This window comes from Rhizobium sp. BT-226, from assembly GCF_025847085.2.
In the GTDB taxonomy this organism is placed as follows: Bacteria; Pseudomonadota; Alphaproteobacteria; order Rhizobiales; family Rhizobiaceae; genus Rhizobium; species Rhizobium sophorae.
The window spans coordinates 336,858-449,003 of sequence record NZ_JAOYTI010000002.1 but is presented as its reverse complement, the minus strand read 5'-3'; the positions used below and the strand labels follow the sequence as shown (position 1 = coordinate 449,003).

The following is a 112,146-nucleotide window of genomic DNA, read 5'->3' as shown; positions in this document are numbered from 1 at the left end:
CCTCCGCCGCCTGCTGGATGCCCATGTCGATCGTCGTGCGCACGATCAGCGAATGCTGGTGGAAGCGTGACGAAAGCCGCTGCACCTCGTCGAAAGCCCAGTCGAGGAAGAAATCAGGCGATTCCACCTCGTTGCGGTCGACGACGGTGGCCGGATTGCGCCGGGCAGCGATCACCTGGCCCTCGGTCATCAACCCGCTCTGCACCAGATTGGTCAGCACTTCGTTGGCGCGGGCACGCGCCGCCGGCAGGTTGACGTGTGGCGCATATTTCGCCGGCGCCTTGAACAGGCCGGCAAGCATGGCGGATTCGGCGAGATTCACATCGGTGATGTTCTTGCCGAAATAGAATTGCGCCGCTGCGGCTGCGCCAAAAGTGCCGCCGCCCATATAGGCGCGGTCGAGATAGGTGGAGAGGATTTCCTTCTTGGAAAGGTTCGCCTCGAGCCAAAGCGCCAGGAACGCCTCGGTGACCTTGCGGTCGATCGAGCGTTCGTTGGACAGGAACAGGTTCTTGGCGAGCTGCTGGGTCAGCGTCGAGCCGCCTTGGACGACTTCGCCGGCGCGCGCATTCTCGCTCATGGCGCGGAAGAGGCCGATGAAATCGATGCCGAAATGGTCGAAGAAGCGCCGGTCCTCGGTGGCGATCACCGATTTGATCAGCGAATCCGGCAGCTCGTCGATCGGCACGGAATTCTGGTGGATGACGCCGCGATGGCCGATGACGTTGCCGTAGCGGTCGGTAAAGGTGACGGCGAAATCGCCGCGGTTGCGCCAGTCTTCCTTGGTTGCCTCGAAGGCGGGCTGGGCAAGCAGCAGCATCAGCACCGAGCCGGCCGCTCCGAGCGTCAGTCCTTCGCCGGCAAGTTCGAAGACCATGCGCTTCCAGCCGCGCACGCGGAAGCGGCGGAAGAAAATGGTAATGTCTTCCCAGATCTCGGCGGCGCGGAAGCCGGCGTTCCAGACGGTCGAATCGATCCAGGAATCGATGCGCAACAGAATGTGACGGCTCTTCGCCGGCCGCTTTTTCGCTGCCTCGTTCGCCGCTTTTCCGGGCCTTTTTTCTGGCCCGTTTTCTGGCCCATTTCCTGGGTTGTCCGGATCCTGCACGTCCTGTATTCCCGCCTGATCGCGCTTCTGTCATATCCGACGAAAGCGCGAGGCCCGCATATGGCCGCAAAGCTCTCCGATACCAGGAGAGAATTCTCCGAGTATCAGGAGTATGCTGAAGGATTGATTGATTTTGCGGCTGATAACAAGAGAGATGCATCAGGGTCACGCGAATTTGCGGGTCGCTGTTGCAAGAAACGAACGATGAACGATCTGCCCTTCTGGAAGAGCAAGACGCTTGCCGAAATGACCGTTGCCGAGTGGGAAAGCCTTTGCGACGGCTGCGGCCTCTGTTGTCTCAACAAGATCGAGGAATGGGATAGCGGCGATATCTATTTCACCTCGGTCAGCTGCAAGCTGCTCGATGGCGAAAGCTGTCGCTGCTCCAGCTATGAGAACCGCTGGGATTTCGTGCCGGACTGCGTGCAGCTGACCAAGGAGAACGTGCCCGACATCGCCTGGCTGCCGCCCACCTGCGGCTACCGGCTGGTCAATGAAGGCCGCGACCTCTACTGGTGGCACCCGCTTGTCTCCGGCGATCCCGAGACGGTCCATGCCGCCGGCATTTCCGCCCGCGGCCGCACCATCAATGAAAATGAGATCGATATCGACGATCTCGAGGATTATGTCGTCGACTGGCCGCTGACCGTTGGCGCGAAAAAGGATGAAGAGGAAGCCTAACATTACAGTTGCCCACCTTGCACGACGGCGAATTGAACCTTCATCCGTCATCGCATGGTCGCTTTGGCGACGGGCGCATCAAGCCCTTCAGTGTGCGGCGCCTGGTCCCTCGTGTGCCCTCACGATGGCGTCCGCTTCCTTGCCGTAGAGCTCCTCGAAGTGATCGAAGGTCTTGGAAAAGTAACCAATGCCCTGCGTCGCCGAGCGCAGCGCCCGCGCCAGATCGTCAAGTGCGCCGCCCGGAATGAGTGCCCGGAAGATGTCCCATCCCTTAGCGGTTTCATCCCGGTCGAAGCCGAGAACCTGACCCTTGAGAGCGGAGACGATCTGGACGAGGCTGCCCGAATAGATCGACGGAATGTGAATTTCGCTGCGGAAGACCGGTTGCATTAAAACGGCCGACCCTTCGGAAAGCGCCTGTCGCACTCCCATTTTCGACGCAGTCCGGAAGGCGTGTTCCGAACTGTCGACGGCATGGTGCTGACCATCGTACAGCGTTACGCCGACATCGATGACCTGGAAGCCTAGCGGCCCTTTCTCCATCGCTTCGCGCGCGCCTGCTTCGACAGCAGGGATGTAGTTGCGCGGAACGACGCCACCCTTGACGGTTTCGCTAAAGGTGAAGCCCCGGCCGCGCTCATTGGGGCGAATGCTCAGCTTCACATCCGCGAACTGTCCGGCACCGCCGGTCTGTTTGCGGTGACGGTAATGAACCTCAGATGGTTTCGCAATTGTCTCGCGGTAGATCGGGCTGGGCGTTCGATCGGTTACGGCGATGTGAAACACGTCGGACAGGGTTCGGCAGAGATCGCGCAGATGCACCGGCCCCTGGGCGCAGACGAGCTGGGCGCCGGTGCTTTCCTCCTGCAGGACCGTTAGGCCGCGATCCGTCGCGGAAAGTTTTGCCAGCGTTTCGGAGAGCTTGTTTTCATCGCGCTCGCTGCCCGGGACTAGGATCCTTTCAAGCATCGGCGTGGGTGGCTCCGTCCATCCAGGCGGGGCGACCACCGCGTCTGATGTCAACAGCGAAGGGACGGGCAAGTGGTCGGACTTGACCGTCGCAAACACATCCCCCGACGCAGGCACAACCGCCGAATTGGACCGCCCGTTTGCGAGATGCTGTACGGCGCCGAGGCTGGAGCCGCCCAATGATGCGCCCTGCCGCAGTCCCTCGCCAAGCGCGCGCACCAGCACTGTCTTACCGACATTCTGGCGATGATAGGCATGGAAGCTCACGGCGGTCAGCTTGTTTTCATCGACATTGCCCGCACGAGCCAGGCGCTGTCGAAGAACCGTGACCGGCGGCGCCTCGTGGCGCAGCGCCTTCATCAGCCTCATCATGCCGTTGCCGTGACTTGCGGCACCGATCAGGACTGGAATAATCCTGTTTTCCCTGAGAACCCGCGATGAAATGGCATAGAGCGCGTCGCTGGGCGGCTCGCGATCTTCGATCAGTTCCTCGAGAAGCCAGTCATCGAATTCGGACAGGTGTTCCAGGAGCTCGCTGCGCGCTTCGTGCTCGCGCTCGGCGGCGCTTTCGGGGATTGCGATCAGCGCCGAAGTCTGGCCTTCCCGGTAGCGCCACGCCCGTTCGGAAATCAGATCGCAACTACCTATGATCCTGTCCCCCTCGCGGATCGGGATCTGGCGAAGCAAAAGCGTGTGGTTGGCGTAGTCTTGAAGCGCGGCGATCACGTCCCTCAGCCGCCCTCTGGGTTCGTCCATCCGGTTGACGAAGAGGATGCACGGCGTCTCCGAGGCCTCGATTACGCGCAGATAGGGCGCGGCGAGCACAGCCTCCTCGGGTGCCGATGAAACGCACAGGATGCAGGCGTCGCTGGCAAGAAGCGCGTGCTGTGCATGTGCCAACGCTTCATTGGGTCCTGGCGCATCCAGCGCACACCACGCCTCGTTTCCAAAGGTGAATTCTGTGAGGTTCAATCCATAAGGGGAGCTGGATTTTCTCGCCGCCCCTTCCAGGGAGCCGAGCTTTTCCACGACTGTTGATTTTCCGGTCTGCGAAGGTCCAAGCACGGTAAAGCAGCGCATCGGCATTCCTCCAACTGCCATAAACACAACTTTCAGCCATCATAGGATGCCCTGAACCGCTGCAAGGCGCCAGAGGTGTTCAGTTTCACAATGCTTTGACCTGGACTTGCATTTGAGGCTGAGCGGGGATCAGGGCTTCACTGCTGTCAGGAAGCGCTTCAATTCCGTCTCCACATAGGCAGCCACCGGGCCGTCTGCGCCAAATCCCCACCAGGTGAGCGAACCCTGCCATTGCGCCAGCATCAGCCGGGCGATCGTCTCAGGATCGCTCGCCGAGCTGAAGCAGCGTGCGATCGCTTTCGTCAGCGCCGTTCCCCAGGCTGCACCCCGGGCCCGCAGCACCGGATCGCGGAAATCCTCGCGCAGCACCAGCAGTCCCTCGCCATAGGCGGCGGCATTGTCGCCGTAATCCTGCGACAGGCCGACGAGCAGCGCCACGGCGCCTTCCGGGGTTTTCGCCACGCTCCCGGTAAGCCGCGCCGTTTCCGCATCCAGCCGGTCCCAGGCGTGAAGCAGCGCAGCGCGCAGCATCGCCGCTTTCGTCGCGAAACGCTGCACCAGCGTCGAACCAGAAAGACCGCTGGCTTTCGCCACCGCCGCAAAGGTCGCCGCATCCGGCCCCTCGGCGTGGATCAGCGCCAGCACCATGGCGAGAAGCTGTTCATCGGACAGTGTGCGGCGACGCGGCATGAAATTCCTCTTGCATTCGTTTCGAATGTAAACGATCATTCGTTTATATACAAGGCGCGCCGGATGAACTAGGCGCACTCCGTTCTAGCGTGGAGGATCGAGAAGTGACAGCAAACTTGCGGGAGAAAGTAGCTTTGGTGGCAGGTGCAACGCGCGGCGCCGGCCGGGGCATTGCGGTGGAACTCGGCGCCGCCGGCGCCACCGTCTATGTCACCGGGCGCACGACGCGCGCCCAGCAATCCGAATATATCAGGCCGGAGACGATCGAGGAGACAGCCGAGCTGGTGACGTCAGCCGGTGGCAAGGGTATCGCCGTGCAGGTGGACCATCTGGTCCAGCAACAGGTCGAGGCACTGATCGCCCGCATCCGCGGCGAAGCCGGCCGGCTCGATATTCTCGTCAACGACATCTGGGGCGGCGAGAAGCTGTTCGAATGGGACAAATCAGTCTGGGAGCATTCGCTGGACAAGGGCCTGCGCATGCTGCGGCTCGGTATCGAGACGCATTTGATCACCGCCCATTACGCCCTGCCGCTAATGATCGAGCGGCAGGGCGGGCTGCTGGTCGAGGTGACCGACGGCACGGCCGACTATAACGCCACCCATTACCGGCTGTCGCCCTTCTACGACCTCGTCAAGACAAGCGTCACCCGCATGGCCTGGGCGCATGCGCAGGATCTGGCAAAACACGGCGCCACCGCCATTGCCATCACGCCCGGCTGGCTGCGCTCGGAAATGATGCTGGATGCCTATGGTGTCAGTGAGGGGAACTGGCGCGAGGCGACGAAGGTACAGCCGCATTTCGCCATTTCCGAAACCCCACGCTTCGTCGGCCGCGCCGTTGCGGCCATCGCCGCCGATCCCGACCGCGCCCGCTGGAACGGCCGGTCGCTGTCGAGCGGTGGAGTGGCCAAGACCTATGGCTTCGACGATATCGACGGTTCGCGGCCGGATTGCTGGCGCTACATGCTGGAAGTGCAGGAGCCCGGCAAACCGGCGGATGTGACAGGCTATCGCTAGAACGGGATGATTTTAGTGGAGCAATTCCAGGAGCAAAAGGGTAGAGCGGCTCCGCGCTTCCGTGAAAGTTAAACCGCTCTAACGCCCGTTATCGTGCCGTGGCAAGCCGTGCCGCCTCGCGAAACGAAACCAGCCGCTTCGTCTGTTCGTCCCACAGCACCAGCTTGACGCAACGCAGGCTTTCCATGAGCGTGATGCGACCCAGGTCGGCAAGCTCAGGATGATCTCGCAGCACCTCCGGCAGCCGGTAGTAAGGCACCCGGCTCGACAGATGATGCACGTGGTGGATGCCGATATTGCCGGTTATCCACCGCAGCACTGGCGGCAGGTCGTAATGCGAGGCGCCGTGCAGGGCCGCATGCTGGAACTGCCAGTCCGGCTCCTTCGACCAATGTGTTTCCTCGAATTGATGCTGCACGTAGAACAACCAGACGCCGGCAGCACCTGCCAGAAGCACGGTCGGCAGATGCACCAGTAAAAAGGGGACGATCCCGACCGCCCAGATCAGCACCGCGGTGACCACCGCGATGGCAAGATTGGTCGCCATGGTTGAGATCCAGGGCAGGGCGCCGGAGCGCATCATGCCGAAAGGCAGGCGCTGCTTGAAGAGGAACAGCCATGCCGGTCCGATCCCGAACATTACGATCGGATGTCGATAGAGCCGGTAGCCGAGCCGGCCCCAGCGCGACAGCGCGTTATATTCGGCGATCGTCAGCGTTTCGATATCGCCAACGCCGCGTTCGTCCAGGTTCCCGGCCGAGGCGTGGTGTTCCGCATGCGCCCGGCGCCAGTAGTCGTATGGCGTCAGCGTCAGGATGCCGATCGTGCGTCCAACCCAGTCGTCGACGCGGCGACGGGCAAAAAACGAGCCGTGGCCGCAATCATGCTGGATCATGAACAGCCGGAGCAGGAAAGCAGCGGCGGGAAGGATGAGGATCAGGCCGGGCCAGAAACTGTAATGAACCGCTGCCCAGGCGGCAGCCCAGAACAGCGCGAAAGGGACGACGGTGACGGCAAGCTCGAAGGCGCTGCGTCCGGCCCGCGGCTGGCGATATCCGGCAAGGATCTTCAACCAGCGCTTTTCAGCGAAAAGCTCGGCATTCTCCCGGGATCGCTCCGGGTTTTCGTCAGCCTCGCCCAAAGGGGCCACTTGGATTTCCTCGCACTCGCTGCGGCGCGCAGATTCGATCACAGAGTGACGCCGTGAAAGGCGGCGATCGCCGAAAAGCCGAGTGCAATCACTACGGCCGAGCGAATGAGGAAGAGCGGATAGTCGAAGTTGTACATTGTATGAAGACTGGTCATGGTTGCAGCGATTCCTGTTTTTCTAAAGACATGTCAATGGGCGTAATGTCACGCCGGCGCGTCCGTGAGGACGCACTATCACTTGCGCTGTTACGCGCAGCGAGGGCGAGAGCGGCGGCTCGTTAAGAGGTTCTATTTCTTTGGAGCACTGCCCTGCGGGGCGGTTTTGGTCGCCGTCTTCATCTGGTTGGCGAATGTGCTTTCTACCTTCGCTTCCTGCTTGTCCTTTTTCGGCTTCCGGACCTCGCGATTGCTTCTTACTTGTCCTTTTGCCATCGATAAAATCTCCCTTTAGATCGAAATTGAAAGCCGCAGCCTGCGTGGTATTCGCCCCGCTTGTCGGTCGCGATCGGAGATCGCGGGATCGTCATGAGGGGCAACCCGACAACACCGGGCCGCAGGGATGGAATGAAAATGATGCCTGCTGAAACCGCATCGCAGTCTGGAGGCGGATGACCGGAGAGGTCACCGAAAGCCAAACCCGACGTTGAGACGGGACGTCACCATGCTTTCGCGATCGGGAAAATGGCGGGGCCGGAAACCCGGTCACCGCAAATGCCGCATCGGCCAAATCAGCGAGCCCTGCTTATAGAGTAAAATTGAGGTGCCATTAAGGCCGCCGCCGCAGGAAAGCCATATTTCCACAGGGGATACGTGCCGCGCAACGAGGGATGAATTTTGCGACGCGCTTAGTCATTCACGGGAAACAGGCGGATCAGCTTCGATCTTTCCATCTCCGCCAGGCCTGATGCCGACATGATGCCGCGGGCCAGACAGAGTTCTATGTCCCGTCCGATATCGCGCGGCACAAGCATACCGCCGGCCTTGAGCAGGCGGTCTGTCATCGACAGAAGCAGGTCCACCTTCGCCTGGCAGCCATCGATTTCCAGGAGCGCCACCCGGCGCTCCCTGTCGATGTCTGCAAGATTTCTAGCCTGCTCGCGTTGTTGGTAAGCCCCGAATTGCACCCATCCGAAATAACCGGCCGCTGCGGCGCAGATACAAAGCAAAAGGGTTTTTCGCACAATACTCCTTAGGAGCCGGCGGCTCACTTGCCGCTAGAACATCAGTGAGAGCATGATGTCGTCCGAAAACCGCTCACACTTTTCGGCATTTGCTCTAGCCGGCGGCGCGTCTTTCGCGGGGCAATCCCTGTATCGCATATCGGTTAAAGACGGGGGTTACCGGTTTCGGCGGCGTCTTCGGCTTGCCGAAATGGTGTTCGAGCGCTTGTGAGAGCATGGCCGGCGAGGTGACGCCCTCTTCGAACAGCCTGATCAACAGTATGGCCGCGACGTTGAAGACACGTTCGTTGCCGATTAGGATTTTGGCGTCGTAGCCGGCGTCGTTGAGCACGCCCTGCAGCATGTCGAGATCGGCCGAAGTCAGATGCGGCTTTTCGAAAGTGGAAGACATCGGTCCTCCTTTCATCGGGGCAAGGGTATAAAAACCCTCAGTCGGCAGCGCCCTTACACTGGCTGCCGAAGTTGCGACCATGCGCCTTTCACCCAGGCAAAGCAACGGGATTCTTGCAGCAGATATCGCTCCGGTTCATGAGCAGCCCGCACCGGTCAGGGTGCGGGCCGATGACGGTTATTCCGCCGCCTGATAGGTGGGGCTCCGGGCGGCCGATGTTCGCGGCCCGGCGGCTGCAAGCAGGGTGATCGCCACCGCAAGCAGCGCCACGAACGCGATCCCGGCGACATAGGGGTTCCAGCCGAAATGCGGTGCGGCGCCGAAGACTGCCGAGGCGGCCGCAAGCACAATGCCGCCGCCGATCTGGAAGGAGGCAAAGAGCAGTCCGGAAGCAAGCCCCGACTTGTCGTCCTCCACGTCGGAAAGGGCTGCGACCTGGACCGAGGGGTAGGTCATGGCGTAACCGAGGCCGAGCGGGATCTGCGAAAACAGCACGAGCAGGATCGGGTCGACATGGCCGAGTGCTGTCACCCAGAAGATATAGCTGAACGCTTGCAGGCCGACACCCGCCGCCATCAGCCCGGTGGCGCCGCGATTTTGCGCGAGCGTCGCAAAACGTGGCGCCAGGAACATCACGAAGACGCCGCCAAGCGCAAAGCAGAAGCCGGTTGTGAAGGCCGACCAGCCGATGACGTTCTGATAATAGAGCGTCGCCAGGAACTGGAAGCCGACATAGGCGCCCTGGAAGAGCGCGGCGATCGCATTGGCATGCCGGAGCTTGGCCCGGCGGAACATGCCGAGCGGTACCATCGGATCGGCATGCCGCGCTTCGACCAAGAGGAAGAGCAGGATCAGCACCAGCGACGCGACAAGCGAACCCCAGGTCGCAAAAGCCTGCCAGCCGGCGGCCGCAGCATTGGTGATGCCGAAGACGAAGAGCAGCAGCCCGGGTGTGATCGTCAGCGCGCCGGCCCAGTCGAAGCTCGGCCGCGGTCCCGTCCTTTTGGGATCGGCCGGCAGCGCCAGCGGCGCAAGAAGGAGCGTCAGGATGGCGACGGGCGCGCCCATGACAAGCGTCGCCCGCCAGCTGAAGATCGTCGCGGCACCGCCGAGCACCATGCCGAGCACGAAGCCGGTGGCGCCGGTCGAGGCGAAGACGCCGAGCGCCTTTGCCCGGGCGGTTCCCTCGCCGAAGACGGAGAGCAGCAGCGCAAGGGCCGCAGGCGCGGTAAAGGCGGCGGCGATGCCCTTGACCAATCGGGCGGCGATCAGTGTCGGCCCGCTGTCGACGAAGCCGCCGGCGATGCTGGCGGCAGCAAAGATCGCCAGCGACCAGAGGAAGACGCGGCGGTGGCCGAAGACATCGGCGACCCGCCCGCCGAGCAGCAGGAAGCCGCCATAGCCGAGTACATAGGCGCTGACGGCCCATTGCAGCGATGTCGCCTCCATGCCGAGTTCGGCCTGGATGGCAGGCAAGGCAACGCCGATGGTGGAGACGTCCATGGCGTCGAGAAAGTTGGCGGTGCAGAGCAGCAGCAATGCCAGTCCCGCCCCACCTCGCGATTTGGAAAGTGTCATCGAAATCGTTCCTTCGTTGCTGCCGCCTCATCGGGGGAGGTTGCCGGGCGGCAGGGAACGAGAAAATGTACAGCTTCCATTCCTATTGCAAATTGATAGTAGCCATGCCAGGTATTACTCACGATGATGAATGATGCCACTCTTCGCAAGATCGACCTCAATCTGCTGCTGGCCTTTTCGGTGCTGATGCAGGAGCGCAATGTCAGCCGCGCCGCCGAGCGGCTGCTGCTTGGCCAGCCGGGCCTGTCGGCTGCTTTGCGGCGCCTGCGCGAGGCGCTGGACGACGAATTATTCGTGCGTGTCGGCCGCGGCCTGCAGCCGACGCCGCGCGCCCTTTCCATCGCTCCGGCAATCGAGGATGCGCTGTCGGGCATCGAGCGCGCCATCCGCCCGCAGGCCGAATTCGATCCGGCCAGCTGGCAGGGCGAGTTCCGCATCGGCATGTGCGACAATCTCGAATCGGCTTTCTTCGGCCCGCTCGCCGCCCGTCTTCTCCAGCTTTCACCCGGTGCCCGGCTGATCGGCATCGCTTCCGAAAAGCGCGATGCCGCGCGCCGGCTGGATGAGGGCGTCTTCGACTTCAGCGTCTCCGTGCATGACGAGCCGGCCTCCTGGCACATCCGAGCGCCACTGTTCGATCAGGCCTCGATCTGCATTTACGACGACGCCCAGCTCCGGTTGAAGGCGCCGTTGAGCCTCAGGGATTTCGCCAATGTCGCCCATGTCACCGTCTCGTTCGAAGGCAATGCCGCGACCAGCATCGACATCGCGCTGAGCCGCACCGGTCACGTCAGGCAGGTGGTAGCGACCGTGCCGCGCTTTTCTGCCTTGCCGACGGCGCTTCGGGCCATGCCCGCCATCGCCACCGTGCCGGAATCGATCGGCCGCTGCATGGCGCAATTGCATGGGTTGACGATCTGCCAGCCGCCGCTTCCTCTGCCCGCCGATCCCGTGACGATGCTCTATCGCCGCGTCGACCAGGCCGACGGCCGGGCGCGCTGGTTCCGCCGCCTGTTTCTGGACGTCGCCAGCCAGGCGCTCGAAGCCTCCGGCTGCCGCGTATCGATATCGAGAGTTGCCGCCTGATCTTTTAGATCTCGCCTTTGTGAAAATACGCTTCGAGGCGATAGCCGTCCGGGTCGATGATGAAGGCGGCATAATAGAAGCGCCCGTAATCCGGCCGGATACCCGGTTCGCCGTTGTCCGTGCCGCCGGATGCAATGGCCGCCGCGTGAAAGGCATCGACCGCGGCCTCGTTCGGCGCGACGAAGCAGAAATGCAGCCCCGATCGTATGTCGGCAACAACAGGCTGTTCAACCTGCATCACCCAGAGCCCGACCGTTTCCGGGCCGTAGCCGATCATGGTGTCGGAATTGGACAGACGCTCATATCCGAGCGGTGCCAGTGCCGCATCGTAGAAATGGCGGGCTCTTTCCAGGTCTTTTACGCCGATGGAAATATGATCGAACATGGACTGCGAACTCCCTATCTTCCGCTAATTCCCAAAGGACTGCTCGCACCCAAGATGGCACGATGCCAACATCTTTCAACCGCCGCCCTAAGCGAACGGGCGCATCGTCAGCGGCCTGCGCGCTCATTCATGACCGGCGATCCTGTCCAGCGCCTTGGCAAAAAAGTGTGGTGAGCCGAAATTGCCGCTCTTCAGCGCAAGCCCGAGCGGCCCGGAGCGGTCGGCTACTAGGACCGGCACGCCGGGATCGATTTCCGGCCCGATCATCATGTTTTTGAGACCGAGCGCCTCCACTACCGCGCCGGAGGTTTCTCCGCCTCCGACGACGATCTGCCGCGTGCCGGCATCGGCGAGCCGCCGCGCCAGTCCGCCAAAGAAGGCCTCGATTTTTCCAGCCACGTCCTCGCGCCCGAAACGCTGCTGCACGAAGCTCACCACTTCAGGAGCCGCTGTCGAATAGACGATCGGATTTTCGGCCGCATTCGCCTCCACCCAGCGTGCCGCGCGCTCCACCGACATCGAGCGCGCATCAGCACCGCCGGATCGATCGCAAGCCCCGGATGGTTCTGCAGGTGACAGGCGACCTGGTTCTGCGAGGTCGTGGAGCAGGAGCCGCAGATCACGACACCGGGACCCTCGACCAGAGGCACTTCGGCCGCCGCATCTGAGAGCTTGCCCTGGTCGCGGAAATTCTGCGGCAGGCCCTGTGCGATGCCCGAGCCGCCGGTCACCAGCTTGTGGTCGGCGACCGCGGCCGCGATCGTCGTAAGGTCGCCGTCCTCGATGGCGTCGACGACGACCAGGCGGTGGCCGGCGGTGAGTTCGGCGCGCAGGCCGTTGCGCAAGGCCGCAGCACCCGAGCGCACCACGTCGAGCGCAATGCTGCCGATCTCGCCCTTCGTCTGCTGCTGCAGCCAGCGGCGGATGTCGGGATCGGTCATCGGCGTCAACGGATGGTTCTGCATGCCGGATTCGCTGAGCAGCCGGTCGCCGACGAAGAGATGTCCCATGAAAAGCCGCCGGCCGGTCGCCGGAAAGGCCGGGCAGACGACGGCGACGCCGGTGCCGGTGAGGCGCAGCAGCGCTTCGGCCACCGGGCCGATATTGCCGGTCGGTGTTGAATCGAAGGTCGAGCAATATTTGAAGACGATCTGCTCGCAGCCCTGCTCGAGCAGCCAGCGCGCCGCCTCCAGCGACTGACGCACCGCATCGTCGACCGGCGCCGAGCGCGTCTTCAGTGCGACGACGCCGGCCTCGCAATCCGTCTTGCCGCGGCCGGGGCCGACGAACTGCACGGTCGACATGCCGCCTCTCGCAAGCGTGTTGGCAAGATCGCTGGCGCCGGTGAAATCATCGGCAATCGCCCCAAGCAGCATGTCAGGAAAGCTCCGGCAGGCGGCCTTCGAGCTCGTCCTCGATATGCACGCGAATGATCTCGTCGAAGGATGTTGCGGCTGTAAAGCCGAGCGCCAGCGCCCGGCTCGCATCGAAATTGCCCGGCGCAGCCACCAGCTTGCGGCCGACCATTCCGGCCGCGCCAATGACAAGGATTTTCATCTGAAGCGGCCCTCCACTCGAAGACATCGACGCCGGCTTCCGGCGCGAGTCGCCCCGAACCGGCAATGCCCTAGTTAAGACAAGGCGAGCGACGCTGTCACGTGATTTTGGGGAGGGCGCAGTTCGCTCGGCGCTGCTATGGACCGGGAACGGACGGGCACTCCTGCGACAGCTGCGGCCTGCAGCAGCCTGAGGCTGGACAGGTCTCGCTCTAAACAGCGCCTTCGGCGAGGCCCTGCATGTGCTGCAGGTCCGCCACTTCATAAGTCCAGACTCGAAACGCCTTCAGCACATGCGGTCCAAAGGAATTGATGAGCGGTATGTCGGCGGCGTCGCGCCCGCGTGCGACGATGATACGACCGATCCGCGGCGTGTTGTTGCGCGGATCGAACGTATGCCATGCACCGTCGAGGAAGACCTCGATCCAGGCGCTGAAGTCCATCGGATCAACGACGGGAATACCGATGTCGCCGAGATGGCCATTGATGTATCGGGCAGGAATGTTAAGGCAACGGCACAACGCCACCGCGAGATGCGCAAAGTCGCGACAGACGCCGACACGTTCGTGGAATGCCTCGAAGGCTGTCCGCGTCGATCGTGCCTGCATGTAGTCGAATTGAATGTGGCCGTGAACGAAGTCGCAGATCGCCTGAACGCGGCCCCAGCCGGGTGAGACGGTGCCGAACATATCCCATGCAATTTGACTGAGACGATCCGTCTCGCAATAGCGGCTGCCCATCAGGTAGACGAGGCAATCATCCGGCAATTCCGAAACCGGGACTTCCCTGGCGCCTGGCAGCGACCTGTCCGCCTGGCCGTCGTCTTCGATCGTCGCATCGCCCCATATGGTCAGGTCGCCCGCCGGGGCAACCAGCCGAAGACAGCGGTTGCCGAAGAGGTCGCGATAAGTCGAAGTGGGAACATCAGGGGTGGTGAAGACCGTTTCCGGAATTCTGATGTCGGCCGCACGATCCTCATGCACCGACAACAGACATACCAATGCGGTCGGCTGTGGGCAGGTCAGCGTGATTTCATAGCCGTAACGGATCAACATGGAGCGTTCTCGCGCGTCCGGATCCGTCTAGCGGAAGTCCGCCGCAGTTAGAGTATAGAAGGCGCGGCGGCGGTAGGAATAGGCTTTGTGTGCCACGTCCTGAATGGAGTTGCGCAGGGCGTCGAACGACGAAAGCCACCTCGTTTCCGAAGGCTCGGTTCTTTGCAATGCGGTGTCGGATTTCGCCAGAGCGCCAACCTCGATGAAGAACAACACCTGAAACATGCCGTCATGGCCGACGAAGCGCACAGCATTTCTCGCTGCATCGAAGCTGCGGCTTTGGTTCAGGAAGGCTAGCGCCATGGTTGAACCGGCGGGGTCTGACGAGCACTCCGGGCGGCGTCCGACAGCCTGAGCCATTCCTTCCGGTATCCTATGTTGAGAAGATTGAAGGACATCATGTCTTTCCCGGCCTGCGAACGGCTCTTGCCGATCACGGCATGATCGGCGCGCACTGGAAGGTTTGCTGATACACGATAGACGGTCGACGAACGGGCGGATTCGATCCGGCGGTCGTGTTCGATCTCCATGGAGTAGCGGCCGGAAGCGCCACATTTGTTTTCCCACGTGCCGACGGCAAAGGCATTCCGTCTTCGTTCGGCTTCGTCTTCATGGCTGTTCACGATGTCAACCTTTCGTCATTCGGGCCGTGGCCATGGCCAAACGTCCTCTCGATCAGTGTTGCGCCGCCGCCGGCGGGCGATAGGTTTACCAGTTCCAGACTGTCTTCCGTCGCGACCCGCTCATGACGTTCATCGTCACTGCGGATGCGGTATTGCAGCATATTTCCTCTCAGAGGCAGCGTGGCGGTAATGCGGTATGTGTCGGGGAGCTTGGAGGGAACGACCAAGAACCCGTCCTTCACCCGGACAGTCTGCCCCACCTTGAAGATATGTGTTGCTGCCTCGCGCCGGATTGAGCGTCCATTGCGTTGCGGGATGCGCGTAGCGGTCATGACGGTTTGTGGTCCTTTTCGAGCGCGGTTTCGAGATCTGACAGGTGGATGGGCATCATCTGCTGCGTCGAACTCCGGGCGGCGATCGCCGGCAGGTGGATGAAGGCGCCGACCCGTCGCCAGGCAAGCCTGGAAACGCTATCGATCAATTCCTCGTCATAATCGACGCGGTATTCTCCGGCTGGCTGCGCCCCGTCGAAACCGGGCAGGCGGAATGGGGATGTAAAGCGGACGACGGTTTGTGTGGTGCGACTTGTCACGGCTGAGGCCTCCGCAGGAATACGCCGATGCGTTTCCTGTATCGTTGGGATCCAAACCGGACGAACTCGAGGCTGCCGGTACATCCGCGGTCAGCGCCAAGCTCATTCCGGATCGGAACAGGCGAACTCAACGCCGGAACGACGTCATGGATCGCTGTCGAGAATTCAGTGGTGATGGCGGGTCGTAGGTCTCTGACACCGCGAAGCCAAATCGGCCAAATCGACGAGATCTATCATTGCGCCACGATTGAGTTTAAATCAAGATAAATTATGATTTATCTATGAAAAACGCCAAATTAACTCTTCGTTTACGCAAATAAAACGGAACGCGACGGCGCAAAAAATTCTGGCCATTTCCTGATTATTACAAAATATCCGGTCGGATTGATTTCCTGAATATCTCAAAAAATTTCCACCGCGAAGAATATTTCTTGGCACTCCTATCAATCGAGTGCCACGAGTGCTATTTATGAATTGCAGCCGCCATACGCGCCGGCAGCAGAAAGACCTCTATGAAATTCCGTTCACTTCACGACCGCGTCGTCATTCGACGTGCGGAAGGCGATGTCAAATCCAAGGGCGGGATCATCATTCCAGACACCGCCAAGGAGAAGCCGCAGCAAGGCGAAGTGGTCGCAGTCGGCCCGGGCCTGCGCGACAAAAGCGGCAATCTCAACCCGCTTGATGTCGAGGTCGGCGATCTCATTCTGTTTGGAAAATGGTCGGGCACAGAGGTCACGATCGATGGCGAAACCCTTCTGATCATGAAGGAGACCGACATCATGGGCATCGTCGGAAAGACCGAAGCGGCTGCCGACAAAGCCGCCTGAGCGTCGAATTTGTGACCAGCATCTCAAGACCGAACTGGAAAGAAATATCATGTCTGCCAAGGAAATCAGATTCTCCACCGACGCGCGCGACCGTCTGCTGCGCGGCGTCGAATTGCTCAACAACGCCGTCAAGGTGACGCTTGGCCCGAAGGGTCGCAACGTTGTCATTGACAAGGCCTATGGCGCACCGCGCATTACCAAGGACGGCGTCAGCGTCGCCAAGGAGATCGAGCTCGAAGACAAGTTCGAGAACATGGGCGCGCAAATGGTGCGCGAGGTGGCTTCGAAGACCAATGATCTTGCCGGCGACGGCACGACGACGGCAACGGTGCTCGCCGCTTCCATCTTCCGCGAAGGCGCAAAGCTCGTCGCTGCCGGCATGAACCCGATGGATCTCAGGCGCGGCATCGATCTCGGCGTTATCGCCGTCGTCAAGGAAATCAAGGCGCGGGCGATGAAGGTCAAATCGTCAGGCGAGATCGCCCAGGTCGGCACCATTGCCGCCAATGGCGACGCCACTATCGGCGAGATGATCGCCAAGGCGATGGACAAGGTCGGCAATGAGGGCGTCATAACGGTCGAAGAGGCGCGAACCGCCGAGACCGAACTTGATGTCGTCGAGGGCATGCAGTTCGACCGCGGCTATCTCTCACCCTATTTCGTCACCAATGCCGAGAAGATGCGCGTGGAACTGGAGGATCCCTATATCCTCGTTCACGAGAAGAAACTCGGCAGCCTGCAGGCGATGCTGCCGATCCTGGAAGCTGTCGTACAGACCGGCAAGCCGCTGCTCCTCATCTCGGAGGACGTCGAAGGCGAGGCGCTGGCGACACTGGTTGTCAACAAGCTGCGCGGCGGCCTGAAGGTCGCAGCCGTCAAGGCGCCGGGTTTCGGCGATCGCCGCAAGGCCATGCTGGAAGACATTGCTGTGCTGACCGCCGGCCAGATGATTTCCGAAGATCTCGGCATCAAGCTCGACAACGTCACGCTCGATATGCTCGGCCACGCCAAACGTGTGCTGATCGACAAGGACAGCACCACGATCATCGACGGCTCCGGCGAGAAAGCAGCCATACAGGCACGTATCCAGCAGATCAAGGCGCAGATCGAAGACACCACTTCCGATTACGATAAGGAAAAGCTGCAGGAACGCCTGGCGAAACTCGCCGGCGGCGTCGCGGTCATCCGCGTCGGCGGCGCGACCGAGACGGAAGTCAAGGAAAAGAAGGACCGCATCGATGACGCGCTGAACGCCACCCGTGCGGCGGTCGAAGAGGGCATCGTGCCCGGCGGCGGCGTGGCACTGTTGCGCGCCAAGTCGGCGCTGACGGGACTGACGGGGGAGAACGCCGACGTGACGGCGGGCATCTCGATCGTGCTCAGGGCGCTCGAAGCCCCGATCCGGCAGATCGCCGACAATGCTGGGTTCGAGGGCTCGATCGTCGTCGGAAAACTCGCCGGCAGCAATGATCACAATCAGGGCTTCGACGCACAGACGGAGACTTATGTCGATATGATCGAGGCCGGCATCGTCGATCCTGCAAAGGTCGTGCGCACCGCTCTGCAGGACGCCGGCTCGATCGCGGCGCTGCTGATCACCGCCGAGGTGATGATCGCCGATATTCCCGCAAGAGACTCTGCGCCTGCGGCCGGAAATGGCGGCATGGGCGCTATGGGATACTGAGGCCAGCTTGACCCGGTCCGGCGTCGCCGGACGGCACAACCCGAATAACAGACAGGGAGAATTCCAATGTCCGTACAGAGCAGCAACAAGACATCGATCACCCAGCGTTTCGACAGCTACCAGCCATCCAAGACGCTTCTCGTCTGGGCCTGCGTCGTCACGGCGATCGCCACGATGATTATCGGATTCAGCTGGGGAGGTTGGGTAACAGGCGGCACGTCAAGCAAAGCGGCAGCCGCCGCCGGCGACACCGCACGCGGAGAACTGGCGTCGGCCATTTGCGTCGAGCGGTTCAATGCGGCGCCGGATGCGAGCGCTAAACTGATCGAGTTCAAGGCGATTACCGAAGGCTACAAGCAGCGTCAGTTCGTCGAGGCCGGCGGTTGGGCGACCATGCCTGGGCAGACCTCACCCGACAGCCGAAGTGTTCAAGCTTGCGCCACGGCGCTTGCCGTCTGACACCGTTTTTCCAGAGCGCTCCGATATATGTGCGGAGCGCTCCCACTGTTGAAGCAGGAAATGACCCATGATCCGTTTTGTGAAAAAAAGCGACCCGCAGCCACCCGCAGACGGCGCTGGCGACAACCGCTTCCAGAATATCCGCGAGGCAGCTGCCGACGAGCATAAAAAGGCCGCCAACGACAGCACGCGTCGCCGCCCGCCGCAGGCAACGGAAGATGACGATCCGCTTATCTGAGAGGGCACGGAAAGGCCGTCCTTGAACATATCTCCAGCGCAGCTGTGTAAAGCCGGCATATGGCGCCAGACAGGGACGCACCAGGGCTCCTTGAAGACCTAGCGATAATCCAGCCAGACCCCGCCGGCGTCGGCGGACCGCACGCAGTTTTCCACCCAGCGCACTCCTTCCAGTCCGGCATCGACATCGGGAAAGACCAACTCTTCGACCCCCGCAGGGGCAAGGCCGCGCTCTCTGTTGATAGCGAAGCCGAAGCGGCGATAGAGGTTCGCCCAGGCTTCGAAGAGACCTTCCGGGTGACCGCCGCCGATACGATCGTCGATCCTGGCCTCAGGATAGAGATAGTCCATGCCGCGCTCGAGAATGCGGGCCGGTTCGCCCTGGATCTCGTAGGCGAGCTGGTTCGGCCGTTCGTCCCACCATTCGATACTGGCCTTCGAGCCGACGATGCGGATCTTCTGGCCGTGCATGGAGCCGGCATTGACAGCGCTCGACCAGATGGTGGCGATCGCGCCATTATCATATTCCATCAGGGTCACCGCATTGTCTTCGAGCGGCGCTCGGCTTTTGACGAAGCTCTGGCGCGTGCAGAGCAGACGCCGGATCTTGAGGTGCGGCAGGATGACCTTGGCGATATAAAGCGGGTGGGTCCCGACGTCGCCGAGGACATAGCTGGGGCCTGCGAATTTCGGATCGACGCGCCAGCGCGTCGAGGGGTTCTGCTCCTCCACCGCAGCACTATGGAAGCCATGGGCGAATTGCAGATTGACGATGCGGATCTCGCCGAGATCGCCATTCCTGACCATGGCGCGCGCCTGCTCGATCATCTGATGGCCGGCATAACCATAGGTCACGCCGACGATACGGCTGCGCGCCTCAGAAAGCGCCTTCAGCTCCTCGGCCTCGGCGGTCGTGAAGCAGAGCGGTTTTTCGCAGATCACATGCAGATCATGTTCGAGTGCTGCCTTGCAGATCGCGAAATGGGTATTGTTGGGTGTTGCGATCGACACCGCCTCGATGCCGTCAGCCCGCCCGGCTTCTGCCGCAAACATCGCCGCATAGTCCCGGTAGCTCCTGGCTTCGTCGAGCCCGAGATCGAGGCCGAAGGCGCGGCCGCGTTCCGGATCGATATCGAAGGCACCCGCCGCAAGGGCAAAAACCTCGTCGCGATGCGCTGCCGAGCGATGAATATAGCCGATCTGGCTGCCTTTGCCGCCGCCGACCATGCCCCAGCGGATCGGCTTTCGCCTGTCATTCGTCATCATCTTTTCCCTAAAAACCAACCGACCTGAGGTAATCGCGGCTTTGCTTCACATCTTCGAGGCTGCCGGCGACATTCCTCGGATCGCGCTCCTGCTCGACGGTGATGAAGCCGTGATAGCCGATCTCCTCGAGCGTCCGCCTGACGGCAGGATAATCGATGACGCCGCGGCCGATCGGGCACATCACACCCTGTCCGCAGGCCTCGAGGAAGCGGATCTTCTCGCCAAGCACACGGTCGAAGACGGTCTGGTCGATGTCCTTGAAGTGGACGTAGTCGAGCCTGTCGGCATAGCGGCGAAGCATCTCCACGGGATCCATGCCGGCATAATAGCTATGGCCGGTGTCGAGGCAGAAGCCGGCGACCTCCTGCGGAATGTCACCTGCCACCCGCTCGATCTCATCGGCGAATTCGATATAGCCGCCCGCATGCGGGTGGATGACGGCGCGCACGCCGTATTTGCGCTCGGCGACTTCGGCGATCGCCGTGATATTGGCGATCATCCCGGCCCAAGCCTTGTCGTCGAGACGCGGCGCACGATCGGAATGGCCGGCGGCATAGTCCCGTTCGTCGTGCCCCCAGTCCATGACCGTGAGATAGGGGGTCCTGAACCGCTGGCCCGCCACCTGTTCCGGCTGCGGCAGCTTGGTGATGGCGGCGCAGATTTCGTCTGTCTGCCGCAGCAATGTCTCCCGATTTTCGGGAGAGACGAGGTCGTCAAAGATCGTGCCGGCGACGATGAAGAGATTGCGCTCGGTGAGCGCCTTTGCGACGAGCCCATCATCGAGCGGCACGTAGCCATAGGGCCCGAGTTCGAGACCGCCATAGCCGGCCGCTGCCGCCTCGTCGAAGACGCGTTGCCAAGCGGGAAGGTTTGGATTGTTGACGTCGTCCACGCCCCAGCAGCAGGGGGCTGTCGTAATTGTGATGGTCACGGTTTCATTCCTGATAATGCTGTGCCGGGGCGGATGTTGACGATCAGCCAAGTTTGCCGGGCCAGTATTTTTCGACATATTTCTGGATTTCAGCGCGCATGAAGCGGCCGGAATCGTCGGCACGCTCCTCCCAGCCGAAGACGCAGGCGGTGATGATGCCGTCGAACCCGACCGCGGCGAGTGAGGAGAAGAAGACATCCCAATTGATCTCGCCCTGGTACATATCCATGTGCTGATGGATGGTGACCTTCGCGCCCGGCGGATTGATGATGTAGCGCAGCCCTGACGACGCCTTGTGATTATAGGTATCGGCCACATGCACATGGGCGATCAGCGGGCCGGCATCGCGGATCATCCGCGCCATATCGTCACCGAAATAGAAGGTATGCGGCGCGCAATAGAGGAATTTGACGTTCTTCGAGCCGATGGTCTTCAGCATGTCGATCGCCGGATGCAGCGTTTCGCACCAGTCTTCCGGATGCGGTTCCATGTTGAGCGTGACGCCCTCGCGCTCGAACACCGGAACGAGCTCTTCTATCGAGCGCCACCAGGCAGCCTCACTATGCTCATGGGTATGCATGCCGCCGCAGCAACTGGCGCGGTGGCTGCGATCCGGCGACGGCCCGCGGCCGAATTCCGAGTTCATCGTATCGCAGCCCATTTCGGCCGCGATCGCGATTGCTTCCTTCCAGTAGCGCACTGCGGCCTGCCGTTCGTCCTCATGCGGGCTCGCCCAGCGATACATCGGCAGGATCGAGGCGAGCTGGACGCCGTGATCCTTCAGGGCCGCCTTGAATTCTGCGATGCGTTCCTTGTGTGCCCGCGGGCGCACCCACCAAGGCAGAAAATCGTCACGCGGTGAAAGCTCGATATGCTCATAGCCGAGCTCCGCCGCCTTGCGGCAGAGGTCGCGCAGATTGAGGTGGCGGTGCATATGCGGGTCGAGTGCGATCTTCATCTGGCTCCTCCGTCATCCCCCGGCCGCCGGCGAATGATCCTTGATCTCGGTTGTTTCGACGTCCGGTGCTCCTCCCGGATTGCTGGCACGATACGGCTGCGGCGCCCCGATGCTCCAATGCTTCCTTGATCAAATTTGATCATTGACCTCAGAGCAGGCCGATGCTCTGCTGTGTCAGGTTTTGGGAGTGGGTGAGCCTGATGAAGGTGACTTTGAAGGATGTCGCAAGCCAAGCCGGCGTTGGCACCGCGACCGTCGAGCGTGTCCTTAACGGCCGCGGCGGCGTGCGACCGGAGACGGCGGAGAAAGTCTTCCTGGCGGCAAGACGGCTTGAATACCGGCAAAGCCTGCCGGTCGTCCATCGCGGCCTGATCCGCATAGAGGTGATCCTGGTTCGCCCGGAGACCAGCTTCTATTCGCGTCTGAACCGGGCGTTCGAGCGCATCGCCGCCTCGCTCGACGAGAGCATTGTCGTTCACCGCACCTTCGTCCGCGAGAACGAGCCGGCGCAATTCGCCCGCTATATCGCCAATCCGACAGCGCGCCGGTCGGCGCTGATCGTGGTTGCGCCCGACCATGCCGATGTCGTCACCAGTGTGCGCAAGGCCGCCGGCCTCGGCATTCCCGTCGTTCAGATCATGACCCGTCCGGCCCCCGAACTGCCCTATGTCGGCATCGACAACTATGCTGCCGGACGCACCGCGGCTCACTACATGTCGGGCATGCTGGCGCAGCGCCCCGGTTCGTTCGTCGCTCTCTGCCACAGCGGCGCCTATGAGAACCATAAGGAGCGGATCCGCGGCTTCTCCAGCTATCTCTCGGAGAATGGTTCAAACGAACATCGTTTCATCGAGGTCATGTTCGATCTCGATGACGAGCACAATGCAATGGAACTGCTGCAAGCGGCCCTCCGGCGGGAGCCCGGCATCATCGGCGTCTATAGTGCCGGCGGCGACAACAAGGGTGTTGCCAGGGTGCTCGAGGCCAATAAGGCTCAGCGGCCCTTCTGGGTTGGCCACGAATTGACCGAGCAGACGCAGGACTATCTCCGCCGCGGCATCATGTCGATCGTGCTCGACCAGGCGCCGGAGGTCCAGGCGAGACGTTCGATAGACCTTGCCCTGAACAGGCTGGGTCTCATCGAGGTGGAGGTCAGCGCCGAGCCGGTGCGCTTCCTGACGATCACGCGGGAAAATCTTTGAGTGGGATGCAATAGGCGTTTTGAGGCGCCGGCGGCCCTACTGCAGCTGCGGCTTTCTGAGAAAGCTGTTGCGGTCGGCGGATTTGATGCGCAGCCAGGCTTCCCGGCCGTTCCTGAGGATCCGCATGGGGATTTCGGCGCCGGCGGGACCGCTGCTCCAGACCTTACGGTAGAAATCGGCCAGGCCGTCGACCTCTTCGTCGCGGATCTCCGAAATGATATCGCCCTGACGCAGGCCAGCCTGGGCGGCCGGACCGCCTTCGGCCACGCTCATGACCACCACGCCGCCATTGCTCTCGGCGGAGAAGGCGCCGAGCCAGGGCCGCGGTGGCTTGTTGACCTGGCCGCGGTTCAAGAGATCGTCGAGGATGGGCGGCAAAAGGTCGATCGGCACGACCATGTTGATATCGGCAACCTCGTCGCCATGGCTCATCTGCAGGCGAAGCGAACCGATACCGAGAAGCTTGCCGTCCGAACCGATCAGCGCCGCACCACCCCATGAGGGGTGGGCCGGTGCCGTGAAAATAGCCTCGTCCAGCAGATATTCCCAATAGCCGGCAAATTCCTGTCGGGCGACGATATTTGCCTCGACAAATTCGCCGATGCCATCGGCAAGCACGACGGGATCGCCGGGCTTGGCCGTGGCCGCATCGCCGAGATCCACCGCCGGGGCATTCAAGGCCCCGAGCGCCTGGACCAGGCCGAAGCCGCTTTCCTGATCATAGGCAAGCGCATGCGCGGGAACCACACGCCCGTCATGGGTCGTCAGCCAGACCTCTTCGGCCTCGGTGATGAGATAACCGATGGTCAGCACCAGCCCATTGTCGCGAATGACCACGCCGCTGCCTTCCCGGACAGTGCCCAGCGTCTCCGCCGTGAAGGCATCTTCCGGAATGGAGGAACGGACGGCCACGACTGACCGCAAGATCGGATCGATATTCATGCTTTCATCCCGATGGGCGCCGACGCGAAAGGCCGAAAGCCGGCGCATTCTTCCTTGAATAGGTAAGAGAATGGACGGCGGGTGCAAGACCGTATCGGAGGGAATTTCGGCAGGCCAACGCGCGACCTCCCTCCGATGCCTGCACCAATCAAGGTTTCACTGAGCGCCGAGCCTATCTCGCATGGCACCGGGCGGCTGAGCGCGACCATATTGCCGCGGCGAGCATCCCATCACTCTCTTGAAAGCGGTGCTGAATGCGCTTTCGGATTCATAACCAAGCGACAGAGCGACACCGGCAATTGCTTCGGCCGAGTTTGTCAATCGGTCACCTGCGAGGAGCATGCGCCAGCGCGTCAGATAATCCATCGGCGCAAGCCCGACCTTTTCCTTGAAGTGGAGAGCAAAACTGGACCGGGACATCGAGGCCCGTTCAGCCAGCGACTGCAGCGTCCACTTGCGGGCTGGATCGGCATGCAGGGCACCGATAGCCGCACCGATCCGCCGGTCGGTAAGCGCGAAAAGCCAGCCGACGCCGCGCGCATTCGGCGATGCGATATGGAGGCGCAACACCTGCATGAGCATGACATGAGCAAAATGCTCCGCCATCAGAAAGCCACCCGGCTGCTGGTCGCGCAGTTCGCGCGTCATCCGATCGAGACACCAGCGCAGCACGGCGGCGTGATCGGAATCCCTCTCCACATGGACGATCGGCGGCAGGATTCCGAGAAGGATGTCGGAATTTCCTCCCGAAAAGGAAAAACGGCTGCCGATCAGGAAGAAATCGCCGCCGCCGTTGCAAGTCGCAATGCCGTCGCGGGCGATCGAATAGATCGCGTCGGACGGGATCGCTTCGAGCGCCGGATCGCTGGCGAGACGAAAGGCTCGGCGGCGCGTCAGCAGAAAGCAGTCGTTTTCCTCCAGGCGGACAGCTTCGGGGACGCCATCGACGCTCAGCCAGCACGCGCCTGAAATCACGGCGTTGAACTTGATGCCATCCGGGGGCGGAAAATCGATCGCCCAAGCGCCGCCAGCGTCAAGCCCCGCCGAAACATAGCTGCGCGGTTTGAGCAATGCGAGAACATCGGATAACGGGTCCATGTAAAAATCCGGACGATGGCGAAGATATGTCGGACTTTAGCGCATGGATCGTCTGGAGGCTACGCCTTATTCTCGCGACCGTCATCCCGAGCGACGGCAACGCCGCAGAACAAAGGTAATTATCATGAGTGACAAACAAGTCCCCATCGGCTCCGGATTTGGAGCCCACACGACGGCCGGCGAGGTTCTGGCCGGTCTCGATCTTTCCGGCAAGCGCGCCATCGTCACCGGCGGCCATTCCGGTCTCGGGCTCGAGACCACGCGCGCTCTGGCGGGCGCCGGCGCCAAGGTGACCATCGGCGCAAGGAGCATCGAGGCGGCGCGCAGCGCGGTCGCCGATATCGATGGCGTAGAGATTGATCGGCTCGACCTTTCCGACCTCGAAAGCGTTCGCGTCTTTGCCGAGCGGTTCGTCGTGTCTGGCCGCAGCATCGACATCCTGATAAACAGCGCCGGCATCATGGCCTGCCCGGAAACGCGTGTCGGCGACGGATGGGAGGCACACTTCGCGACCAATCATCTCGGCCATTTCGCCTTGGTCAACCGCCTTTGGCCGGCGATCTCGCGCGGCGCTCGCATCGTTTCGGTTTCCTCCGGTGGCCATCACAACTCGGCCATAAGATGGGAGGATGTGCAATTCGAGACCGGTTACGACAAATGGCGGGCCTACGGTCAGTCGAAGACCGCCAACGCACTTTTCGCCGTGCATCTGGACAGGCTCGGGCGCGACACCGGCATCCGCGCCTTCTCGCTGCACCCGGGCAAGATCTTTACCCCCTTGCAGCGCCATCTCGCAAAGGAGGAAATGGTCGGGGCCGGCTGGATCGATGCGGACGGCAACCCGATTGATCCGACATTCAAGACGGCATCCCAGGGGGCCGCCACGCAGGTTTGGGCGGCGACCTCGCCGCAACTCGACGGTATGGGAGGCCTCTATTGCGAGGACTGCGATATCGCCATCCGCGCAACGGTTGGAGAACCCGGCGGCGTCAGCGACCATGCAGCCGATCCCGAGGAGGCGGCACGCCTGTGGATCTTGTCGGCAAGGCTGACCGGCATTGACGCTTTCGCGGCCTACGCCTGAAGCCGTAGCTCGCGGCATACCCTCGTCAATACGCGCTGAAGACGCTGCTGATTGTCTTGCCGTCCTCGCGCCTCACCCGGGCCTTCTCGGGTGAAAGCCGATCGGCAAGCCGAGCGGATCGTCAGCACGTCATTGGCGCACACGCTGCCGAAATCCGCCTGCGACAGCGCGGTCGCAGTGCCAGATTGTATTTGCGCAGACAGCAGTCAAATCCGGCGACAATCCGTCATTAAAACGTATCAAGGCGTGCGCAAAAGCTGCGCCATTCCGTCCTGCGTCGTTCTCCGGACTTGGCGCGCGACATTTTTCGTGACAGCGGCATTGTGCAACAATATACGGTCAATCTCATCAGGAATCAGACCGATACGGATTTCGACATGAAAGACTGGCATCCCGATCTCAGCCGCAGCAGCAGCCCGCGTTATATGGCGATCGCCGATGTGATCGAAATGGATCTGCGCAGCGGGCATCTTGTGGTTGGGGACCGGCTGCCGCCGCAACGCGAACTCGCCAAGCGGCTGAATGTCGATTTCACGACGGTGGCGAGAGGTTATGTCGAGGCGCAGAAGCGCGGGCTTGTGGATTCGCATGTCGGCCGAGGCACTTTCGTTACCGGTGGCGCGGACAAGGAGCGCCAGGGATTCGCGCCCGACGCCGCGCCCGATCCCCGCCGCGCCTCCATCGTCGATTTCTCGATGAATATGCCGCCGGAACCGGATGATCCCGAGCTGATCGCTCGCATGCGCGAGGGCATGTCAGCGGTGACGGCAAACCTCATTCCGCTGCTGCGTTATCAGGGTTTCGGCGGCTCCAGCATGGACAAGGAGGCTGCCGCCTCCTGGCTCAGCCGTCGCGGGCTGGTGCCGTCGCAGGAGCGCATCTTCGTCACACCCGGCGCCCATCCGGCCCTGCTGGCGATTTTCGGCCTGCTGGCAAAGCCGGGCGAAACCGTGCTTTCGGAAATCATCACCTATCCCGGCATGCGCTCGATCGCCGCCCAGCTGCGGCTCAATCTGACCGGCCTGCCGATGGACGAGGACGGTATCCTGCCGGACGCCTTTGCCGAGGCCTGCGAGAGATTGAAGCCGAAGGCGCTCTATCTCAATCCGACGCTGCAGAACCCGATGACGCTGACCATCCCAGCCAGGCGCCGCGAGGAGATCTGCGCCGTCGCCCGCAAATATCACGTGCCGATCGTCGAGGACGATGCCTACGGCTTCATTCCGCAGCACGGCCCGGCGCCGCTCGCGGCAACAGCGCCCGATCTGACCTGGCATATCGGCGGGCTGGCGAAATGCATCGGCGCGGGTCTGCGCCTTGCCTATGTCGTGGCGCCGGACAGCAAGGCCGTGTGGCCCTTCGTCAGCGCCATGCGCGCCAACAATGTCATGGCCTCGCCGCTGACCGTGGCGCTCGCCACCCGCTGGATCGAGGACGGCACTGCCGATACGATCCTGCGTTTCATCCGTGCCGAGGCCGCCGCCCGCCAGCAGATGGTCGCCGCCATCCTGCCGGCCGGCAGCTACCGCGCCGATCCGATCAGCTTCAACATCTGGCTGCCGCTCTCCAACGGGTGGACCCGCTCTACCTTCGGCAGCCATACCCGTTCTTCCGGCGTCGGCGTCGTCGCAAGCGATGCCTTCACGGTCGAGGGCACGGCACCCGAGGCCGTGCGTGTCTGCCTTGGCGGACCGATCACTCGGGAGAAACTGCAGGGCGCACTGGAATTCATGGCCCATGCGCTGGAAGGCCCGCCGGAAATGGCGGCGTCGTTCTTCTGACGTAGAATCCAGCTCCGGGCTGCTCAGGCGCGAGCGATCGACATCAGATCGGTCGCGCCCAGATCTATTCGGGCATGGGCGAAGCGTAACCGTCACGTTCACCACCACCACGTTCACGTCTGATTCGCCCAGGCTGCCAGGCCTGGCTGCGGCCTCACATGCTGCTTGATAAATCTGCAGTCAGCTTGCTGCCGGCATGCGCCAGGGGCTCTGCGGCATTCTGACAAATTGACTGGCAATTTCCCCATAATGTAACTATATTGCATGCATTCATTGCAAACATTGATGGTAATAATGTTTGCGGAGCAAGAAAGCGAGATCGTCATGGACACGGAATATCCCCCACTTCCTCCGATGCAGACCGGCATCAAGGGGCGCTGCCCGCGCTGCGGCCAGGGTCATATGTTCAAGGGCTTCCTGACATTGCAGCCCGAATGCGAGGTCTGCGGTCTCAATTATTCCTTCGCCGATCCGGCCGACGGTCCGGCCTTCTTCGTCATCTGCTTCGCCTGCATCCCGAGCGTGCTGCTCGGCGTCTGGCTGGAGGTGGCCTTTTCGGCGCCGATCTGGGTGCAGCTTCTGGTCACCGGCCCCTTCATGCTTGCCACATGCATTCCGCCGCTCCGGCCGCTGAAGGGCTGGCTGGTGGCCAGCCAGTATTTCTACAAGGCGGAAGAGGGCAAGCTCGCCTAAAGCATGTCGCGCAAAAGTGTGCAGCGGTTTTGCGATAACGACATGCGTAAAAACAAAGACCTAAAGCGCGATGCGCTTTAAGGTTTATTCAAAGTCGCGCGCAGGCGCGGCGTTGCGAAATCGAGCAGCGCCCGCAGCTTCAGCGGCACCAGCCCCTGCGCGGGATAGACGAGATGCACCGGCGCCGGCGGCGGTTCGAAATCGGCGAGCAGCGGCACCAGCAGGCCTGCCATCTCGGCGCGTGCGGCCTGGTACGAAAGCACGCGGGTGATACCGAGGCCGGCGACGGCCGCATCGATCGCGGCCTCGGCGGTGTTGACGGCAAGCCGCGAGCGGATCGGCACCGCGAGATCATGCTTCCCCTCGGTGAATATCCAGCTCAGCATCGAGGCCATGCCCTCAAAGGTGACGCAGTCATGTCCAGCGAGATCGCCTGGATGCCGGGGCAGGGCGTGCCGCGTGAGATAATCGGGGCTGGCATAAACCGTGCGGCGGATCGCGCCGAGCCTTGTGGCGATCAGGTTGCTGTCCGGCAGGTTGCCGATCCGGAGCGCCACGTCGATATGATCCTCGACGACATTCGACAGCCGGTCGCCAAGCATCAGCCGCAGATTGATATCGGGATAGGCTTTCAGGAAGTCCACCACGATAGGCAAGACATGCAGGCGCCCGAAGACGATGGGTGCGGTCATCGTCAACTCGCCCTTCGGGGCGCTGTATTCGCCGGCAGCGGTCCGTTCCGCCTCTTCCACCCGATCGAGAATTTCCCGCGCCGCCTCGACATAGGCGCGGCCAGCCTCCGTCAGCGTGATCTTCCGGTTGCTCCGCTGCAGCAAGTTGGGCATTGAGATGTGTTTCCAGTTCCGAAACCTTGCGGCTGACGGTTGCGAGCGGGGATCGCAGATGCCGTGAGGCGGCCGACAGGCTGCCCTGTTCGACAACAGCAAGAAGTACGCTCATGGCGTCGAGGCGGTCCATTCTATCCTTCCATGATTTGATAACATGCCTTCCAGATTAGCATTCTACTGCAGGCAGGTGGAAGGCAGTAAATTACACGGCAGATGGTTCGAAGCGGCCATCGCCAACCGCGTCCCGTCGAATAGAAGACCAAAGGAACCATCAATGAAACTCTACCATCACCCGCTTTCCGGCCATGCCCACCGGGCTCACCTGTTCCTGTCGCTGCTTGGCGCCCCCTATGAACTGGTCGAAGTCGACATGGCGGCAGGCGCTCACAAGGCGCCGGACTTTCTGAAGCTCAATCCCTTTGGCCAGGTGCCGGTGCTCGACGACAATGGCACGGTCATTGCCGATTCCGCTGCCATCCTCGTCTATCTCGCGCGCAAATACGGCCGCACCGACTGGTTGCCGGAAGAGGCGGTGGCCGCGGCGCGGATACAGAAATGGCTCTCGGTTGCGGCCGGCGAGATCGCCTATGGGCCATGTGCCGCGCGCCTGGTCACCGTCTTCGGTGCCGATTTCCGCACCGACGAAGTGATCGCCCGGGCGCACCGCATTCTGGCGCTGATCGAGGCTGAACTGGACGACCGCAGCTTCCTGCTCGGCGACAATCCTGCGATCGCCGACATCGCGCTCTACAGCTACATCGCTAATGCGCCGGAGGGCAATGTCGATATCTCGGCCTATCCAAGCGTTCGCGCCTGGCTTGCGCGCATCGAGGCGCTGCCGGGTTTCGTCGGCTTCCGCAAGACCAAGATCGGCCTTGCCGCGTGAGAAACCGCCCGGGCAGGGACGCTGTCCCGGTTCCCCCAAATGCCGCCCTGAAGGAGGCCGTGATGCTGGATCTGACAAGACAGGACGCCACATCGCCCTGGCATGCGGGCGAACTCGCCATGCAGCGCAGTGTCGGTGTCGCCGAACGCATGGACGGGCCGGGCCGGAATTTCGTCCGCAAGGCCATGCCGGAGCAGCACCGTGCCTTCTTTCCGATGCTGCCTTTCGTCGTGCTCGGCGCCGTCGATGCGAAGGGCGATGCCTGGGCAACGGTCAGGGCCGAGCGCCCTGGTTTCATGGCCTCGCCGGAGCCGGAGATTCTCGATGTGCAGCTGCCGCGCGACGCAGCCGATCCTGCCGATGCCGGCATGGAGGATGGCGACGCGATTGCGATGCTCGGGATCCAGCTCGAGACCCGGCGGCGCAACCGGCTGAACGGCGTGATCCGCAGGACGGACGCTGGAGCTTTCCAGGTACGCGTCGGCCAGAGCTTCGGCAATTGCCCGCAATATATCCAGCTTCGCTCTTCCGCCTTCGTCCGCGACCCTGATGTGCCCACAGCGATGCCGCCGCTTCATTCCGGCCAACTCGAAGATCGGGCGAAGCGGATGATCGAGGGCGCCGATACCTTCTTTGTCGCCTCCTATGTCGACCGGCAGAATGGCGAGCGGCAGGTGGACGTGTCGCACCGCGGCGGCAATGCCGGCTTCGTGCGTGTCGGCGTCGACGGCGTGCTGACCGTTCCCGATTTTCCCGGCAATCGGTTCTTCAACACGCTGGGCAATTTCCTCGTCAACCCGAAGGCAGGGCTGGTCTTCATCGATTTCGAGACCGGCGACATGCTGCAGATGACGGGAAGGGTCGAGGTGCTGCTGGATTCACCCGAGGTCGCCAGCTTTCAACGGGCGGAAAGGTTGTGGCGTTTCACGCCGGAAGAGATCGTGCTTCGCCCGGATGCCCTGCCGCTGCGGTGGAGCCTGCCTCCCGGCCTTTGAGAAATGTCGTCTCGAAGCGGCTTGCCAATCATTTTACCGATCGGTACAATGATAACCGTTCAGTACAGGAACGTCCCGGAGAACTCATGTCGAGCCTCATCCCGCCTTTCACCCTTGAGACTGCCACCCAGAAAGTCCGTCTTGCCGAGGACGGCTGGAACAGCCGTGATCCCGAGCGCGTCTCGCTCGTCTATACGCCGGATAGCCGCTGGCGGAACCGCGCCGAATTCATCAGCGGCCGTGCCGAGATTGTCGCCTTCCTCACCCGCAAATGGGCAAAGGAGCTGGATTACCGGTTGATCAAGGAGATCTGGGCCTTTACCGATCATCGCATCGCCGTGCGCTTCGCCTATGAATGGCACGATGACAGCGGCAACTGGTTCCGCTCCTATGGCAACGAGAACTGGGAATTCGACGCCGCCGGTTTGATGCAGCGCCGCTTCGCCTGCATCAACGACCTGCCGATCCGGGAATCGGAACGCAAATACCATTGGCCGCTCGGCCGGCGGCCGGACGACCATCCCGGTCTGACAGAACTCGGCCTCTGATCAAGCCAAGGAAAGTTCGCGGGTGAAAACTGTCTACGAACGCGCCGACATCATACCGCTGCTAGCGGAAATCTTCCGCGAGCTCGGCTACGAGGGCACGTCGCTCAGCCGGATCACCGAACGCACCGGCATCGGCAAGGGCAGCCTTTACCACTTCTTCCCCGGCGGCAAGGAGGAGATGGCGAGTGCCGTGCTCGCCGAGGTCGATGCCTGGTTCGAACATGCGATCTATCAGCCGTTGAGAGAGGGCGACGCCCGTGAGACGATCGCAGCGATGTGGACGAATGTGAACGATTATTTCCGCTCCGGCGGCCGCATCTGCCTCGTCGGTGCCTTCGCGCTTGACGAGACCCGGGAACGGTTTTCGGCAGCGATCGGCGACTATTTCGTCCGCTGGATCGACGCCTTGCGTTCGGCGCTGATGCGGGCAGGCTGCCCTGAGGGGGAGGCTCAAGCGCTCGCCGAGGAGGGCGTCGCCGGTATTCAGGGCGCGCTGGTGTTGTCGCGTGCGCTGGACGACAGGATGGTTTTCAGCCGATCGTTGGACACGCTGGCGAAACGGCTGGATGCTGTGATGCGATGAGGGGCGGTCAAACCGCTGGGATGTTTATTGTGCCTATGAAAAAATTCACCCGGCCACGAGTGACTGGCCGGGGCATTGATCGGGCGCGCTGGGGCGGCGCTCGAGCTTACATCGGTACCGCTTTGCGTCTATTTCAGCGTTGTTGTTGAGGCTGCTGGGCCGGGCGCGTATTTTCCCGTTCAGGGCGAACCTGGCGCCATTCGTTTTCCATCTGGTCGACGACATGCTGGGGAATGGTGGTTGGGGCATTGGCGGATGTCTGCATCGGAAGTCTCCTCTTTTCGTGGTAAGGCTTCAGGGCAAGAAGATGCATTGCACAAGACAAAAGGCGTGTAAATCAGTGGCTTAAACACTTTAAACGATTAAATCGAATTTAATCGATTAAGATAGTTTTAACCTTGATATTTGAGGGAAGCGCGGAATGGTTGTCCACATGGACCGGGCATTCTTTTTCGATGTTGTGCGGCACGGACTCTTCAAGGGAGAGCTGACGCAGCCTCAGGTAGTGGGCATCACGGCGATCCTCGACGCCTGGGAAGAACGGTTTGCCCATGCCGACCGGCGGTGGCTCGCCTATATCCTCGCAACCGCTTACCACGAGACCGCTTATACGATGCAGCCGGTGCGAGAGACGCTGGCGGAAAGCGATGTGCGCGCAGTCGAGATCCTCGAGACGGCCTTTGCCGCAGGCCGGCTCTCCTGGGTAAAGACGCCCTACTGGCGGCCGGATGAGGATGGTCGGAGCTGGCTCGGACGCGGCCTGGTGCAGCTCACCCACAAGCGGAACTATGAGGCGATGAGTGTGCTGACGGGGATCGACCTCGTTGCCGATCCCGACCGGGCGATGGAGATGGATGCGGCGGTGACGATCCTGATCGAAGGCATGCTGCAGGGCAGCTTTACCGGCCACAGGCTCGCCGATCACCTGAACGTGACGACCGCGGACTGGGTGAATGCGCGCCGCATTGTCAATGGCACCGACCGGGCGGAAAAACTCGCCGCCTATGCCATGGTCTTCGATGCGGCGATACGTCCCGAAGCGGCCCGTGGCATGCTCGCGCGGTTGAAGGCCTGGGGCGCGCATGTTATCGCCCGGCTGAGATCTGGAGTGCGGCGCGTTCGATAGGATGCGCCAAGGTCGCTCCATCGTTTGGATAAATCTGACAGGAGCTTCCGCGTGATCCGTCATATCGTCTTTTTCACCGTGCAGGAGGAACATCTGCAGGAGGTGAGGGCCGGGCTTTCTATACTGACCGGCATTCCGCATGCGCGGCTGCTGGAAATCGGCACCAATGTGAAGACCGATCAGCTGGGCACCGAGATCGATCTCGTAGTCTATGGCGAATTCGACGACGAGGCGGCCCTTGCCGCCTACAAGGCGCATCCCGATTATCAGCTCTCGATCGATCGTGTGCGGCCGCTCCGGGAAAAGCGCATCGCCGCCGACTACGATAACCACACGGCGGTGACGCGGCCGCTCTGACTTGCGAAAGCGTTCGGCCACGCTGTATTCCATTGAAATTTCAAATGGATGAATGATTGTCCGGATTCGGATCGCTGCGAAGCTGACTCAACTTCCGAACCACCGGACTCAACTTTCGAAAAAGCGGCGGCAAGCGATTCAAAAGATTCGCCAAAACCGGCTGCTGGTTCGTGATCAGGTTGCGGTGGATGGAAAGCCGCTCTCATCCTGCGTGGATGATAATCAAGAGACATTAAGAATGGCTGATTCCGATGCGCGGGCGCCGCGCACCAGCGCCATCAGCATCAGCACGAAGATGAGAGACAGTGCCGCGAGAACTGCGCAGGCGGCGAGCGCCGGGCCGGTGCCGGCGCGGTCGAGGATGGCGGTGAAGATGACGGGGGCGATGGCGTTGGCGAGGTTCTGCGGCAGCGACAGCCGGGCCGATTGCAGTCCGAATTCGCTCGGTGAGAACAGCGCCAGCGGCAGCAGCGCGCGGGCGACGGTCATGACGCCGGTGCCGAACCCGTAAAGCAGGACGAAGGTGACGAGCAACGGCGTCGACGGGCTGGCAACCAGCATGATAAGAAAGCTCATCATCATCAGGCTGATGCCCATGGCCGCGCTGAGCATGGGATTGCCGCGCCGGCCGAGCAGCATGTCGAGGAAACGTGCCGAGATGCCGAGGATGCCGCGTGCCGAGCCGAGCTGCAGCGCAAAGGCCGGCGAAGCGCCGGACTGGCGGAAGATTTCGAGCAGCGATGGGGAGATGCCGAAGGTGACGAAGGTCGAGATCGTCGTCGCCGCGGCGATCAGCAAGAAGGCTTTTCGCTGCTTGGCCTTTGATAGCTGCACCGGGGCGATTTCGGCTGTGCCGCCTTCGACATGCGTTGCGACCGGCTTCGGCAGGGCGAAAAGATGCAGCGGCAGGCAGACGAAGAATTGCAGCGCCGCACAGACCAGGAAGGTGAGGCGCCAGCCGACCGCCTCATTGAGCAGGCTGAGGATCGGCCAGAAGATGGCGCTCGAAAGCCCGGTGAACAGCATCAGGATGGCGATGACGCGTTTGCCGTTTGCCCCTTCGCGCTCGACGACGGCGGTATAGGCCGGCGCTGAGAGGCCACATGCGCCGCCGATGCCGATGATGATCCAGGCGCTGGCATAGAGCACAATGCCGTTTGCGGCGGCAAGCACAAGCAGGCCAAGCGCAAAGGTCAGCGAGGCGGCCGAAAGCACCCGGGCAGCACCATAGCGGCCAAGCCAGCGGCCGGTCGCCGGACCGACCATGGCGCTGACCACCATCATGATCGTCAGGCCGGCAAATACCACTTCGTTCGCCAGGCCGAGATCGGGCGCCACGACGCGGCCCATGACCCCGAGCATGTCGAAGGTCGTGCCCCAGCCGATCAGCTGGGTAACGGCAAGGACGGTGACCGTCTGCGCCGAGCGGAAGCGGGAGGATTTTGGCATCGGTGCTGAAACGGTCTGAAATGTGGGGCAGCAAGGGCATAACAGTTTCAACCGGCCGGTGAAAGCTGCGGGCGGCAGGAAAGAGAAGAGCGCGGCCGATTCGCAGACAGAGACTGTGGTGTCGGTCCCGCCGGCTTCCCGCCTTACCGGAGGTGATGAAGAATGCGTGGATCCCAAGGCTGAGGTATTGTTTTTGGCCGCAACGGCCGCCGCCGGAGCCTGCTGCGGCGGCAATTTAGAGGCGCTGAAACCGGCTGTCCCGAACAGTCGAGAACAGTTCTAAACACCCTGCATTACAGCGCATTCATTTGCCATTCAGGTCGCGTGAGTACATATTCGGGGCAAGTTGGCATTACCTTGAAAGCATAACACATGGCCTTTCCTCTGAGCGTCGCAGCATTGGCCGCCGGACTGGTGGTATCGGCGCCCTCACCGGACGCCGCGGGCACTTTTGTCGTGCGTATCGGAGGCGATTGCAGCGCCGCCGCAGCCCAGGTCGTCGAGCAGACGGGCGGCCAGCTCCTGTCCGTGCAACCGGTGGGCGATACCTGCATCATCACCGTTCTTGTGCAGGGTAACGGCCAGCGCCCACGCAAAGTCACGGTAAAGGTTCCGATGTAGGCGGAATCGGCTTATTCAGGACAATTGATCGATTTGAAGCGGACGAAGGCGGACCGATGCGCATCCTGGTAGTCGAAGACGACGTTAATCTGAACCGGCAGTTGGCCGACACGCTGAAGGAGGCGGGCTATGTCGTCGACCAGGCGTTCGACGGCGAGGAAGGCCATTTCCTCGGCGACACCGAACCCTATGACGCCATCATCCTCGATATCGGCCTGCCGGAGATGGACGGGGTCACCGTTCTTGAAAAATGGCGCGGCGCCGGCCGCGGCGTGCCGGTGCTGATTCTGACGGCGCGCGACCGCTGGAGCGACAAGGTCGCCGGCATCGACGCCGGTGCCGACGACTACGTCACCAAGCCCTTCCATGTCGAGGAAGTGCTGGCCCGCATTCGGGCGCTGATCCGGCGTGCGGCCGGGCATTCCTCATCCGAGATCATCTGCGGACCGGTGCGGCTCGATACCAAATCCTCGAAGGCGACGGTCAACGGCACGACGCTGAAGCTGACCTCGCACGAATATCGCCTGCTTTCCTATCTCATGCATCACATGGGCGAGGTCGTCTCGCGCACGGAACTGGTCGAGCACATGTACGACCAGGATTTCGATCGTGATTCCAACACGATCGAGGTCTTCGTCGGCCGCCTGCGCAAGAAAATGGGGGTCGACTTGATCGAAACGGTGCGCGGTCTCGGTTACCGTATCCAAGCGCCGAAACATGCGAATTAAGTCGCTCACCGCACGTGTTTTGTTGCTGACCACGGTCTGGTCGACGGTGGCGCTGGTGGTGATCGGTCTGCTGATCTCCACCCTCTACCGCAAGAGCGCCGAACGCGGTTTCCAGGATCTGTTGCGGGCGCAGCTCTATAATGTCATCAATTCGGTGACGATCGGCGATCAGGGTGCGCTCAGCGGCAGCCCGCAACTCGGCGACCTGCGTTTTGCCCAGCCGAAGACCGGCTGGTACTGGGTGGTGGAGCCGCTCGGCACCTATACGACCGCACCGTTGGTGTCGCCTTCGTTGGGCTCGGCGCTCATTCCGGTTCCCTCCGTCGTCGAAGCGCCCTTCGACAAGAATTACGAGCGCTATTACCAGGTGACGGATGCTTCCGGGAACCGCGTGCAGGTGGCCGAAACCGAAGTGGTGCTCGATACCGACGGGCGTGCAGCGCGCGTCCGCGTCACCGGCAATGTCGATGTCGTCGAAGACGATGTCCGCACCTTTTCCCACAGCCTCTATCTGGCGCTTGCCGGTTTCGGCGTCGGCAGCCTGATCGTCAACGCGCTGGCGATTCTCTACGGGCTGAAGCCGCTCGACAAGGCGCGTGCCGCGCTGGAGCGCATCCGCGCCGGCGAGAGCGAACAGCTGAAAGGCGACTTCCCGCGCGAAATCCTGCCGCTCGCCAACGAGGTGAACGCGCTGATCGACAGCAATCGCCGCATCGTCGAGCGGGCCCGCATGCAGGTCGGCAATCTCGCGCATTCGCTGAAGACGCCGATCGCCGTGCTTCTCAACGAAGCGCGCGTGCTCGAAAAATCCCACGGCGAGCTGGTCCGCAGCCAGGCGGAATCGATGCAGGGGCAGGTGCAGTCCTATCTCAATCGAGCCCGCATCGCCGCGCAGCGCGAATCCGTGCTCGCCCGCACCGATGCCGAGCCGGCGCTGGAGCGGCTGGTGCGTGTCATGCGCCGGCTGAACGTCGATACCGAATTCGATCTCGTCGTCTCGCCACCACATCTGGCCGTTGCCATGGAGCAGCAGGATCTCGAGGAGACTGTCGGCAATCTCCTGGAAAATGCGGCGCGTTTTGCCAAAAGCAGGGTGCGGCTTTCGGCCGTCGAGGCCGGCGAGGATGTGAAGGGGGTGGAGGCGAGCGCGCGCCGCCACTGGGTGGAACTCGCCGTCGAGGATGACGGGCCGGGCCTGGAGCCGGACCAGATCCGCGAGGCGTTGAAGCGCGGCCGCCGGCTCGACGAAAGCAAGCCCGGAACCGGGCTCGGCCTTTCGATCGTCACCGAGATTTCCAACGAATACCAGGGACGGCTCGAGCTTTCCCGCGGTGAATGGGGCGGGCTGAAGGCGAAGCTTATCCTGCCCGGCGTCACAAAGGATGTTGCATGAGCAACTGCTTGATGTCACAAAGATACTGGCAAATGTATAGCATGCTTTGCCTTAATGCTGACACGGGGACGCTGCACTTCGATCGGCTGAAATTGACCCCTGATCGTGGTTCGACGCAATGATTTTACGCTCGCAAGGCATGATCGCTTCCGCTCTTCTCGTCGCCGTCGCGCTGTCCGGCTGCACGACGACGAAGAGTGCCGCTTCGCGCGGCATTTTTTCGAGCAAGCCCTCGGCATCGGCCGCCTTCATCACCGCGCTGCAGGGCGGCATCGTCGGCCGCAGCGGCGTGAGCTTGACCGACAGCGACAAGCAGCGGGCGCTCGAGGCGGAATATCGCGCGCTGGAAGGGGCTGCTGTCGGCCAGCCGGTGCTCTGGACCGGCAAGGACGTGACCGGCAAGGTGGTGGCGGCAGCACCCTATCAGGTCGGTTCGCAGAACTGCCGGCAATATACCCACACGCTGACCGTCGACGGCAAGGACACGGTGGCGCGCGGCGCTGCCTGCCGCAACGGCGACGGCAGCTGGTCGCCGCTCTGAATTGCGGCTTATGGAGCGCCGCGCGTCCGATAGGACGCGCTAAGGGGGCTCTATCACTTTAAATGGCGCATAATCCTTTCCGAAAATCGATTCCGATTGTCGGGGTTATGCGCTAGCCTCAAATCTTCGTCATTCCGGCTTTGGCAGTTGGAATGAAGACGCGCTTCACGTATTTGGGCGACATGCTGTTCTGGATTCTCGTTGCCGCTCTGACGGCAGCCATCGCCGTTATCCTGCTCTACCCCCTTCTGCGCGGAGCGAAGGCGGCGGAAAATATCCGCGCCGGCGAGGCGGCGGTCTATCGCGACCAGTTGCGCGAACTCGACCGCGATCTCGATGGCGGGCTGATCACCCCGGAGGAGGCCGATTACGCCAGGGCGGAAATCGGCCGGCGGCTGATCGCCGTCTCGGCCGACGAGCCGGCCGAAACGCCGAAACCCGCACGGCATCACCGTTTCACCGAGGCCTTCGTCCTCCTGCTCCTGCCGGTTCTCGGGCTCTGTCTTTATTTGACGACGGGTAGGCCGGACCTGCCCTCGCAGCCGCTGGAAGCGCGGCTGGAAAATCCCGGCAACGACGTGGCGGTGCTGATCGTCAAGGCGGAGCGGCACCTGGCTGAGAAACCCGATGACGGCAAGGGCTGGGACGTGCTGGCGCCGATCTATTTCCGCACGATGCGCGTCAACGATGCGCAAGTGGCTTATCGCAATGCCATCCGGCTTCTCGGCCCGAGCCCCGTCCGGCTCGACGGACTTGCCGAGACGCTGATGGCGGTCTCGGACGGCGTGGTGACGGAGGAGGCGCGGCAAGTGCTGGAACAATCGCTGACGCTCGAATCTGATAATCCGCGTGCCCGCTTCTACATCGCGCTCAGCATGGAGCAGGCGGGACGGCCAAATGAGGCGCGCCAGGCTTTCGAGGCGCTGGCAAAACAATCGCCCGCCGATGCGCCCTGGCTGCCATTGGTCAACCAGCATATTGCCTTGAACGGCGGCGCGCCGGCAGGTGCCAATCCGGCCCCCGGCGCCAATCCGGCTGCCCCGGGCGCCGGTTCGGCTGCCTCGGGCGCCAATTCGGCTGCCCCCGGCAATCCGACGCAGCAAGATGTGGCGGCGGCCGAGACTATGAGCGCCGGCGACCGGCAGCAAATGATCCGAGGCATGGTCGAAAGCCTCGATGCCAAGCTCAGCGAGGATCCGAACAATTTCGAGGGATGGATGCGGCTCGTCCGCTCTTACGCCGTATTGAACGACAAGGATCGCGCCGCCGGCGCCCTGAAACGCGGGCTTGCGGCTTTTCCGCCGCCCGGCGAAGAGGGCAGGCAATTGCTGGCGCTTGCCAGGGAACTCGGCATAGCCACGGAGGGAGCGACGCAATGACGCGCAAACACAAGCGCCTGGCGGTGATCGGCGGCGGCATGGGCTTCATCATCGCCGCCGTGCTGCTGGTGATGTTCGCCTTCAGCCAGTCGGTCGCCTATTTCTACATGCCGGCCGATCTCGCGAAGACGCCGGTGGCGCCGGAAACCCGCATCCGGCTCGGCGGCCTGGTTGGCGAGGGCAGTGTAGTGCGCGGCACCGGCTCGACGGTGGAATTTGCCGTGACCGACGGCAGCACCAATGCTGTGAAGGTCAAATATACCGGCATTCTCCCCGACCTCTTCCGCGAGGGCCAGGGCGTCGTCACCGAAGGCATGTTCGCCACTGGCACGAACGTCTTCGTCGCCGACACCGTGCTCGCCAAGCATGACGAGACCTATATGCCGAAGGACGTGGCCGACAGGCTCAAATCCCAGGGGCTGTGGAAGGAAGGTCAAGGCCAAGAAGCTCAGGGCCAGGAAGTGAAAGGACAGCAAGTGAAGGCGACGCAATGATCATCGAGATCGGCCATTACGCGCTGGTGCTGGCGCTGGCAACCGCGCTCATCCTTTCCATCGTGCCGGTGATCGGAGCCCGTCGTCATGACCGGGCGATGATGGATGTGGCGGCGATCGGCTCGCTGGCGATGTTTGCGCTTGTCACCTTCTCCTTCGCCGTGCTGACCTATGCCCATGTCGTCTCGGATTTCTCGGTCGAGAACGTCTGGGAGAATTCGCATTCGCTGGTGCCGCTGCTCTATAAATATTCCGGCGTCTGGGGCAATCACGAAGGGTCGATGATGCTCTGGCTGTTGATCCTGACGCTGTTCAGCGCGTTGGTCGCCGTCTTCGGCCGCAATCTGCCGGAGACGCTGAAGGCCAATGTATTGGCCGTGCAGGCCTGGATTTCGGTCGCCTTCACGCTGTTCATTCTTTTGACCTCCAATCCCTTCCTCCGTCTCGATCCGGCGCCGGCCGAGGGCCGCGATCTCAACCCGGTGCTTCAGGATGTCGGCCTCGCGATCCACCCGCCGCTGCTCTATCTCGGTTATGTCGGCTTCTCCGTCTGCTTCTCCTTTGCCGTCGCAGCCCTTCTGGAAGGGCGCATCGACGCCGCCTGGGCGCGCTGGGTGCGGCCCTGGACGCTGGCCGCCTGGACCTTTCTGACGCTTGGCATCGCCATGGGCTCCTACTGGGCCTATTACGAACTCGGCTGGGGCGGCTGGTGGTTCTGGGACCCGGTGGAAAACGCCTCCTTCATGCCCTGGCTCGCCGGCACCGCCCTGCTGCATTCGGCGCTCGTCATGGAAAAGCGCGAGGCGCTGAAAATCTGGACGGTGCTGCTCGCCATCCTCACCTTCTCGCTGTCGCTGATGGGCACCTTCCTGGTCCGCTCCGGCGTGCTGACCTCGGTGCATGCCTTTGCCAGCGACCCCTCCCGCGGCGTCTTCATTCTCTGTATCCTGCTGATCTTCATCGGCGGGGCGCTGTCGCTCTTTGCCTTCCGCGCGCCGAAGCTCGCGGCCGGCGGGCTGTTTGCGCCGATTTCGCGCGAGGGCGCACTCGTCGTCAACAATCTGATCCTGACGGTCGCCTGCGGCACGGTGCTGACCGGGACGCTCTATCCGCTGCTGTTGGAAACGCTGACCGGCGATAAGATTTCCGTCGGGCCGCCCTTCTTCAACCTGACCTTCGGCCTGCTGATGGCGCCGCTGATCGTCATCGTGCCCTTCGGGCCGCTGCTGGCCTGGAAGCGCGGCGATCTGCTCGGCGCCCTGCAGCGGCTCTACGTCGTGGCAGGTCTGGCCTTCCTTGCCGCTGTTGCCTTCTTCTACATCGAACATGGCGGGCCGGTGCTTGCAGTGCTCGGGCTGGCGGCCGGGCTGTTCCTCATCCTCGGCGCCATCGCCGATCTCTGGTATCGCGCCGGCATCGGCAAGGTGGCGGGCTCTGTCGCCTGGCGCCGGCTGACCGGCCTGCCGCGTTCGGCCTTCGGCACCGCCCTTGCCCATGCCGGCCTCGGCGTGACCGTGCTCGGCATTGTCGCCGTTACGACCTTCCAGACCGAGCATGTCATCGAGATGAAGCCCAGCGAAACGGCGGATGCCGGCGGCTACAGCCTGCATTTCGACGGCATGCAGCCGGCGACCGGTCCGAACTATACCGAGGAGCGCGGCCACTTCACCATCCGCCGCGCCGGCGTCACGGTCGCCGACACCTGGTCGGCCAAACGCCTCTACACCGCCCGCCAGATGCCGACGACGGAGGCAGGCATCGTGACCTTCGGCCTCAGCCAGCTCTACGTCTCGCTCGGCGACGCCACCAAGGACGGCGGCATCGTCGTGCGCATCTGGTGGAAGCCGTTCATCCTCTGCATCTGGGGCGGAACGGTGCTCATGGCCTTCGGCGGCCTCGTCTCGCTCAGCGACCGGCGCCTGCGTGTCGGCGCCCCGCGCAGGAAGGCGAAGGTAAAACCGGCCGCGACTACCATGGAGCCGGCTGAATGATGCGCCGTTCCCCACCTCCCTCATTCCTGTGCTTGTCACAGGAATCCAGTGCGCCCAAGTCCTTGGGCGCAGGAGACTCTTCTTCGCGAAAAGATTCATTCACGGCGCGGACGCGCCTCGGCTGGATTCCTGTGACGAGCACAGGAATGAGGGGAAGAGAGGTTGGGTGCGTCTCGCAAGTCTCGCAGCTGTCGCGGCTTCTCTCCCGATTGCTCATCGTCCTGTTCCTCCTCTTCACACCCATGTCCGCCTTTGCCGTCAATCCGGACGAGGTGCTGGCCGATCCGGCGCTCGAGGCGCGCGCCCGCGCCCTTTCGGCGGAACTGCGCTGCATGGTCTGCCAGAACCAGTCGATCGACGATTCCAACGCCGATCTGGCCAAGGATTTGCGCCTGCTCGTGCGCGAGCGCATCGCCGATGGCGACAGCGACGAGGCAGTGCTGACCTATATCGTCTCGCGCTACGGCGAGTTCGTGCTGTTGAAGCCGCGTGTCAGCATGAAGACGGTGCTGCTCTGGGGTGCGCCGGTGCTGCTGGTGCTGGCCGGCGGGCTGTCACTGCTGGTCTTTGCGCGCAAGAGGGCCGGCAAGCCGACCGGCAGCAAGTTGACGGCAGACGAGCAGGCGAAGCTGAGCGAGCTTTTGAAGAAATAATCGATCATGCTGATCCGGCAGGCGGGCATTTCGGGCCGCCAGAGAAGCCGGCGGCATGTTCGGCCGAAAGCAAACATTGCAAACATTACGAACTTTTCATTGGCCGGACAGTTCGCAGTAAGGTGCGGCGTCCTATATCTTTAGTCATCGACTGATCCGGCGTCGCCGGTCTGAAGATTTAAGAACAAGAGAAGGTGCTCCAATGCTCAAGAATTTCAACGGACGTCCGTCCCTCGCCACTGTGCTCAAGGCTTCTACCGTCGCCGGTATCGCAGCCGCTGTGCTCGCAACCGGCGTTCCGCTCGAAATCACCCGGTCTTATGCCGAAGCTGTCAAGGTTCAGGCGCCTGCTGTTCCGAGCTTCGCCAATGTCGTCGACGCCGTCTCGCCGGCCGTCGTTTCCGTCCGGGTCGAAAACCGCGTCAATCCCGTCTCCGACAACAATGACGGCTTCTCCTTCGACTTTAACGGCCGCGGCTTCGACGACCTTCCCGATGATCATCCGCTGAAGCGGTTCTTCAAGCAGTTCGGCCAGGATCCGAATGATCAGCAGGGCCATTCCAGGCGCTTCGGCCAGAACGGCCCGAATGGCGGTCCGAATGGTCCGGGCGGCAAGGGTCGCCTCCGCCCGGTCGCTCAAGGGTCCGGCTTCTTCATCTCCGAGGATGGCTATATCGTCACCAACAATCACGTCGTTTCCGATGGCCAGGCCTTCGTCGCGGTCACGAATGACGGCACCGAGCTCGATGCCAAGCTGATCGGCAAGGATCCGCGCACCGACCTCGCCGTGCTGAAGGTCGACGGCAAGGGCAAGAAGTTCACCTACGTCAACTGGGCCGACGACAATAATGTCCGTGTCGGCGACTGGGTCGTTGCCGTCGGCAACCCCTTCGGCCTCGGCGGCACGGTCACAGCCGGCATCGTCTCGGCTCGCGGCCGCGATATCGGCTCCGGTCCCTATGACGATTACCTGCAGGTGGATGCCGCCGTGAACCGCGGCAACTCCGGCGGTCCGACCTTCAACCTCAGCGGCGAAGTTGTCGGCATCAACACCGCGATCTTCTCGCCGTCGGGCGGCAGCGTCGGCATCGCCTTCGCCATTCCCGCCTCGACCGCCAGGGACGTCGTCGCCGATCTGATGAAGGACGGCCAGGTCTCGCGCGGCTGGCTGGGTGTGCAGATCCAGCCGGTGACCAAGGATATCGCCGAATCCATCGGTCTCTCCGAGCCGAGCGGCGCCCTCGTCGTTGCCCCGCAGGCCGGTTCGCCGGGCGACAAGGCCGGCATGAAGGCCGGCGACGTCGTCACCGCGCTGAATGGTGAAACGATCAAGGATGCCCGCGATCTCAGCCGCCGCATCGGTGCGATGCAGCCGGGCAGCAAGGTCGAGCTTTCGGTCTGGCGTGCCGGCAAGGCCCAGCCGCTCACCGTCGAACTCGGCACGCTGCCGATCGACCAGAAGGACGCGTCCGCCGATGACAACAACCAGCCGCAGCAGCCCGAGGCACCGGCTTCCGAAAAGGCGCTTGCCGATCTCGGCCTGACGGTCGGCCCGTCTGACGACGGCAAGGGCCTGGCGATCACCGGCATCGACCCGGACTCCGACGCCGCCGACAAGGGCATCAAGGAAGGCGAAAAGATCACTTCGGTCAACAACCAGGAGGTCTCCAGCCCTGACGATGTAGTCAAGGTGCTGAACCAGGCGAAGAAGGACGGCCGCACCCGCGCGCTCTTCCAGATACAGTCCAATGAAGGAAGCCGTTTCGTAGCGCTTCCGATCAACGGCCAGGGCTGATCCTCAAGACAACTGGAGCCGCGCGGACGAAACTCCGCGCGGCTCTATTCTTCTGACCTTTGAAGGATGATCGCCATGAGCGCCGCCCCGCAGGAAGATGCTTTGAGCCTTGCCGAAACGCAGCCGGCGGGTAATGTCGGCCGCATGAAGATTCTCATCATCGAAGATGATCTCGAAGCCGCGGTCTATCTCACGAAAGCCTTTCGCGAGGCGGGCATCGTCGCCGATCACGCCAGCGACGGCGAGAGCGGCCTGTTCATGGGGTCGGAAAATACTTATGACGTCATCGTCATCGACCGCATGCTACCGCGCCGGGACGGGCTTTCCGTCATCAGCGAGTTGCGCCGCAAGGCGATCCATACGCCGGTCCTCATCCTCTCCGCGCTCGGCCAGGTCGATGACCGCGTGACCGGTCTTCGTGCCGGCGGCGACGACTACCTGCCGAAGCCTTATGCCTTCAGCGAGTTGCTGGCGCGCGTCGAGGTGCTCGGCCGCCGCAAGGGCACGCCGGATAAGGACGTCGTCTATCGCGTCGGCGATCTCGAACTCGACCGGCTTTCCCATGAGGTGCGCCGCGGCGGCAAGGAGATCCCGCTGCAGCCGCGCGAATTCCGCCTGCTGGAATATCTGATGAAGAATGCCGGCCAGGTGGTGACCCGCACCATGCTGCTCGAAAATGTCTGGGACTATCACTTCGACCCGCAGACCAACGTCATCGACGTCCATGTCTCGCGGCTGCGCTCGAAGATCGAAAAGGACTACAGCCAGCCGCTCCTGAAGACCATTCGCGGCGCGGGGTACATGATCAAGGATGAGGGATGAGCCGTTTCAAGGTTCTCTTCAAGTCCACCGCAGTCCGCCTTTCGGCACTCTACATCCTGCTTTTCGCCATCTGCGCCGCGACGCTCGTCTTCTACGTGACGGCGATGTCGGAACGGCTGCTGACGGGCCAGATCCGCGACGCCGTCAGGCAGGAGGTGGAGCAGGTGCAGCGCGCCTATGACACTGGCGGCATGAACCTTCTCCTGCGCATGATGGAGCGGCGTGCCCGCCAGCCGGGCGCCAACCTCTACATCATCGCCGGTCCCTCGGGCGATATTCTCGCCGGCAACGTCGCCTCGGTGCAGCCGGGCGTCTTCGAGGAGATCGGCTGGACCTCCGCGCCCTTCGGCTACCAGCGTTATACCGACAGCGGCATCGAGCGCCGCCACAAGGCAATCGCCAATATCTTCGTGCTCGACAATGGCTTGCGGATCCTGATCGGCCGCGACCTTGGTGACCCCGAGCGTTTCCGTCTGCTGGTGCGCCAGGCGCTGATGGTGGCCCTGGCAATCATGGGGCTTGGCGCCATCATCATCTGGTTCGGCATCGGCCGCAACGCGCTGAAACGCATCGACCGCATGTCGGATGCCAGCAAGAAGATCATGGCCGGCGACCTGTCGCAGCGCCTGCCGGTGGGCGGATCCGGCGATGAATTCGACCGCCTGTCGATGTCGTTGAATACCATGCTGGAGCGCATCGAGAAGCTCAACGAGGGCCTGCGGCAGGTCTCCGACAACATCGCCCACGATCTGAAGACGCCGTTGACGCGGCTGCGCAACAAGGCGGCCGATGCGCTCGATATCGCCGACGGCGAGGCGCGGCGCAGCGCGCTCGAAGGCATTATCTCCGAATCGGACCAGCTGATCCGCACCTTCAACGCGCTGCTGATGATCTCCCGCGTCGAGGCCGGCTCGGTCGCCGCAGAGATGTCGCCGGTGGAACTTTCGGCCATCGTCTCCGACAGCGCCGAGCTTTACGAACCGGCGGCGGAGGAGGCCGGGCTTGGCCTCAGCTCCAGCATCGAGCCGGATGTCGAGGTGCAGGGCAATCGAGAGCTGATCGGTCAGGCGATCTTCAACCTGCTCGACAATGCCATCAAATATTCCTCCGATACCGAAGGGGCGGGCAAGGTAACGCTGAAGCTCGCCCGCCACCCGGATGGCATCTGCCTTTCGGTTGCCGACCATGGGCCGGGCGTTCCGGCCGACAGGCGCGACGACGTGGTGAAGCGCTTCGTCCGCCTCGATGAAAGCCGGTCGAAGCCCGGGACAGGGCTCGGGCTTTCGCTGGTCGAAGCGGTGATGGAGCTGCACAATGGCCGGTTGGAACTCTCCGATACCGATCCTGACAAGCCCGAACAGCGCGGATTGACCGTCAGCATGATCTTCCCGGCCAAGGCTGCCTGATGGCCCGCTGCCGATGATCGGCTGAATCGCGTATTGGCGGTTTTCCGCCAAGACCCTAGTTTAATGCCGGTCAGGGAGGCGTTCCCGCGATTCTGCGTGGTCGTTTCCCTAGGCGCTAAAGCAGGGAGAGTGCATGCTGACGAAATCGACGCATGGCCTGAAGGATGTCGCCGAAGGGCTGCTGCGTCCGCTGAACCAGACGGAGTTGAAGCTGGCGCTGGCCGACCTTCAGGAGGCCGGCAGACACGAGCCGTCGGTGGCTGCGATGCTGAAGACGGAAAGCCCGCTTCGCGATTTCATTGCGGCCGTGCTGACGCTGTCGCCTTATCTGCGCGAGGTCGTCAATCTCGATCCCGCCATCCTCGCTGGTGCCATCACCGAACCGCTGGAGCCGCAGATCGAGGCACTGGTCGCCGAGGCGCGGCGCTGCTGGCGGCGGGACGGCGAGGGGGCGGCGCCTTCGGAATCCGTGGTGATGAGCAGGCTGCGCATCATCAAGCGCAAGGTGGCCTTCCTCGTCGCACTCGCCGATCTCGCGCGCATCTTCGACGGCCGGGCGACGACGGCCTGGCTGAGCGAGCTTGCCGAAGCTTCGGTTGCCGCCGCGATCGACCATCTGCTGCTTTCGGCGCATGAGGGTGGAAAGCTGCGGCTGCGGGATTTGGCGGCACCGAGCGACGGCTCCGGGCTGATCGTGCTCGGCATGGGCAAACTCGGCGCATCCGAACTCAACTATTCCTCCGATATCGACCTCGTCGTCTTCTTCGACGAACAGGCCGGCATCGTGCCTGACCCGGATGACGCGATCGAGGTCTTCCCGAGAATGATGCGGCGGCTGGTGCGCATCCTGCAGGAGCGGACAGCGGATGGCTACGTCTTCCGCACCGATCTGAGATTGCGCCCCGATCCCGGCTCGACGCCGCTGGCGATCCCGGTCGATGCGGCGATGATCTATTACGAGGGCAGGGGCCAGAACTGGGAGCGGGCGGCTTTCATCAAGGCACGCGCCGTTGCCGGCGACCTCAAGGCTGGCGGCGATTTCCTGCGTGGCCTCGCCCCTTTCGTCTTCCGCAAATATCTCGATTACGCGGCGATTGCCGATATCCATTCGATCAAGCGGCAGATCCATGCGCATAAGGGCCACGGCGCCATTGCGGTCAAGGGTCATAACGTCAAGCTCGGCCGCGGCGGCATTCGCGAGATCGAATTCTTCGTCCAGACGCAGCAATTGATCGCCGGCGGCCGCATGCCGGCATTGCGCGGCCGGTCGACGGAGGAGACGCTCGGAGAACTCACCAAGGCGAAATGGATCGACGCTGAAACCCGTGACGAATTGACCGAGGCCTACTGGTTCCTGCGCGATGTCGAGCATCGCATCCAGATGGTGCGCGACGAGCAGACCCACCTGCTGCCGGAGACGGATGCCGACCTGAAGCGCATCGCCTTCATGATGGGCTTTTCCGACACGCCGAGCTTCTCCGAACGGCTGGTCGACGTGCTGAAGACGGTCGAGCGGCGTTATGCCCGCCTCTTCGAGCAGGAGAGCAAGCTTTCCACCGAAACCGGAAACCTGGTCTTCACCGGCCAGGGCGACGATCCGGATACGCTGGAGACGCTGAAAAAACTTGGCTTCACCAGGCCATCCGACATTTCCCGCATTATCCGCACCTGGCACTACGGCCGCTACCGCGCGACGCAATCGGTGGAGGCGCGCGAAAGGCTGACGGAGCTGGCGCCCGAACTTCTGCGCGTCTTCGGCGAAAGCAAGCGTGCCGATGAGGCGCTGCTGCGCTTCGACAGCTTTATCTCGGGCCTTCCCGCCGGTATACAGCTCTTCTCGCTGCTCGGCAGCAACCCGGCGCTCCTGTCGCTGATCGTCAACATCATGTCCTCAGCCCCCCGGCTTGCCGAGGTGATCGCCGCCAAGCCGCATGTCTTCGACGGCATGCTCGATCCCGGCCTGATGGCCGAGCTGCCGACGCGTGATTATCTCGGCGAGCGGCTGAAGAGCTCGCTTGCCCAGGCCCGCCACTATGAAGAGGTGCTCGACCGGCTGCGCATCTTCGCCGCCGAGCAGCGCTTCCTGATCGGCATCCGCCTGCTCACAGGCGCGATCAACGGCGTGATGGCCGCACGCGCCTTCACCCATCTCGCCGACCTCATCATTGCGGCGGCACTCGAGGCCGTGGTAGGCGAGATGCGGGTAGCACACGGCGACTATCCCGGCGGGCGCATTGCGGTCGCCGGCATGGGCAAGCTCGGCAGTTTCGAGCTGACGGCCGGTTCCGACATCGATCTGATCCTGCTCTATGATTATGACGATGCGGCCTTGGAATCCGATGGGCCGAAGCCGCTCGATGCGACGCGTTACTTCACCCGCATCACCCAGAGACTGATCGCCGCCTTCTCGGCGCCGACGGCAGAAGGTGTGCTTTATGAGGTCGACATGCGGCTGCGCCCATCCGGCAACAAGGGGCCGGTCGCCACTCGTATCAATGCTTTCGGCAAATATCAGCGCGAAGAGGCATGGACCTGGGAGCACATGGCGCTCAGCCGCGTCCGGCTGATTTGCGGCAATGAGAGCCTGATCGCCGAGGCGGAGCTTGTCGTTCGCGAGGTGCTTTCGGCCGATCGCGATATTGCCAAGGTGGCGCATGATGTCGCCGAGATGCGCGAACTGATCGACAAGGAAAAGCCGCCCTCCGGCCCGTGGGACCTGAAGCTCATTCCCGGCGGCGTCATCGATCTCGAATTCGTCGCCCAGTATCTCGCACTGATCGCACCGACCAGGGGCGTCGGCATTGCCGTCAACGGGATGAGCACCGGCGAGGCCCTGAAGGTGCTTGGCGAGCCGCTGATGGCCACCGCCGATCTCGACATATGCCTCGAAGCCTTCACGCTTTATACCGGCCTTTCGCAACTGATCCGCCTCTCCATCGACGGCCTGTTCGATCCGAAGGACGCGCCGGCAGGCCTCGTCGAACTCGTCTGCCGCGCCGGTGACTGCCCTGACATCAAGACGCTGGAAGCGGAGGTGAAGCGGCTGTCGAAAGCAGTTCGGAAAATATTCCTCAATGTCGTGAAAGCCTGATCTCACACCAGATGGAACGACCGCGAGGATTATCTCGAGCATGATCTGTCGGATTCTCGTTTAGCCGACCGTCTTCAGGACAAAGCTATGGAGAACACCCATGACGATTACCATTACCGCCTTTGAACGGTCGCCCGATCGCGGCAGAGGGCTGGCCCGCGACATGCGCGTTCGCTGGGCGCTCGAAGAAGTGGGTCAGCCTTACGACGTGCGTCTTGTATCGTTCAAAGAGATGAAGGAACCTGCGCATCTCGCGCTGCAGCCTTTCGGGCAGATCCCGACCTATGAAGAAGGCGATCTCGCTTTATTCGAGTCCGGCGCCATCGTCTTCCATATCGGCGAGCGCCATGCGGGCCTGCTGCCGGACGATGCGAATGCCCGGGCGCGCGCGCTCACATGGATGTTTGCCGCGCTCAACACGGTGGAACCACCGATCTTCGACCGCGCCCTCGCCAGAATCCTCGAGCGCGACGAGCCTTGGTACGAGCAGCGCCTGCATGCCCTCGAGGTCAGTATCCGGAAGCGGCTGGACGATCTTTCCCGTCGCCTTGGCGATGCCGACTGGCTCGACGGCGCGTTCAGCGCCGGCGACCTGCTGATGGTGACGGTGCTGCTCAGACTGAAAGGATCGGATATATTGGACCACTATCCGAACCTTTCCGCCTATGTCGCCCGCGGCGAAGCGCGGCCGGCATACAAGCGTGCTTTCGCCGCTCAGCTGGCGGTTTTCACCGCAGCATCGACCAGCTGAGATCACAGGTTGTTCTTTCTTCAGGGAAACCGGGGGCGCCAGCGACTTTCCGGCTTAGCTCATTGGCCCGGACGGCGTCGCTTCGAGCTTGAAGGCTACGCGGATGACCTTGTCGAGCCATTCACCCTTTCCGTCATTCTGCAGACCAAGTCCAAGGGCCAGACGATCCAGCTCCGCCGTGCCGGCAACGATAGCCCGTCCCGCCCCGTCGCGCTGCATCGTAAACGGGACCGACACAGGCACCGTCACACCGCGGACAAGGACATTGCCCTTGCCGTAATAGGCCTCGCCCGCCGTTTCGAAATGGTCGAGCACAACCTCCACCAGCGGATGGGTCGCCGTCTGCAGGCCGTCGTCGCCGCCGATATTGGGCCTGACGAATGAATTATCGAAATCGATGGAGGCGGCGTCGATGACAATCCGCGCCTTGGCGGCGCCAAGATTGTCCGGATCGAATTCGATGAATGCGTCCCATTTTCCGATCGTGCCGGCAGTCGGCGTTCCGGAGAAATTGATCGTGTAGGTCAGTGCAGACATCGTTTTATCGATCACCCAGCCGGATGGCGATGCTTCAGTCGATCCAAGGTCCGCGGCATTGACGGATGTAGTGCCGCCCGTTCTGGGGATCAACAGTCCGCCGCCGATAAAGCACAGTGCCAGCACGACGGAGACCAGCACGCCGATTGCGGAGGAGGGCATCCGGCGCAGCCAGCCGAAAGGGATCATTCGCGAAAAGGACGGCATCCGGTCGATCACCGAATGCTTGAGCGCCCCGGCCACATGCAGAACCAGAAGCAACCCGAAACCATAGGCCAGAATGACATGCGCATTCTCGGACGCGGCCTCAACTGTTGCGCGCATCGAGGTCGGAATGGGCAGATGTGGCCAGACCAGGGTATCGGAAAGAAACAGAAGGGTGGGAATCCCTGTAGAGGACGCCGACACCAGCAGCCAGCCGGTCAAAGGCACGACCAGCATCAGCGCATAGAACAGTGCATGGACGATGCTGGCCGCGGCCCGTTCCGCCCGTGTCATCGGCGCATGCGCGGGCGGCGTGTGGAACAGGCGCCAGGCGATGCGGGCGATCGTCAAGGTTAGGACCGCGATGCCGAACGTCTTGTGCCACTGAAACATCGCAAAACGCAGCGTATCTGGAAGGCTCTCCACGCGGCTCATCAGAAAACCCATGGCAAGCTGGGTCAGGATGAGCGCAGCGATGAGCCAGTGCAGGATCATTGCACCCATACTGTAGGCCCGGACCGAATGTGTAGCTGACATGGGTGACTTCCAGTTGTCGCAATGGGAGCGCAAAACAGCCGGCGCAACCCGACGATGTCGGGCTGCACCGGCAACGAACACTTACTGAGCGACGAACTCGGTTTCGATCGTCAGCTTGACGTCGTCGCTGACAGGACCCACCAAAGCGGCGACACCGAAATCGGAGCGCTTGATCACTCCGGTTGCTGAAAAGCCGACGGTCGGCTTCTTGGACATCGGGTGCGGGTTGAGCGCCGCGTTCAGGGTAACGTCGAGCGTGACGGGCTTGGTGACGCCGTGGAACGTCAGGTCACCGGTGACGGTTCCGGTCTTGCCGTCCTTGACGTTGATGGCCGTTGAAACGAAGGTGATCTCGCTGAACTTGGCCGCATCGAAGAACATCTCACCGGCAATCTCTGCATTAAAGCTCTTGTCGCTTGCCGGATAGTTTGTGCTGACCGAAGCCGGATCGATGGTTGCCGTCAGTTTCGACTTCGTAACGTCCGCAGGGTCGAGCTCGAGCGTCGCGGAAATCTTGTCGAAGCGGCCGATATAGTTGGAAAGGCCGAAATGGACGACGCTCCACAGAACATTGGTATGGGTCACATCCGCCTGATAGGTGCCGGCAGGAACATCGATCGTCTGCGCATATGCAGTGGAGGACGCAAGTGCCAGGACACCGGCAACGAGGGCGGACTTAATGGAAAACATTGATGATCCTTGAATTGTTTCGACAGCACATTGCGTGCAGCATTTCCCTAGCGGGCGCTCAGCCCTAGCGAAACAGCGACAAACTGTTCGACATTTGTTGACAATCGGGGGAAGTGCGGTAAGCCACTGTTTAAAAGAGACAAATTTGCGGGATCAAGAAGGAGCAATGAAAAGTGAGGACGGCGTGATCGTCGTTTTGCGCTTCTTTTCTGAGAGAACGGTGATGCCTCAGCCTTGTGAGCCGCCTGCTCGACATTTTGATGCCTGTCGCACGCCTGTAATAGTGTAACCTTAGGTTAGAATGGCTCCAGACTTGGGGTAAATCTTAACTTGGAGGCGAGCCAATGAACGAGCATATTTCCCAGAAGATCTTCCCGACGACGCAGCTTGAAGACGCCGATGGCGACGGCCACAACATGAGCGCCAATCCGACGATGGGCGAAATCATCGGCAAGCGCTTCTCGCGCCGCAATTTTCTGCAGGGCTCGCTTGCCGTTTCGGCGATTGCCGCAACTGTCAGCCCGATCGCGCTCATGAGCGCCGACGAGGCGCGCGCCGCTGACAACAAGGGCTCCGCCTTCAACTTCTCCGAAGTGGAAGCCGGCGTCGACGACAAGCATCACATTGCGGAAGGCTATAATGCCGATATCCTGCTGCGCTGGGGCGATGCCGTGCTACCGGGCGCTCCCGAGTTCGACCCGACGAAGCAGACGGCCGATGCGCAGAGCAAGCAGTTCGGCTACAACAACGACTATGTCGGCTTCATTCCGCTCGAAGGTTCGTCCGAGCACGGCCTGCTCGTCGTCAACCACGAATATACGAACCCGCATCTGATGTTCCCCGGCCTCGTCCAGGTCGTCGACGGCAAGATCAAGCAAGGCCCGCTGAGCAAGGAGCAGGTGGATGTCGAGATGGCCGCTCATGGCGGCACCATCGTCGAGATCCGCAAGGCGGACGGCAAGTGGCAGGTCGTCGCCGACGGCAAATATAACCGCCGCATCACCGCCAATACGCCGATGGACATTTCCGGTCCGGCCGCCGGCAACGATCGCCTGAAGACCAGTGCGGACGCGACCGGCACCCGCGCCATCGGCACGATCAACAACTGCGCCGGCGGCGTCACGCCTTGGGGCACCTACATCATGGCGGAAGAGAATTTCCACGGCTATTTCTCCGGCAATCTGCCGGAAGGCCACAAGGAAGCCGCCAATTACAAGCGTTACGGCGTTCCGGAAGGCGGCTACGATTGGGCCAATTTCTACGATCGCTTCGATCTCGCCAAGGAGCCGAACGAGCCGAACCGTTTCGGCTGGATCGTCGAGGTCGACGTCATGGACCCGACGTCGACGCCGAAGAAGCGCACGGCGCTCGGCCGCACCAAGCATGAGGGTGCCGAGTCGATCGTCGCCAAGAACGGCAAGGTGGTCTTCTATCTCGGCGACGACGAGCGTTTCGACTATGTCTACAAGTTCGTGACCGACGCTACGTTCAACCCGAACGACCGCGCCGCCAACATGAACCTGCTCGACAGCGGCACGCTCCATGTCGCCAAGTTCAATGAGGACGGCACTATGCAGTGGCTGCCGCTGACCTTCGGCCAAGGCCCGCTGACGGCCGAGAACGGCTTCACCAGCCAGGCCGACGTGCTGATCGAATGTCGCCGCGCCGGCGACGCGCTCGGGGCTACCAAGATGGACCGCCCGGAAGACGTCCAGCCAAACAGCGTCAACGGCAAGGTCTACGTCATGCTGACCAACAACACCCGCCGCAAGGCCGACCAGGTGGACGCCGCCAACCCGCGCGCGGAAAACGCCTTCGGCCATATCATCGAGATCTCCGAAAACGACGGCGACTTCACGGCCACCTCAGGCAAGTGGGAAGTGCTTCTGAAGTGCGGCGATCCGTCCGTTGCGGCCGTCGGCGCGACCTTCTCGACTGAAACGACCAAGAACGGCTGGTTCGGCATGCCCGACAACTGCGCCGTCGATTCCGCTGGTCGCCTTTGGGTGTCGACGGACGGCAACAACAACAAGGCCACCGGCCGCACCGACGGTCTGTGGGCCGTCGATACGGAAGGAGCGGCGCGTGCCACGTCGAAACTGTTCTTCCGCGTGCCGGTCGGCGCCGAAATGTGCGGCCCCCTCTTTACGCCGGATGACCAGACCGCCTTCGTCGCCGTGCAGCATCCCGGCGATGGCGGCGAGGACTGGCCGGGTCACGGCCGCCCGTCCTATTACGAGGACCTTTCCACCCGCTGGCCGGACTTCAAACCCGATATGCCGGTGCGGCCCGCGGTCGTCGCCATCACCAAGGCCGGCGGCGGCAAGATTGCCGTCTGACGGCATAAAACTCGGTCGAGCCCCAACTATAGGGCAGTGAGACTGCCAGGCAGCTGTGAAGACCAGTTAGGGGCCGGGATGAGCGCATCATCCGGCCCCCTTTTCAAGCGACGCGCGGGCGACTCGGGCGTGGTCGCAAGGTTTTCGAGTTAGATAACAGCGGTACTGGGTTATGTCCGACACCTAGATATCGTCGGGAATGCGCAGCGAGATCACGGTGCCGACCGCTTCGCGTGAGCGGATCTTCATGCGGCCGCCATGCAGCGAGGTCAGCGAGCGGGAGATGGCGAGCCCGAGGCCGGAGCCGCCCTTGCTCTTGGCATACTGGCTCTGCACCTGTTCGAAGGGCTGGCCGATCTTCGACAGCGCCGAGCGTGGAATACCGATGCCGGTGTCGGCGATGGTGACGACGACGGCGCCATCGACGCGGCGGGTGCGCACGGCGATGCGGCCGCCATTGTCGGTGAACTTCACCGCATTGGAGAGCAGGTTGAGCAGCACTTGTTTCATCGCCCGGCGGTCGGCCATCAGCGTCAGGCCGGAGCAGATGCGCTGTTCGATGACGATGTTCTTTTCAGCCGCGGGCATGGCGGTGAAGCGCAGGCTTTCCTCGATCAGCGGCACAAGGTCGATGCGCTCGCAATGCAGCCTGACATGGCCGGCTTCGATCTTCGACATGTCGAGAATGTCGTTGATGACATTGAGCAGATGTTTGCCGCTGTCATGGATATCGCGGGCATATTCGTCGTATTTCAGCGAGCCGAGCGGCCCGAACATCTGGTTCTGCAGGATTTCCGAGAAGCCGAGGATGGCGTTGAGCGGCGTGCGCAGCTCATGCGACATGTTGGCGAGGAATTCCGATTTCGCCTTGTTGGCGGCCTCGGCGCGTTCCTTCTCCGCCTGGTAGTTGGCGTTGGCCGTCGAGAGCTCGGCTTTCTGGCTCTCCAGCGTCTGGCGCGAGGCGGAAAGATCGCCGATCGTTGCCATCAGCCGGCGCTCGGATTCGCGCAGCCGCTCCTGATGGCGCTTCATCAGCGTGATGTCGGTTCCGACGGAGACCCTGCCACCGTCGCGGGTGCGCCGCTCGTTGATCTGTAGCCAGCGCTCGTCGGCGAGCTGCACCTCCGTCGTACGCGAATAGCCAGAGCCGTCGGCATCGGAAATCCGCCGCTCGATGACAGGCCGGGCGGCGGCGGCATTGACGGTCGAGCGCTCGGTGCCGGGCACGAGCACGCTGTCCGGCAGGCCATAGGCCTGCTGGAAATGCGTGTTGCACATGACCAGCCGATCGTTCTTGTCCCAGAGCACGAAGGCTTCCGAGGTGCATTCGATGGCGTCGGCGAGGCGTTGGTCGGCTTCTGCGTAGCGCTGAGCGAGCCGATGCTGTTCGGTCACGTCCATGGCGATGCCGATCAGGTGCATACGGCCGGAATTGCTGCGGATCACCTGGGCACGCGCCCGCATCCAGACATAGTGGCCGCCGGCATGGCGCATGCGGAAGATCTGATCGACCTGGCCGGAAGCGCCCTTGCCGATGGCGCGCGCGATCTCGTAGAGCCCGCCGTCATCGGGATGCATCAGTCGGGCGGCTTCGCCGAAACCCATCGTCTTGTCGGAGCCCGGCAGGCCGAGCATGTCGTACATCGAGCGCGACCAGAAGAATTCGCGGTTCTCGAAATCGAAGTCCCAGAGGCCGCAGCGGCCGCGCGACAGCGCCGTCTCGACGCGCAGGTTCGATTCCAGGAAGATGTCGTCGGCGTCGCGGGCGCGCTTTACCTGCGTGTAATAGGCATAGAGGATGACGAGCAGGATGGAGGAGATGCCGGCAAACAGCGTGACGTTGAGCGCCAGTTCCTCGCGCCAGAGCTGGTCGATCTCGTCGAGCGAGGTGGCGGCGACGATATAACCGCCGGCATTGCCCATCAGCGTGATCTCGGCATAGTGCGGCACGCCGCCGATCGTCGTTTCGATGACGCCGGCGCGATCGCCGAAGCGGCGGATCGCCGAGACCTCGGGGAAGAAATCGCCGACGTTGCTGCCAACATGCGAAAGCCCGGCGGTGGTCGCCGCAAAAACCTTGCCGCTTGCCTGCACGAGCAGCACAAAAGCGCCGCTGTCCAGCCGATCCTGCGGCAGGTATTTGGCGAGGCGGGCCTGCGCCCCGGTGATATCGCCGCTGTCGAAGATGTCGGCCGCATCGGCAAACACCGCAGAGGCGGTCGCCGCCGAAAGTGCGGTGGCGTGGCGCGCCGAGGCCTCCAGCCGCCCGTATTCGCTCATCATGCCGAAGAAATGCGAGGCGGCAACGACGGAGAGGAAGGCGACGATCAGCGCCGGGATGGCCCGCTTCAAGACCAGCTCGGCCTTCGGCAGATAACGGAGAAGTGGTTCCGATGTCGCATGGCCGGAAAGGCTGTCGCGCCAGGCTTTGAGCCCGTCAAAATCGACACGCAGCCGTCCTTCGGCCACGGTTGCCCGCCGCACGTCCATCATCTCTTCGCCTTGTCCCTCATGTGATTCGCGCGCCGCTCGCTCGAACCTGACCTAGAGAATCATGGGTGATTCGCCTTGTCCAGAGGCAAAGGTAAAAATCCGTTAACTATTTATAATTTCGGGTTTTTCCAGGTGATTCGAGGTGCTGGGCGACCGGCCGCCGAATTTCTCCTGATGGCCGGTCGAATCAAATTACCCTTTAAGCGTGCGCTCAACGATATCGCGCACGTCGGTCGAAAGATCGGCGGCCCGCTCGATCTCGATCAGCGCCGAGCGGGCATGATCGGCACGCACGGATTCGAGCGAGCGCCAGGAGCGCATCGAGGTGAGGATGCGGGCGGCAAGCTGCGGGTTGCGCCTGTCGATATCGAGAATCTGATCCGCGAGGAAGCGGTAGCCTTCGCCGTCGGCGCGGCCGAATCCGGTCGGGTTGGCAAAGGCGAAGGTGCCGACCAGCGACCGCATCCGGTTCGGATTGGTTCGCTTGAAGAGCGGATCGTCCATCAGGGCGCGGACCCGTCCCAGGGTTTCGGCACCCGGAATGCCGGCCTGGATCGCGAACCATTTGTCGATGACGAGCGCATTTTCCGCGAAGCGGTCACGGAAGGTGGCGAGCGCCTCGCTCGTCTCCGCGCTGTCGGGAAAACGATGGGCGAGGATCGTCAGCGCATGGCTGAGATCGGTCATATTGTTGGCCGCATGGAAGGCAGCCTTGGCGCGGGCCGGCGTCTCTTCGGCATGCGAGAGGTAGGTGAGGGCGCTATTGCGCAGCGCCCGCAGGCCGGCGCTTTTCGCATCCGGGTTGAAATCGCCTGATGTCGTCATCGCTGCGTAGAGGCCGGCAAAGACATCCTTTCCGGCATCGGCGATCTGTTTCAGGACCGCCTGCCGGCCGGCATGGATGGCATCGGGATCGTTGTTGCCGCCGAGTTCTCGGGCGATATCGGATTCGCTCGGCAGAGCCAGCGCCTGGGCGCGGAAGGCGGGCTCGAGGCTCTCATCGGCGGCCGCCGCAATCAGCGTCTCGACGAAGGTCGCCTCGCAGATGACAGGCTTTCCCTCGCGGGCGTCGCGGGCCGCTTTCAGCAGGTTCGGCAGCGCCAGATCGGTCAATGCCTGCCAGCGGGCGAAATGATCGGTCTCATGGCGGGCGAGACGGGCAAGATCGGCCGGGCTCTGATCGAAATGCAGGTTGATCGGCGCCGAGAAGCTGCGGTTGATCGAAACGACCGGCCGCGACCCAACACCATGGAACACGGCCGTCTGCGTGCGGCCCGTGAGATGCAGCACCTCGCCGGCATATTCCGCGCCGTCGACCGAGGTCGGCTCGATCTTGCCGCCGTTTTCGCCAAACAGCGCGAGGCTGAGCGGAATATGCATCGGCTCCTTGCTCGGCTGGCCGGGTGTTGCCGGGATCATCTGTTCGAGCGACAGGGTGAAGCTGCCGGCCGCCGCATCATAGCTGCCCGATGCGGTGACGAGCGGCGTGCCGGCCTGATGGTACCAGAGCGAAAATTGTGTGAGGTCGCGTCCGCTTGCATCCTCGAAGCATTTGACGAAATCTTCGATCGTCACGGCCTCACCGTCATGGCGGTCGAAATAGAGGTCCATGCCTTTCTTGAAGCCGTCCTTGCCGAGCAGCGTCGCGATCATGCGCGTGACTTCGCTGCCCTTTTCGTAGACGGTCGTCGTGTAGAAATTATTGATCTCACGATATGTCGTCGGCCGCACCGGATGGGCGAGCGGGCCGCCGTCCTCCGGGAACTGCTCCGATTTCAGGTGGCGCACTTCGGCGATGCGCTTGACGGCGCGCGAACGCTGGTCGGAAGAGAATTCGTGGTCGCGATAGACCGTCAGCCCTTCCTTGAGGCACAGCTGGAACCAGTCGCGGCAGGTGATGCGGTTGCCGGTCCAGTTGTGGAAATACTCATGCGCGATGATCGTCTCGATATTGGCATAGTCGGCATCGGTGGCGATCTCCGGATCGGCAAGCACGTATTTGTCGTTGAAGACGTTGAGGCCCTTGTTCTCCATCGCGCCCATGTTGAAATCGGAGACGGCGACGATCATGAAGATATCGAGATCGTATTCGCGGCCGAACCTTTCTTCGTCCCACTTCATCGAGCGTTTCAGCGCGTCCATGGCGTAGGCTGCGCGCGGCTCCTTGCCGTGCTCGACATAGATCTTCAGCACCACCTCACGGCCGGACATGGTCGTGAACGTGTCTTCGACGGCGCCGAGATCGCCGGCGACGAGCGCAAAGAGATAGCTCGGCTTCGGATGCGGGTCGAACCAGGCTGCGAAATGTTTGCCGGGGCCGTAGCCGGCGCCGCCGAGGAAGTTGCCGTTCGACAAAAGCAGCGGGTTGGCGTCCTTGTCGGCGATGATGTTGACCGTGAATGGCGCAAGCACGTCCGGCCGGTCGGGGAAATAGGTGATGCGGCGGAAACCCTCCGCCTCGCACTGTGTGCAGTAGATGCCGCCGGTGCGGTAAAGGCCCATCAGCTTGGTGTTGGCCTCAGGGTTGATGACGGTGGTGATCGTCAGTTCGAAGGGCGCGCTCTCCGGCAGGTCGCGCACCGTCAGGCTTTCCGGTGTTGCGTCGTAATGCGAATGGTCCAGTTCCACCTGGTCGAACAGCAGCCCCGTCAGCGTCAGTTCGTCGCCGTCGAGAACGATCGGCGCTGCCGGATCGGCGCCCGGGCGACGATGAAAGATCAGACGCGCCTCGACCTTTGTCTCCGTCGGGTCGAGTTCGAAGGTCAGGTCCACACGTTCCAGCACGAAGTCGGTGGGACGGTAATCTGCCAGATGAATGACCTGGCCGGTATCTGTTCGCATGGTGTTTCCTGAAGACCGTTATTTGACAATCGCGAATACAGAGGCGGGCGCACTCTGCCATAAATTTTGCCGGGGATGATTACATTAAAGTCTGAACTAAACTTAAAGCAAATTGCCCGCGAACACCAAGTTCGCGGGCAAAATATCTTATTGGCAACGGATGAACACGGCCGCGGGGAGAAGGGTGCTACTTCAGATTGAGGGCTGCCTTGATCGTCGCGTCGTTTTCCGTCTGCTGCACGACGACGCCGTACCAGCCGAGCCCGTCGTAATCCTCGTAGCCGAGGGTGCGCGCGAAGGCGACGATCGAGCCATTATTGTCGTAGTAGCTGCCTTTCGCCTGACCGGACGGATTGGCGAGGGCGAAATGGGAAAAGAGTAAGGCGGGATTGGTGGTAGCGATGACCCGGCTCTTGCCGTCGAGCAGCATGACCGTCGTTCTTTCCGCCAGCTGCGGTGGCAGGTTGGCCTCTTTCTCGACGATCGCCTGGCCCTGGTTCTGCCAGTCGAAATAGACGCCGAGCGTGCCGATCAGCCGCCCGTCGAGCTTGCCCTCTTCGCGGATGCCTGTGGCGTAAACGAGCGCATGCCTGGCGTCGTGCAGTGGGCTCGCTTTGACGTCGTCGACGATATAGGCGTCACCGGAGGAGCAGGCCGACGCCGCGCGGAACCACGGATCGCCGGCAAGGCTCGTGCTGACGATCTTGCGCTGGAACTTGGGATTGGCGGATGCGATCACCTTGCCCGAGAGATCGGTCATGACGAGATCGAGATAGACGGTGTAGAAGCGGTTGATGGCGCCGAGACGCTCCGCCGCAAAGGCGACGGTTTCCCGGCTCGGGTTCTGCAGCGCCTGCCAGAGCGCCGGGTCCGTCGCCCACCAGCGCACATCGGCCGTGCGTTCGAAGAGATTGCGGACGATGAGCTGCACCAGCGTCTGCGCCAGATCGGTCAGGCGAACGCCCTCCATCTCCTCGACCAGCGAATCGGCCATGGCGCGGCTGAGGCCGATGCGGCCAAGCACGTTGCTTTCGAACCTGCCGGTGATATCGGTCGCGATCTGCGCCAACCGCTGCACCTCGTTGGCAACGACGGCAAAGCCCTTTCCGGTCTCGCCGGCTCTGGCCGCCTCGATCAGCGCATTGATCGCCAGCAGCTTGATCTGCTTGACGATATGGGTGTTGTCGGCGCTGAAGCGCTCGAGGTCGGTGCTGATACCGTCGGTGACGACGCGCATGGACCGCGGTGTCGCATTCTGCGACTGGGCAATGGTTTCGGCGCTAAGCGGCTTCATCAAATGGGATCCTGGAAGGAACGGACAATTGTTTGTGTGGTGAAGAAAATTTCGAGATCAGCGATAAAAACGATGCTTGCCTATGGTTTTCAATTGGTTAACGGCTAGCCCCGAGAGATGAACATTTTCGGGGTGAATGGCTCAAAACGGGAAATTTCAGAGCGGTGGCGCATAAGCAGCACGGTTGAGCCTGCCACTGACGGCGTTTTTGTGATTCTCTCAAGTTGCTTGCGGTTTTTTCGCCAATCGGGTTTTTCTTTCGCTACGATGGAAGGCGCCACCTGCTGCGTTCCCGAGTCGAACGCGTCTCCCCGTTCCGGTTAAGTCAGTATCAAGAGCCAGGATCATGCACTCGGTTCTCAGAAACCCGATGAGAGGCATTGCGCTGAAAGTCTCGTCGGTCGTGGTCTTCCTGGCCATGCAGACCTTCATCAAGCTGGCGGGCTCGGACATTCCGCCGGGTCAGGTCACCTTCTGCAGGTCGTTCTTCGCGCTTTTCCCGATCATGGCCTATCTGGCCTATAACAGGCAGTTGCGGGCTGCCTTCTACACGGCCAATCCAATCGGTCACCTGAAGCGCGGCACGATCGGCATCTTGTCGATGGCTTTCGGTTTCTACGGCCTGCTGCATCTGCCGCTGCCGGAGGCGATCGCGCTCGGCTACGCGTTGCCGCTCGTCGCCGTCATCTTCGCCGCCGTTTTTCTCGGCGAGGCCGTGCGCATCTATCGCTGGAGCGCCGTCCTGGTCGGCATCGTCGGCGTCGCCATCGTTTCCTGGCCGAAACTTACGCTGTTTCGCGATGGCGGCATGGAAGCAGAACAGGCCGTCGGCGCGCTCTGCGTGCTGTTCTCGGCCGTTCTCGGCGGCGTGGCGATGATCCAGGTGCGCCGCCTCGTCGAGGAAGAGAAGACGGCGACGATCGTGCTGTATTTCTCGATCACCGCCTCGGTGTTCTCGCTGGCTTCTCTTCCCTTCGGCTGGCTCATCCTGGCATGGCCGGCGGCGCTTTATCTGATCGCCGCCGGTTTCTGCGGCGGCGTCGCGCAGATCCTGCTGACGGAAAGTTACCGCCATGCCGACGTCTCCACGATCGCGCCGTTCGAATATACCTCGATCCTGCTCGGCGGCATCGTCGCCTACTTCGTCTTCGGCGACGTGCCGAGCGTGTCCATGCTGATCGGCACCGTCATCGTCATCGCCGCCGGCATCTTCATCATCTATCGCGAGCATCAGCTGGGCATCGAGCAGAGAGAGGCGCGCAAGGCCACGACGCCGCAAGCCTGACGCCTCTAAGCGCATGTTATCAAGGTTTTAACGCGGGGATTGCGGTGGTTTGAAACTTGCGCTCAAAGAGTGAAAAGAATGGTGAATTCTTGGGATACCGCCGGTCTGCGGAATATGATTGTTGAACATGAGAGAGTATCATTTATTCCAAGCTGTGCATGTCTGAATGGCCGCTGATGCCGGAGGAGCTCTCGGGTGTCGTTGCTCCGAACGCTGGCCGGCGAGTGGAGGTGGAGAAGAGCATAATGGCATTCACAGCGGAGCAATTGGTGGGGAACTCTTCCTTTCTGATGAGCATTCGCTTTTTGGCCGGGCAGATGCGCGGCATGTTCGATGCCGGCCCGCGACTGGCGCGACTGCTCGCCTCCCATCAACGCTGGCTTCTGACTCAGACGGCCTATGCCCTCCACCTGGAATATGATCCGCGCGACCCGACGTCGGGTTTCACTGCCGTTCGGCTGACCGGGCGTATCACCGCAAACAAGGTGGCGAGCCGCAACACCGTGCTCGCCTTCATCGAAGAACTCTATACCTACCGCTTCATAACTCACACGCCCGGCGACGAGCGGCGGCGGCCACGTCATTTCGAACCGGCCGACGTCAGCCATCAGGGAATGTTTGCCTGGATTCACTCCAATCTCGCTGCGCTCGACCTGCTCGACGGCGGTCAAAGGGCAGCCTTTTTCCAAGCAAATCCATCACTGATGCGACTCATTCAGCCGCGTATTGCCCGCCATTGCCTCGAAGATGCCGCCTGGCGCGAACCGCCGGAGCAGGTGGCGCTGTTCCTCTGGACGGAAGCCGGCGGCCTCGTGGTCGACAACTTCATCGCCCGGATGGATGTGGCCCGGATAGATATGGAAAGCAGCGAGCCGGGGAGGTTGTCCGTCGGCCGCGTCGAAACCCGCGCGCTCGCTGCCGATTTCATGATGTCGCGCACCCATCTGCAGCGGCTGCTGGCAAAAGCGGCGCAGCGCGGCTGCGTCGGCTGGCATGACGAGCCGCGCAAGACGCACCTTTGGATATCGCGGGATTTCGTCGAGGAATATTGCGCCTGGCAGGCGGTCAAGTTCGCCTATGTCGACGAAGCCTTCGAATGGGCAAAGGCCCAGATCGAGGAAATGGCCGTTTGACCAGAGCACTTCCAGCAAAAGTGCGCAGCGGTTTTGCGTCCGGAATGCGCGAAAACAACGAGATAGAGCATTTCCATGACTCGGAAATGTTCTAGAGAACGATCGAGGCAGCGCCTGCGCCAATGCGCGTGCCGACATCGGCCGGCTTGACCGAAAGCTCGCGCTCATATTCCCGCGCGGCGCAGACCGCGACGCGGATATGCTCGAAGGTTTCGATGTTGCGCAGAAGCGATTTCAGGATCGTCGACATGTTGGGGTACTCTTGATACGAAGGGCAGGCGAGGCGCTTGCCGCGCTGCGCGTCTTTTTAAGACGCGCAAAGGACGCCGCGACACGTTGAATTCCTGCTCAATATTGCTGGAAGTCCGAGAAAATCGCGTTCGGGCGCGCCGTGCGGCTGTTGGTGCCGGTGCCGCGTGCAATCATCTGTTCGTTCGTGGCAAAGCCGAAACGGCTGTAGCCTTGAGTTGAACGAATCTGGTCGCCGGCGAGGCGAAGGGTTTCAAACCCGCTATGGATAGGACGAAAACGCTTGTTCATGGCCTTGGTTCCTGTGATTCCTCCCAAGACACAGCTGATATTGCGATGCAGCATAGATTCCGCAATGCATCACGGCGGGATACAGCCATGCGAAAAACGCATAGATTGATTCACAAATTATTCAACTTTGGCTAATTTCTTAGCAAAGAGAGGGACTTAAGCTTCGCCTGAAAAGCCAGCAGGTCATTCCAGGCCAGCCGCTTGTTTACAGGTGCGGTTAACAGATCCTGCGGATGCAGGCTGGCTATGGCAGGAATGACACAGTCCGCAGCGGCAATCTCCTTCCAACGGCCGCGCAACCCGTGAATCGTATCGTTTTCGCCGAAGAAGAAGCGCGCCGAAAAATTGCCGAGCAGCAGGATCGCCTTCGGTTCGGCAAGCGCGATCTGCCGCTCGATGAAGGGTCGGCAGATATCCATTTCCGCCGCCGAGGGCGCACGATTGCCAGGTGGTCGCCAGGGGATGACCTGCGTCAACAGAACGCCCGAGCGCGTCAGCCCGATCGCCGCCAGCATCTTGTCGAACAGCTGACCGGATTTTCCCGAGAAGGGCAAACCCTCGCGATCGTCTTCGGCGCTCGGCGCCGAGCCGATCACCATGATCCCGCTCTCGGCATCGCCGCTGGCAAAGATGGTCGAGCGGGCGCTGTGCTTGAGGTTGCAGCCATTGAAGGCTTCGATCGCGGTCTTGAGTTCGGCGAGCGATCGCGCGGTTTCGGCGACGAAGCGCGCCTGCTGCACCGCCTCGCCATCCGGGATTGCCGGTTGCGGACCGGATGCTGCGCGTTCGGCAGGCGCTGGGCGCGCCGCTGCATTTGGACGCACCGGTGCCTGACCTGGGGCAGGGCGTTCCCCTGCGGCGGGACGTTGCTGCTGCGCCGGTGCCGCCGCCGGGCGGCGGGCGGCCTTCATCGCCTCGAACTCGGCGAAGCGGTCGATCGCCTCTTCCTCCAGCAGCCATTCCACGCCGGCATCCGCATGGAAATGCAGAAGCGCTGCGAGCTCGGCTGGGGAAAGGTCGTTGGCGGAGATCATGCGGCAAGCTTAGCGGAGTGACAGGGGCATTGAAAGGGCGGCCGGCAGATTGCCCGCCCTTGCAGGCTCTATTGCACCGTCCATTGCGCGATGTCGCCGCGTTCGCCGATCAGCGCCAGGCCATGGGCGATCGACAACAGCTCGCCGCCGCTTTCGATCCGGTCGCGCTCGAAGCGTTCGGTAAAGATTCGGCGCACCGCCGGCACGAAGGAGGTGCCGCCGGTCAGGAACACCTTGTCGATCTCCGACGGTTTCGTTTCGGTCTTGTCGAGCACGTCGTCGAGTGCGCCTTCGATGCGGGCGAGATCATCGGCGATCCAGCCTTCGAAATCGCTGCGCTTGATGCTGCGATGTCCGCCGCGACCAAGCGGCGCGAAATCGAAAGGCGCTTCCTCGGATGCCGAGAGTGCCATCTTCGTCGCCGACACCGCCTGATAGAGCGGATAGCCCTCGTCATGATCGATCAGGTCAATGAAGATTTCGAGTTTTTCCGGTTCCAGGCTGGTGCGCACCAGCTTCTTCAGATCCTCGAATTCGCGCGTCGTCTTGAAGATCGACAGCTGGTTCCAGCGGCCGAAGCTGGAATAGTAGTTGGACGGCACTTCGAGGATCTTGTCGAAGCTTTTGAAATGGCTGCCCTTGCCGATCAGCGGCGCGACGATGTTGTCGATCATCCTGTAGTCGAAATGGTCGCCGGCCACGCCGACGCCGGAATGGCCGATCGGCGTTGCCGTCAGCTTGCCGGCGACGGTCTCGAAGCGGACCAGCGAATAGTCGGTGGTACCGCCGCCGAAATCGGCGACCAGCACGGTGGCATCCTGCTTCAGGTTCTGCGCGAAGTAGAAGGCGGCAGCGACCGGCTCGTAGACATAGTGGATTTCGGGAAAGCCGAAGCGCGACAGCGCTTCATTGTAGCGCTCGGTCGCCAGCGCCGGATCGGGACTGGCGCCGGCAAAATGCACTGGCCGGCCGGTGACGATGCGGCTGACATCCGAAGGCCAGTGGTCGCCGGCATAGTTGCGCAGGCGCCTGACGAAAATCTCCATCAGATCTTCGAAATTATGCCGCTTGGCGAAAATCAGCGTGCCCTGGAACAGCGCGCTTGCGGCAAAGGTCTTGATCGACTGCAGAAAGCGACATTCGCCGGGATTGTCGATGAATTGGCGGATCGCCGCATGGCCTGCTTCCACCTTCAGCACTGAGGCGCCGAGCTGGGCATCCTTCATGAAGGAAAGCGCCGTGCGCATGCTGTCTGCCGTACCCGCCGTGCTCGTGAACGCCATCGAGCGTGTCGCCCCACCATCCGCCATGGCGAGAACCGTATTCGTCGTGCCGAAGTCGAAACCCAGCGCCTGAGCCATGCCCGCACCTCTTCATGCCGATTGTTATTGGAGACGGAGCATCGCTCCGCGGGGGCGTGCGAACGCCCGGATCAAGGAGGGCGGGTGATGCCACAGAGGCGTGACACATTCAAGAGGAGCGGACGTTGATGTGATCGCGGGCGCACTTCTTCTCCCGGTTGGAAGAAGAAGTGCGCCGCAAGGGTCAATCGGCAATGCCGAACTTAGAGGGCCGTCATCACTCGGCAGCCATTGCCCTTGCCTCCTGTACCTCCGGCTCCTCGACCTTTTTGTGGCCGATGAGGCGGCCGAGGAAATTGCCGAAGCGGTCCATCTCGACGAAGATGACCGGGGTGATGAAGAGCGTCAGCATCTGCGAGACGATCAGGCCGCCGACGACGGCGATGCCGAGCGGCTGGCGCAGTTCCGAACTTGCGCCGGTGCCGAGCGCGATCGGCAAGGCGCCGAGCAGGGCGCAGAAGGTGGTCATCATGATCGGTCGGAAGCGTCGCACGCAGGCCTCGTGGATCGCCACCGTCGCCTTTTCGCCGGTCGTGCGCATGGTCTCCACCGCCACGTCGATCATCATGATCGCGTTCTTCTTGACGATGCCGATCAGCATCAACAGGCCGATAAGGGCGATGATCGACAGGTCGAAACCCATCATATCAAGCGCCAGCAGCGCACCGAAGGCCGCCGCAGGCAGGCCGGAAAGAATGGTGAGCGGGTGGATGAAGCTCTCGTAGAGCACGCCGAGCACGACATAGATGGTCAGCACCGCCGCCAGGATGAGGTATGGCGTATTGCCCTGAGACTGCTCGAAGATCTGCGCTGTACCGCCATAGGAGGTGAAGACGTCGGCCGGCATGCTCATTTCCGTCTTGATCTGGTCGATTGCCGCCGTCGCGTCGCTGAGCGAGACGCCTTCCGGCAGGTTGAAGGAAACGGTGGTCGAGACGAGCTGGTCCGTCTGGTTGATTGTCACAGGGCCGACCGTCCGCTCGACATGCGCGAAGTTTGAAAGCGGCACCAGGCTGCCATTGGCCGAGGCGACACGGATCTCCGAGAGCTTCTGGTCGTCCCAGGGCTTGCTCGTGTCATATTCGACGATGACGTCGTAGCTGTCGCCGGTAGACTGGATTTCCGCCGCTGCATATCCGCTGAAGGATTCCTGCAGCGTCGTGCGCAGCGTGTCATTGTCGATCCCGTAGGCGGCTGCCCGCTCTGTATCGATGACGATATTGGCCTGCAGCGCGTTGTTCTGCGCGTCCGAGGTCACGTCGGTGAACAGCCGATCCTTGCGCATCGCCGCCTGGATCTTGCCGGCCCACAGGTTGGTCTGATCAGCACTCAGCGCCTGCACCACCAGCTGATACTGGCTGGCGGTCTGGCGGCCGCCGAAGCGCAGGCTCTGGTTCGGCGTCACGAAGGCCTGCAAGCCGGGGATCTTGTTGATCGCCGTGCGCAGTTCGCGCAGCGTCTGGTCAAGCGGCGGACGCTCCTTCTTGTCCTTGAGTTCGACGAACATAGAGCCGTTGTTCTGCGGCTTGTTGGGGTTGCCGCCGATCGTCGACATCACATGGTTGACCGCCGGGTTCGCTTTCACGACGGCTGCCGCCTGCTGCTGCAGCGCCGACATCGCGGAATAGGAAATGTCCTGCCGGGCCTGCGTGCTGATCGTCAGGCGGCCGATATCCTCCTGTGGGAAGAAGCTTGTCGGCAGCGTCATGAAGAAATAGATCGTCAGTGCCACCGAGGCGAGGAAAACGCCGAGGATCGTGGGGCGGTGGCGAAGGCACCAGCCGACAGCCCTGTCATAGCCGCGCAGCGTCCGTTCGAAGCCGGCATCGAAGATGCGGATCATGAGCGGCGGGCGGCTCTGGTGGTTGGACAGACGCGAGGCGAGCATCGGCGTCACGGTCAGCGAGACGATTGCCGAGGAGATGATCGCAATCGCAACCACCATGCCGAATTCGTTGAACACCCGGCCGACAACGCCGCCCATCAGCAGGATCGGGATGAAGACCGCGATCAACGAAACCGACATGGAAATGATGGTGTAGCTGACTTCGCCCGCACCCTTGATCGCCGCTTCCCGCACCGGCATGCCTTCCTCGACATGGCGCAGGATGTTCTCGAGCATGACGATGGCGTCATCCACCACGAGCCCCACCGCGAGCGTCAGCCCGAGCAGCGAGATGTTGTCGATACTGTAGCCGAGCACATACATCATGCCGAAAGTCGAGATCAGCGATAGCGGAACGGCAAGCCCGGGAATGATCGTTGCTGTCGCGTGGCCGGTAAAGAGGTAGATGACGAGAACGACGAGGCCGATCGTCAGGAGCAGTGTGAACTTCACATCGGAGATGGCATCGCGAATCGGCTTTGCTGCGTCATTCATGACGACCGTGTTGACCGAGGGCGGGATTTCGGCGTGAAGCTGCGGCAGCTTGGCGTTGATCGCATCGACGACATCGACCGTATTGGCATCCGGCTGGCGCTGGATGGCGAGGATGATGCCGCGTTGGCCGTCATACCAGCTGCCGGTATATTGGTTCTCGACACTGTCTTGCACATCGGCAATATCGCCGAGGTGGATCGGCGCGCCGTTCGGATTGGCAATGACGAGCGAACGGAATTGTTCGGCACTGGTGCGCTGCGTGTTCGCCGTGATGGTCATGCTTTGCGAATTGTTCTGCAGCGTTCCCACAGGCTGCTGGCTGTTGGCGGCAGCAAGCGCCTTGTTGACGGTATCGATGCCTATGCCGCGGGTCAAAAGCTTGTTGGGATCGACCTCGACGCGCACGGCATAGGTCTGCGCACCGTAGACGCTGACCTGGGCAACGCCTGGAAGCGTCGAAAGCGACGGCGAGATGATGTTCTCGGCGATGTCGTCAAGCTTGCTGCGCGGCATGGTGTTGCTCTGCACCGAGAGCAGCATGACAGGCGCATCGGCCGGGTTCGTCTTGCGATAACTTGGCGGTGTCGTCAGATTGTCGGGCAGTTGCCGGGTCGCATGCGAGATCGCCGCCTGCACGTCGGCTGCGGCCGCGTCGATATCGCGGTTGAGGTCGAACTGCAGCACGATGCTGGTGCTGCCGAGCGAACTGGAGGCGCTGATTTCGGTGATCCCGGGAATGGTCTCGAACTGCTTGATCAGCGGTGTGGCAACCGAGGTCGCCATCGTCTGCGGCGAGGCACCGCTCAACTGTGCCGAAACGTTGATGGTGGGAAAGTCGACCTGCGGCAGGGCCGCGACGGGTACGAGCTGATAACCGGCAAGACCGGCCAGAATGACGCCGATCGCAAGCAGCGTCGTCGCGACGGGGCGCTGGATACAGAAATTCGGGATCATTGCTGAGCTCCCACCGCGATTGTCTCGGAGGGCTGCTGTTGCCGAGGCTCTTCGGCGGAGGCGACATCAAGCGCCTTTTCGTCGAACTGCTCGTTGATCGCCTGCTGGTCGCTGAGCTGGCCCTGGCCCTCGACGACGACGTGATCGCCTGCCTGAAGACCCGATTCTATGGCGGTGAAGCCGCCATTTGCGCGGGCAACGGTAACGGCCGTCAGCTGCGATTTGCCGTCCTTGGCGACGAAGGCAAAGAAACCCTCCGGGCCGGGGCTGACGGCAACCGTTGGCACCACCACCTGCTGTTCGTCATTGTTGAAATGCACCACGATGTTGACCGACTGGCCGGGCCAGAGCGCGCCGGAGGCATTCTCGAATTTCGCCTTGGCGAGGATCGTGCCCGAGGCCGTATCGACCGTGTTGTCGTAGAAGCTGATCTCGCCTTTTCGCACTTGCCCCTTGGTGGAATTGGGGGCGGTGCTGACCTCGACCGGACCGCTTGCCAGAGCGCTCTTCAGCTCCCGCAGATAGCGCTCCTGAAGGTGAAATTTCACATAGATCGGATCGTATTTCGCGATGGTGACGATTGCCGCCCCCGCACTGAGAAAAGCGCCCTTGCTGACGGCGATATCGCCGAGCCGGCCATCGAAGGGAGCGCGGATATCGGTGTGCTCGAGCAAGATCTGATCGGAGGCAAGCGACGCCTTGTCGGCATCGACCGTGGCCGCAGCGGTATCGCGGGCGGCGACCGCCTGGTCGAGGCTCTGCTGGGTGCCGGCCTTCTGGTTGAAGAGGTCCTGCGCGCGCGTCAACGCGGTCTCGGCTTCCGAAAGGGTTGCCGCGTCTCGCACGATCATCGCATTGTCCTTGTCGACGGTCGCCTTGGCCGTCCGGTCGTCCAACTTGGCGATCAGGTCGCCGGCTTTGACGGTCGCCCCGTCCTGTGCATCGATGCTGACGATCAGGCCCTGTTCCTGGGCGGCAATGGTCGTATTGTCATCGGCATCGGCCCAGCCGGTCGCCGTCACATCCATCGGCAGCGTCGTTTTCACGGCTGCAACAGTCTTGACGACGGTTGGGCCGCCGCCGCCCCGTTTGCGGCCGCCGCCCTGATGTTGGCCACCGTCTTGCGCCGGATTGGCCTGCTGATCGGCCTGTGTCTGCTGCCCGCCGCCATTGCCGCCGGCCGGCTGCTTGATGAACTGCGAGAGGTAGGGAATTCGGGAGGCATAGGGGATCAGATTCCCGAATTGCCAGACGCCGATGGCGGCAATTGCGATAACGCTGACGGTGATCCAAAATTTCTTCATGGGCGAGAACCGGTCTTGAGCAAGGTTGCAAAATTTATGCTCTGATTGAGCTGCTTATATTGCGGCGCAAAAAAGACATAATTCCCGGTGTGCGATCACTAAGTGGTTAGAACGGCTTAAAATTTTGTAATGAATATTCCGTAATATTCAAACTATACTAATATAGAGCCAGTGTAATCCGATGCCGTCCGACGACGGCGGCGAAGGCGGTTCACCGGGGCGACGATGCCGGCCCGTATGCCGTCCACCGCGCCGGAGGAACGCGCAAAACCAGGGAAGGCAGGTCGTCATGACTGAGTTGGACGCCAGCGAGTTTCGCTCTCTCATAACAAGCATATTTCCTGAACTCACGGCCTCCGTCTTCAAGCTGGCGGCGAAGGGCTGGGATTCGCTTGCCGTCGACGTCGATGACACGCTGATCTTCAAGTTTCCGCGCCATTCAAGTGCGGAAAGAGCGCTTGTGAAGGAAGCCGCCTTGCTCGCTATCGTTCGGCCGTCGCTGTCGATTGCGGTTCCCGACATGCGCATTCACGACGGGCCGCCGATCTTCTCCAGCCATGCCAAGCTCGACGGCGAACATCTCATTGCCGAAGATTACGATGCGCTTGGCGAAGGCGATCGTCAGCGCCTCGCGGAAGATCTTGCGCGTTTTTACGCCGAGTTGCATGTAGTCGATGCCGATCGCATACGATCGGCCGGTGCCGGGGCGATCCAGCCATGGCAATCGCCCGAGACGGTGCGAATAAAGGCTTTGCCGCTGCTGCTGCCTGACATCAGGAGCTTTGCGCAGGCCATTATTTCCGATTTCGAAGCCTTGCCGCCCGATCCCTACGGCAACATCTACGGCTTCTTCGATGGTCATGGCTGGAACATGGCCTTCGACCATGCGCAAAGGAAGCTCAACGGCATCTATGATTTCGCCGATTCAGGCTTTGGCCCGCTGCACCAGGAATTCATCTACTCGAACTTCATCTCGCCCGATCTGACCGCACGCATCGTATCGGCCTATGAAACGCTGACCGGGCGCAGGCTCGATCGGCGGCGCATTTCGATCCTGACGGGTTTCCATCGTCTGTCCGAGCTCGCCGAACTGGCGGACGATCCGGCGAACGTCGAACAGATGATCCGAAGTGTGGCGACATGGGCGGCGGCCGCCCGCGTCGGCTGAGAGGGAATGTCAGACGGATCGTGCCGCGCCGCCGTCGCAGCGGATGAGCGAGCCGGTGATGTAGCTTGCCGGTTGGCTGCACAGGAAGGCAGCCGTTGCGGCGAATTCCTCGACCCTGCCATAGCGGCCGACCGGAATGCGCGCTTCCTTGTCGGTGCGGATCTCCTCGAGGCTCTTGCCGGTCCGCTTTGCCGCAGCTCCGTCGAGATCGTCGAGCCGCGCCGTCAGGATGCTGCCGGGCAAGAGCAGGTTGGTGGTGACGCCGAAGCCCGCCACTTCGGAGGCAAGCGTCTTGCTCCAGCCGGCAAGGGCCGGGCGCAGCGTATTCGACAGTGCCAGATTGGCGATAGGTTCGATCACGCCGGATGATGCAACGGTCAGGATGCGGCCCCAGCCCTGCGCCTTCATGCCGGGCAGCAGCGCATTGGTGAGCGTGATCACCCGAGCGACCATGGAGAGGAAATAGATTTCGAGCTTTTCGCCCGTCATGTCCTCCGTCGTGCCGGGCGTCGGTCCGCCGGTATTGTTGACGAGGATATCGAGCCCGCCGAACTTCTCCTTTACCGCCGTCGTCACCATCTCGACGAAGCGTTCGTCCCCGAGATCGGCCCAGATCCAGTCGGCCCGGCCTTTGCCTTCGGCATTGATCGCCTTGCAATTGGCCTCCAGCTGTTCGCCGCTGCGCCCGCAGAGCAGCACGTTTGCACCCTCCCGCGCTAGCGCCACGGCGATGCCGAGGCCGAGGCCGCGCGAGGAGGCGAGGACGAGTGCCCGTTTGCCGTTGATGCCGAGATCCATGATTGTCCTCCGATAGCTTTGAGCGATGTATAAGGCGCAAGCGGCGGAAAAGGAAAGGGCATGTGACCGGTTCGGTAGCGTTTGATAATTGACGTTAACGTAAGCGTTATGTAATTCTGTCGGACGAGGCCTCATCATTGTGCGAATTGGAAGATTGGCTGTCGTATCCCGGCTCGACAATGCTTTCTCGTTTTGACAAGAAAGTGCCATGACGGGGATGACGGCCGCGTGCCGCCAAGCGGAGACGAGTGAATGACCGAGACGACTGAGCTGCCCGAACGCGAGAGCATGGAATTCGACGTTGTTATCGTCGGCGCCGGTCCTGCCGGTCTTGCAGCGGCGATCCGGTTGAAGCAGGTCAATCCGGAAGTCTCCGTCGTCGTGCTGGAGAAGGGCGCGGAAGTCGGCGCGCATATCCTCTCGGGCGCGGTGGTCGACCCGATCGGCATCGACCGGCTGCTGCCCGGCTGGCGCGACGAGGCCGATCATCCGTTCAAGACCAAGGTCAGCGCCGATCACTTCCTGCTGCTCGGTCCGGCTGGCTCTGTTCGTCTGCCGAATGTGCTGATGCCGCCCTTGATGAACAATCACGGCAACTACATCGTCTCGCTTGGGCTCGTCTGTCGCTGGCTGGCGACCAAGGCCGAAGAACTCGGCGTCGAGATCTATCCGGGCTTTGCCGCAACCGAAGTGCTCTACAATGACGAGGGCGCCGTCATCGGGGTGGCCACCGGCGATATGGGCATCGAGAAGAACGGCGAGCCTGGACCGAACTATACCCGCGGCATGGAACTGCTCGGCAAATATGTGCTGATCGGCGAAGGTGTGCGCGGCTCGCTCGCCAAGCAGCTGATCGCCAAGTTCGATCTGCAAAAGGACCGCGAGCCGCAAAAATTCGGCATCGGCATCAAGGAGCTCTGGCAGGTCAAGCCGGAAAACCATCGGCCGGGCCTGGTGCAGCATTCCTTCGGCTGGCCGCTCGGCATGAAGACCGGCGGCGGCTCCTTCCTCTATCACCTGGAAGACAATCTGGTGGCCGTCGGCTTCGTCGTCCACCTCAATTACAAGAACCCCTATCTCTATCCCTTCGAGGAATTCCAGCGCTTCAAGACGCATCCGGCGATCCGCACCACCTTCGAGGGCGGCAAGCGACTGTCCTATGGGGCGCGTGCCATCACCGAGGGCGGCTACCAGTCGGTGCCGAAGCTTTCCTTCCCCGGCGGGGCGCTGATCGGCTGTTCGGCCGGTCTCGTCAACGTGCCGCGCATCAAGGGCAGCCACAATGCGGTGCTGTCGGGCATGCTGGCGGCCGAGAAGATCGCCGCCGCGATTGTATCAGGCCGCAGTCATGATGACGTGATCGAGATCGAGAATGAATGGCGCAAGGGCGATATCGGCAAGGATTTGAAGCGCGTCCGCAACGTCAAGCCGCTGTGGTCGAAGTTCGGCACGGCGCTTGGCGTGGCGCTCGGCGGCTTCGACATGTGGACTAACACGCTGTTCGGCTTTTCCGTCTTCGGCACGCTGAAGCATGGCAAGACCGATGCTGAGAGCCTGGAGCCGGCGTCGCAGCACAAGCCGATCGCCTATCCGAAGCCCGACGGCGTCTTGACCTTCGATCGCCTGTCCTCGGTGTTTCTGTCGAACACCAATCACGAGGAGGACCAGCCGGTGCATCTTCAGGTCAAGGACATGAACCTGCAGAAGTCGTCCGAGCATGATATTTATGCCGGCCCGTCGACGCGTTACTGTCCGGCCGGCGTCTATGAATGGGTGGAAAAGGACGGCAAGGACGTCTTCGTCATCAACGCCCAGAACTGCGTGCACTGCAAGACCTGCGACATCAAGGACCCCAACCAGAACATCAACTGGGTGCCGCCACAGGGCGGCGAGGGGCCGGTCTATCCGAATATGTGAGGCGGATTATCCCCACCGCGACAATTCTTGCGCGCTGACGCCTTCGTGATCGCCTCCTGCCGGAGGCTGTTATCCGTTCGTTAACCATAATTTCCTTAGCTTGCGACATCAAGTTGACGCACTAAGGACACATTCATGACGATCTCCCGCCGGGGCTTCCTGATCGCTCTGCCGCTTTTCGTGGCCGGCTGCTCTTCGACCGGTCTGAACAGCCAGACCAACTATGCCGCACTGCCGGACGAAAAATTCCCGTTGAAGCAGGTGCCGATCGACAAGATCAAGCCGGAGCTCCGCCGCCAGGAAGTGGCCTACGAAACCACGCATGCTGCCGGCACCGTGATCGTCGATACACCCGCGCGCCGGGCCTATTACGTCCTCGGCGGCGGCAGGGCGATGCGTTATGGTGTCGGTGTCGGTCGTGAGGGGCTGGCATTTGCCGGTAACGCCTATATCGGCCGCAAGGCCGAGTGGCCGAGCTGGACGCCCACAGAAAACATGCAGCGCCGTGAAGAGCGCTATCGCAAGCTTGCCGGCGGCATGCCGGGCGGCCCGAACAACCCACTCGGCGCGCGGGCCATGTATCTCTATCGCGGCGGCAACGACACGCATTTTCGCATTCATGGCACCAACCAGCCGCAATCGATTGGTCTCGCCATGTCGAGCGGCTGTGTCCGCATGATGAACCACGACGTGATCGACCTCTATAGCCGCGTCGAGGTCGGCGCCAGGGTCGTCGTCATTCAGGCCTGACGTGTCCGTTCCAAGCTCGGTAAGGACGACGTCTCCATCGAAAAAGCCGCCGCAGCGATGGCTGCAGGCGGCTTTCCAACTGCTGTTTGTGTTGGATTTTAGCGGCGCGGCGTGGCGATACCCGTCGAAAGCGCCACGCCGATGCCGGTGATCACGGCGGCGCTGATTTCCGTCATGCCGATCGCTTCGCCAAGCAGCAAGCCGCCGCCAAGCGTCGCGAGAACCGGCGTCAGCGCCGTGAAGGCGGCAGCCTGTGTTCCGCCGAGTGTTCTGACGGCGGTGCCATAGGCGACCATGGCGACGAGGCCGGAAAGAATGCCCTGGCTCAGCACTTGCAGGCCGATTTCCTGAAGTGGAGCCTGTGGCAGCGAGACGCCGAAGATGAGGGCAAGCGCGCCCATGATCAGGAAGGACCAGACGGCAATCAGGGCACTCGCCTGCACGGCGGTCAGGCCGGAGCGGCGGAAGGCATGCGTATAGCTTGCCCAGAGAACGGCGCCGGCCGGCAGCAGCACGAAGCTCGTCCATGGCAGCGAGGCGTCCGCAAGGCTGCGCGTGAGCAGGATCAGCACGCCGGCGACGATCGCAACGAGCCCAGCGATGCGGGTGTTGTCCGGTCTTTCGCGAAACAGCGCAATCCCGATCAACGCCGCGGCGAGCGGCATCGAGCCGCCGAGCAGAATCCCCGAAGAGGCGGCCGGCGTCGAATGGATTGCCAGCGTGGTCAGCAGGAAGAAGATGGCGCCGGAACCGGATACCATGATCGCCAGCAGGTGAAGTGGCAGCGCCTTCGGCAGCAGCCCCGTCTTCAGCCAGACGGGTGAAAGCACCAGCGCCGGAATTCCGAAGCGGATCAGCCCGATATCGATCGAGCCGAGCGGCGTTGCGGCGCTGTGGCGGGTGACCAGAAACCATGTCGCCCAGATCAGCACGGTAATAGTGCCGCCGGCATAACCCAGTACCTGCGAAGGCGACTTGTCGTTCGTGAAGGCAATGGTGGTCATCGTTCTGTCCTTTCCTTCATCCGGAGCCTGTCCGGTTGAAGAGAAGACTACCGCCAGAGGTCAGGGCATGTCCTTGCTATCTGTGGCTCAAAAAACATGCTATGCGCAATCTTCTGCCAACTGACGTCTATATGGATCGCGAAAATGCCAAATCTCGATAAGTTCGATATCGCCATCCTGAAGTGTCTGCAGGAGGATGCGCGGGCGACCAATGTCGAGATCGCCGAGAAGGTGAACCTGTCGCCGTCGCCGTGCCTGCGCCGCATCCGCAATCTCGAACGGTCCGGCATCATCCGCGGCTACACCGCGGATATCGACCGCAAGGAGGTCGGTCTCGGCCTGACCGTCTTCGTCGAATTCAAGGTCGTCCAGCACAGCCGTGAAAATTCCGAGGCGCAGCAGAAGGCGCTGCTCGCCATTCCCGAGATCGTCTCCTGCTTTCTGATTTCGGGCACGGCCGATTTCCTCGCCGAGGTGGTGGTGGAGGATCTCGCCGCCTATGAACGGCTTCTGACGGAAACGCTGTTGACCCTGCCGAATGTCAGCGATATCCGCTCGAACTTCGCCATCCGCAGCATCAAGACGCATGGGCCGTTGAAGCTGCCCGAGGGAAAATAATTCCCCTCGGGCTTGCTTGCGGGTTAGAGCAGCGTCCCGCTGAGGATGAGCAGCGCCACCGAGAAGTAGATGACGAGCCCGGTGACGTCGACCAGTGTGGCGACGAAGGGGGCCGAGGCGCTGGCGGGATCGAGCCGGAGCTTCTGCAGCACGAAAGGCAGCATCGAGCCGCAGATCGAGCCGAAGGTGACGATCCCGATCAGGGCGGCAAACACCGTGACGGCGACCATCTGCCAGTGTGGACCGTAATCGTAGAGCCCGGCCGATTGCCAGAAGACGATGCGGATGAAGCCGACGAGGCCGAGGATCGCGCCGAGCACGACGCCCGTCGGCAGTTCGCGCAAAAGCACCTTCCACCAGTCCGAAAGCTTCAACTCGCCGAGCGCCAGGGCCCGGATGATCAGCGATGTCGCCTGCGAACCGGAATTGCCGCCCGAGCTCATGATCAGCGGGATGAACAGCGTCAACACCACGGCCTTTTCCAGCTCGCCTTCGAAATGCTGCATGGCGCTTGCCGTCAGCATCTCACCGAGGAAGAGCGCAGCGAGCCAGCCGGCGCGCTTGCGGATCATGCCGGCGAAGCTGATCTTCATGTAGGGCTGGCCGAGCGCCTCCATGCCGCCGAACCTCTGAGCCGCTTCCGTCGTGTCCGATATCATCGTGTCGATCACGTCGTCGACGGTGACGATGCCGAGCACCTGCCCCTGTTCGTCGGTGACGGGCAGGGCGAGCAGGTCGTGTTTGCGGATCAGCCGGGCGACATCCTCCTGCTTCATCAGTGGATCGGCCGAAACCGGCGCGCCCTTCTGTGCCACAGAGAGGATCGAAGCCTCCGGTTCGCCGGTGATGAGGCGACGCAGCGTCACCACATGCAGCAGCGCATGGCTGACCTCGTCCAGCACATAGATGGCGTAGACGGTTTCGCGCGAGCGTTCGACCTGGCGCACATGGTCGAGTGTGCGGGCGACGGTCCAGCTGTCAGGCACGCTGACGAACTCCGTCGTCATGATGCCGCCGGCCGTGCGTGGCGGATAACCCATCAGGTACTGGATCGCGATGCGCACCGGTTCGTCGAGGCTGGAGAACAACCGGGCGCGGGTCTCGCCGTCGAGTTCGAGCAGCACGTCGGCGACGCGGTCGTTCGACATGCCGTGCAGCAGCCGTGCGGCGTCCTCGGCGCTGATCAGCGCAAGGATCTGTGCGGCGTTGCGAAGCTCCGGCCGGTCGAGAATGTTGACGGCATAGTCGAGCGGCATGCCGGTTAGCACCCGTCCGGCGTCCTGGACGCTGAGCGCGTTCAACGCTTCGACGCGTTCGGCGATCGTTGCGCCGCGGCTGTTGTTGATGAAGGCACGGGCGGCATGGCCTGCCCGAAGAGGGAAGCGATTGATATTCATTTGAGGCTCGCCTTTCCGTCGATCCGCCGTAGCGTCCGATCGGGCGAGCCGACAGGAGTCGGTCAGCGCACGAGGGTCGCGTACGGCAAAGGCAATCGACTCCTACTGTCGCTTGGCATCGTTATGATGACTCCGTTGAAATCCGTGGCTGACGAGTGTCATTCACGTGTTTGCTAGGTGGTCCCGAACGCGGAAAAAGTCAAGCGGGGTAAATGCTTAACGCCAGAATGTCGCACCCTGCGATGCGGCATTCCAGGCGGTATGGTTTGTATGATCTTGGGGGTCCCAGAATACCGGCCTGCTGGCGGCGATCTCAGAATCCTTCTAGCACAGCCTTGCCCTTCATCCTGCCGCTTTCGACCATGGCATGCGCCGCCTTGAGGTTCGCCGCATTGATCGGCCCGACGATCTCTGAAAGCGTCGTGCGGATCTTTCCGGCGTCGACGAGCTCGGACATCTTGTTCAGCAGCTTGTGCTGCTCGATCATGTCAGGCGTACCGTAGAGCGGGCGGGTGAACATCAGCTCCCAATGAACGGACACGGCCTTGCGCTTGAAGGGCACGATGTCGAGCGTCTTCGGATCGTCGATCAAAACGAAGCGGCCCTGCGGCGCAATCGCTTCGATGATGTCGCCGATATGGCTATCGGTATTGGTGGTCGAGAATATGAATCCCGGCGCGCCGATGCCAAGCGCTGCCACCTGCGGCGCGATCGGCCTGGAATGGTCGATGACGTGATGCGCGCCGAGTTCCTTCACCCAGTCCTGCGTTTCCGGCCGCGAGGCGGTGGCGATCACCGTCAGGTCGGTCAATGCCCGGGCGATCTGAATGGCGATCGAGCCGACGCCGCCGGCGCCGCCGATGATCAGGATGGAGCGTCCCGCTCCCGAAACCGCGTCCTGCACCTTCAGCCGGTCGAACAGCGCTTCGTAGGCCGTAATCGAGGTCAGCGGCAGGGCGGCCGCCGCCGCGAAATCGAGGCTCTTCGGTTTGGCACCGACGATGCGCTCGTCGACGAGATGGAATTCGGCATTGCTGCCCGGGCGGCTGATGACTCCGGAGTAGAACACCTCGTCGCCGGGCCTGAACAGGGTGACATCGGCGCCGATGGCCTTGACGATGCCGGCGGCATCCCAGCCGAGCACCTTGAGTTCGTCCGCGGGCGGCGCGGAATGGGCGCGCACCTTCACGTCGACGGGATTGACCGAAACGGCTTTGACCTCGACGAGCAGATCGTGGCCTCCAGCCTCCGGCATCGGCAGCTCGACATCGATCAGCGAGGTCTCGGCGGAGATTGGTTGGGGCGTTTTATAGGCGACGGCGCGCATGGGAAACTCCTGTGTTCGTTGCACGGAAGCTAGATGCGCACTATGTTCTGACAACGCAAGAATGCACAAATTCTGTACGTAGTACCCAAAAGGATACTGTAAATGTCATTGCCGCGCGCCAAGCTCGTCAAGAATTTTCCCGGCTGCCCGGTCGAAGCGACGCTGATCTACCTCGACGGGAAGTGGAAGGGCGTGATCCTCTTTCATCTGATGCAAGGAACTCTGCGCTTCAACGAATTGCGGCGTAAGCTGCCGGCCGTGACCCAACGCATGCTGACCAAGCAGCTGCGTGAACTGGAAGTGTCCGGCCTGGTATCACGCACAGTCTATCCGGTCGTGCCGCCGAGGGTCGAGTATGCAATGACGCCGCTCGGCATGACGCTCAAGCCCGTCATCCAGGCATTGGCCGCCTGGGGCGACGATTATGTCTTCTGCAGCCCGGAAGGCCGCGAGCTGCGCCTGGCCTCAGACGGCCTGCGCGCTCCGGTCGCGGCGCTCGAGGCGTAGCGAGGCTGCAAAGACGAAGAGGCCGAGGAAGGACAGCGCCGCGCCGACATAACCGGTTGCGGCAAAACCGTAACCTCCGGCGATGACGAGGCCGCCGAGCCAGGCGCCGATCGCATTGGCGATGTTGAAGGCGGAATGGTTGGACGCGGCCGCAAGCGTCTGCGCGTCGGCGGCAACATCCATCAGCCGCGTCTGCAGCGCCGGGCCGGCGGCAAAGCCGCAGCCGACGAGGAAGACGGAGAGACCGAGCAAATAGGGGTTGGCGGCGGTCAGCGAGAAGGTGGTCAGCACGACGATATTATAGATGAGCGAACCGCCGATCGTGCCGAGCAGCGATTTGTCGGCGAGCCACGAGCCGATGAAATTGCCCGCGTTCATGCCGACGCCGAAGAGGACCAGCATGATCGGAACGGCTGTTTCCGGCAGCATTGCTACCTCAGTCGTCGTCGAGGCGATATAGCTGAACATCGCGAACATGCCGCCGTAACCGACGGCGGCGATGCCGAGCGTCAGCCACACGTGCGGCCGGCGGAAGGCGCCGAGTTCGCGCAGGAAGCCCGCCTCCGCGGAAACCCTGTCCTTCGGAACGTAGAACCAGATCAGCGCCACGGTCAGCAGGCCGAGCACGCCGACCGAGAAAAACGCCACCTGCCAGTCGAGCGACTGGCCGAAGAAGGTCGTCAACGGCGTGCCGAGAAGTGTCGCAACGGTCAGGCCGAGCATGACGCGGCCGACGGCACGGGCGCGGCGATGCGCCGGCACCATCGAGGCGGCGACAAGGGCCGCGACGCCGAAATAGGCGCCGTGCGGCAGGCCGCTGACGAAGCGCAGCAGCGTGAAGCTTTCGAAGGTCGGCGCCATGGCGCTCGATATATTGCCGGCGGCAAAGATCAGCATCAGGGCCAAAAGCAGCGTGCGGCGCGCCATCTTCGCGGCGAGGACGGCAATGACGGGTGCGCCGACGACGACGCCGAGCGCATAGGCGCTGATGACGTAGCCGGCTTGCGGCGTGGTGACCGAGAAGGTCTCGGCGACATTGGGCAGTAGCCCCATGATCGCGAATTCGCCGGTGCCGATGCCGAAGCCGCCGCAGGCGAGCGCCAGCTGGACCAGCGCCACGGTCATTGCCGACGGCAGCTCTTCATCCTGGCGATCAATGGAGTTCCGGCTATCGACTGAAATAGTGGCGGCAATCTCACTCAAGAGAGCTCCTCGAGGCGGTTTCTGCTTGGCAATGGCCTCTGGCGCAGGCGGGCAGCAAGCCGATCGGTGGAAGTGGCGGGAAGTGGAGACGATGTCTCCGATAGACCATCTATCCGTGACGTCTAGGCTGCCGTCGAGTGCATTTTTTGCAGTGCAGCGTCCTGCTATGTGCATACGTCTATTGCAATTTTTGCATTTCTGCCCTTTGTCAGGAAAGAAGGCTGCGCTTGAAATCGCCGATATTGCAACCATCTCAGGGGCAAGGCAGGAGCATTTCCGCGCCAGGGACGGGAGCTCTTATGAAGCTTATAGGCTTTTTCAATCGCGACGGCGGGACCTTCAAGACCACCGACATGCTGGCCTATGAAAAAAGGGCGGAGGCGGCCTTCCGCGAAGCGGGGCACGATTTCGACGCCATCGTCTTCTCAGGAAAGGAAATCGTTCCTGCCATGGAGCGGGCGGCCAAGCGCGACGATATCGACGGTATCGTCGCCGGCGGTGGCGACGGCACGATTTCGGCGGCGGCATCGATTGCCTGGAAAAACGGAATTGCGCTCGGCGTCGTGCCCGCCGGCACGATGAACCTCTTTGCCCGCTCGCTGCGTGTGCCGCTCGATATCTGGCAGGCGCTCGATGTGCTTGCCTCCGGCGAGGTCGACAATGTCGATATCGCCAGCGCCAACGGCCGGCCCTTCATCCACCAGTTTTCCGCCGGCCTGCACGCCCGCATGGTGCGCTACCGCAACGCCTACAGCTATCGCTCGCGGCTCGGCAAGATCCGGGCAAGCACGAAGGCGGCTTTGGGCGTCGTGTTCAATCCGCCGGAATTCGAGGTCGATTTCGAGGCGGCCGGCATGCGGGAGCGTCGCAGGGTGTCGGCGATTTCAGTCTCCAACAATCCTTTCGGCGAGAATGCGCTGCTCTACGCCGACAATCTGACAAGCGGCGAACTCGGCTTCTACACGGCAAATCCGCTGAAGCCTCTGGGTGTCGCCCGTCTCGCCATCGACATGCTGCGCGGCAAGTTCCGCGAGAATGCCGACGTCATGGTGATGCACCCGGCCGAAGTGCACCTGCATTTCCCAAAACTGCGCTTCAAGGCCAATTGCGTCATGGACGGTGAGTTGCTGCCGCTCGAACGCGACGTCTCGATCCGGCTGCATCCGGGCGAATTGAAGGTTCTCGTCAAACAGGGTCTCGCCGCTCAGGTGAATGCGGACGAACGCCGGGAGCCCGCTGCGTAAGTCGGCCGCCGCGTAATTTCAGAGCCGCGGCAGATAGGTGCGGTAGTCGAAATCCGAAACGGTGCGCAGATGCGCAAGCGCTTCCTTGCGCTTGGTGTCGCCATAGAGCGCCTGATAACGCGCGCCGAAGATATCGGTGATGAAGGGCGAGGTGCGGAAGGTCTCGACGGCGCTCAGGAAATCATGCGTCAGTCGCGTCGTATTCGCAGGTATGTGCGAGGGTGTCGTCTCTTCGCCGGGGTCGAGCTCGCCATCGAGACCAGTGAGCATGCCGCCGAGGATCGCCGCCAGCAGCAGATAGGGATTGGCGTCGGCGCCGGCGACGCGGTGTTCGATGCGTGCGGCCGGCCCGTCCTTGTCGAGAATGCGGATCGCCGTGCCGCGATGGCCGCTGCCCCAGGTCAGATCGACAGGCGCAAACGAGCCCGGCTGGAAGCGCCGGTAGGAATTGGCGAAGGGGGCAAAGATCAGCTGCGCCTCGCGCATGGTATTGAGCAGGCCTGCTGTCGCCGATTTGAGCCGCTTCGGCTCGCCGCCCTTGGCATCGAGGATGTTGCGGCCATGCCGGTCGACGATGCTCGCATGCACATGCAGGCCGGAGCCGGCATGTTCGGAATAGGGTTTGGCCATGCAGGTCGACTTCAGCCCGTGGCGGCGCGCCGCCTGTTCGGCGATGCGCTTGAGGTAGAGGCAATCGTCGGCGGCTGCCAGTGCATCGGGGCGATGCAGCAGGTTGACCTCGAACTGGCCCGGACCGAATTCCGCCGTCGTTGCATCCGCCGGCAGGTCCTGCGCTTTCGCATAGGCCCTCAGGGTCTGCAAATAGCCGTCGAGCGCGTCGACGGCGCTCATGTCGTAGAGCTGGAAACCGTTCGGTTCGCCGCGATAGGTGAGGCTTTCGGGCGGGCAGGGGCGTCCGGTCTCGCGCCAGTCTCCCGCCATCACGTAAAATTCCAGCTCGGTCGCCACCACGGGCGTCAGGCCGCGCGAGGCATAGCGCTCCAGCACCGAGGCGAGGATGGCGCGCGGGTCCATGAAGCTCGGGCTGCCGTCGAATTCGTGCATGCTGGCGAGCACCTGCATCGAGCCCTCGGGCGCCCAGGGCATCGGCGCCAGGCTGCGCCGGTCGGCTACGAGCATGCCGTCGGGATCGCCGATCGTCAGCGACAGGCCGGTGATATCATCATTATCGTCGCCCCAGATGTCGAGCGATTGCGTCGACGTCGGCAGGCGGATGTCTCCGGCCCAGACCTTGCCTTGTGCGTCGAGCGGAAGCTGCTTGCCGCGCAGGTCGCCGTTCATGCCGACGATCAGGATCTCGAAACGCGGGTCGCCGCCGTCGGCCTTGCCGTCCATCCTGTCGTTCGCCATGACCTTGAAAATCCTCCGGGACAAGGCCAAGCTCCTATCCCATCGACATCAGCCTTTCAATCCGCGAGGGTCTTTGCCAATCATGCCCGATACTTACCCACCCTCGAACCTTGCCGCGATCGACGCCGCGCATCACCTGCACCCCTTCGCCGACATGAAGAAGCTGAATGCCGAAGGCACGCGCATCATCCAGCGCGGCGAGGGCGTCCACATCTTCGACAATCACGGCAGGAAATATCTCGACGGCTTCGCCGGCCTCTGGTGCGTCAATATCGGCTATGGCCGCCGGGAGATCACTGACGCCGTCGCCAGGCAGATGAACGAGCTGCCCTATTACAACACCTTCTTCGGCACGACCTCGACGCCGGCGACGCTGCTGGCTGAGAAGGTCACCTCGCATGCCGGCGCGCGTTTCAACCATGTCTTCTTCACCGGCTCCGGCTCGGAGGCGAACGACACCTGGTTCCGCATGGCCCGCGTCTACTGGAGCGCCGTCGGCAAGCCGTCGAAGAAGATCGTGGTATCGAGGAAGAACGGTTATCACGGTTCGACCGTCGCCGGCGCCAGCCTCGGCGGCATGAAATACATGCACGAACAGGGCGACCTGCCGATACCGGGCATCGTCCATATCGGCCAGCCCTATTGGTACGGCGAAGGCGGCGATCTCTCACCTGCGGAATTAGGTCTCAAGGTTGCCCGCGAGCTCGAAGCGAAGATCGACGATCTGGGCGAGGAGAATGTTGCAGCCTTTGTCGCCGAACCGGTGCAAGGCGCTGCCGGCGTCATCATCCCGCCCGAGACCTACTGGCCGGAGATCGACCGCATCTGCAAGGCGCGCAATATCCTTTTGGTGACCGACGAGGTCATCTGCGGTTTCGGCCGATTGGGCGCCTGGTTCGGCCACCAGCATTTCGGTGTCGAGCCTGACCTGGCGCCGATCGCCAAGGGGCTGTCCTCCGGCTACCTGCCGATCGGCGGCGTGCTCGTCAGCGACCGCATCGCAGATGTGCTGATCAACGAGGTCGGCGACTTCAATCACGGCTTCACCTATTCCGGCCACCCGGTCTGCGCCGCCGCAGCACTCGAAAACCTGCGCATCATCGAGGAAGAAAGACTGGTCGAACGCGTGCGCGACGATATTGGCCCCTATTTCGGCAGGGCCTGGGCAGCGCACGCCGAACACGATCTGGTCGGCGAAGCCGTCAGTATCGGCCTGATGGGCGGATTGCAGCTTGCCGCCGAGAAGAGCACGCGCACCCGTTATGCCAAGCCCGATCAGGTCGGTGCGCTGGTGCGCAGCCACGCGCTGGCGAACGGGCTGGTGCTGCGCGCCACCGGCGACCGCATGCTCGCCTCACCGCCTCTCGTCATCAGCCACGCCGAGGTGGACGAGATGGCAAGGATTACCAGGCTGGCGCTGGATTTGGCCTGGAAGGAGCTGAAATCCTGATTTCGCTCAGCCCGGCTGATTGACCCAGGCATAGCCGAAACGATAGCGGTCGTCGCCGCGCGCATAGAAATAGGGCACGTTGATCACCGACGTCTCGGGTGCGGACACGCCGAGATTGGTCTGCAGCCATTGAGCCATGGCCGGCGGAAGCCCTTCGTTACCCCCCTTTTGCGGCAGGAGCCACACCAGGAGAAGCGGTCGCCGGCTGGTAAGATCCGGGTTGAAGCCGGGATAGTCCACGGAGAGGATCGGCACACCGGGAATATCCTGCCTGAGGTTTCCGGCGAGCAGGCTGTCGCCGGCAAGGATCGCCGCCGGTTCGGCCTGTCTGCGCAAGGTTTCCAGCATGCCGGCATAAGGCCTGTTCAGCCGCTCGTAATGACCGGTAAAGCGTGCAGTCGCAACGCTCCCATAGAGGGCCGCCGGCACGCTGATCATGATGACGGCGAGGATGGGTATAAAACGCCGGAACGCTCTGTCTGTCGTGACGCCTGCTGCCTCGATCTTCAGGCAGAAATAGAGCGGCAGGATGAAGAGCATCGGCACCAGCCAGCGATCCTTGATGCCGGCAGCACCCCCGAAGACGATCAAAAGCAGAATGCCGGCCAAGAAGACGAGCATCATCCGCTCGAGAAGCCGCGTCCATTCCGAGCCGGAGCCAAGCGCCGGACGAAGGTTCTTGCCGAAGACGAGCGCGAATACCGCCACGGTCAATCCGGCAAAGCTGATGGTGGCGAGGGCGAGCGAGCTGACGCCCATGGCGACCTGCGTGAGATAGCTCGCATCGCCGCTCGCGGTCATCTTCTCCAGCGTGCGCGCGGTGGCGAAATCGAGATTGTCCTTCAGCCAGAAGAGATGCGGCAGGGTGATGACGAGTGCCACCGCCGCTGTCAGCACCAGCCGCCAGTCGAAGATCCGCGGCCGCAGGCGCGCATCGGCCAGCGCGGCAATCAGGGCTGCCGCCGGCAGGATCGCGAAATTATATTTGGCAAGCAGGCCGAAGCCGATGCCGATGCCGGCGATGAGATAGGAGGCAAGGCTCGGCTGCTTCAGGCTGCGGATGAAGCCGTAGAAGAAGATGCTGGCCGAGAAGAACACCGCGACCGTGTGCGTCAGGTCGCGCTGCATCTCGAAAGCCATCTGCGGGATCGTCAGCAGCCCGAGCGTGGCGATCGCCACCAGCGCCTTGTCGCGCAGCACGAGCCGCGCCGTCAGGCCGTAGAGCAGATAGGAGATGAACAGCAGGAGGTTCTTCACCATGGAAAGGGCGGTCAGCGAGACACCGGCAAACTGAAAGACAGTGTATTGCAGCCAGTTGTAGAAGGGCGGCTGCGGGCCGTAGCCGGCGGCAAGCCATTGCGAGCGGAAGGCCTGTTCGGCCTCGTCGAGATCGAGCGAATGCGAGGTTGCGAGCCGCACGCCGACCTGGAGCACGAAATAGGCTGCCAGCAGAACGAAGATCCACCTGATGTCGCGAAGCTTGCTCTCGGTCATCTATTTGGTCTCCGGCTGCACCCAGGCGTAGCCGAGTGCGAAATTGTCGCCCTGGCGGCCGAAATAATAGGGAAGCGACAGCGAGCCGATCTCCTGCAGCGCGATGCCTGCCGCCGTCAGCGCCGAGGAAAACCGCTCCGGCATGACGGCATCCGCAGCCGTCGCCGTCTTCTTGCCGCGCCAGACGATCAGCACCGGCCCCCTGACCTCGGCATAGGCCGGAATGCCCGGTGCCGGAAAATCCGGGATCACCACCGGCACATCGGGAAACTGCAGCCGCATGTTTCCGCCGATATAGGTGTCGGAAGCGATCACCAGTGCCGGTTCTGCCTGTCGCGTCATCTCGCGCGAAAAAACCGCCATAGGCACATTCGGCCGGCTGTAAGTGCCGATCAGCCCGGCGCCGACGACGCGGAAGCCGAGTGCGATCAGCACGCAGGCCATCAGCACCGGCAGCACCGGCCGGAAGCGGCGCAGACCGGCGGAAAGGTCGAGCCCGGCGGCCTGCATTTTCGCCAGGAAATAGATCGGCAGCACCATCAGGAATGGGTCAAGCCAGCGCTCGCGCACCGTGGTGGAGCCGGTGAACAGCACGATGAGAGCAATACCGGCAAGACTTGCGAGCATCATCCGCTCCATCATCCCGGTCCAGCGGTTGCCCGCCGAAAGCGCCCGGACGAAATCCCGGCGGAAGGTGGCGGCGAAGATCACCACCGGCAACGCCGCAAAGGCGATGATGGCGACGAGAAAGGCGAGAAGACCTTTGCCGATCCGCAAGGCGCCGGCAGGTTCGCTGCCGGCGGCCATCTTGACCAGAGTGTCGGAGGAGGCGAATGCGAGATTGCCCTGCAGCCAGATCGCATGCGGCAGGACGATGAGGAGCGCAACGGCGACTGCGACCAATATGCGCCAGTCGAGCGCCCGGCGCCGCCATTCGGCATCAGGCAGGATGGCGATCAAGGCGACGACAGGCATCAGCGCGAAATTATATTTCGAGATCAGCCCGATGCCGGTCGCAAGCCCGAGCAGCAGGTAGCTCGCCATATCGGGCCGGTCGAGCGTGCGGAAAAAGCCGTAGAGAAACAGCGAACTGGCAAAGAGCAGCGCCGTCGTATGGGTCAGATCCTGCTGCGCCATGTAGGAGACCTGGGGCAGGGTGATCAGCGCCAGCATGCCGACGGCGGCAAGCGCCTCGTCCTTCAGCGCGCGCCGCCCGGCAAAGCCATAGAAGAGATAGGACAGGAACAGCAGGATGTTCTTCGGAACGATCAGCGTGCCGATCGACATGCCCGTCAGCGAAACGACGGCATATTGCATCCAGTTGTAGAAGGGCGGCTGCGGGCCGTAGCCCGCCAGCAGATATTGCGAGAAGAAGGATTGCTCCGCCTCGTCGAGTTCCAGCGAATGCGGAAGCGCGATGCGCAGCGCGATGTTGAGCACGAAATAGGCTGCAAGCAGCAGGCCCGCGGTTTTGATCGTCCTCGTTACGCGCTCCAGCATAGTGCTGCCGGCTTAGGCTTGGCTTTGATCGTCGAAGATCTGCCGCACGATATAATTCGGAGAGGCATCGTCGCGGTAATAAGTGCGCGCGATCATTTCTGCCAGGATGCCGGTGGTGATCATCTGCACCGACGACAGCAGCAGCACGACGCCGACCATCAGCATCGGTCGCGTGCCGATGTCGTTGCCCAGGATGAACTTGTCGAAGCCGAGATAGAGCAGGATCAGCATGGCGAGCGCGCCGAGGCCGAGACCCAGCGATCCGAAGAAATGCCCCGGTCGCGCCTTGTAGCGCATGAAGAACATCACCGACAGCAGATCGAGGATGACGCGGAAGGTGCGCGAAATGCCGTATTTCGAAACGCCGTGCTCGCGGGCATGGTGGGTGACGGCCATCTCGCCGATGCGCGAGCTCGGCACCACACCGGCAACCCAGGCTGGGATGAAGCGGTGCATCTCGCCCATCAGCTTCACCTGCTTGATGATCGAGGCACGGTAGATCTTCAGGCTGCAGCCGTAATCGTGCAGCTTGACGCCGGTGATACGGCCGATCAGGTAGTTGGCGCACCACGACGGGATCTTGCGCAAGAACAGACCGTCCTTGCGGTTCTTGCGCCAGCCGACCAAGAGGTCGAGTTCGCGCCGTTCCAGCTCGGAGACCATCGAAGGAATGTCCTTCGGATCGTTCTGGAGGTCGCCGTCCATCGTCGCGATCAGGCGACCCTGGGCGGTGTCGATACCGGCCTGCATGGCGGCTGTCTGGCCGAAGTTGCGCTGCAGCTCGACGATTCTGAGCGCCAACCCCTCGCGTCCGACGTACTTCCGGGCGTTGACGAGCGTCGCATCCGTGCTGCCATCGTCGACGAGGATCAGCTCCCAGCGATGGGGGTAGCTAACCATCGCAGCCACGACACGCTCGACAAGCGGGCCGACGCTTTGCTCTTCGTTGAAAATGGGCACGACCAGCGACAGTTCGAGCGATTGTACCGGATCATTCGTACCGCGAATGGGCTCTACCGTTGTCTGCAACTTTCATCTCCAAAAGGCCGGACGGCCGAGCAATCTTTACTGCTGCCGCCGCGCTTGCGGAAGGCTACTACATGAAGTGTCCGCCGGTTGCCAGCGGGCAATGCCGGTTTCCCCGCAATCGGCTGACCTGCCGGGGCGCTATTTCGCGCCGCCTTCCACCCAGGAGTAACCAATGGAGAAGCTGCGTTTGCCGTCACCGAAGAGATAGGGCAGCGTCAGCGTCTTCAACTCTTGCAGATGAATGCCCGATTTGACGAGGTCATTGGCGAAGCCGGGGGAAATTGTCGGATCATCTGCGGTCTCGCCGCGCCAGATAACCAGCACCGGCCCCTTCGCGTTCGCATATTCGGGAACTCCGGGTCCGGGGAAGAACGGGATCACGACGGGAACATCGGGAAACTTCAGCCGCATGTTGCCGGCAATGAACTTGGTTCCCGCGACGATGAGAACCGGCTTGCGGGTCGCGGTCAATTCAGCCACGTAGCCGGAAAAGGGTACGTTCGTTCTCGTATACGTGCCGATATATTGAATGCCGACGATCCGGAAAAGAAGGATCGACAGGATGACGACCATGAAGACCGGCACCACGGGCCGGAAGCGCGCAAGACCGGCGGAAAGATCGATGTCCGCGGTTTCCAGTTTCAGGAACAGATAGATCAGCAGCACGAGCAGGCATGGGTCGAGCCAGCGCTCGTGGATATCGCTCGCGCCGGCGAAGAGGACCACGCCGACGAAGGCGAGCAGGCTGATGACCATCATCCGCTCGATCACCCGGATCATCGGGCTGGAAGAGGAGAGCGCGCGAAAGAAGTCACGCCGGAAGGCGGCCACAACGAGCACGATTGGCAATGCGACGAAGCCGAGGACGGCGATGACGAGAGATAGCAGTCCTTGCCCGATGCGGGGAAGGCCGGCCGGGGCTAGGTGTTCGGCAGTCATCCGCTCCAGTGTCGGCGCAGACGCGCTGGCGAGATTGTCAGGCAGCCAGAGCGCATGCGGCAGCACGATCAGAATGGCAAGGACGGCGGCCGGCAGCATACGCCAGTCGATGAGACGGCTGCGCCATTCCCGCTCCGGCAGTACGGCAATGAGGGCGGCAAATGGCAGGATGGCGAAATTATACTTCGAGATGAGCCCTATGCCGGTGGCGATGCCGATGAGGAGATAGCTCCCGAGCGTCGGCTGGCGCAGCGTGCGGAAAAAACCGAAGAGGAAGAGCGAGGTCGCAAACAGCAGGGCAACCGTATGGGTCAGTTCGCGCTGCGCCATCAGGCCGACCTGCGGCAGGGTAATCAGGCTCAGCATGACGACGGCTGCGAGCGAACGGCTCTTCAGCACCTCGCGGGCAGCAAGCCCGTAGAAGAGATAGCAGCCGAAGAGAATGATGTTCTTCGGCACCGAGAGCACCCACATCGATATGCCGGTCACCGAAACGATGGCATATTGGATCCAGTTGTAGAAGGGCGGCTGCGGTCCGTAGCCGGCAAGCAGGTATTGCGAGTAGAAGGATTGTTCCGCCTCGTCGAGATCGAGCGTATGCGGCAAGGCGATGCGAAGCGCGATGTTCAGCAGGAAATAGGCTGCCAGAAAAATGCTTGCGCTCGTAATGCTTCTGGTAATCCGCTCCAACATCGATCTCCACGTCAAGCCGGCAAGGCGCCATCACGGCCGATCGGATCGTCGGCGTGGAAGCATGTCCGCCACCGCCGCCGTCACTCCGTCGTTGTGCGCAACCTTCATTTCTCCTAAAAGGCCTGGCGACGGAACCGCTGCCTATGCCGAAGCCAAGCGAGGAATGCCTACTACATGAAGAGTTCGATCGTTGAAAGCCGGCAATCCTGGTTTATGCGCAATCGCATGACCGTTCTGACGGTCGTCATCGTCGCAGCCTATGGCCTCTTCATCCAATGGTTCTGGGGTTGGCCTGTTATCATCAGGCAGTGGGCCGATGTCGGCGCGGGTCCGGTGATCGGCGCGCTGGTGCTGCTGACGAGTACCTATTTCCTGCGCACCTGGCGCATCTATGATTATTTCCCGAACGAGACGGCTGGCCGGTTCGCGGTCCTCTTCCGCGTCACGCAGATCCACAATCTGCTGAACATCATGCTGCCCTTCCGCGCCGGCGAGACCAGCTTTCCGCTGCTGATGCGCACCGAATTCGGCATTCCGCTGACGCGCGGAACCTCGGCGCTGTTCGTCATGCGGCTGCTCGACCTGCACGCGCTTCTGGCCGCCGCCGGCATCGGCTTTGCCGTCGCTTCAGCCGATGCGGCAGTTGCCTGGTCGCTCTGGACTGTCTTCCTGCTGCTGCCGGTCGCGGCCTTCGTCGCCCGCAAGCCGCTGCTGCGCCTGGCCGCCAGGCTGCTGCCGAACAAGGCGCAGAAATTCGTCGCCGAGATCGAAAACGGCTTGCCGCTCGATGCCATCGCCTTTGCGCGGGCCTGGGCGATGACCATCGTCAACTGGCTGGTGAAGGTGATGGTGCTCGCATGGGCGCTCGGCCTGATGGGCGTGCTGCCGATGGCGGCAAGCTTCGGCGGCGCGCTCGGCGGCGAACTCTCCTCCGTGCTGCCGATGCATGCGCCGGGCGGCGTCGGCACTTATCCGGCCGGCATCACCGCCGGCGCCATCGCCTTGGGCGCATCGAGCGAGCGGCTGGCCCTTGCCGCGCTGGCACAGGCGAGCGTCAATGCCCACCTGTTGATCATTGTCTCGGCGCTGACGGGAACTGCGATCTCACTGCCGCTCGGACGCCGCGGCAAGCTCTGAAATGCGTTTTCTCAAAAACGCCTGCTCCGGCTCCTGCCGGCAGAGCGACAGCGCTGTTTCATACGCGGCGATCGCCTCTTGCCTCCGGCCGAGACGGCGCAGGAAATCGGCGCGCGCCGAATGGGCGAGGTGATAGGCCTGCAGCTCCCGGCGTCCCAGAATGCCATCAACCAGTTCCAGCCCCTTCGCCGGCCCTTCCGCCATCGCAATCGCCACCGCGCGGTTGAGCTCGACGATCGGGGAGGGCTGTGCGGCCAGAAGCAGATCGTAATAGAAGGCGATCCGTCGCCAATCGGTCTCTTCGGCAGCCGGCGCCTTGGCATGTTCGGCGGCGATCGCCGCCTGCAGCGTATAGGTGCCGATCTCTCCGGCTTCCATCGCTGCGGCGAGCAGCGCCAGGCCTTCCGCAATCTTCGCATGATCCCAGAGCGAGCGGTCCTGATCGGCAAGCAGCACCAGCGATCGCTGCTCACCGCTGCGGGCGGTGCGGCGGGAATCCTGCAGCAGCATCAAGGCCAGCAGGCCGGAGACGTCTGGATGCGGCAGCAGCGCCAGAAGCAGTCGCGCCAGACGGATCGCTTCTGCGGTCAGGTCAGCGCGGACCACCTCCTCGCCCGAAGAGGCCGAATAGCCCTCGTTGAAGACGAGGTAGATGACGTGCAGCACTCGGTCGAGTCGCGGCGGCAGCGCCTCGCGGCCCGGCACTTCATAGGGGATCTTCGCCGCACGGATCCTGCCTTTGGCGCGCACGATCCGCTGGGCGATCGTCGGGGCTGGAATGAGGAAGGCATGCGCGATCTCTTCGGTGGTCAATCCACAGATTTCCCGCAGCGCCATCGCCGTCTGCGCGTCGGCCGGAATAGCGGGATGGCAGCAGGTGAAGATCAGCCGCAGCATGTCGTCTTCGATCGGTTCCATATCGCCGATCTCCGTTTCGTCGACGCTGTAGAGGCTGTCCTCGATGTGCTGCTGCGAAGCATCGAAACGTGCCCGCCGCCGGATCGTATCTATCGCCTTGAAGCGTCCCGTCGAAACGAGCCAGGCGAAGGGATTGCCGGGAATGCCATCCACCGGCCAAGTCCGGGCGGCTGCGGCAAAAGCATCTTGAAGTGCTTCCTCCGCCCGGTCGAAATCGCCGAGCAGGCGGATCAGCGTCGCCAGCACCCGGCGTGACTGCGTTCGGTAAATTTCCTCGATGACGGTTTCCAACGACCACCTACTCCAGCAGCGTCAGCGTCCGTACGGGCCTGAGCTCGACCGCGCCGAAACGCGCCGAAGGGATCCGCCCGGCAATCTCTTTTGCCTTGACCATGTCAGGTGCCTCGATGACATAGAAGCCGGCCAGGTGCTCCTTCGTCTCGACATAGGGACCGTCGGTGGCAGACAGCGTGTTGTTTCGAACGCGCAGTACCATCGCCTGGTCAGGCATCTCCAACGCGTCGGAATGGATCATGATGCCATCGCGGAGCAGTTCTTCGTCGAAGGCGAAATGGGCTTTGATCAGTTCATTGGTTTCATCAGGCGTCAGCGTGCCGTCGGTGTCGGTGCTGTTATAAATCAGGCAGATGTAGCGCATGGCTATTTCCCATCCTGGATGGAGTAAGTCGGGCGCACTTCGATCGAGCAATATTTGAGGATCGGAAAACTCGAGACGATCGTCTTCGCCTCCTCGATAGTCTCAGCTTCGATCAGCACAAAACCGCCGAGGTGCTCTTTGATTTCGGCAAATGGGCCATCGGTCGCAAAGGCTTCGCCATCGCGCAGGCGGACCGTGATTGCTGTTGACGGTTCATGCAACGCGAGCGCCACCAGCAGATGACCGCTCTCGCGCCAGCGATTGTCGCTGATGATGCACTCCTGTGTCAGCGCATCCCATTCGGTCTGAGGGACTAGCTTGCTTTTTTCGGTGTCGAACCAGATCTGGCATAGAAATTTCATTGGTCTCTCCTCACTTAGCTCCGAATTCGTGGATTGGCCGCACTTCGATCGCGCCGAGCTTGGCAAGCGGGATACCGGCGGCAACGCGAATCGCTTCGTTGAGATCCTTTGCCTCGATCAGGATGAAGCCGCCGAGCGCCTCTTTCGTCTCAGTGAAGGGACCGTCCGTCACCGACATCTCGTCATTGCGCACCCGCACGATCACCGCCGATTTCGGTGGCTGCAGCGCCTGGGCGATTATCATATGCCCGCTTTCGGCGAGGTCCTTGTCGTAGTCGAGGGAATTTGTGTCGAGCTCGGCCTTCTCCTCTTTCGTCATGGCGTCGAGTATCGCGCCGTCGAACCAGACCTGACAGAGATATTTCATCGCGGACAACCTTCCTTGCCGTGTTCCAATACCTCTGGACGAACGATCTTCGCGCATTTCGACAGCGGCGGGAAAAAATCTTTTGTGCCCGCTCGTGTCGAAATCGCAAGGCAGCACTCGACAAGGCTTCGTCGAAACCTGTCGAGGATTATAGCAATGAGTATTTTTGAAATCGCTGTGGCAAGCCAGATATGGGCGCGCCGCCATGAAAAGCGTGAGCTGGAGTTCGTCGAAAGCGATGGGCTGAAGATTCTCCTGCGCGTCGCTTTCGTCTTCGTCGCCTTCACCCTGTTGATCGCGGGGCTGAATGTTGCCGCCGGCAGGCCGCAGATGCTTGTGCAGCAGTCAGCACCTGTCGTGACCGGCAGGTGAGGAACCGGCCTATTGGAAGGCCGTTTCGAAGAAGCTGCGCAGCTTGCGTGAATGCAGCGCTTCCTTTGGCATGGCGGCAAGCTTCTGGACGGCGCGGATGCCGATCTGCAGGTGCTGGTTGACCTGCGTGCGGTAGAAGGCCGTTGCCATGCCCGGCAGCTTCAACTCGCCGTGCAGCGGCTTGTCGGAGACGCAGAGCAGCGTGCCATAGGGCACGCGGAAGCGGAATCCGTTGGCGGCGATCGTTGCCGATTCCATGTCGAGCGCGATCGCGCGCGCCTGGGAGAGCCGCTTCACCGGCCCGCGCTGGTCGCGCAGTTCCCAGTTGCGGTTGTCGATCGTGCCGACGGTACCGGTGCGCATGATGCGCTTCAGCTCGAAACCTTCATAGCCGGTGATTTCGGCAACGGCCGCTTCGAGCGCCACCTGCACTTCGGCCAGCGCCGGGATCGGCACCCAGACCGGCAGGTCGTCGTCGAGGACATGGTCCTCGCGCATATAGGCATGGGCGAGAACATAGTCGCCGAGCCGCTGGCTGTTGCGTAGCCCGGCGCAGTGGCCGAGCATCAGCCAGGCATGCGGGCGCAGCACGGCGACATGGTCGGTGATCGTCTTGGCGTTGGACGGGCCGACGCCGATATTGATCATGGTGATCCCGGCATGGCCCTTCTTCTTCAGATGGTAGGCCGGCATCTGCGGCAGGCGGGTCAGCGCCGCATCCGTCTCCGGCGCGTTCGAGCCGGGCAGGGTGACGACATTGCCGGGCTCGACGAAGGCGGTATAGCCGTCGCCGCCCTCGGCCATCAGCTTGCGCGCCCAGCCGCAGAATTCGTCGATATAGAACTGGTAGTTGGTAAACAGCACGAAATTCTGAAAATGCTCGGCATGCGTCGCCGTATAATGCGACAGCCGGGCGAGCGAATAGTCGATGCGTTGCGCGGTGAACGGCGCAAGCGGTGAGGGCTCTCCCGGCGGCGGGATATATTCCCCATTGGCGATCTCGTCGTCGGTGGTGTTGAGGTCGGGCGTGTCGAAGATATCGCGCATCGGAACGTCGACGAAGGCGTTGGTCGAAGCTTCCACATGCGCGCCCTCGCCGAAGGCGAAGTGCAAGGGGATCGGCGTCGTCGATTCCGAGACGATCACAGGCACGTTGTGGCTCTTCATCAAGAGCGCCAGTTGCTCCTTCAAGTAATGCTTGAAGAGCTTCGGTCGGGTGACGGTCGTCGTGTAGATGCCGGGTGCCGTGACATGACCGTAGGAAAGCCGCGAATCGACATGGCCGAAGCTTGTCGTCTCGATGCTGACCTGCGGATAAAATGCGCGGTAGCGCGAGGAGATCGGAGCGCCCTGCGCAAGGTGGCTGAAGCTCTCTATCAGAAACGCCGTGTTGCGCTCGTAAAGCGCCGTCAGCGTCTCGACCGCCTTGGCGGGATCATCGAAGCTCTGAGGCTGGAAAGGCGGTGGAGAGGATGTGTCGAGGGGCGACAAAAGGGAGATTCGTTTGTTCATGACGCATTATAGAGAGTTGTTCTTGACAAGCAAACGACGCGCGCCGGCGGAATCCCGATTTTTTATCTTCCTCGGTGTGTGGATGCCGGTCACCGCACCGTGGGCGCGCAGAAGGTGCCGTTTCTCTCCAGGCAGGTATAGCTTGCCCCGAAATGCGACTGCGCGCCGCCGCCGCCTTCGTGCACCACGACCGCTGAAAATGTGATCGCGAAGATCGCCGCAAACAGCGTGATGATGCTAAAGCGTCTTGCCAGAATATAGATGTTCATCCCCTTATCCCCGATACGCAACTCTATCGTGACAAGAGTTTTGCCATGCGACGGCTGAACGAGTGCTGAGATCCCGGTTCATCAGCCGTTCAGCTTTTCTGGGCAGGCTCGGCCAGGTTGCGAAGAGGACTTGTAGGGAGGCGCGGGCCCAGTTCGACTGTTCGGCTTCGCCGGACGGCTTGACGGAGAAGGCCGCAAAGGGCTTCGAAGCACGCCGTCGCGTTGGCATGCTTCTCAGTTTGGGATGATCGTTGCGTGCGCGCCTTATGGCTTCAGAGCCGCGTCCAGGTCTGCGACTTGCAGAGGATCTTCATCACGCAGCCCTGCATCCTCAGCGAATTGCCGGAAATCTTGCCGGAACCGCTATAGGTCTTTTCGGCGGCCGGGTCGGTGATCTCGCCGGCATAGCTGCCGCCGGTTCCCGCAAGCGTGCCGATCTTCCGGCCGGCATATTTACCGGTCTTCAGTGTCACGCAGTAACTGCCGCCGCAGGATGCGATCACCGCCGTATCACCGGCGGCCGTCTTCCAGTTGCCGACGATCGGCTCCTCGGCATGCGCGATACCCGCGATGACTGTTATGGCGCCAGCGAGAACGAAGCTGCGGATCATCTTTTCCTCCATGATGTCCTTGATCGCGGGGAAAATAACTGACGCGAACGTAAAGGTAAACAGGGTCAATCGCTGTCATGCCGCCTGGCTGAAAAACACGAGAAAAGCCGTGCGGTGAGCTTCCAAAGATAGGGCCTGCTGATTTCATGATGAACGATCCCTTTATTTTCAAATCTGAATCTTTCGTAAAATTCGAGCGAAAATCCTTAATTCGCAGGGAGTCCGATGTTTAACGAAAATCCAATTTTACCAAGCGTTTGCACTTTGTTTGTCTCAAATTAATCATGCATTTTAGGCGTTTTTTGAAAGCCGTTTGGCATAGTGAACCCATCAAACGAGCGGGGCAAACCCGCCGGACCGGAAGGGCCTAAGCCGCGATAGACGGCAAGGCCCGGAGGTAAAACAGGGTCAGTCATAAACAGGCTAACAGGGATAAAACCGATGGCACGCTTTGAAATGCACAATGCTGAAACGGCCACCATGGGTGGCGACAACAACGCCGATGTCTTCTGTGAAATGGGTCTGATGTATGCGACCGGCCGCGGCTGCGAAGTCGATCTCGTGGCAGCCCACAAATGGCTGAACATCGCCGCAATCAAGGGCAACGACCGCGCCGCCGAGCTTCGTGCCGACGTGGCCGCCGCCATGGACAAGATGCAGCTCGCAGCAGCGCTGCGCGCCGCCCGCGAGTGGATGACGGTTCACTAGAACAGGATGATTTTAGGCCAGGTCGGCCGTCATCCGAAAACCGCTCACACTTTTCGGCATCATGCTCTGAGATCGTCTCCGATCAATTCGACAAGAGCAGCAATAACAACCTCAAAAAGAGGGAGCTGGCGGGGCGCTTTGGACGGGGCCGACGCCGGGAGAACGGAACCGCGACCGGATCCTCCACCGGCCGCGGTTCTTCGTTTTATCAGCCGATCTGTTTCAGGACCTGCGGCAGCGCTTCTTCGAGGAGCGCCATATCCGCCTCCGGCCCGACGCTGACGCGAATGCAGCGGTTGAGCGGCGCCACGCCAGGCATGCGGATGAAAACCCCGAGCTCCATCAGCCCGTCGACGATCGCTCGCGCATACGCGCCGTCGCGTCCGGCGTCGATCGCCACGAAATTCGTCGCCGAGGGCAACGGTTGAAGGCCGTTCACCCGGGCGATACCGCCGATCCGCTCCCGGCCCGCATGGATTTTCCCGACCACCTCGACGAGATAGGCCTGGTCCTTCAGTGCCGCGAGCGCTGCTGCCGTCGCCAGCCGGTTCATGCCGAAATGGTTGCGGATCTTGTCGAAGGCCTGAGCCGTGCCCGCCGTCGAGATCGCATAGCCGGTGCGTGAGCCGGCAAGCCCGTAGGCCTTGGAGAAGGTGCGGGTGCGAACGACGTTCGGCAGCTCGATGAGCGAGGAGATCGACGGCAGCGAACCTGCCGGCCCCGTCTCGCTATAGGCCTCGTCGAGCACCATCAGCGTCGTCTCGGGCAGCGCGCGGGCGAAAGCGACGATGCTGTCGGCATCCCACCAGCTTCCCATCGGATTGTCGGGGTTGGCGAAATAGACGAGCGGCGCATTCTCGCGTCTCACCATATCGAGCAGCCCGTCGAGATCCTCGCTGTCGTTTGCGTAGGGAACGGTCACCAGCCGGCCGCCGAAACCGGCGACATGGAAATTGAAGGTCGGATAGGCGCCGAGCGAGGTGACGACGGGTGCGCCCGGCTCGATCACCAGCCGGACGATCTGGCCGAGCAATTCGTCGATGCCGCTGCCGATGGCGATATTGGCGGCCGAGACGCCGAGATGGGCGGCAAGCGCTTCCCTAAGCGCGAAATTCTCCGGATCATTGTATTTCCAGATATTGCCGGCCTCTTCGCGCATCGCTTCAAACACGGAAGCGGCTGGGCCGAAGCCGTTCTCATTGGCGCCGATGCGCGCCGAAACGGCAAGTCCGCGCTGGCGCTCGATCGCCTCGGGGCCGACGAAGGGAACTGTGGAGGGCAGGGCGCTGGCAAGAGGTGTGAAGCGCGAAAAGGCGGACATGCGAAGGCAGTTTCCCGGACATATTGACAATCGGCGCAACAATAGGCCCGGGCACGGCCAACGCAAGCAAGATTATTTCCGCAATAGCAGCGCCGCGCGTGTCGCCGGCCTGTTTACGCGCGGAAGATCGGCGCACGCCGGGCGTCGATTGCTTCCATGTTGCCGATCATGAAATCGGTGCGGACGACGCGGCGCAGAACCTCGGGGTCCATGATGTTGATGAATCGCACGCCGATGCGTTCTTTATGGCGGTAGACCTCGGCGCAGCCGATCCGGTAGGCGAGGCCGAGAATGTTGAGATAATAATGTTTCGGCAGACCGGCGGTGGTCGATACGACGAAGGTGGCGCCGCCCTGCGAGATATCGATGATCTCGGCGCTTCGCATCGACACACCGGTCAGGCACGGGCGGACAGCGACGATACGGGCGGGTCGCTTGACGTTGAACTCTTCCCAGCGCAGGTCGTAGACAGCGGATTTGACCGTGGCAAGGTGTGTAGCGCGGAGCATAGTCATTCACATTCTCCGTCAGACATGGCACGTTTGGGGTCTTGATCGCGAGCAAGCTGGTCTTGATCTCATTCAAGCTGGGGTCTTGCTCCAACCAAGGTCACATGAATGTTTTGCACATTCGTCAAATATAAAATTACAATTTTAACGAGTTTAAACTTTGTTCCCAAGCGGGACGCCCGATGTCCATTATCGGGACGCGGGCTTTCATCTCCAAGCTCCCGTTTCAGCAAAAAATCTGACGGCGAGATATCCGCCGACTGCAGTCAGCGCGGTCAGAGCCGTGCTCCGGGCCATGTCGACCAGGCTTATGGCGAGCGGCCAGTTGCAAAGCGTGGCGAGATTGGTGATGTCACAAGTGCATAGGCCGCCACTCCCAGAGTGGCACCGTGGAGAAACGCCGTGACGATAGAGCCCGCCGACAGCGCCGGCAGCACGGCAAGCACAACCATCGCGGCGGTGAAGAACAGGTAGAACAAGTGCGCCGACCGCCAGCTTGGGCGAGGGCAGCATCAGCGCTCCCAGCTGGTCGCGATAGAAGTTGCGGGCGATGAGGCCGAGCCATATCCCGTCGCAGACGAGAAGGGTGAAAAAGGTGCCGGCATAGGCGAGCAGTGATGTCTTCATCGTCAATCTCCCGAGCTTGCTTTTCTATGCAGCAGGGGCCGGCCGGATCGCCGCCCCGTTCGATTTCGGCGCAATTTTCCCGAACTCTTTCAATTGCCGGGCGTTGTGCCTTGATCGATGAAGCACGGCGCGCTTCGAATGATGACAGCGAGGAGTTGAAGATGACCGACGTTAAAATCCCTTGGAAATCATGGGTCGTGGTCTGCAACGGAGCCAAGGCTCTGATCATGCAGAATGCCGGCGATGCCCAGCTGATGAATCTGAAGGTGCTGGAAACTCTGACACAGCCGAGCGAGCCCGACCGCGAGATCGGCGCCGACAAGCCCGGCCGCAGCCATGCCGCCGATGGCTTCAGTCGCAGTGCTGTCGAGGAGACCAACTGGCAGGATCAGGCCGAAGCCCAGTTCCTGAAACAGGTCGCGGAAAGGATGGACGAGCTGGCGCAGGAAAAGGATGTCCGCCGCATTGTCCTCGTTGCGCCGCCGAAAGCACTCGGCGCGCTTCGGCCGGCCCTCAGCGCCGATACGCAGGCAGCGATCTCCTTAGAATTGGCGAAGGACTATACCAATATGCCGGTCGACGAGATTGAGCGGCATCTCGCCGCCTGAGCCGGCAAAAACCTACCTATTAGAGCAATTCCAGGAAAAGTGCGAAGCGGTTTTCCGTGCGGAATTGCGTAAAAATAAAAACTTAGAGCGGTTCTCCGATTCCCTGACAAGCTGAACCGCTCTAATGAATGCGGGTCGAATGGCCCGCGTTTTTTCATGCCGTCGCGTCACGCGGACGGTCTCTGCCCGGCAAACAGATCTTCATGATCGGCAAAGAGCGCCGCCAGGCGGTCGATGACGATCCTGACTTCCGGCCGTTGCCGCTCATCGTCATGCGCAACGATCCACATCTCATAGGTCAGTTCGTCTATGACAGGCCCGGCGCGGACGAGCCTGCGCTCCTGATCGCCGATGAAACAGGGCAGCACGCCGCGGCCGGCACCGCCGCGGATGAGGTAAAAGAGCATATGTGGTGTGTTCGTCCAGCTGGTGATCCAGGAATCCGGCTGTTCGAAAGTCCATTTGTCCGCCGGCGTGATGGCGGTATCGGTGCCGAGCGAGATCCAGTTGCAGTTTGTCTCGTCATAGCCGGCCGCCTGATAAGCCGCATGTGCCACCTTCACCGAACGGCGGATCGCGACGTTGCCGCTCTCCGGCCGGCTGTGGCTAATGGCGATATGCGCCTCGCGATAGGTGAAATCGACGCTCGCATCACAGGTCTTGTAGCACATGCGGAATCCATCCTTCGGCGTCCAGACGCTGGCCAGATGGTCGGCGACAAAGCGCGAAGTCCAGCTGTCGGCGGCCGTCGAGACGATCGGCAGTGTCAGCACCTCGCCGCGCCAGTCGGAGATCGCACGCGCAGCATCCTGCATCAGCCGGACGCGATCGAGCAGCTCCTGCCCGTCCTTGGCGAGCAGATAACCGGTGGGGCCGCGGCTGAAGAGCGAGCGGCCGGTCACCCGTTCGAGCGCCAGCATGCGCCGGCCGATCGTCGGTGCGCTGAGCCCGGTGCGCGTCGCCGCCGCCGAAAGCCCGCCGCCGGTCGCAACGTGGAAGAAAAGTTGCAGGTCGTCCCAGCTCGCATCTTTCATGGATGAAAACCCCCTTTCCCCAGCGCCTCTACATCGGAGGGGCGCGAAGGCTTAGCTCAATGCCTGAGCCAAATAGATGGAGGATGAAGCAATGGATCTCAACTGGGTTGTTCTCTTTAGGGAAATCGAAATCGGCAATCGCCGGATCCGCCATGATCCCTTGAGCGATCCGCTCGATCGTCCGGAATGGCGCGGATTTCTCTGGGCCGTTCCGATCATCGCGCGTCTCGCCGCAAGACGGAGCAGCGAAACAAAGGCGACGCGCCGCGATGATTCACGGATCGGAAAAAGCCTCAGGTTTCGAAGTTCAATCGCAACACGTGGTGCAGGAATTCCGGATTGATCAGCATGTTGAAGCTGATCGTCACCAATTCGCCTTCGCGCTTGACCACGGTCGCGCCGATCTCGTCATGGATGCCGAGGATTTCGAGGAAGAAATGGCTCGGTATTTCCAGGTTAGGGCTGACTTCGAGCAATGCGCCGGCAAGCGTGATCGTGCGGATCAGGCAGCGCACCTGCGTTCCGGTGCTGAGGTGATGGCCGACGAAGATGATGTTGCCGGGCCTGTCGAGATTGAATTCCCTGTAGGCACGTTCCGGCTTGGGGTGTTCTGTGTCGAGGTGCATCTGAAAGGCCCTTTTAGCCTCCGCTTGTTATACGACAGGATATTAGCTGAAGAATGCTGACATTTGCTGAAGAACACCGTTAAGATTGAATGCTTCTGTGAAGCTTGCAGGAAAATCGCACCGATTTCGTGCAGATCTGCCCCAAAGTTGCGCATTCCCGGCGCAGATGCGCCATTCTTGACATATCGGGGGCGTTCGCGCATACAAAGGCCGGTTCGAGGCACCGGCCGCTCGCGGATGAAAATCCATGGTGAAGTCCTCGCGATCATGGTCACGGCCCTTTGTGCATGCTGACTGGCGGCAATGCGAGCTCCCATCCGCAGTCGAAGAGCATGCCTTGCGAAGGCTCACGCCATGATGACGACCTATCCTGCCATTGACGAATTGAAGGCCCAGGCCAAGCGCCTGCGCCAGGCGATGAATGATCGCGGCACCACGCTGACCCACAGTGCGGCCCTGGAAATGATTGCCCGCCAGCACGGCGTGCGCGATTGGAACACGCTTGCGGCGCTTGCGGCAAAGCCCAATGCTAGCCCGAAGACGCCGCTCTTCGTCGGCGCGCATATTCGCGGCCGTTATCTTAATCAGCCGTTCACCGGCGAAGTCCTGGCGCTTTCGGCCCTGCCGGGCGGCGACCTCCACAGGATCACCATCCATTTCGACGAGCCGGTGGATGCCGTTACCTTCGAGAGCTTTTCCGCCTTTCGCCAGCGTGTGAACGCGCAGATCGATGCCGATGGCATCTCGCCGAGAAAGACCTCGAACGGCGTGCCGCATCTGGTACTCGACCTGTAAGTTGCCTCTCTTTTCATTTTGAGGCGGCCCGAATCCGCATGATTACAAGCCGGGCTAGCGTCTCGCCGATATTACACGGATTTCGCTATGACCGATCTTTCCCAAGGCAATGCCTTTCTCACCGGCTGGCTGCCGGGGGTCTTCATCAGGACGGCACCGATCGTCGCGATCACCACCGTCAACGGCCTGTTCACCGTCGTCGACGCCTATTTCCTCGGCGCCTATGTCGGCCCGGATGCGCTCTCTGCCGTCAGCCTGATTTTCCCGGGGTTGATGCTGCTGGTCGCCCTGCAGTCGCTGGTCTCAAACGGCATGGCGAGCATCCTCGCGCGCCGGCTCGGCGCCGACGACCGTCAAGGCGCGCGTCGGGTGTTTGCCGGCGCGCATGCGCTGACGTTCGCCATTACCCTCATTCTCAATCTGGTCTACTGGACTGTCGGCCGGCAGATCATCGATGCCGGTGCCGCCGGCAATGCCGCCGTGGCCGATGGCGCCATGCTGTTCATGGGCGCGATGATCGCCTGTGCGCCGGTCGGCTTCTTCCTGTCGCTGCATCTCGACGGATTGCGCTGCGAAGGCAAGATCGGTTTCATGACGCTGGTGACGCTGTCGGCCTCGCTGCTCAACATCTTCGCCAACTGGCTGTTCATGGCGGTGATGCATTGGGGCGTGCTCGGTTCGGCAGCCGGCACCATCGCCTCGCAGTTCGCCTGTCTCGCAGCCGTGCTCGCCTATCGCTGGCGCCGCCCGGCGGCACTTAGGCCTTCGGCGGGATTTGCTCTTGCCGAATGGCGCGGCATCGTCGCCTTCGGCGCGCCGATGAGCCTCGGCTTCATCGGCATATCGCTGGCCTCGGCCGCCATTTTGATCAACGTCTCGCTCTGGAGCATGGCAGACTATGTTGCGACGGTGGCTGCCTACGGCATCATCACCCGAATCATGACCTTCACCTATCTGCCGCTGCTTGGCCTCAGCATCGCGCTGCAGACGGTCGCCGGCAATAATCACGGTGCCGGCCTCGGGCTCCGGGTCGGCCGCAGCCTGCAGATCGCCATGCTCGCAGCACTCGTCTATTGCACCCTGGTGGAGATCACCGTCGAATTGCTGGCCGGCCGCCTCGGCGCCGTCTTCGTCGCCGATCCCGCCATTATCGCCGAGGTCAGACGAATTCTGCCCTGGACGATCGGCGCCTATTTTCTCTTCGGGCAGATGCTGATCCTGTCGTCCTATTTCCAGTCGATCGGCGATGCCCCGCGCGCGGCGATCTTCGGCCTGTCGCGGCCCTATCTGTTCACCCTGCCGCTCACCTTCCTGTTGCCCTTCGTCTTCGGCGAGCAGGGGATCTGGATGGTGCCGGTCTTTGCCGAGGCAGGCATGTTCATCCTTGCCTTCCTGGTGCTGTCGCAGAATGCGAAGCGCCGCGGTTGGCGCTACGGGCTTTTACCAACCTGAGACGGAAAAGCCGCACTCGCCGGCGCGGCTTTTCCTGCTGTCGTCTATTCCTTGCCGCTCGAAGCGGCCGTTGTCGCGGCTTCCGCCTCGTTCAACGCCTCGGCGCATTCCTGGCAGCAGACCTCGACAGTCTTGCCGCCGAGCTTGACGGTGATGGTCTCCGCGCCAAGTTCGCAGTCGCAGGCAGCGCATGTAGTCTTCTTCATCTGGTGATCCTCCTGTCGGTCGTCCCCGGATCGGGACAGGATCATAAGATCATCGAAGACCGCATCGCCGCTGTCGAAATCTTTAGCGATCGACCCTCCGCATAATTCCTTAAGTCGGGATCGATTTAAGGAATTATGCGGGGATTCAAAGTGCTACAGCGTCCTTGCGCGTCTGAAAAGACGCGTGGCGCTGTAGGCTTTCACCTGCGCCGCAGTTGCGCCGCCCGTTGGAATTCGGCCGGAGTCTGCCCGAAAGTCTGCTTGAAGGATGCGCTGAAATGGCTGTGGCTGGAAAAGCCGAGATCGAGACCGAGCGCGGTCAGATCCTCATACTGGCCGAGCAGATCGAGAGCACGGGCAAGCCGCAGCCGCAGTTGGTAGCGATAGAGCGGCGTCGCCTCGACCTGCTGGAAGACCTGGGTCAGATAAACGGGCGAGACGCCCACTTCCGTGGCGATTTCCGAAAGTGTCCAGCGCCGCGCGAGATCGGAGGAAAGCACCAGCTTTGCCCGGTCGACCAGCTTCTGCCGGCCGGCGCTGGCGCCCGCCGCATGTGACGTGCGCTCGCCGAGCGAGCGGCGCACGAGTGTCAGCGCCAATATTTCCGCTTCCAGCGTTTCGGCGACGTTGCGGCTGAGACCATGACGCAGGAGCGCAACTAGCGCCTGCGCGCGCGGATCGATCCGCCGGCGCTGGCGGCGGAAGGAAAAGGGCAGGCCGGGCTGCGCCTGTTCCTTCGGCGTCAGCTCTTCGAGCATGGAGTCGTCGATCGCCAGATCGATGCAGGCGTCACCACCCTCGATCGGGTGGCTGATCCGATAGCCCTGACCGGCATTGAAGAACAAGACCTGATTGGCTTCGGCCACCGTATCATTGCGGCCGACATGGCGCATGAAGACGCCGCGATAGGGATAGACGAGGCTCGTCCTGTGGGCGCATTCCTCGTCGCTCTTATGACGGCACTCGCCATCGCAGACGATGTCACGAATAGTGACCATCTTCGTTTTCAGAAGCGGTGCCGTTGAGAACTGCGACATTGCATATTCCGTATCAGACAGGCCAGAACCGACAGAACTTATAACAGCACTTTAGTAACGGCTGTAGACATGAACATCGCTTTGCGTCTGCCCCCTGGAAAGGCCGATATCCTTCAGCTGTTCGTCGGAAAGCTCCATCAACGCATTCCGGTTGCGTCGTTCGTTTATTTTGCGGGCCAGCCAGCGCGCCGCCGTGATTGCGGCAAGGAACAGGCCGGGTCGCGTAGGACGCGAAGAGCGAATATTTCGAGCCGGTATCGTGAAGTTCGAGCTGTGCATGGTGATCCTCCATCCGTGTTTGGATGGAGGCAGTGAACCATCAGCGGCGATTTCGCGCTGTCAGATTATTTAGCGATCGAACGCGACGCTTACACCTTCAGCAGCCACTCGTGTTCGGCGGCATTGTGGAATTTCCAGATCCGCTGCGGCCCGGCCATGACGTTGAGGTAGTAGAGGTCGTAGCCATGGCAGGCGGCGCAGGGGTGATAGCCCTTCGGCACCAGCGTCACATCGCCGTCCTCGAGCGCCATTGCCTCGTCAAGCGAGCGATCGTCGGTATAGACGCGCTGGAAAGCGAAGCCCTGCGGCGGGTTGAGGCGATGGTAATAAGTCTCTTCCAGGAAGCTCTCGTTCGGCAGGTCGTCCTGATCGTGCTTGTGCGGCGGATAGGAGGAGGTGTGGCCGCCCGGTGTAATCACCTCGACGACCAGCAGCGAATGCGCCGAGCTGTCGTCTTCAGGCATGATATTGTTGACGTAGCGCACATTCGTGCCCTTGCCGCGCGTCACCTGTGGATGCGTGCCGGGCGGGATGGCCTTCGCCTGATAGGTGCCGCCGCCGGGTGCGGAGCAGACCGCGAGCTCCAGATCGGTCTCCGCGGTCACCGACCACGTCGATTCCATCGGGATGTAAAGCGCATGCGGCGCGCCTTCGAACGGGTTCATGCGGCCGCCGAGCGTGCCGAAATCCTTGGTGCCGGCAGACGCCTTGCCCTTGCCGGTCACCCAGACGAGGCAGACTTCCCGATCGCCCGTCTCTCCCGAAACGGTTTCGCCCGGCTTCATCCGATGCAGATCGAAGCCGACATAGGTCCAGCCGGCGTTTTCCGGGGTGACATGCGTGACGCGGCCATGCGTGCCGGACGGTTTCACCTTGAGATTTGGCATTGGTGTTTTTCCTCGTAAGTTGGAAAATTCCCCTCCCCAACCTCTCCCTCAAGGGGGAAGGGCTAGTCTGCAGCACCGCCTTCAAAAATCATCACCGTTGCGACTTTCATCAAGGTCGCTTGTGGCACTTGGCGGCGGCCAGGTCAGTCCCTCCCCCTTGTGGGGAGGGGTTGGGGAGGGGTCTTTTGCTACCTTCATCCCTTGGGGAAGCCTTCCGTTTCCACGGTATAGCCCGCAGCCGTCATGACGCGCATCAACTCGGCGTGGCCGATCTCGGCCATTTTCTGCGGCGGAGCCTTGCGCGGATCCTGTTCGGCTTCGACGACGAACCAGCCTTCATAGCCGTGATCGGCCAGCCGCTGGACGATGGCGCCGAAATCGAGCGAGCCGTCGCCCGGTACCGTGAAGGCGCCAAGTGCCACCGCATCGAGGAAGGACTGCCGGCTACGGTCCAGTCCATCCACCACGGGCTTGCGGATATCCTTGACGTGAACATGGTTGATTCGGGCATGGTGGTTGCCGATGGCGCGCAGCACGTCGCCGCCGGCAAAGGCCAAATGCCCGGCATCGAGCAGCAGCGGGATGCCTTCGCCCGAATGGCGCATGAAGGCGTCGAGTTCCGGCTCGGTTTCGACCACGGCCGCCATGTGGTGGTGATAGGAAAGCGGCATGCCCTGCTCGGCGCACCATTCCCCGAATTCCGTGACGCGACGCGCATAGGCCTTCATCTCGTCATCGGAGAGGCGCGGCTTGGTCGCGAGCGGCTTGGAGCGGTCGCCCTGGATCGAGCGACCGACTTCGCCATAAACGATGCAAGGTGCATTGACCGCCTTGAACAGCGCGATCATCGGCGCGATGCGGTCCTTGTTGGCGGCAAGCTCCTCATTGACCAGCGTGCCGGAGAACCAGCCACCGCACAGCGTCACGTCGGCGGCGCGCAGGATCGGCAGCATCTCTTCCGGATTGCTAGGGAAACGGCGGCCTTGCTCCATGCCGGTGAAACCGGCGCTGCGCGATTGCCGCAGGCATTCCTCCAGGGACACATCGTCGCTGAGCTCAGGAAGATCGTCGTTCCACCAGGCGATGGGCGACATGCCGAGTTTGGCCTTCATCAACATTCTCCTTAAAAGCATTGCGGAAGAGCCGGGACGCTCTTCCGAGAAATCATAGCAATAGATCAGCCGATGCGCTGGGCGGTGCGTGCTTCGACATAGCCCTTGCGCGCTTCGTTGACCTGTTCGCGCGGGCTGACCTCAGGCACCGCGACATCCCACCAGTGGCCGCCGGCCTCCGTGGTAATGAGCGGATCGGTATCGATGACGAAGACCGAGGTGCGGTCGTTTTTCTTCGAGTCGGCGATCGCCTGTTCCAGCTCGGCGATCGAGGCGACCTTGACGGCGATGGCGCCCATGCTTTCGGCATGCGCGCGGAAATCGATCTCCGGCATCACCTCGTGATAGGAGTCCTTCAGCAGATTGTTGAAGTTGGCGCCGCCGGTTCCCATCTGCAGCCGGTTGATGCAGCCGTAACCGCGATTGTCGAGCACGACGATGTTGAGCTTGAGGCTGAGCATGACCGAGGTGGCGAGCTCGGAATTCATCATCATGTAGGAACCGTCGCCGACCATGACGACGACATCCCGTTCCGGATGCGCCATCTTGGCGCCGAGGCCGCCGGCGATCTCGTAACCCATGCAGGAAAAGCCGTATTCCATGTGATAGCTGCCCGGCGCCGTCGCCGGCCAGAGCTTGTGCAATTCGCCGGGAAGGCCGCCCGCAGCGCAAAGCACCGTCGTATTCTCGCCGCCGAGCGTGCGCGCCACCGCGCCGATCACCTGCGCATCGGAGGGCAGGGCAGCATTGGTCGTGGCCATCGCCCTGGCCGCAGCCTCCATCCAGACCTTCTTCTCCGCAGTCGCCTTCTCGGCGAGTGCTGCCGGCGCCTTCCAGCCGGAAAGCCCTGCCGAAAGCGCCTTCAGTCCTTCGCGGGCGTCAGTCACCAGTGGGTGGCTGTCGTGCTTCACCGCGTCATAAGCGGCGATGTTGAGGCCGACCATCTTCAGGCTGTCATTCTTGAACAGCGCCCAGGAGCCGGTGGTGAAATCCTGGCAGCGTGTGCCGACGGCGATGACGAGATCCGTCTCTTCGGCGATCGCATTCGCCGCCGACGTGCCGGTGACGCCGACCGAGCCGAGCGCCAGCGGATGGGTTTCGTTGATCGCCGACTTGCCGGCCTGGGTGACGACGACGGGAAGGCCGTGGGCCTCGGCAAAGCCGGCAAGCTCCTTCGTCGCCTGCGAATAAAGCACGCCGCCGCCGGCAACGATGACCGGCTTCTGCGACGCCTTGATCAGCGCGATGGCATTCGCCAGCTCGTCCGCATCCGGCTGCGGCCGGCGGGTCGTCCAGACTTTTTCAGCAAACAGGCTTTCCGGATAATCATAGGCTTCGGCCTGGACATCCTGGCAGAGCGACAATGTCACCGGGCCGCAATCGAGCGGGTCGGTCAGGACGTGCATGGCGCGCTTCAGCGCCGTGATGATCTGCTCGGGCCGGGTGATGCGGTCGAAATAGCGGGAAACCGGACGGAAGGCATCATTGGCCGAAACCGTGCCGTCGCCGAAATCCTCGATCTGCTGCAGCACCGGATCCGGCGCGCGGTTGGCGAAGACGTCGCCCGGCAGGAAGAGAACGGGAATACGATTGACATGCGCTACGCCGGCGGCCGTCACCATGTTCAGCGCGCCCGGACCGATCGAGCTGGTGCAGGCCATGAAGCGCGTGCGGAAATTCGCCTTGGCATAGGCGATCGCCGCATGCGCCATGCCCTGTTCATTGTGGGCGCGATAGGTCGTTAATTCTTCGCGCACCTGATAGAGCGCCTCGCCGATGCCGGCGACGTTGCCGTGACCGAAGATCGCCCAGACGCCGCCGAAGATCGGCACTTTCTTGCCGTCGACAATCGTCATCTGTACCTTCAGGAAATGCGCGACGGCCTGCGCCATCGTCAACCGTATCGTCTTGCCCATCGAGGCCTCCCGCAATCTTTCTTTTCGCATTTTCCCCTCCCCAACCCCTCCCCACAAGGGGGAGGGCTAACCTGCAGGGCTCTCTACATTCTCGCCGCAACGTCTCCTCCAAAGGGAAGCTTGCTGATGGCGTGAGGCGGTGCTCCGGGTTAAGTCCCTCCCCCTTGTGGGGAGGGGTTGGGGAGGGGGCTTAATTCTAAGTCTACTGATGTCCGCGGGTTTTCAGCCACGCCTCTGTCAGTTGCCGGAAGCGGCCGGCCATGTCGGCGATCGCCTCCTCATCGTTCATTTCGCCGGAAAGCCAGGCGCGCGCCGGATCGGCAAAGATCGTCCGGCCGACGGCGAAGCCCTTCACGGAGGGGGCAGCCAGCGTCGCCTCGAAGCAGGAGATCAACTCATCGGCGGGCGCCTCGAGCCCCAGGAGCACGATACCGCGGCACCATGGATCATTTTTGGCGATCACCGCATCGATCTTCTTCCAGGCTTCGCTGGATGCCTGCGGCTCCAGTTTCCACCAGTCCGGCTTGATGCCTAGCGCATAGAGCTCCTCCAGCGCGGTCGCAATGGTGTCGTCGGTCAGCGGCCCGTTCTTGCCGGCGATGATCTCCACCAGCAGCTCGCGGCCGACCTTGCGGGCGGCTTCGAACAGCGTGCGCAGTTTCTCCTGCTGCTCCGTCTTCAGGTCGGCTGGATCATCGGGATGATAGAAGCACAGGCACTTGA

General features: G+C 62.0%; 109 protein-coding genes and 3 pseudogenes (2 of these 112 running past the window's edge). 47 read left to right on the top strand and 65 right to left on the bottom strand.

Annotation, left to right across the window (positions count from 1 at the left end):
* A protein-coding gene (locus tag OIU37_RS12330; protein WP_264257592.1) for a transglycosylase domain-containing protein crosses the window boundary here: on the bottom strand, positions 1-1,108 show its 5' portion. It extends 1,091 nt beyond the left edge of the window; only the first 1,108 of its 2,199 coding nucleotides appear in the window; the start codon lies at positions 1,106-1,108; the stop codon falls past the left edge of the window.
* 204 nt (positions 1,109-1,312) lie between these two features.
* Between OIU37_RS12330 and OIU37_RS12325 the strand changes: the two genes are divergently transcribed.
* Complete coding sequence (locus OIU37_RS12325) at positions 1,313-1,789, top strand: YcgN family cysteine cluster protein (RefSeq protein WP_171601113.1); 477 nt, start codon at positions 1,313-1,315, stop codon at positions 1,787-1,789.
* An 87-nt stretch (positions 1,790-1,876) separates the two neighbouring features.
* Here the strand turns inward: OIU37_RS12325 and OIU37_RS12320 are convergent, their stop codons facing one another.
* Together OIU37_RS12320 and OIU37_RS12315 are read right to left on the bottom strand one after the other, a co-directional pair.
* Positions 1,877-3,838 (bottom strand): elongation factor G, encoded by a 1,962-nt coding sequence (locus OIU37_RS12320; RefSeq protein WP_180693393.1) that lies wholly within the window; start codon positions 3,836-3,838, stop codon positions 1,877-1,879.
* A gap of 129 nt (positions 3,839-3,967) precedes the next feature.
* Positions 3,968-4,528 carry a TetR family transcriptional regulator gene (locus OIU37_RS12315; RefSeq protein WP_180693392.1) on the bottom strand — a complete coding sequence of 187 codons (561 nt, stop codon included), beginning with the start codon at positions 4,526-4,528 and terminating at the stop codon, positions 3,968-3,970.
* 104 nt (positions 4,529-4,632) lie between these two features.
* Here OIU37_RS12315 and OIU37_RS12310 point away from each other — a divergent pair, with 104 nt between their 5' ends.
* On the top strand, positions 4,633-5,547 hold the full coding sequence (locus OIU37_RS12310) for an SDR family oxidoreductase (RefSeq protein WP_240602316.1): 915 nt from the start codon (positions 4,633-4,635) through the stop codon (positions 5,545-5,547).
* Between the two features lie 88 nt (positions 5,548-5,635).
* Here the strand turns inward: OIU37_RS12310 and OIU37_RS12305 are convergent, their stop codons facing one another.
* The 5 genes from OIU37_RS12305 to OIU37_RS12285 form a co-directional block, all read right to left on the bottom strand.
* The gene (locus OIU37_RS12305; RefSeq protein ID WP_264258468.1) at positions 5,636-6,688 is read right to left on the bottom strand and encodes a fatty acid desaturase; all 1,053 of its coding nucleotides are present in this window, start codon (positions 6,686-6,688) and stop codon (positions 5,636-5,638) included.
* Between the two features lie 296 nt (positions 6,689-6,984).
* Positions 6,985-7,128: a hypothetical protein gene (locus OIU37_RS12300; protein WP_003557866.1), complete on the bottom strand. Its 144-nt coding sequence runs from the start codon at positions 7,126-7,128 to the stop codon at positions 6,985-6,987.
* A 413-nt stretch (positions 7,129-7,541) separates the two neighbouring features.
* Complete coding sequence (locus OIU37_RS12295) at positions 7,542-7,877, bottom strand: hypothetical protein (protein ID WP_319004722.1); 336 nt, start codon at positions 7,875-7,877, stop codon at positions 7,542-7,544.
* 94 nt (positions 7,878-7,971) lie between these two features.
* On the bottom strand, positions 7,972-8,349 hold the full coding sequence (locus tag OIU37_RS12290) for a hypothetical protein (RefSeq protein WP_171601109.1): 378 nt from the start codon (positions 8,347-8,349) through the stop codon (positions 7,972-7,974).
* A gap of 96 nt (positions 8,350-8,445) precedes the next feature.
* Positions 8,446-9,846: an MFS transporter gene (locus tag OIU37_RS12285; protein ID WP_171601108.1), complete on the bottom strand. Its 1,401-nt coding sequence runs from the start codon at positions 9,844-9,846 to the stop codon at positions 8,446-8,448.
* A 123-nt stretch (positions 9,847-9,969) separates the two neighbouring features.
* On the opposite strand from OIU37_RS12285, the gene OIU37_RS12280 reads away from it, so the two are divergent.
* Positions 9,970-10,932, top strand: coding sequence for a LysR family transcriptional regulator (locus OIU37_RS12280; protein ID WP_180693389.1), 963 nt, complete (start codon positions 9,970-9,972; stop codon positions 10,930-10,932).
* Between the two features lie 4 nt (positions 10,933-10,936).
* On the opposite strand, the gene OIU37_RS12275 is transcribed toward OIU37_RS12280, so the two are convergent.
* The 9 genes and pseudogenes from OIU37_RS12275 to OIU37_RS12235 form a co-directional block, all read right to left on the bottom strand.
* Entirely contained in the window at positions 10,937-11,317 is a 381-nt protein-coding gene (locus OIU37_RS12275) for a VOC family protein (protein ID WP_171601106.1), read from the bottom strand.
* A gap of 123 nt (positions 11,318-11,440) precedes the next feature.
* Complete coding sequence (locus OIU37_RS12270) at positions 11,441-11,836, bottom strand: nucleotide-binding domain containing protein (protein ID WP_319004721.1); 396 nt, start codon at positions 11,834-11,836, stop codon at positions 11,441-11,443.
* Positions 11,749-12,693: a 3-oxo-tetronate kinase gene (gene otnK / locus OIU37_RS12265; RefSeq protein WP_319004719.1), complete on the bottom strand. Its 945-nt coding sequence runs from the start codon at positions 12,691-12,693 to the stop codon at positions 11,749-11,751. The genes OIU37_RS12270 and otnK overlap by 88 nt, the downstream gene beginning before the upstream one ends.
* A gap of 1 nt (position 12,694) precedes the next feature.
* A pseudogene (locus OIU37_RS12260) lies at positions 12,695-12,817 on the bottom strand (NAD-dependent epimerase); the annotation flags it as partial.
* 268 nt (positions 12,818-13,085) lie between these two features.
* On the bottom strand, positions 13,086-13,928 hold the full coding sequence (locus OIU37_RS12255; protein ID WP_171601104.1) for a transglutaminase family protein: 843 nt from the start codon (positions 13,926-13,928) through the stop codon (positions 13,086-13,088).
* A gap of 27 nt (positions 13,929-13,955) precedes the next feature.
* Positions 13,956-14,231: a DUF1488 domain-containing protein gene (locus tag OIU37_RS12250; protein ID WP_171601103.1), complete on the bottom strand. Its 276-nt coding sequence runs from the start codon at positions 14,229-14,231 to the stop codon at positions 13,956-13,958.
* Positions 14,222-14,551 (bottom strand): hypothetical protein, encoded by a 330-nt coding sequence (locus OIU37_RS12245; protein ID WP_171601102.1) that lies wholly within the window; start codon positions 14,549-14,551, stop codon positions 14,222-14,224. Before OIU37_RS12245 ends, OIU37_RS12250 begins: the two co-directional genes overlap by 10 nt.
* On the bottom strand, positions 14,548-14,883 hold the full coding sequence (locus OIU37_RS12240; RefSeq protein ID WP_171601101.1) for a hypothetical protein: 336 nt from the start codon (positions 14,881-14,883) through the stop codon (positions 14,548-14,550). The genes OIU37_RS12245 and OIU37_RS12240 overlap by 4 nt, the downstream gene beginning before the upstream one ends.
* Entirely contained in the window at positions 14,880-15,143 is a 264-nt protein-coding gene (locus tag OIU37_RS12235; protein WP_264257590.1) for a hypothetical protein, read from the bottom strand. The genes OIU37_RS12240 and OIU37_RS12235 overlap by 4 nt, the downstream gene beginning before the upstream one ends.
* Positions 15,144-15,655: 512 nt before the next feature.
* Here OIU37_RS12235 and groES point away from each other — a divergent pair.
* The 4 genes from groES to OIU37_RS12215 all read left to right on the top strand — a co-directional run bounded on the left by groES (position 15,656) and on the right by OIU37_RS12215 (position 18,354).
* Positions 15,656-15,973, top strand: a complete 318-nt coding sequence (groES, locus tag OIU37_RS12230) for a co-chaperone GroES (RefSeq protein ID WP_182209919.1) — start codon at positions 15,656-15,658, stop codon at positions 15,971-15,973.
* Positions 15,974-16,022: 49 nt separating this feature from the next.
* Entirely contained in the window at positions 16,023-17,657 is a 1,635-nt protein-coding gene (gene groL / locus OIU37_RS12225) for a chaperonin GroEL (protein WP_182209918.1), read from the top strand.
* 66 nt (positions 17,658-17,723) lie between these two features.
* Entirely contained in the window at positions 17,724-18,116 is a 393-nt protein-coding gene (locus OIU37_RS12220) for a hypothetical protein (RefSeq protein WP_171601097.1), read from the top strand.
* 67 nt (positions 18,117-18,183) lie between these two features.
* On the top strand, positions 18,184-18,354 hold the full coding sequence (locus OIU37_RS12215) for a hypothetical protein (RefSeq protein WP_264257589.1): 171 nt from the start codon (positions 18,184-18,186) through the stop codon (positions 18,352-18,354).
* Between the two features lie 98 nt (positions 18,355-18,452).
* On the opposite strand, the gene OIU37_RS12210 is transcribed toward OIU37_RS12215, so the two are convergent.
* The 3 genes from OIU37_RS12210 to OIU37_RS12200 are packed head-to-tail and all read right to left on the bottom strand — an operon-like array spanning position 18,453 to position 21,508.
* Positions 18,453-19,619 (bottom strand): Gfo/Idh/MocA family protein, encoded by a 1,167-nt coding sequence (locus OIU37_RS12210; protein WP_182209917.1) that lies wholly within the window; start codon positions 19,617-19,619, stop codon positions 18,453-18,455.
* A gap of 7 nt (positions 19,620-19,626) precedes the next feature.
* Positions 19,627-20,550, bottom strand: coding sequence for a sugar phosphate isomerase/epimerase (locus OIU37_RS12205; RefSeq protein ID WP_264257588.1), 924 nt, complete (start codon positions 20,548-20,550; stop codon positions 19,627-19,629).
* Between the two features lie 43 nt (positions 20,551-20,593).
* Entirely contained in the window at positions 20,594-21,508 is a 915-nt protein-coding gene (locus tag OIU37_RS12200) for a sugar phosphate isomerase/epimerase (RefSeq protein WP_168313347.1), read from the bottom strand.
* Between the two features lie 200 nt (positions 21,509-21,708).
* Between OIU37_RS12200 and OIU37_RS12195 the strand changes: the two genes are divergently transcribed.
* On the top strand, positions 21,709-22,710 hold the full coding sequence (locus tag OIU37_RS12195) for a LacI family DNA-binding transcriptional regulator (RefSeq protein WP_182209915.1): 1,002 nt from the start codon (positions 21,709-21,711) through the stop codon (positions 22,708-22,710).
* 36 nt (positions 22,711-22,746) lie between these two features.
* Here OIU37_RS12195 and OIU37_RS12190 read toward each other — a convergent pair whose 3' ends face one another.
* A complete protein-coding gene (locus OIU37_RS12190; RefSeq protein ID WP_171601093.1) occupies positions 22,747-23,652 on the bottom strand; it encodes a S1C family serine protease in 906 nt (301 codons plus the stop codon).
* 156 nt (positions 23,653-23,808) lie between these two features.
* Positions 23,809-24,750, bottom strand: a complete 942-nt coding sequence (locus OIU37_RS12185) for an AraC family transcriptional regulator (protein ID WP_182209914.1) — start codon at positions 24,748-24,750, stop codon at positions 23,809-23,811.
* A gap of 124 nt (positions 24,751-24,874) precedes the next feature.
* Between OIU37_RS12185 and OIU37_RS12180 the strand changes: the two genes are divergently transcribed.
* From OIU37_RS12180 to OIU37_RS12170, 3 genes are all read left to right on the top strand, one after another.
* A complete protein-coding gene (locus OIU37_RS12180; RefSeq protein ID WP_171601090.1) occupies positions 24,875-25,834 on the top strand; it encodes an SDR family NAD(P)-dependent oxidoreductase in 960 nt (319 codons plus the stop codon).
* Positions 25,835-26,211: 377 nt separating this feature from the next.
* Positions 26,212-27,615, top strand: coding sequence for a PLP-dependent aminotransferase family protein (locus OIU37_RS12175; RefSeq protein WP_168313352.1), 1,404 nt, complete (start codon positions 26,212-26,214; stop codon positions 27,613-27,615).
* Between the two features lie 324 nt (positions 27,616-27,939).
* Positions 27,940-28,308, top strand: coding sequence for a DUF983 domain-containing protein (locus OIU37_RS12170; protein ID WP_171602130.1), 369 nt, complete (start codon positions 27,940-27,942; stop codon positions 28,306-28,308).
* A gap of 77 nt (positions 28,309-28,385) precedes the next feature.
* Here OIU37_RS12170 and OIU37_RS12165 read toward each other — a convergent pair.
* Positions 28,386-29,286, bottom strand: a pseudogene (locus OIU37_RS12165) (LysR substrate-binding domain-containing protein).
* A gap of 144 nt (positions 29,287-29,430) precedes the next feature.
* Between OIU37_RS12165 and OIU37_RS12160 the strand changes: the two are divergent.
* The 4 genes from OIU37_RS12160 (at position 29,431) to OIU37_RS12145 (ending at position 32,168) form a co-directional block, all read left to right on the top strand.
* Positions 29,431-30,042, top strand: a complete 612-nt coding sequence (locus OIU37_RS12160) for a glutathione S-transferase family protein (RefSeq protein ID WP_264257587.1) — start codon at positions 29,431-29,433, stop codon at positions 30,040-30,042.
* Positions 30,043-30,104: 62 nt separating this feature from the next.
* Complete coding sequence (locus OIU37_RS12155; protein WP_264257586.1) at positions 30,105-31,037, top strand: pyridoxamine 5'-phosphate oxidase family protein; 933 nt, start codon at positions 30,105-30,107, stop codon at positions 31,035-31,037.
* 86 nt (positions 31,038-31,123) lie between these two features.
* On the top strand, positions 31,124-31,585 hold the full coding sequence (locus OIU37_RS12150) for a nuclear transport factor 2 family protein (protein WP_264257585.1): 462 nt from the start codon (positions 31,124-31,126) through the stop codon (positions 31,583-31,585).
* A gap of 22 nt (positions 31,586-31,607) precedes the next feature.
* Entirely contained in the window at positions 31,608-32,168 is a 561-nt protein-coding gene (locus OIU37_RS12145; RefSeq protein WP_168316725.1) for a TetR/AcrR family transcriptional regulator, read from the top strand.
* 133 nt (positions 32,169-32,301) lie between these two features.
* Here the strand turns inward: OIU37_RS12145 and OIU37_RS12140 are convergent, their stop codons facing one another.
* A complete protein-coding gene (locus tag OIU37_RS12140; protein WP_257785305.1) occupies positions 32,302-32,433 on the bottom strand; it encodes a hypothetical protein in 132 nt (43 codons plus the stop codon).
* Positions 32,434-32,589: 156 nt separating this feature from the next.
* Between OIU37_RS12140 and OIU37_RS12135 the strand changes: the two genes are divergently transcribed.
* Positions 32,590-33,294, top strand: a complete 705-nt coding sequence (locus tag OIU37_RS12135; protein WP_264257584.1) for a hypothetical protein — start codon at positions 32,590-32,592, stop codon at positions 33,292-33,294.
* Positions 33,295-33,345: 51 nt separating this feature from the next.
* A complete protein-coding gene (locus OIU37_RS12130) occupies positions 33,346-33,651 on the top strand; it encodes a Dabb family protein (RefSeq protein ID WP_168313360.1) in 306 nt (101 codons plus the stop codon).
* Between the two features lie 222 nt (positions 33,652-33,873).
* On the opposite strand, the gene OIU37_RS12125 is transcribed toward OIU37_RS12130, so the two are convergent.
* Entirely contained in the window at positions 33,874-35,100 is a 1,227-nt protein-coding gene (locus tag OIU37_RS12125) for an MFS transporter (protein ID WP_264257583.1), read from the bottom strand.
* A 372-nt stretch (positions 35,101-35,472) separates the two neighbouring features.
* On the opposite strand from OIU37_RS12125, the gene OIU37_RS12120 reads away from it, so the two are divergent.
* From OIU37_RS12120 to OIU37_RS12060, 13 genes are all read left to right on the top strand, one after another.
* Positions 35,473-35,721 carry a hypothetical protein gene (locus tag OIU37_RS12120; protein WP_027665150.1) on the top strand — a complete coding sequence of 83 codons (249 nt, stop codon included), beginning with the start codon at positions 35,473-35,475 and terminating at the stop codon, positions 35,719-35,721.
* A 56-nt stretch (positions 35,722-35,777) separates the two neighbouring features.
* On the top strand, positions 35,778-36,449 hold the full coding sequence (locus OIU37_RS12115; RefSeq protein WP_003546765.1) for a response regulator transcription factor: 672 nt from the start codon (positions 35,778-35,780) through the stop codon (positions 36,447-36,449).
* A complete protein-coding gene (locus OIU37_RS12110) occupies positions 36,439-37,842 on the top strand; it encodes a HAMP domain-containing sensor histidine kinase (protein ID WP_018070966.1) in 1,404 nt (467 codons plus the stop codon). Before OIU37_RS12115 ends, OIU37_RS12110 begins: the two co-directional genes overlap by 11 nt.
* 118 nt (positions 37,843-37,960) lie before the next feature.
* On the top strand, positions 37,961-38,383 hold the full coding sequence (locus tag OIU37_RS12105) for a hypothetical protein (RefSeq protein WP_180693368.1): 423 nt from the start codon (positions 37,961-37,963) through the stop codon (positions 38,381-38,383).
* 152 nt (positions 38,384-38,535) lie between these two features.
* Positions 38,536-39,762, top strand: a complete 1,227-nt coding sequence (gene ccmI / locus OIU37_RS12100) for a c-type cytochrome biogenesis protein CcmI (RefSeq protein ID WP_171601076.1) — start codon at positions 38,536-38,538, stop codon at positions 39,760-39,762.
* Positions 39,759-40,256 (top strand): cytochrome c maturation protein CcmE, encoded by a 498-nt coding sequence (gene ccmE / locus OIU37_RS12095; RefSeq protein ID WP_264257582.1) that lies wholly within the window; start codon positions 39,759-39,761, stop codon positions 40,254-40,256. The genes ccmI and ccmE overlap by 4 nt, the downstream gene beginning before the upstream one ends.
* Positions 40,253-42,247 (top strand): heme lyase CcmF/NrfE family subunit, encoded by a 1,995-nt coding sequence (locus tag OIU37_RS12090; protein ID WP_264257581.1) that lies wholly within the window; start codon positions 40,253-40,255, stop codon positions 42,245-42,247. The genes ccmE and OIU37_RS12090 overlap by 4 nt, the downstream gene beginning before the upstream one ends.
* A gap of 146 nt (positions 42,248-42,393) precedes the next feature.
* Positions 42,394-42,900 (top strand): cytochrome c-type biogenesis protein, encoded by a 507-nt coding sequence (locus OIU37_RS12085; RefSeq protein WP_264257580.1) that lies wholly within the window; start codon positions 42,394-42,396, stop codon positions 42,898-42,900.
* A gap of 202 nt (positions 42,901-43,102) precedes the next feature.
* Positions 43,103-44,695 carry a Do family serine endopeptidase gene (locus tag OIU37_RS12080; protein WP_264257579.1) on the top strand — a complete coding sequence of 531 codons (1,593 nt, stop codon included), beginning with the start codon at positions 43,103-43,105 and terminating at the stop codon, positions 44,693-44,695.
* Between the two features lie 66 nt (positions 44,696-44,761).
* Positions 44,762-45,517 carry a response regulator transcription factor gene (locus tag OIU37_RS12075; protein ID WP_372353359.1) on the top strand — a complete coding sequence of 252 codons (756 nt, stop codon included), beginning with the start codon at positions 44,762-44,764 and terminating at the stop codon, positions 45,515-45,517.
* The gene (locus OIU37_RS12070) at positions 45,514-46,923 is read left to right on the top strand and encodes a HAMP domain-containing sensor histidine kinase (protein WP_180693364.1); all 1,410 of its coding nucleotides are present in this window, start codon (positions 45,514-45,516) and stop codon (positions 46,921-46,923) included. Before OIU37_RS12075 ends, OIU37_RS12070 begins: the two co-directional genes overlap by 4 nt.
* A 133-nt stretch (positions 46,924-47,056) precedes the next feature.
* Positions 47,057-50,014: a bifunctional [glutamine synthetase] adenylyltransferase/[glutamine synthetase]-adenylyl-L-tyrosine phosphorylase gene (locus tag OIU37_RS12065; protein ID WP_180693363.1), complete on the top strand. Its 2,958-nt coding sequence runs from the start codon at positions 47,057-47,059 to the stop codon at positions 50,012-50,014.
* A gap of 100 nt (positions 50,015-50,114) precedes the next feature.
* Positions 50,115-50,765: a glutathione S-transferase family protein gene (locus OIU37_RS12060; protein ID WP_264257578.1), complete on the top strand. Its 651-nt coding sequence runs from the start codon at positions 50,115-50,117 to the stop codon at positions 50,763-50,765.
* Between the two features lie 54 nt (positions 50,766-50,819).
* Here the strand turns inward: OIU37_RS12060 and OIU37_RS12055 are convergent, their stop codons facing one another.
* Positions 50,820-52,043: a cytochrome b/b6 domain-containing protein gene (locus OIU37_RS12055; protein WP_264257577.1), complete on the bottom strand. Its 1,224-nt coding sequence runs from the start codon at positions 52,041-52,043 to the stop codon at positions 50,820-50,822.
* An 81-nt stretch (positions 52,044-52,124) separates the two neighbouring features.
* Complete coding sequence (locus tag OIU37_RS12050) at positions 52,125-52,733, bottom strand: YceI family protein (protein ID WP_168313563.1); 609 nt, start codon at positions 52,731-52,733, stop codon at positions 52,125-52,127.
* A 344-nt stretch (positions 52,734-53,077) separates the two neighbouring features.
* On the opposite strand from OIU37_RS12050, the gene OIU37_RS12045 reads away from it, so the two are divergent.
* Positions 53,078-55,072 carry a PhoX family phosphatase gene (locus OIU37_RS12045; RefSeq protein WP_180693360.1) on the top strand — a complete coding sequence of 665 codons (1,995 nt, stop codon included), beginning with the start codon at positions 53,078-53,080 and terminating at the stop codon, positions 55,070-55,072.
* 183 nt (positions 55,073-55,255) lie between these two features.
* Here OIU37_RS12045 and OIU37_RS12040 read toward each other — a convergent pair whose 3' ends face one another.
* From OIU37_RS12040 to OIU37_RS12030, 3 genes are all read right to left on the bottom strand, one after another.
* Positions 55,256-57,565, bottom strand: coding sequence for a PAS domain-containing sensor histidine kinase (locus tag OIU37_RS12040; RefSeq protein WP_264257576.1), 2,310 nt, complete (start codon positions 57,563-57,565; stop codon positions 55,256-55,258).
* Positions 57,566-57,757: 192 nt separating this feature from the next.
* Positions 57,758-60,406, bottom strand: coding sequence for an aminopeptidase N (gene pepN, locus OIU37_RS12035; protein WP_180693358.1), 2,649 nt, complete (start codon positions 60,404-60,406; stop codon positions 57,758-57,760).
* A gap of 187 nt (positions 60,407-60,593) precedes the next feature.
* Entirely contained in the window at positions 60,594-61,700 is a 1,107-nt protein-coding gene (locus OIU37_RS12030; RefSeq protein ID WP_168309702.1) for a methyl-accepting chemotaxis protein, read from the bottom strand.
* A 346-nt stretch (positions 61,701-62,046) separates the two neighbouring features.
* Here OIU37_RS12030 and OIU37_RS12025 point away from each other — a divergent pair, with 346 nt between their 5' ends.
* Together OIU37_RS12025 and OIU37_RS12020 are read left to right on the top strand one after the other, a co-directional pair.
* Positions 62,047-62,985 (top strand): DMT family transporter, encoded by a 939-nt coding sequence (locus tag OIU37_RS12025; protein WP_180693357.1) that lies wholly within the window; start codon positions 62,047-62,049, stop codon positions 62,983-62,985.
* A 245-nt stretch (positions 62,986-63,230) separates the two neighbouring features.
* Positions 63,231-64,118: a hypothetical protein gene (locus OIU37_RS12020; protein ID WP_319004718.1), complete on the top strand. Its 888-nt coding sequence runs from the start codon at positions 63,231-63,233 to the stop codon at positions 64,116-64,118.
* A 91-nt stretch (positions 64,119-64,209) separates the two neighbouring features.
* Here OIU37_RS12020 and OIU37_RS12015 read toward each other — a convergent pair whose 3' ends face one another.
* The 6 genes from OIU37_RS12015 to OIU37_RS11990 form a co-directional block, all read right to left on the bottom strand.
* A complete protein-coding gene (locus OIU37_RS12015; RefSeq protein WP_180693355.1) occupies positions 64,210-64,368 on the bottom strand; it encodes a hypothetical protein in 159 nt (52 codons plus the stop codon).
* A gap of 98 nt (positions 64,369-64,466) precedes the next feature.
* The gene (locus tag OIU37_RS12010; RefSeq protein WP_180693354.1) at positions 64,467-64,658 is read right to left on the bottom strand and encodes a hypothetical protein; all 192 of its coding nucleotides are present in this window, start codon (positions 64,656-64,658) and stop codon (positions 64,467-64,469) included.
* Between the two features lie 131 nt (positions 64,659-64,789).
* Positions 64,790-65,692 (bottom strand): uracil-DNA glycosylase family protein, encoded by a 903-nt coding sequence (locus OIU37_RS12005; RefSeq protein WP_180693353.1) that lies wholly within the window; start codon positions 65,690-65,692, stop codon positions 64,790-64,792.
* Between the two features lie 68 nt (positions 65,693-65,760).
* A complete protein-coding gene (locus tag OIU37_RS12000; protein ID WP_264257574.1) occupies positions 65,761-67,053 on the bottom strand; it encodes an Hsp70 family protein in 1,293 nt (430 codons plus the stop codon).
* Between the two features lie 217 nt (positions 67,054-67,270).
* Positions 67,271-70,387 carry an efflux RND transporter permease subunit gene (locus tag OIU37_RS11995; protein WP_264257573.1) on the bottom strand — a complete coding sequence of 1,039 codons (3,117 nt, stop codon included), beginning with the start codon at positions 70,385-70,387 and terminating at the stop codon, positions 67,271-67,273.
* Positions 70,384-71,691, bottom strand: a complete 1,308-nt coding sequence (locus tag OIU37_RS11990) for an efflux RND transporter periplasmic adaptor subunit (RefSeq protein WP_168316709.1) — start codon at positions 71,689-71,691, stop codon at positions 70,384-70,386. Before OIU37_RS11990 ends, OIU37_RS11995 begins: the two co-directional genes overlap by 4 nt.
* Before the next feature lie 289 nt (positions 71,692-71,980).
* On the opposite strand from OIU37_RS11990, the gene OIU37_RS11985 reads away from it, so the two are divergent.
* Positions 71,981-72,859, top strand: coding sequence for a phosphotransferase family protein (locus OIU37_RS11985; protein WP_264257572.1), 879 nt, complete (start codon positions 71,981-71,983; stop codon positions 72,857-72,859).
* A gap of 9 nt (positions 72,860-72,868) precedes the next feature.
* Here OIU37_RS11985 and OIU37_RS11980 read toward each other — a convergent pair whose 3' ends face one another.
* The gene (locus OIU37_RS11980; RefSeq protein WP_168316708.1) at positions 72,869-73,657 is read right to left on the bottom strand and encodes an SDR family oxidoreductase; all 789 of its coding nucleotides are present in this window, start codon (positions 73,655-73,657) and stop codon (positions 72,869-72,871) included.
* 252 nt (positions 73,658-73,909) lie between these two features.
* Between OIU37_RS11980 and OIU37_RS11975 the strand changes: the two genes are divergently transcribed.
* The gene (locus OIU37_RS11975) at positions 73,910-75,574 is read left to right on the top strand and encodes an electron transfer flavoprotein-ubiquinone oxidoreductase (RefSeq protein ID WP_168316707.1); all 1,665 of its coding nucleotides are present in this window, start codon (positions 73,910-73,912) and stop codon (positions 75,572-75,574) included.
* Between the two features lie 135 nt (positions 75,575-75,709).
* The gene (locus OIU37_RS11970; protein ID WP_017959713.1) at positions 75,710-76,324 is read left to right on the top strand and encodes a L,D-transpeptidase; all 615 of its coding nucleotides are present in this window, start codon (positions 75,710-75,712) and stop codon (positions 76,322-76,324) included.
* Between the two features lie 98 nt (positions 76,325-76,422).
* Here the strand turns inward: OIU37_RS11970 and OIU37_RS11965 are convergent, their stop codons facing one another.
* Positions 76,423-77,328 (bottom strand): DMT family transporter, encoded by a 906-nt coding sequence (locus OIU37_RS11965; RefSeq protein ID WP_168309713.1) that lies wholly within the window; start codon positions 77,326-77,328, stop codon positions 76,423-76,425.
* Positions 77,329-77,424: 96 nt separating this feature from the next.
* Here OIU37_RS11965 and OIU37_RS11960 point away from each other — a divergent pair, with 96 nt between their 5' ends.
* Positions 77,425-77,946, top strand: coding sequence for an Lrp/AsnC family transcriptional regulator (locus tag OIU37_RS11960; protein ID WP_182211627.1), 522 nt, complete (start codon positions 77,425-77,427; stop codon positions 77,944-77,946).
* Positions 77,947-77,969: 23 nt separating this feature from the next.
* On the opposite strand, the gene mgtE is transcribed toward OIU37_RS11960, so the two are convergent.
* Together mgtE and OIU37_RS11950 are read right to left on the bottom strand one after the other, a co-directional pair.
* Positions 77,970-79,343: a magnesium transporter gene (gene mgtE / locus OIU37_RS11955; RefSeq protein WP_264257571.1), complete on the bottom strand. Its 1,374-nt coding sequence runs from the start codon at positions 79,341-79,343 to the stop codon at positions 77,970-77,972.
* A gap of 313 nt (positions 79,344-79,656) precedes the next feature.
* The gene (locus OIU37_RS11950; protein WP_264257570.1) at positions 79,657-80,670 is read right to left on the bottom strand and encodes a zinc-binding alcohol dehydrogenase family protein; all 1,014 of its coding nucleotides are present in this window, start codon (positions 80,668-80,670) and stop codon (positions 79,657-79,659) included.
* A gap of 102 nt (positions 80,671-80,772) precedes the next feature.
* Here OIU37_RS11950 and OIU37_RS11945 point away from each other — a divergent pair, with 102 nt between their 5' ends.
* Positions 80,773-81,177, top strand: coding sequence for a helix-turn-helix domain-containing protein (locus OIU37_RS11945; protein WP_264257569.1), 405 nt, complete (start codon positions 80,773-80,775; stop codon positions 81,175-81,177).
* Here OIU37_RS11945 and OIU37_RS11940 read toward each other — a convergent pair.
* Positions 81,136-82,380, bottom strand: coding sequence for an MFS transporter (locus OIU37_RS11940; protein WP_264257568.1), 1,245 nt, complete (start codon positions 82,378-82,380; stop codon positions 81,136-81,138). The two genes, OIU37_RS11945 and OIU37_RS11940, sit on opposite strands and share 42 nt — an antisense overlap.
* Positions 82,381-82,679: 299 nt before the next feature.
* Between OIU37_RS11940 and OIU37_RS11935 the strand changes: the two genes are divergently transcribed.
* Positions 82,680-83,624 carry a diacylglycerol kinase family protein gene (locus tag OIU37_RS11935; protein WP_264257567.1) on the top strand — a complete coding sequence of 315 codons (945 nt, stop codon included), beginning with the start codon at positions 82,680-82,682 and terminating at the stop codon, positions 83,622-83,624.
* A gap of 18 nt (positions 83,625-83,642) precedes the next feature.
* Here the strand turns inward: OIU37_RS11935 and OIU37_RS11930 are convergent, their stop codons facing one another.
* A complete protein-coding gene (locus OIU37_RS11930; protein WP_264258465.1) occupies positions 83,643-84,995 on the bottom strand; it encodes a glutamine synthetase family protein in 1,353 nt (450 codons plus the stop codon).
* 82 nt (positions 84,996-85,077) lie between these two features.
* Here OIU37_RS11930 and OIU37_RS11925 point away from each other — a divergent pair, with 82 nt between their 5' ends.
* Positions 85,078-86,445 carry an aspartate aminotransferase family protein gene (locus OIU37_RS11925; protein WP_264257566.1) on the top strand — a complete coding sequence of 456 codons (1,368 nt, stop codon included), beginning with the start codon at positions 85,078-85,080 and terminating at the stop codon, positions 86,443-86,445.
* Between the two features lie 6 nt (positions 86,446-86,451).
* Here OIU37_RS11925 and OIU37_RS11920 read toward each other — a convergent pair whose 3' ends face one another.
* The 4 genes from OIU37_RS11920 to OIU37_RS11905 form a co-directional block, all read right to left on the bottom strand.
* The gene (locus OIU37_RS11920; RefSeq protein ID WP_264257565.1) at positions 86,452-87,939 is read right to left on the bottom strand and encodes a glycosyltransferase family 39 protein; all 1,488 of its coding nucleotides are present in this window, start codon (positions 87,937-87,939) and stop codon (positions 86,452-86,454) included.
* Entirely contained in the window at positions 87,940-89,439 is a 1,500-nt protein-coding gene (locus tag OIU37_RS11915; protein WP_264257564.1) for a glycosyltransferase family 39 protein, read from the bottom strand.
* Between the two features lie 12 nt (positions 89,440-89,451).
* Positions 89,452-90,468 (bottom strand): glycosyltransferase family 2 protein, encoded by a 1,017-nt coding sequence (locus OIU37_RS11910; RefSeq protein ID WP_182211614.1) that lies wholly within the window; start codon positions 90,466-90,468, stop codon positions 89,452-89,454.
* A 138-nt stretch (positions 90,469-90,606) separates the two neighbouring features.
* Positions 90,607-92,100, bottom strand: coding sequence for a glycosyltransferase family 39 protein (locus OIU37_RS11905; RefSeq protein ID WP_264257563.1), 1,494 nt, complete (start codon positions 92,098-92,100; stop codon positions 90,607-90,609).
* Between the two features lie 174 nt (positions 92,101-92,274).
* Between OIU37_RS11905 and OIU37_RS11900 the strand changes: the two genes are divergently transcribed.
* Positions 92,275-93,237 (top strand): lysylphosphatidylglycerol synthase domain-containing protein, encoded by a 963-nt coding sequence (locus OIU37_RS11900; protein WP_182211611.1) that lies wholly within the window; start codon positions 92,275-92,277, stop codon positions 93,235-93,237.
* On the opposite strand, the gene OIU37_RS11895 is transcribed toward OIU37_RS11900, so the two are convergent.
* Genes OIU37_RS11895 through OIU37_RS11880 form a run of 4 tightly spaced genes read right to left on the bottom strand, consistent with a single transcriptional unit; the run spans position 93,205 to position 95,542 of the window.
* Positions 93,205-94,446, bottom strand: a complete 1,242-nt coding sequence (locus tag OIU37_RS11895; protein WP_171601037.1) for an RNA polymerase sigma factor — start codon at positions 94,444-94,446, stop codon at positions 93,205-93,207. The genes OIU37_RS11900 and OIU37_RS11895 overlap by 33 nt on opposite strands.
* Positions 94,447-94,453: 7 nt before the next feature.
* Positions 94,454-94,813 (bottom strand): YciI family protein, encoded by a 360-nt coding sequence (locus tag OIU37_RS11890; RefSeq protein WP_180693337.1) that lies wholly within the window; start codon positions 94,811-94,813, stop codon positions 94,454-94,456.
* 2 nt (positions 94,814-94,815) lie between these two features.
* Positions 94,816-95,175 carry a YciI family protein gene (locus tag OIU37_RS11885; protein ID WP_171601035.1) on the bottom strand — a complete coding sequence of 120 codons (360 nt, stop codon included), beginning with the start codon at positions 95,173-95,175 and terminating at the stop codon, positions 94,816-94,818.
* Positions 95,176-95,185: 10 nt separating this feature from the next.
* A complete protein-coding gene (locus OIU37_RS11880) occupies positions 95,186-95,542 on the bottom strand; it encodes a YciI family protein (protein ID WP_171601034.1) in 357 nt (118 codons plus the stop codon).
* Between the two features lie 156 nt (positions 95,543-95,698).
* Here OIU37_RS11880 and OIU37_RS11875 point away from each other — a divergent pair, with 156 nt between their 5' ends.
* Positions 95,699-95,914 carry a hypothetical protein gene (locus OIU37_RS11875; RefSeq protein WP_171376500.1) on the top strand — a complete coding sequence of 72 codons (216 nt, stop codon included), beginning with the start codon at positions 95,699-95,701 and terminating at the stop codon, positions 95,912-95,914.
* Positions 95,915-95,923: 9 nt separating this feature from the next.
* Here OIU37_RS11875 and OIU37_RS11870 read toward each other — a convergent pair whose 3' ends face one another.
* From OIU37_RS11870 to OIU37_RS11860, 3 genes are all read right to left on the bottom strand, one after another.
* Entirely contained in the window at positions 95,924-97,426 is a 1,503-nt protein-coding gene (locus OIU37_RS11870; RefSeq protein WP_171601033.1) for an AMP nucleosidase, read from the bottom strand.
* An 89-nt stretch (positions 97,427-97,515) separates the two neighbouring features.
* Entirely contained in the window at positions 97,516-97,695 is a 180-nt protein-coding gene (locus tag OIU37_RS11865; protein WP_027685326.1) for a hypothetical protein, read from the bottom strand.
* Between the two features lie 272 nt (positions 97,696-97,967).
* Positions 97,968-98,306 (bottom strand): DUF2147 domain-containing protein, encoded by a 339-nt coding sequence (locus OIU37_RS11860; RefSeq protein ID WP_113547143.1) that lies wholly within the window; start codon positions 98,304-98,306, stop codon positions 97,968-97,970.
* A gap of 441 nt (positions 98,307-98,747) precedes the next feature.
* On the opposite strand from OIU37_RS11860, the gene OIU37_RS11855 reads away from it, so the two are divergent.
* Positions 98,748-99,014 carry a sel1 repeat family protein gene (locus OIU37_RS11855; protein WP_171601032.1) on the top strand — a complete coding sequence of 89 codons (267 nt, stop codon included), beginning with the start codon at positions 98,748-98,750 and terminating at the stop codon, positions 99,012-99,014.
* A gap of 208 nt (positions 99,015-99,222) precedes the next feature.
* Here the strand turns inward: OIU37_RS11855 and OIU37_RS11850 are convergent, their stop codons facing one another.
* The 3 genes and pseudogenes from OIU37_RS11850 to OIU37_RS11840 all read right to left on the bottom strand — a co-directional run bounded on the left by OIU37_RS11850 (position 99,223) and on the right by OIU37_RS11840 (position 101,471).
* Positions 99,223-100,335, bottom strand: coding sequence for a pyridoxal phosphate-dependent aminotransferase (locus OIU37_RS11850; RefSeq protein WP_171601031.1), 1,113 nt, complete (start codon positions 100,333-100,335; stop codon positions 99,223-99,225).
* Positions 100,336-100,448: 113 nt separating this feature from the next.
* Positions 100,449-100,850, bottom strand: coding sequence for a PilZ domain-containing protein (locus OIU37_RS11845; RefSeq protein ID WP_129418568.1), 402 nt, complete (start codon positions 100,848-100,850; stop codon positions 100,449-100,451).
* 201 nt (positions 100,851-101,051) lie between these two features.
* Positions 101,052-101,471: pseudogene (locus OIU37_RS11840) on the bottom strand (DUF2177 family protein).
* Between the two features lie 161 nt (positions 101,472-101,632).
* Between OIU37_RS11840 and OIU37_RS11835 the strand changes: the two are divergent.
* Complete coding sequence (locus OIU37_RS11835) at positions 101,633-102,079, top strand: host attachment protein (protein WP_171601030.1); 447 nt, start codon at positions 101,633-101,635, stop codon at positions 102,077-102,079.
* Positions 102,080-102,246: 167 nt separating this feature from the next.
* Here the strand turns inward: OIU37_RS11835 and OIU37_RS11830 are convergent, their stop codons facing one another.
* Entirely contained in the window at positions 102,247-103,113 is an 867-nt protein-coding gene (locus OIU37_RS11830; protein ID WP_171601029.1) for a LysR family transcriptional regulator, read from the bottom strand.
* A 91-nt stretch (positions 103,114-103,204) separates the two neighbouring features.
* Here OIU37_RS11830 and OIU37_RS11825 point away from each other — a divergent pair, with 91 nt between their 5' ends.
* Positions 103,205-103,456 (top strand): hypothetical protein, encoded by a 252-nt coding sequence (locus OIU37_RS11825; RefSeq protein ID WP_240602390.1) that lies wholly within the window; start codon positions 103,205-103,207, stop codon positions 103,454-103,456.
* Here OIU37_RS11825 and OIU37_RS11820 read toward each other — a convergent pair.
* Positions 103,407-103,739, bottom strand: coding sequence for a hypothetical protein (locus OIU37_RS11820; RefSeq protein ID WP_018241377.1), 333 nt, complete (start codon positions 103,737-103,739; stop codon positions 103,407-103,409). The genes OIU37_RS11825 and OIU37_RS11820 overlap by 50 nt on opposite strands.
* 354 nt (positions 103,740-104,093) lie before the next feature.
* Here OIU37_RS11820 and OIU37_RS11815 point away from each other — a divergent pair, with 354 nt between their 5' ends.
* A complete protein-coding gene (locus OIU37_RS11815; RefSeq protein ID WP_264257562.1) occupies positions 104,094-104,534 on the top strand; it encodes a glyoxalase superfamily protein in 441 nt (146 codons plus the stop codon).
* 87 nt (positions 104,535-104,621) lie between these two features.
* Positions 104,622-105,986, top strand: coding sequence for an MATE family efflux transporter (locus OIU37_RS11810; RefSeq protein ID WP_171601027.1), 1,365 nt, complete (start codon positions 104,622-104,624; stop codon positions 105,984-105,986).
* Positions 105,987-106,030: 44 nt separating this feature from the next.
* On the opposite strand, the gene OIU37_RS11805 is transcribed toward OIU37_RS11810, so the two are convergent.
* From OIU37_RS11805 to iolC, 7 genes are all read right to left on the bottom strand, one after another.
* Positions 106,031-106,192 carry a hypothetical protein gene (locus tag OIU37_RS11805; protein ID WP_012756769.1) on the bottom strand — a complete coding sequence of 54 codons (162 nt, stop codon included), beginning with the start codon at positions 106,190-106,192 and terminating at the stop codon, positions 106,031-106,033.
* 200 nt (positions 106,193-106,392) lie between these two features.
* Complete coding sequence (locus tag OIU37_RS11800) at positions 106,393-107,229, bottom strand: helix-turn-helix transcriptional regulator (protein ID WP_264257561.1); 837 nt, start codon at positions 107,227-107,229, stop codon at positions 106,393-106,395.
* Between the two features lie 51 nt (positions 107,230-107,280).
* The gene (locus OIU37_RS11795) at positions 107,281-107,508 is read right to left on the bottom strand and encodes a DUF1127 domain-containing protein (protein WP_180693331.1); all 228 of its coding nucleotides are present in this window, start codon (positions 107,506-107,508) and stop codon (positions 107,281-107,283) included.
* An 89-nt stretch (positions 107,509-107,597) separates the two neighbouring features.
* Positions 107,598-108,395, bottom strand: a complete 798-nt coding sequence (gene iolB, locus OIU37_RS11790) for a 5-deoxy-glucuronate isomerase (protein WP_171601024.1) — start codon at positions 108,393-108,395, stop codon at positions 107,598-107,600.
* A gap of 194 nt (positions 108,396-108,589) precedes the next feature.
* Positions 108,590-109,507, bottom strand: coding sequence for a myo-inosose-2 dehydratase (iolE, locus tag OIU37_RS11785; RefSeq protein ID WP_026158607.1), 918 nt, complete (start codon positions 109,505-109,507; stop codon positions 108,590-108,592).
* Between the two features lie 65 nt (positions 109,508-109,572).
* Complete coding sequence (iolD, locus tag OIU37_RS11780) at positions 109,573-111,423, bottom strand: 3D-(3,5/4)-trihydroxycyclohexane-1,2-dione acylhydrolase (decyclizing) (protein WP_264258464.1); 1,851 nt, start codon at positions 111,421-111,423, stop codon at positions 109,573-109,575.
* A gap of 202 nt (positions 111,424-111,625) precedes the next feature.
* Positions 111,626-112,146 carry the 3' portion of a 5-dehydro-2-deoxygluconokinase gene (iolC, locus tag OIU37_RS11775; RefSeq protein WP_180693328.1) on the bottom strand. 1,414 nt of this gene lie beyond the right edge of the window, so 521 of the gene's 1,935 nt are visible here — the last part of the coding sequence; the start codon falls outside the window, past its right edge — the gene reads right to left on this strand; its stop codon occupies positions 111,626-111,628.

Bases quoted from the DNA above. Each gene is read 5' to 3' on its own strand.
- OIU37_RS12325 (WP_171601113.1), top strand. From the start codon at position 1,313: ATGAACGATCTGCCCTTCTGGAAGAGCAAGACGCTTGCCGAAATGACC.
- OIU37_RS12320 (WP_180693393.1), bottom strand. From the start codon at position 3,838: ATGCGCTGCTTTACCGTGCTTGGACCTTCGCAGACCGGAAAATCAACA.
- OIU37_RS12315 (WP_180693392.1), bottom strand. From the start codon at position 4,528: ATGCCGCGTCGCCGCACACTGTCCGATGAACAGCTTCTCGCCATGGTG.
- OIU37_RS12300 (WP_003557866.1), bottom strand. From the start codon at position 7,128: ATGGCAAAAGGACAAGTAAGAAGCAATCGCGAGGTCCGGAAGCCGAAA.
- OIU37_RS12290 (WP_171601109.1), bottom strand. From the start codon at position 8,349: ATGGTCGCAACTTCGGCAGCCAGTGTAAGGGCGCTGCCGACTGAGGGT.
- OIU37_RS12285 (WP_171601108.1), bottom strand. From the start codon at position 9,846: ATGACACTTTCCAAATCGCGAGGTGGGGCGGGACTGGCATTGCTGCTG.
- OIU37_RS12280 (WP_180693389.1), top strand. From the start codon at position 9,970: ATGATGAATGATGCCACTCTTCGCAAGATCGACCTCAATCTGCTGCTG.
- OIU37_RS12275 (WP_171601106.1), bottom strand. From the start codon at position 11,317: ATGTTCGATCATATTTCCATCGGCGTAAAAGACCTGGAAAGAGCCCGC.
- OIU37_RS12270 (WP_319004721.1), bottom strand. From the start codon at position 11,836: ATGTCGGTGGAGCGCGCGGCACGCTGGGTGGAGGCGAATGCGGCCGAA.
- otnK (WP_319004719.1), bottom strand. From the start codon at position 12,693: ATGCTGCTTGGGGCGATTGCCGATGATTTCACCGGCGCCAGCGATCTT.
- OIU37_RS12255 (WP_171601104.1), bottom strand. From the start codon at position 13,928: ATGTTGATCCGTTACGGCTATGAAATCACGCTGACCTGCCCACAGCCG.
- OIU37_RS12250 (WP_171601103.1), bottom strand. From the start codon at position 14,231: ATGGCGCTAGCCTTCCTGAACCAAAGCCGCAGCTTCGATGCAGCGAGA.
- OIU37_RS12240 (WP_171601101.1), bottom strand. From the start codon at position 14,883: ATGACCGCTACGCGCATCCCGCAACGCAATGGACGCTCAATCCGGCGC.
- groES (WP_182209919.1), top strand. From the start codon at position 15,656: ATGAAATTCCGTTCACTTCACGACCGCGTCGTCATTCGACGTGCGGAA.
- groL (WP_182209918.1), top strand. From the start codon at position 16,023: ATGTCTGCCAAGGAAATCAGATTCTCCACCGACGCGCGCGACCGTCTG.
- OIU37_RS12220 (WP_171601097.1), top strand. From the start codon at position 17,724: ATGTCCGTACAGAGCAGCAACAAGACATCGATCACCCAGCGTTTCGAC.
- OIU37_RS12215 (WP_264257589.1), top strand. From the start codon at position 18,184: ATGATCCGTTTTGTGAAAAAAAGCGACCCGCAGCCACCCGCAGACGGC.
- OIU37_RS12210 (WP_182209917.1), bottom strand. From the start codon at position 19,619: ATGATGACGAATGACAGGCGAAAGCCGATCCGCTGGGGCATGGTCGGC.
- OIU37_RS12200 (WP_168313347.1), bottom strand. From the start codon at position 21,508: ATGAAGATCGCACTCGACCCGCATATGCACCGCCACCTCAATCTGCGC.
- OIU37_RS12195 (WP_182209915.1), top strand. From the start codon at position 21,709: ATGAAGGTGACTTTGAAGGATGTCGCAAGCCAAGCCGGCGTTGGCACC.
- OIU37_RS12190 (WP_171601093.1), bottom strand. From the start codon at position 23,652: ATGAATATCGATCCGATCTTGCGGTCAGTCGTGGCCGTCCGTTCCTCC.
- OIU37_RS12185 (WP_182209914.1), bottom strand. From the start codon at position 24,750: ATGGACCCGTTATCCGATGTTCTCGCATTGCTCAAACCGCGCAGCTAT.
- OIU37_RS12180 (WP_171601090.1), top strand. From the start codon at position 24,875: ATGAGTGACAAACAAGTCCCCATCGGCTCCGGATTTGGAGCCCACACG.
- OIU37_RS12175 (WP_168313352.1), top strand. From the start codon at position 26,212: ATGAAAGACTGGCATCCCGATCTCAGCCGCAGCAGCAGCCCGCGTTAT.
- OIU37_RS12170 (WP_171602130.1), top strand. From the start codon at position 27,940: ATGGACACGGAATATCCCCCACTTCCTCCGATGCAGACCGGCATCAAG.
- OIU37_RS12160 (WP_264257587.1), top strand. From the start codon at position 29,431: ATGAAACTCTACCATCACCCGCTTTCCGGCCATGCCCACCGGGCTCAC.
- OIU37_RS12155 (WP_264257586.1), top strand. From the start codon at position 30,105: ATGCTGGATCTGACAAGACAGGACGCCACATCGCCCTGGCATGCGGGC.
- OIU37_RS12150 (WP_264257585.1), top strand. From the start codon at position 31,124: ATGTCGAGCCTCATCCCGCCTTTCACCCTTGAGACTGCCACCCAGAAA.
- OIU37_RS12140 (WP_257785305.1), bottom strand. From the start codon at position 32,433: ATGCAGACATCCGCCAATGCCCCAACCACCATTCCCCAGCATGTCGTC.
- OIU37_RS12135 (WP_264257584.1), top strand. From the start codon at position 32,590: ATGGTTGTCCACATGGACCGGGCATTCTTTTTCGATGTTGTGCGGCAC.
- OIU37_RS12125 (WP_264257583.1), bottom strand. From the start codon at position 35,100: ATGCCAAAATCCTCCCGCTTCCGCTCGGCGCAGACGGTCACCGTCCTT.
- OIU37_RS12120 (WP_027665150.1), top strand. From the start codon at position 35,473: ATGGCCTTTCCTCTGAGCGTCGCAGCATTGGCCGCCGGACTGGTGGTA.
- OIU37_RS12115 (WP_003546765.1), top strand. From the start codon at position 35,778: ATGCGCATCCTGGTAGTCGAAGACGACGTTAATCTGAACCGGCAGTTG.
- OIU37_RS12110 (WP_018070966.1), top strand. From the start codon at position 36,439: ATGCGAATTAAGTCGCTCACCGCACGTGTTTTGTTGCTGACCACGGTC.
- OIU37_RS12105 (WP_180693368.1), top strand. From the start codon at position 37,961: ATGATTTTACGCTCGCAAGGCATGATCGCTTCCGCTCTTCTCGTCGCC.
- ccmI (WP_171601076.1), top strand. From the start codon at position 38,536: ATGAAGACGCGCTTCACGTATTTGGGCGACATGCTGTTCTGGATTCTC.
- ccmE (WP_264257582.1), top strand. From the start codon at position 39,759: ATGACGCGCAAACACAAGCGCCTGGCGGTGATCGGCGGCGGCATGGGC.
- OIU37_RS12090 (WP_264257581.1), top strand. From the start codon at position 40,253: ATGATCATCGAGATCGGCCATTACGCGCTGGTGCTGGCGCTGGCAACC.
- OIU37_RS12085 (WP_264257580.1), top strand. From the start codon at position 42,394: ATGAGGGGAAGAGAGGTTGGGTGCGTCTCGCAAGTCTCGCAGCTGTCG.
- OIU37_RS12080 (WP_264257579.1), top strand. From the start codon at position 43,103: ATGCTCAAGAATTTCAACGGACGTCCGTCCCTCGCCACTGTGCTCAAG.
- OIU37_RS12075 (WP_372353359.1), top strand. From the start codon at position 44,762: ATGATCGCCATGAGCGCCGCCCCGCAGGAAGATGCTTTGAGCCTTGCC.
- OIU37_RS12070 (WP_180693364.1), top strand. From the start codon at position 45,514: ATGAGCCGTTTCAAGGTTCTCTTCAAGTCCACCGCAGTCCGCCTTTCG.
- OIU37_RS12065 (WP_180693363.1), top strand. From the start codon at position 47,057: ATGCTGACGAAATCGACGCATGGCCTGAAGGATGTCGCCGAAGGGCTG.
- OIU37_RS12060 (WP_264257578.1), top strand. From the start codon at position 50,115: ATGACGATTACCATTACCGCCTTTGAACGGTCGCCCGATCGCGGCAGA.
- OIU37_RS12055 (WP_264257577.1), bottom strand. From the start codon at position 52,043: ATGTCAGCTACACATTCGGTCCGGGCCTACAGTATGGGTGCAATGATC.
- OIU37_RS12050 (WP_168313563.1), bottom strand. From the start codon at position 52,733: ATGTTTTCCATTAAGTCCGCCCTCGTTGCCGGTGTCCTGGCACTTGCG.
- OIU37_RS12045 (WP_180693360.1), top strand. From the start codon at position 53,078: ATGAACGAGCATATTTCCCAGAAGATCTTCCCGACGACGCAGCTTGAA.
- OIU37_RS12040 (WP_264257576.1), bottom strand. From the start codon at position 57,565: ATGATGGACGTGCGGCGGGCAACCGTGGCCGAAGGACGGCTGCGTGTC.
- pepN (WP_180693358.1), bottom strand. From the start codon at position 60,406: ATGCGAACAGATACCGGCCAGGTCATTCATCTGGCAGATTACCGTCCC.
- OIU37_RS12030 (WP_168309702.1), bottom strand. From the start codon at position 61,700: ATGAAGCCGCTTAGCGCCGAAACCATTGCCCAGTCGCAGAATGCGACA.
- OIU37_RS12025 (WP_180693357.1), top strand. From the start codon at position 62,047: ATGCACTCGGTTCTCAGAAACCCGATGAGAGGCATTGCGCTGAAAGTC.
- OIU37_RS12020 (WP_319004718.1), top strand. From the start codon at position 63,231: ATGGCATTCACAGCGGAGCAATTGGTGGGGAACTCTTCCTTTCTGATG.
- OIU37_RS12015 (WP_180693355.1), bottom strand. From the start codon at position 64,368: ATGTCGACGATCCTGAAATCGCTTCTGCGCAACATCGAAACCTTCGAG.
- OIU37_RS12010 (WP_180693354.1), bottom strand. From the start codon at position 64,658: ATGAACAAGCGTTTTCGTCCTATCCATAGCGGGTTTGAAACCCTTCGC.
- OIU37_RS12005 (WP_180693353.1), bottom strand. From the start codon at position 65,692: ATGATCTCCGCCAACGACCTTTCCCCAGCCGAGCTCGCAGCGCTTCTG.
- OIU37_RS12000 (WP_264257574.1), bottom strand. From the start codon at position 67,053: ATGGCTCAGGCGCTGGGTTTCGACTTCGGCACGACGAATACGGTTCTC.
- OIU37_RS11995 (WP_264257573.1), bottom strand. From the start codon at position 70,387: ATGATCCCGAATTTCTGTATCCAGCGCCCCGTCGCGACGACGCTGCTT.
- OIU37_RS11990 (WP_168316709.1), bottom strand. From the start codon at position 71,691: ATGAAGAAATTTTGGATCACCGTCAGCGTTATCGCAATTGCCGCCATC.
- OIU37_RS11985 (WP_264257572.1), top strand. From the start codon at position 71,981: ATGACTGAGTTGGACGCCAGCGAGTTTCGCTCTCTCATAACAAGCATA.
- OIU37_RS11980 (WP_168316708.1), bottom strand. From the start codon at position 73,657: ATGGATCTCGGCATCAACGGCAAACGGGCACTCGTCCTCGCCTCCTCG.
- OIU37_RS11975 (WP_168316707.1), top strand. From the start codon at position 73,910: ATGACCGAGACGACTGAGCTGCCCGAACGCGAGAGCATGGAATTCGAC.
- OIU37_RS11970 (WP_017959713.1), top strand. From the start codon at position 75,710: ATGACGATCTCCCGCCGGGGCTTCCTGATCGCTCTGCCGCTTTTCGTG.
- OIU37_RS11965 (WP_168309713.1), bottom strand. From the start codon at position 77,328: ATGACCACCATTGCCTTCACGAACGACAAGTCGCCTTCGCAGGTACTG.
- OIU37_RS11960 (WP_182211627.1), top strand. From the start codon at position 77,425: ATGCTATGCGCAATCTTCTGCCAACTGACGTCTATATGGATCGCGAAA.
- mgtE (WP_264257571.1), bottom strand. From the start codon at position 79,343: ATGAATATCAATCGCTTCCCTCTTCGGGCAGGCCATGCCGCCCGTGCC.
- OIU37_RS11950 (WP_264257570.1), bottom strand. From the start codon at position 80,670: ATGCGCGCCGTCGCCTATAAAACGCCCCAACCAATCTCCGCCGAGACC.
- OIU37_RS11945 (WP_264257569.1), top strand. From the start codon at position 80,773: ATGTCATTGCCGCGCGCCAAGCTCGTCAAGAATTTTCCCGGCTGCCCG.
- OIU37_RS11935 (WP_264257567.1), top strand. From the start codon at position 82,680: ATGAAGCTTATAGGCTTTTTCAATCGCGACGGCGGGACCTTCAAGACC.
- OIU37_RS11930 (WP_264258465.1), bottom strand. From the start codon at position 84,995: ATGGCGAACGACAGGATGGACGGCAAGGCCGACGGCGGCGACCCGCGT.
- OIU37_RS11925 (WP_264257566.1), top strand. From the start codon at position 85,078: ATGCCCGATACTTACCCACCCTCGAACCTTGCCGCGATCGACGCCGCG.
- OIU37_RS11920 (WP_264257565.1), bottom strand. From the start codon at position 87,939: ATGACCGAGAGCAAGCTTCGCGACATCAGGTGGATCTTCGTTCTGCTG.
- OIU37_RS11915 (WP_264257564.1), bottom strand. From the start codon at position 89,439: ATGCTGGAGCGCGTAACGAGGACGATCAAAACCGCGGGCCTGCTGCTT.
- OIU37_RS11905 (WP_264257563.1), bottom strand. From the start codon at position 92,100: ATGTTGGAGCGGATTACCAGAAGCATTACGAGCGCAAGCATTTTTCTG.
- OIU37_RS11900 (WP_182211611.1), top strand. From the start codon at position 92,275: ATGAAGAGTTCGATCGTTGAAAGCCGGCAATCCTGGTTTATGCGCAAT.
- OIU37_RS11890 (WP_180693337.1), bottom strand. From the start codon at position 94,813: ATGCGCTACATCTGCCTGATTTATAACAGCACCGACACCGACGGCACG.
- OIU37_RS11885 (WP_171601035.1), bottom strand. From the start codon at position 95,175: ATGAAATTTCTATGCCAGATCTGGTTCGACACCGAAAAAAGCAAGCTA.
- OIU37_RS11880 (WP_171601034.1), bottom strand. From the start codon at position 95,542: ATGAAATATCTCTGTCAGGTCTGGTTCGACGGCGCGATACTCGACGCC.
- OIU37_RS11875 (WP_171376500.1), top strand. From the start codon at position 95,699: ATGAGTATTTTTGAAATCGCTGTGGCAAGCCAGATATGGGCGCGCCGC.
- OIU37_RS11870 (WP_171601033.1), bottom strand. From the start codon at position 97,426: ATGAACAAACGAATCTCCCTTTTGTCGCCCCTCGACACATCCTCTCCA.
- OIU37_RS11865 (WP_027685326.1), bottom strand. From the start codon at position 97,695: ATGAACATCTATATTCTGGCAAGACGCTTTAGCATCATCACGCTGTTT.
- OIU37_RS11860 (WP_113547143.1), bottom strand. From the start codon at position 98,306: ATGATCCGCAGCTTCGTTCTCGCTGGCGCCATAACAGTCATCGCGGGT.
- OIU37_RS11855 (WP_171601032.1), top strand. From the start codon at position 98,748: ATGGCACGCTTTGAAATGCACAATGCTGAAACGGCCACCATGGGTGGC.
- OIU37_RS11850 (WP_171601031.1), bottom strand. From the start codon at position 100,335: ATGTCCGCCTTTTCGCGCTTCACACCTCTTGCCAGCGCCCTGCCCTCC.
- OIU37_RS11845 (WP_129418568.1), bottom strand. From the start codon at position 100,850: ATGACTATGCTCCGCGCTACACACCTTGCCACGGTCAAATCCGCTGTC.
- OIU37_RS11835 (WP_171601030.1), top strand. From the start codon at position 101,633: ATGACCGACGTTAAAATCCCTTGGAAATCATGGGTCGTGGTCTGCAAC.
- OIU37_RS11830 (WP_171601029.1), bottom strand. From the start codon at position 103,113: ATGAAAGATGCGAGCTGGGACGACCTGCAACTTTTCTTCCACGTTGCG.
- OIU37_RS11825 (WP_240602390.1), top strand. From the start codon at position 103,205: ATGGATCTCAACTGGGTTGTTCTCTTTAGGGAAATCGAAATCGGCAAT.
- OIU37_RS11820 (WP_018241377.1), bottom strand. From the start codon at position 103,739: ATGCACCTCGACACAGAACACCCCAAGCCGGAACGTGCCTACAGGGAA.
- OIU37_RS11815 (WP_264257562.1), top strand. From the start codon at position 104,094: ATGATGACGACCTATCCTGCCATTGACGAATTGAAGGCCCAGGCCAAG.
- OIU37_RS11810 (WP_171601027.1), top strand. From the start codon at position 104,622: ATGACCGATCTTTCCCAAGGCAATGCCTTTCTCACCGGCTGGCTGCCG.
- OIU37_RS11805 (WP_012756769.1), bottom strand. From the start codon at position 106,192: ATGAAGAAGACTACATGCGCTGCCTGCGACTGCGAACTTGGCGCGGAG.
- OIU37_RS11800 (WP_264257561.1), bottom strand. From the start codon at position 107,229: ATGTCGCAGTTCTCAACGGCACCGCTTCTGAAAACGAAGATGGTCACT.
- OIU37_RS11795 (WP_180693331.1), bottom strand. From the start codon at position 107,508: ATGCACAGCTCGAACTTCACGATACCGGCTCGAAATATTCGCTCTTCG.
- iolB (WP_171601024.1), bottom strand. From the start codon at position 108,395: ATGCCAAATCTCAAGGTGAAACCGTCCGGCACGCATGGCCGCGTCACG.
- iolE (WP_026158607.1), bottom strand. From the start codon at position 109,507: ATGAAGGCCAAACTCGGCATGTCGCCCATCGCCTGGTGGAACGACGAT.
- iolD (WP_264258464.1), bottom strand. From the start codon at position 111,423: ATGGGCAAGACGATACGGTTGACGATGGCGCAGGCCGTCGCGCATTTC.